The 99,057-nt window shown below is 57.6% G+C and carries 90 protein-coding genes and 26 pseudogenes (1 of these 116 only partly in view); 46 read left to right on the top strand and 70 right to left on the bottom strand.

From position 1 onward, the window contains the following. Positions 1-134 precede the first annotated feature (134 nt). Positions 135-806, bottom strand: coding sequence for a hypothetical protein (locus ACODNH_RS03550; RefSeq protein WP_434530280.1), 672 nt, complete (start codon positions 804-806; stop codon positions 135-137). A gap of 291 nt (positions 807-1,097) precedes the next feature. Between ACODNH_RS03550 and ACODNH_RS03545 the strand changes: the two genes are divergently transcribed. The 4 genes from ACODNH_RS03545 to ACODNH_RS03530 all read left to right on the top strand — a co-directional run bounded on the left by ACODNH_RS03545 (position 1,098) and on the right by ACODNH_RS03530 (position 3,254). Next, entirely contained in the window at positions 1,098-1,442 is a 345-nt protein-coding gene (locus ACODNH_RS03545) for a hypothetical protein (RefSeq protein WP_313696100.1), read from the top strand. Beyond that, entirely contained in the window at positions 1,435-1,575 is a 141-nt protein-coding gene (locus ACODNH_RS03540) for a hypothetical protein (protein ID WP_313696099.1), read from the top strand. The genes ACODNH_RS03545 and ACODNH_RS03540 overlap by 8 nt, the downstream gene beginning before the upstream one ends. A gap of 312 nt (positions 1,576-1,887) precedes the next feature. Beyond that, positions 1,888-2,562: a helix-turn-helix domain-containing protein gene (locus tag ACODNH_RS03535; RefSeq protein WP_310930790.1), complete on the top strand. Its 675-nt coding sequence runs from the start codon at positions 1,888-1,890 to the stop codon at positions 2,560-2,562. Beyond that, entirely contained in the window at positions 2,559-3,254 is a 696-nt protein-coding gene (locus ACODNH_RS03530; RefSeq protein ID WP_310930791.1) for a nucleotidyltransferase domain-containing protein, read from the top strand. The genes ACODNH_RS03535 and ACODNH_RS03530 overlap by 4 nt, the downstream gene beginning before the upstream one ends. An 85-nt stretch (positions 3,255-3,339) precedes the next feature. On the opposite strand, the gene ACODNH_RS03525 is transcribed toward ACODNH_RS03530, so the two are convergent. The 3 genes and pseudogenes from ACODNH_RS03525 to ACODNH_RS03515 all read right to left on the bottom strand — a co-directional run bounded on the left by ACODNH_RS03525 (position 3,340) and on the right by ACODNH_RS03515 (position 4,829). Then, entirely contained in the window at positions 3,340-3,612 is a 273-nt protein-coding gene (locus tag ACODNH_RS03525) for a hypothetical protein (RefSeq protein ID WP_220581122.1), read from the bottom strand. A gap of 157 nt (positions 3,613-3,769) precedes the next feature. Continuing rightward, positions 3,770-4,205: pseudogene (locus tag ACODNH_RS03520) on the bottom strand (TRAM domain-containing protein). Positions 4,206-4,262: 57 nt separating this feature from the next. After that, entirely contained in the window at positions 4,263-4,829 is a 567-nt protein-coding gene (locus tag ACODNH_RS03515; protein ID WP_313696098.1) for a hypothetical protein, read from the bottom strand. Positions 4,830-4,954: 125 nt separating this feature from the next. Here ACODNH_RS03515 and ACODNH_RS03510 point away from each other — a divergent pair, with 125 nt between their 5' ends. After that, a complete protein-coding gene (locus tag ACODNH_RS03510; protein ID WP_313696097.1) occupies positions 4,955-5,632 on the top strand; it encodes a site-specific integrase in 678 nt (225 codons plus the stop codon). A gap of 49 nt (positions 5,633-5,681) precedes the next feature. Here the strand turns inward: ACODNH_RS03510 and ACODNH_RS03505 are convergent, their stop codons facing one another. The 4 genes from ACODNH_RS03505 to ACODNH_RS03490 all read right to left on the bottom strand — a co-directional run bounded on the left by ACODNH_RS03505 (position 5,682) and on the right by ACODNH_RS03490 (position 9,302). Then, positions 5,682-6,329: a hypothetical protein gene (locus ACODNH_RS03505; RefSeq protein WP_434530279.1), complete on the bottom strand. Its 648-nt coding sequence runs from the start codon at positions 6,327-6,329 to the stop codon at positions 5,682-5,684. A gap of 732 nt (positions 6,330-7,061) precedes the next feature. Then, positions 7,062-7,475: an Eco57I restriction-modification methylase domain-containing protein gene (locus tag ACODNH_RS03500; protein WP_434530278.1), complete on the bottom strand. Its 414-nt coding sequence runs from the start codon at positions 7,473-7,475 to the stop codon at positions 7,062-7,064. Next, positions 7,366-7,818 (bottom strand): hypothetical protein, encoded by a 453-nt coding sequence (locus tag ACODNH_RS03495; protein ID WP_434530277.1) that lies wholly within the window; start codon positions 7,816-7,818, stop codon positions 7,366-7,368. The genes ACODNH_RS03500 and ACODNH_RS03495 overlap by 110 nt, the downstream gene beginning before the upstream one ends. Next, complete coding sequence (locus ACODNH_RS03490) at positions 7,701-9,302, bottom strand: hypothetical protein (protein WP_434530276.1); 1,602 nt, start codon at positions 9,300-9,302, stop codon at positions 7,701-7,703. The genes ACODNH_RS03495 and ACODNH_RS03490 overlap by 118 nt, the downstream gene beginning before the upstream one ends. A 163-nt stretch (positions 9,303-9,465) precedes the next feature. On the opposite strand from ACODNH_RS03490, the gene ACODNH_RS03485 reads away from it, so the two are divergent. The 4 genes from ACODNH_RS03485 (at position 9,466) to ACODNH_RS03470 (ending at position 11,773) form a co-directional block, all read left to right on the top strand. After that, positions 9,466-10,191, top strand: coding sequence for an Eco57I restriction-modification methylase domain-containing protein (locus tag ACODNH_RS03485; protein ID WP_434530275.1), 726 nt, complete (start codon positions 9,466-9,468; stop codon positions 10,189-10,191). Next, a complete protein-coding gene (locus tag ACODNH_RS03480) occupies positions 10,107-10,364 on the top strand; it encodes a hypothetical protein (protein ID WP_434530274.1) in 258 nt (85 codons plus the stop codon). Before ACODNH_RS03485 ends, ACODNH_RS03480 begins: the two co-directional genes overlap by 85 nt. A 591-nt stretch (positions 10,365-10,955) precedes the next feature. Continuing rightward, positions 10,956-11,405, top strand: coding sequence for a hypothetical protein (locus ACODNH_RS03475; protein ID WP_434530273.1), 450 nt, complete (start codon positions 10,956-10,958; stop codon positions 11,403-11,405). Positions 11,406-11,539: 134 nt separating this feature from the next. Then, positions 11,540-11,773: a hypothetical protein gene (locus ACODNH_RS03470; protein ID WP_434530272.1), complete on the top strand. Its 234-nt coding sequence runs from the start codon at positions 11,540-11,542 to the stop codon at positions 11,771-11,773. A gap of 118 nt (positions 11,774-11,891) precedes the next feature. Here the strand turns inward: ACODNH_RS03470 and ACODNH_RS03465 are convergent, their stop codons facing one another. From ACODNH_RS03465 to ACODNH_RS03445, 5 genes are all read right to left on the bottom strand, one after another. Beyond that, positions 11,892-13,016 carry a helicase-related protein gene (locus ACODNH_RS03465; RefSeq protein WP_434530271.1) on the bottom strand — a complete coding sequence of 375 codons (1,125 nt, stop codon included), beginning with the start codon at positions 13,014-13,016 and terminating at the stop codon, positions 11,892-11,894. Then, entirely contained in the window at positions 13,016-15,589 is a 2,574-nt protein-coding gene (locus ACODNH_RS03460; protein WP_434530270.1) for an SNF2-related protein, read from the bottom strand. Before ACODNH_RS03460 ends, ACODNH_RS03465 begins: the two co-directional genes overlap by 1 nt. Positions 15,590-15,668: 79 nt before the next feature. Next, complete coding sequence (locus tag ACODNH_RS03455; protein ID WP_234299888.1) at positions 15,669-15,890, bottom strand: hypothetical protein; 222 nt, start codon at positions 15,888-15,890, stop codon at positions 15,669-15,671. A gap of 7 nt (positions 15,891-15,897) precedes the next feature. Beyond that, positions 15,898-16,668 carry a RipA family octameric membrane protein gene (locus tag ACODNH_RS03450; protein WP_310931040.1) on the bottom strand — a complete coding sequence of 257 codons (771 nt, stop codon included), beginning with the start codon at positions 16,666-16,668 and terminating at the stop codon, positions 15,898-15,900. Continuing rightward, a complete protein-coding gene (locus ACODNH_RS03445) occupies positions 16,661-17,197 on the bottom strand; it encodes a TIR domain-containing protein (protein WP_434530269.1) in 537 nt (178 codons plus the stop codon). Before ACODNH_RS03445 ends, ACODNH_RS03450 begins: the two co-directional genes overlap by 8 nt. 228 nt (positions 17,198-17,425) lie before the next feature. Between ACODNH_RS03445 and ACODNH_RS03440 the strand changes: the two are divergent. Then, positions 17,426-18,425, top strand: a pseudogene (locus ACODNH_RS03440) (transposase). Here ACODNH_RS03440 and ACODNH_RS03435 read toward each other — a convergent pair. Beyond that, positions 18,415-18,678 carry a hypothetical protein gene (locus ACODNH_RS03435; RefSeq protein ID WP_434530268.1) on the bottom strand — a complete coding sequence of 88 codons (264 nt, stop codon included), beginning with the start codon at positions 18,676-18,678 and terminating at the stop codon, positions 18,415-18,417. The pseudogene ACODNH_RS03440 and the gene ACODNH_RS03435 sit on opposite strands and share 11 nt — an antisense overlap. Before the next feature lie 127 nt (positions 18,679-18,805). Here ACODNH_RS03435 and ACODNH_RS03430 point away from each other — a divergent pair, with 127 nt between their 5' ends. Continuing rightward, the gene (locus ACODNH_RS03430) at positions 18,806-19,243 is read left to right on the top strand and encodes a TIR domain-containing protein (protein ID WP_099254180.1); all 438 of its coding nucleotides are present in this window, start codon (positions 18,806-18,808) and stop codon (positions 19,241-19,243) included. A gap of 21 nt (positions 19,244-19,264) precedes the next feature. On the opposite strand, the gene ACODNH_RS03425 is transcribed toward ACODNH_RS03430, so the two are convergent. Next, positions 19,265-19,816: a GNAT family N-acetyltransferase gene (locus ACODNH_RS03425; RefSeq protein ID WP_434530267.1), complete on the bottom strand. Its 552-nt coding sequence runs from the start codon at positions 19,814-19,816 to the stop codon at positions 19,265-19,267. Next, positions 19,791-20,321 carry a hypothetical protein gene (locus ACODNH_RS03420; RefSeq protein WP_434530266.1) on the bottom strand — a complete coding sequence of 177 codons (531 nt, stop codon included), beginning with the start codon at positions 20,319-20,321 and terminating at the stop codon, positions 19,791-19,793. Before ACODNH_RS03420 ends, ACODNH_RS03425 begins: the two co-directional genes overlap by 26 nt. Positions 20,322-20,411: 90 nt before the next feature. Here ACODNH_RS03420 and ACODNH_RS03415 point away from each other — a divergent pair, with 90 nt between their 5' ends. The 4 genes from ACODNH_RS03415 (at position 20,412) to ACODNH_RS03400 (ending at position 22,179) form a co-directional block, all read left to right on the top strand. Beyond that, entirely contained in the window at positions 20,412-20,891 is a 480-nt protein-coding gene (locus ACODNH_RS03415; RefSeq protein WP_434530265.1) for a DUF262 domain-containing protein, read from the top strand. 70 nt (positions 20,892-20,961) lie between these two features. Continuing rightward, entirely contained in the window at positions 20,962-21,498 is a 537-nt protein-coding gene (locus ACODNH_RS03410) for a hypothetical protein (RefSeq protein ID WP_434530264.1), read from the top strand. Then, positions 21,482-21,997, top strand: coding sequence for a hypothetical protein (locus ACODNH_RS03405; protein ID WP_434530263.1), 516 nt, complete (start codon positions 21,482-21,484; stop codon positions 21,995-21,997). The genes ACODNH_RS03410 and ACODNH_RS03405 overlap by 17 nt, the downstream gene beginning before the upstream one ends. 17 nt (positions 21,998-22,014) lie before the next feature. Beyond that, entirely contained in the window at positions 22,015-22,179 is a 165-nt protein-coding gene (locus ACODNH_RS03400; RefSeq protein WP_434530262.1) for a hypothetical protein, read from the top strand. Positions 22,180-22,185: 6 nt separating this feature from the next. On the opposite strand, the gene ACODNH_RS03395 is transcribed toward ACODNH_RS03400, so the two are convergent. Beyond that, positions 22,186-23,157, bottom strand: a complete 972-nt coding sequence (locus ACODNH_RS03395; protein WP_310931038.1) for a hypothetical protein — start codon at positions 23,155-23,157, stop codon at positions 22,186-22,188. Positions 23,158-23,617: 460 nt separating this feature from the next. Between ACODNH_RS03395 and ACODNH_RS03390 the strand changes: the two genes are divergently transcribed. From ACODNH_RS03390 to ACODNH_RS03355, 8 genes are all read left to right on the top strand, one after another. Then, positions 23,618-24,646 carry a Cdc6/Cdc18 family protein gene (locus ACODNH_RS03390; RefSeq protein WP_310931037.1) on the top strand — a complete coding sequence of 343 codons (1,029 nt, stop codon included), beginning with the start codon at positions 23,618-23,620 and terminating at the stop codon, positions 24,644-24,646. 24 nt (positions 24,647-24,670) lie between these two features. Then, positions 24,671-25,795, top strand: a complete 1,125-nt coding sequence (locus ACODNH_RS03385; RefSeq protein WP_310931036.1) for an SMODS domain-containing nucleotidyltransferase — start codon at positions 24,671-24,673, stop codon at positions 25,793-25,795. A gap of 8 nt (positions 25,796-25,803) precedes the next feature. Continuing rightward, positions 25,804-28,140: a ThiF family adenylyltransferase gene (locus ACODNH_RS03380; protein WP_313696093.1), complete on the top strand. Its 2,337-nt coding sequence runs from the start codon at positions 25,804-25,806 to the stop codon at positions 28,138-28,140. Next, positions 28,137-28,544: a TIR domain-containing protein gene (locus ACODNH_RS03375; RefSeq protein WP_434530261.1), complete on the top strand. Its 408-nt coding sequence runs from the start codon at positions 28,137-28,139 to the stop codon at positions 28,542-28,544. Before ACODNH_RS03380 ends, ACODNH_RS03375 begins: the two co-directional genes overlap by 4 nt. Then, positions 28,429-29,385, top strand: a complete 957-nt coding sequence (locus ACODNH_RS03370) for an SAVED domain-containing protein (RefSeq protein WP_434530313.1) — start codon at positions 28,429-28,431, stop codon at positions 29,383-29,385. The genes ACODNH_RS03375 and ACODNH_RS03370 overlap by 116 nt, the downstream gene beginning before the upstream one ends. A gap of 152 nt (positions 29,386-29,537) precedes the next feature. Beyond that, a complete protein-coding gene (locus ACODNH_RS03365; protein ID WP_008528531.1) occupies positions 29,538-29,660 on the top strand; it encodes a hypothetical protein in 123 nt (40 codons plus the stop codon). A gap of 22 nt (positions 29,661-29,682) precedes the next feature. Next, on the top strand, positions 29,683-30,246 hold the full coding sequence (locus tag ACODNH_RS03360; protein WP_434530260.1) for a hypothetical protein: 564 nt from the start codon (positions 29,683-29,685) through the stop codon (positions 30,244-30,246). 74 nt (positions 30,247-30,320) lie between these two features. After that, the gene (locus ACODNH_RS03355; RefSeq protein WP_434530259.1) at positions 30,321-31,148 is read left to right on the top strand and encodes a hypothetical protein; all 828 of its coding nucleotides are present in this window, start codon (positions 30,321-30,323) and stop codon (positions 31,146-31,148) included. 182 nt (positions 31,149-31,330) lie between these two features. Here ACODNH_RS03355 and ACODNH_RS03350 read toward each other — a convergent pair whose 3' ends face one another. Together ACODNH_RS03350 and ACODNH_RS03345 are read right to left on the bottom strand one after the other, a co-directional pair. Then, complete coding sequence (locus tag ACODNH_RS03350) at positions 31,331-32,557, bottom strand: hypothetical protein (RefSeq protein WP_144800141.1); 1,227 nt, start codon at positions 32,555-32,557, stop codon at positions 31,331-31,333. Between the two features lie 70 nt (positions 32,558-32,627). Continuing rightward, entirely contained in the window at positions 32,628-33,176 is a 549-nt protein-coding gene (locus ACODNH_RS03345) for a hypothetical protein (RefSeq protein ID WP_144800142.1), read from the bottom strand. Positions 33,177-33,454: 278 nt separating this feature from the next. On the opposite strand from ACODNH_RS03345, the pseudogene ACODNH_RS03340 reads away from it, so the two are divergent. The 6 genes and pseudogenes from ACODNH_RS03340 to ACODNH_RS03315 all read left to right on the top strand — a co-directional run. Continuing rightward, positions 33,455-34,400, top strand: a pseudogene (locus ACODNH_RS03340) (hypothetical protein). A gap of 3 nt (positions 34,401-34,403) precedes the next feature. Further along, the gene (locus ACODNH_RS03335; RefSeq protein ID WP_144800144.1) at positions 34,404-34,724 is read left to right on the top strand and encodes a hypothetical protein; all 321 of its coding nucleotides are present in this window, start codon (positions 34,404-34,406) and stop codon (positions 34,722-34,724) included. 32 nt (positions 34,725-34,756) lie between these two features. Then, positions 34,757-35,134, top strand: a complete 378-nt coding sequence (locus ACODNH_RS03330) for a hypothetical protein (RefSeq protein ID WP_310931032.1) — start codon at positions 34,757-34,759, stop codon at positions 35,132-35,134. Positions 35,135-35,403: 269 nt separating this feature from the next. Continuing rightward, positions 35,404-37,571, top strand: a pseudogene (locus tag ACODNH_RS03325) (type B DNA-directed DNA polymerase). A gap of 327 nt (positions 37,572-37,898) precedes the next feature. Next, positions 37,899-38,129, top strand: a complete 231-nt coding sequence (locus tag ACODNH_RS03320; RefSeq protein ID WP_434530258.1) for a hypothetical protein — start codon at positions 37,899-37,901, stop codon at positions 38,127-38,129. Positions 38,130-38,181: 52 nt separating this feature from the next. Further along, positions 38,182-39,168: pseudogene (locus ACODNH_RS03315) on the top strand (orc1/cdc6 family replication initiation protein); the annotation flags it as partial. A gap of 610 nt (positions 39,169-39,778) precedes the next feature. Here the strand turns inward: ACODNH_RS03315 and ACODNH_RS03310 are convergent. Continuing rightward, on the bottom strand, positions 39,779-40,354 hold the full coding sequence (locus ACODNH_RS03310) for a hypothetical protein (protein ID WP_310931029.1): 576 nt from the start codon (positions 40,352-40,354) through the stop codon (positions 39,779-39,781). A gap of 121 nt (positions 40,355-40,475) precedes the next feature. Here ACODNH_RS03310 and ACODNH_RS03305 point away from each other — a divergent pair, with 121 nt between their 5' ends. Both ACODNH_RS03305 and ACODNH_RS03300 read left to right on the top strand, forming a co-directional pair. Continuing rightward, positions 40,476-40,886: a helix-turn-helix domain-containing protein gene (locus ACODNH_RS03305; RefSeq protein WP_310931028.1), complete on the top strand. Its 411-nt coding sequence runs from the start codon at positions 40,476-40,478 to the stop codon at positions 40,884-40,886. A gap of 244 nt (positions 40,887-41,130) precedes the next feature. Next, the gene (locus ACODNH_RS03300; RefSeq protein WP_425499669.1) at positions 41,131-41,292 is read left to right on the top strand and encodes a DUF7563 family protein; all 162 of its coding nucleotides are present in this window, start codon (positions 41,131-41,133) and stop codon (positions 41,290-41,292) included. 77 nt (positions 41,293-41,369) lie between these two features. Here the strand turns inward: ACODNH_RS03300 and ACODNH_RS03295 are convergent, their stop codons facing one another. The 4 genes and pseudogenes from ACODNH_RS03295 to ACODNH_RS03280 form a co-directional block, all read right to left on the bottom strand. Further along, on the bottom strand, positions 41,370-41,690 hold the full coding sequence (locus tag ACODNH_RS03295; protein ID WP_310931027.1) for a hypothetical protein: 321 nt from the start codon (positions 41,688-41,690) through the stop codon (positions 41,370-41,372). A 377-nt stretch (positions 41,691-42,067) separates the two neighbouring features. Then, entirely contained in the window at positions 42,068-43,162 is a 1,095-nt protein-coding gene (locus ACODNH_RS03290) for a hypothetical protein (protein ID WP_434530257.1), read from the bottom strand. A 195-nt stretch (positions 43,163-43,357) separates the two neighbouring features. Next, positions 43,358-44,125, bottom strand: a complete 768-nt coding sequence (locus ACODNH_RS03285) for a CBS domain-containing protein (protein ID WP_310931025.1) — start codon at positions 44,123-44,125, stop codon at positions 43,358-43,360. Positions 44,126-44,268: 143 nt separating this feature from the next. Continuing rightward, positions 44,269-45,088 (bottom strand): annotated as a pseudogene (locus ACODNH_RS03280) (hypothetical protein). Positions 45,089-45,259: 171 nt separating this feature from the next. On the opposite strand from ACODNH_RS03280, the gene ACODNH_RS03275 reads away from it, so the two are divergent. After that, on the top strand, positions 45,260-45,637 hold the full coding sequence (locus ACODNH_RS03275; RefSeq protein WP_434530256.1) for a hypothetical protein: 378 nt from the start codon (positions 45,260-45,262) through the stop codon (positions 45,635-45,637). 10 nt (positions 45,638-45,647) lie between these two features. On the opposite strand, the gene ACODNH_RS03270 is transcribed toward ACODNH_RS03275, so the two are convergent. Further along, a complete protein-coding gene (locus ACODNH_RS03270; protein WP_434530255.1) occupies positions 45,648-46,574 on the bottom strand; it encodes an ArdC-like ssDNA-binding domain-containing protein in 927 nt (308 codons plus the stop codon). Between the two features lie 168 nt (positions 46,575-46,742). On the opposite strand from ACODNH_RS03270, the gene ACODNH_RS03265 reads away from it, so the two are divergent. Next, on the top strand, positions 46,743-47,042 hold the full coding sequence (locus ACODNH_RS03265; protein WP_121538228.1) for a DUF3892 domain-containing protein: 300 nt from the start codon (positions 46,743-46,745) through the stop codon (positions 47,040-47,042). On the opposite strand, the pseudogene ACODNH_RS03260 reads toward ACODNH_RS03265, so the two are convergent. From ACODNH_RS03260 to ACODNH_RS03250, 3 genes and pseudogenes are all read right to left on the bottom strand, one after another. Then, positions 47,039-47,402, bottom strand: a pseudogene (locus ACODNH_RS03260) (hypothetical protein). The gene ACODNH_RS03265 and the pseudogene ACODNH_RS03260 overlap by 4 nt on opposite strands. A gap of 71 nt (positions 47,403-47,473) precedes the next feature. Then, positions 47,474-48,478 (bottom strand): annotated as a pseudogene (locus tag ACODNH_RS03255) (DUF6610 family protein). A gap of 124 nt (positions 48,479-48,602) precedes the next feature. Beyond that, the gene (locus ACODNH_RS03250) at positions 48,603-48,818 is read right to left on the bottom strand and encodes a hypothetical protein (RefSeq protein WP_230892508.1); all 216 of its coding nucleotides are present in this window, start codon (positions 48,816-48,818) and stop codon (positions 48,603-48,605) included. A gap of 135 nt (positions 48,819-48,953) precedes the next feature. Here ACODNH_RS03250 and ACODNH_RS03245 point away from each other — a divergent pair, with 135 nt between their 5' ends. Continuing rightward, a complete protein-coding gene (locus tag ACODNH_RS03245) occupies positions 48,954-49,160 on the top strand; it encodes a heavy-metal-associated domain-containing protein (RefSeq protein WP_230892507.1) in 207 nt (68 codons plus the stop codon). Here the strand turns inward: ACODNH_RS03245 and ACODNH_RS03240 are convergent. Then, a pseudogene (locus ACODNH_RS03240) lies at positions 49,157-51,437 on the bottom strand (heavy metal translocating P-type ATPase). The gene ACODNH_RS03245 and the pseudogene ACODNH_RS03240 overlap by 4 nt on opposite strands. Positions 51,438-51,569: 132 nt before the next feature. Between ACODNH_RS03240 and ACODNH_RS03235 the strand changes: the two are divergent. Continuing rightward, positions 51,570-52,171: pseudogene (locus tag ACODNH_RS03235) on the top strand (ArsR/SmtB family transcription factor). Here the strand turns inward: ACODNH_RS03235 and ACODNH_RS03230 are convergent. Beyond that, positions 52,118-52,925, bottom strand: a pseudogene (locus tag ACODNH_RS03230) (hypothetical protein). The pseudogenes ACODNH_RS03235 and ACODNH_RS03230 sit on opposite strands and share 54 nt — an antisense overlap. 12 nt (positions 52,926-52,937) lie before the next feature. Beyond that, entirely contained in the window at positions 52,938-54,350 is a 1,413-nt protein-coding gene (locus ACODNH_RS03225; protein ID WP_434530254.1) for an RNA-guided endonuclease InsQ/TnpB family protein, read from the bottom strand. A gap of 44 nt (positions 54,351-54,394) precedes the next feature. Between ACODNH_RS03225 and ACODNH_RS03220 the strand changes: the two genes are divergently transcribed. Both ACODNH_RS03220 and ACODNH_RS03215 read left to right on the top strand, forming a co-directional pair. Further along, complete coding sequence (locus ACODNH_RS03220; RefSeq protein ID WP_267638922.1) at positions 54,395-54,538, top strand: hypothetical protein; 144 nt, start codon at positions 54,395-54,397, stop codon at positions 54,536-54,538. A 98-nt stretch (positions 54,539-54,636) separates the two neighbouring features. Continuing rightward, positions 54,637-55,044 carry a CopG family ribbon-helix-helix protein gene (locus ACODNH_RS03215; RefSeq protein WP_230892502.1) on the top strand — a complete coding sequence of 136 codons (408 nt, stop codon included), beginning with the start codon at positions 54,637-54,639 and terminating at the stop codon, positions 55,042-55,044. Between the two features lie 3 nt (positions 55,045-55,047). On the opposite strand, the gene merA is transcribed toward ACODNH_RS03215, so the two are convergent. Continuing rightward, positions 55,048-56,502 carry a mercury(II) reductase gene (gene merA, locus ACODNH_RS03210; protein ID WP_434530253.1) on the bottom strand — a complete coding sequence of 485 codons (1,455 nt, stop codon included), beginning with the start codon at positions 56,500-56,502 and terminating at the stop codon, positions 55,048-55,050. 78 nt (positions 56,503-56,580) lie between these two features. Between merA and ACODNH_RS03205 the strand changes: the two genes are divergently transcribed. Continuing rightward, on the top strand, positions 56,581-56,925 hold the full coding sequence (locus tag ACODNH_RS03205) for a winged helix-turn-helix transcriptional regulator (protein WP_080505578.1): 345 nt from the start codon (positions 56,581-56,583) through the stop codon (positions 56,923-56,925). A 126-nt stretch (positions 56,926-57,051) separates the two neighbouring features. Next, positions 57,052-57,582, top strand: a pseudogene (locus ACODNH_RS03200) (redoxin domain-containing protein); the annotation flags it as partial. 42 nt (positions 57,583-57,624) lie between these two features. On the opposite strand, the gene ACODNH_RS03195 reads toward ACODNH_RS03200, so the two are convergent. The 4 genes and pseudogenes from ACODNH_RS03195 to ACODNH_RS03180 form a co-directional block, all read right to left on the bottom strand. After that, entirely contained in the window at positions 57,625-58,782 is a 1,158-nt protein-coding gene (locus tag ACODNH_RS03195; RefSeq protein ID WP_230892499.1) for a hypothetical protein, read from the bottom strand. A gap of 68 nt (positions 58,783-58,850) precedes the next feature. Then, positions 58,851-60,551, bottom strand: a complete 1,701-nt coding sequence (locus ACODNH_RS03190) for a DUF262 domain-containing protein (protein WP_230892498.1) — start codon at positions 60,549-60,551, stop codon at positions 58,851-58,853. A 342-nt stretch (positions 60,552-60,893) separates the two neighbouring features. Further along, on the bottom strand, positions 60,894-61,283 hold the full coding sequence (locus ACODNH_RS03185) for a hypothetical protein (RefSeq protein WP_434530252.1): 390 nt from the start codon (positions 61,281-61,283) through the stop codon (positions 60,894-60,896). Positions 61,284-61,586: 303 nt separating this feature from the next. Next, positions 61,587-61,918 (bottom strand): annotated as a pseudogene (locus tag ACODNH_RS03180) (DUF6166 domain-containing protein); the annotation flags it as partial. A 317-nt stretch (positions 61,919-62,235) separates the two neighbouring features. Between ACODNH_RS03180 and ACODNH_RS03175 the strand changes: the two are divergent. Both ACODNH_RS03175 and ACODNH_RS03170 read left to right on the top strand, forming a co-directional pair. Beyond that, complete coding sequence (locus tag ACODNH_RS03175) at positions 62,236-62,685, top strand: hypothetical protein (RefSeq protein WP_434530251.1); 450 nt, start codon at positions 62,236-62,238, stop codon at positions 62,683-62,685. Then, positions 62,643-63,737 (top strand): hypothetical protein, encoded by a 1,095-nt coding sequence (locus ACODNH_RS03170; protein WP_434530250.1) that lies wholly within the window; start codon positions 62,643-62,645, stop codon positions 63,735-63,737. Before ACODNH_RS03175 ends, ACODNH_RS03170 begins: the two co-directional genes overlap by 43 nt. A gap of 96 nt (positions 63,738-63,833) precedes the next feature. On the opposite strand, the gene ACODNH_RS03165 is transcribed toward ACODNH_RS03170, so the two are convergent. From ACODNH_RS03165 to ACODNH_RS03155, 3 genes are read right to left on the bottom strand one after another with little or no spacing between them, the layout of a single operon-like run. After that, entirely contained in the window at positions 63,834-64,097 is a 264-nt protein-coding gene (locus ACODNH_RS03165) for a type II toxin-antitoxin system RelE family toxin (protein ID WP_058984726.1), read from the bottom strand. Next, positions 64,090-64,368, bottom strand: a complete 279-nt coding sequence (locus ACODNH_RS03160; protein WP_135806871.1) for a ribbon-helix-helix domain-containing protein — start codon at positions 64,366-64,368, stop codon at positions 64,090-64,092. The genes ACODNH_RS03165 and ACODNH_RS03160 overlap by 8 nt, the downstream gene beginning before the upstream one ends. Positions 64,369-64,387: 19 nt before the next feature. After that, positions 64,388-64,579 (bottom strand): hypothetical protein, encoded by a 192-nt coding sequence (locus tag ACODNH_RS03155; protein WP_434530249.1) that lies wholly within the window; start codon positions 64,577-64,579, stop codon positions 64,388-64,390. A 220-nt stretch (positions 64,580-64,799) separates the two neighbouring features. Here ACODNH_RS03155 and ACODNH_RS03150 point away from each other — a divergent pair, with 220 nt between their 5' ends. The 4 genes and pseudogenes from ACODNH_RS03150 (at position 64,800) to ACODNH_RS03135 (ending at position 68,218) form a co-directional block, all read left to right on the top strand. Then, on the top strand, positions 64,800-65,477 hold the full coding sequence (locus tag ACODNH_RS03150; protein ID WP_230892496.1) for a helix-turn-helix domain-containing protein: 678 nt from the start codon (positions 64,800-64,802) through the stop codon (positions 65,475-65,477). A 52-nt stretch (positions 65,478-65,529) separates the two neighbouring features. Continuing rightward, positions 65,530-66,381 (top strand): aldo/keto reductase, encoded by an 852-nt coding sequence (locus ACODNH_RS03145; RefSeq protein WP_135806873.1) that lies wholly within the window; start codon positions 65,530-65,532, stop codon positions 66,379-66,381. 137 nt (positions 66,382-66,518) lie between these two features. Continuing rightward, positions 66,519-67,531 (top strand): annotated as a pseudogene (locus tag ACODNH_RS03140) (aldo/keto reductase). A 33-nt stretch (positions 67,532-67,564) separates the two neighbouring features. Next, complete coding sequence (locus ACODNH_RS03135) at positions 67,565-68,218, top strand: flavodoxin (protein WP_434530248.1); 654 nt, start codon at positions 67,565-67,567, stop codon at positions 68,216-68,218. A 79-nt stretch (positions 68,219-68,297) separates the two neighbouring features. Here ACODNH_RS03135 and ACODNH_RS03130 read toward each other — a convergent pair. From ACODNH_RS03130 to ACODNH_RS03065, 14 genes and pseudogenes are all read right to left on the bottom strand, one after another. Next, positions 68,298-69,168, bottom strand: a pseudogene (locus ACODNH_RS03130) (hypothetical protein). Beyond that, a pseudogene (locus ACODNH_RS03125) lies at positions 69,165-70,116 on the bottom strand (helix-turn-helix domain-containing protein). The pseudogenes ACODNH_RS03130 and ACODNH_RS03125 overlap by 4 nt, the downstream one beginning before the upstream one ends. A gap of 147 nt (positions 70,117-70,263) precedes the next feature. Continuing rightward, positions 70,264-70,660, bottom strand: a pseudogene (locus tag ACODNH_RS03120) (DUF7567 family protein). Positions 70,661-70,738: 78 nt separating this feature from the next. Then, positions 70,739-71,104, bottom strand: a complete 366-nt coding sequence (locus ACODNH_RS03115) for a DUF7568 family protein (protein WP_135806878.1) — start codon at positions 71,102-71,104, stop codon at positions 70,739-70,741. A 3-nt stretch (positions 71,105-71,107) separates the two neighbouring features. Next, positions 71,108-71,599, bottom strand: a complete 492-nt coding sequence (locus ACODNH_RS03110; RefSeq protein ID WP_135806952.1) for a hypothetical protein — start codon at positions 71,597-71,599, stop codon at positions 71,108-71,110. A gap of 108 nt (positions 71,600-71,707) precedes the next feature. Then, on the bottom strand, positions 71,708-72,124 hold the full coding sequence (locus ACODNH_RS03105) for a hypothetical protein (RefSeq protein ID WP_135806879.1): 417 nt from the start codon (positions 72,122-72,124) through the stop codon (positions 71,708-71,710). A gap of 203 nt (positions 72,125-72,327) precedes the next feature. Next, on the bottom strand, positions 72,328-74,706 hold the full coding sequence (locus ACODNH_RS03100; protein WP_135806880.1) for a heavy metal translocating P-type ATPase: 2,379 nt from the start codon (positions 74,704-74,706) through the stop codon (positions 72,328-72,330). Positions 74,707-74,766: 60 nt separating this feature from the next. Beyond that, a pseudogene (locus ACODNH_RS03095) lies at positions 74,767-75,515 on the bottom strand (helix-turn-helix domain-containing protein). A gap of 61 nt (positions 75,516-75,576) precedes the next feature. Next, the gene (locus tag ACODNH_RS03090; protein ID WP_049983734.1) at positions 75,577-75,861 is read right to left on the bottom strand and encodes a hypothetical protein; all 285 of its coding nucleotides are present in this window, start codon (positions 75,859-75,861) and stop codon (positions 75,577-75,579) included. A 37-nt stretch (positions 75,862-75,898) separates the two neighbouring features. Then, complete coding sequence (locus ACODNH_RS03085; protein WP_135806882.1) at positions 75,899-76,561, bottom strand: DUF6735 family protein; 663 nt, start codon at positions 76,559-76,561, stop codon at positions 75,899-75,901. Between the two features lie 68 nt (positions 76,562-76,629). Beyond that, positions 76,630-77,011: pseudogene (locus ACODNH_RS03080) on the bottom strand (hypothetical protein). A gap of 104 nt (positions 77,012-77,115) precedes the next feature. Next, positions 77,116-77,303, bottom strand: a pseudogene (locus ACODNH_RS03075) (hypothetical protein). 144 nt (positions 77,304-77,447) lie between these two features. Then, positions 77,448-78,332 (bottom strand): hypothetical protein, encoded by an 885-nt coding sequence (locus ACODNH_RS03070; RefSeq protein WP_434530247.1) that lies wholly within the window; start codon positions 78,330-78,332, stop codon positions 77,448-77,450. 100 nt (positions 78,333-78,432) lie between these two features. Continuing rightward, positions 78,433-79,360, bottom strand: a pseudogene (locus ACODNH_RS03065) (transcription initiation factor IIB). Between the two features lie 128 nt (positions 79,361-79,488). On the opposite strand from ACODNH_RS03065, the gene ACODNH_RS03060 reads away from it, so the two are divergent. Next, positions 79,489-80,868 carry a DUF5677 domain-containing protein gene (locus tag ACODNH_RS03060; RefSeq protein ID WP_434530246.1) on the top strand — a complete coding sequence of 460 codons (1,380 nt, stop codon included), beginning with the start codon at positions 79,489-79,491 and terminating at the stop codon, positions 80,866-80,868. 116 nt (positions 80,869-80,984) lie between these two features. On the opposite strand, the gene ACODNH_RS03055 is transcribed toward ACODNH_RS03060, so the two are convergent. The 17 genes and pseudogenes from ACODNH_RS03055 to ACODNH_RS02975 all read right to left on the bottom strand — a co-directional run. After that, entirely contained in the window at positions 80,985-81,851 is an 867-nt protein-coding gene (locus tag ACODNH_RS03055) for a DNA-binding protein (protein WP_267638808.1), read from the bottom strand. A 666-nt stretch (positions 81,852-82,517) separates the two neighbouring features. Next, a pseudogene (locus tag ACODNH_RS03050) lies at positions 82,518-82,844 on the bottom strand (hypothetical protein); the annotation flags it as partial. A 9-nt stretch (positions 82,845-82,853) separates the two neighbouring features. Further along, positions 82,854-83,210 (bottom strand): hypothetical protein, encoded by a 357-nt coding sequence (locus ACODNH_RS03045; protein WP_434530245.1) that lies wholly within the window; start codon positions 83,208-83,210, stop codon positions 82,854-82,856. A 214-nt stretch (positions 83,211-83,424) separates the two neighbouring features. Beyond that, a complete protein-coding gene (locus tag ACODNH_RS03040) occupies positions 83,425-83,661 on the bottom strand; it encodes a hypothetical protein (protein ID WP_434530244.1) in 237 nt (78 codons plus the stop codon). A 113-nt stretch (positions 83,662-83,774) separates the two neighbouring features. After that, positions 83,775-84,107: a ribbon-helix-helix domain-containing protein gene (locus tag ACODNH_RS03035; RefSeq protein ID WP_434530243.1), complete on the bottom strand. Its 333-nt coding sequence runs from the start codon at positions 84,105-84,107 to the stop codon at positions 83,775-83,777. Positions 84,108-84,191: 84 nt separating this feature from the next. Next, positions 84,192-84,528 (bottom strand): annotated as a pseudogene (locus ACODNH_RS03030) (DUF7558 family protein). After that, positions 84,528-84,819 (bottom strand): annotated as a pseudogene (locus ACODNH_RS03025) (hypothetical protein). The pseudogenes ACODNH_RS03030 and ACODNH_RS03025 overlap by 1 nt, the downstream one beginning before the upstream one ends. Positions 84,820-85,086: 267 nt before the next feature. After that, positions 85,087-85,542 (bottom strand): hypothetical protein, encoded by a 456-nt coding sequence (locus ACODNH_RS03020; RefSeq protein ID WP_434530242.1) that lies wholly within the window; start codon positions 85,540-85,542, stop codon positions 85,087-85,089. 128 nt (positions 85,543-85,670) lie between these two features. Next, on the bottom strand, positions 85,671-86,105 hold the full coding sequence (locus ACODNH_RS03015) for a hypothetical protein (protein WP_434530241.1): 435 nt from the start codon (positions 86,103-86,105) through the stop codon (positions 85,671-85,673). Between the two features lie 8 nt (positions 86,106-86,113). Next, a complete protein-coding gene (locus ACODNH_RS03010) occupies positions 86,114-86,647 on the bottom strand; it encodes a DUF7342 family protein (protein WP_434530240.1) in 534 nt (177 codons plus the stop codon). A gap of 208 nt (positions 86,648-86,855) precedes the next feature. Then, positions 86,856-88,128 (bottom strand): annotated as a pseudogene (locus tag ACODNH_RS03005) (phage NrS-1 polymerase family protein). Between the two features lie 351 nt (positions 88,129-88,479). After that, positions 88,480-92,828, bottom strand: a pseudogene (locus ACODNH_RS03000) (primase-like DNA-binding domain-containing protein). Continuing rightward, a complete protein-coding gene (locus tag ACODNH_RS02995; RefSeq protein ID WP_434530239.1) occupies positions 92,794-95,001 on the bottom strand; it encodes a VirB4 family type IV secretion system protein in 2,208 nt (735 codons plus the stop codon). The pseudogene ACODNH_RS03000 and the gene ACODNH_RS02995 overlap by 35 nt, the downstream one beginning before the upstream one ends. Beyond that, positions 94,994-96,115: a hypothetical protein gene (locus tag ACODNH_RS02990; protein ID WP_434530238.1), complete on the bottom strand. Its 1,122-nt coding sequence runs from the start codon at positions 96,113-96,115 to the stop codon at positions 94,994-94,996. Before ACODNH_RS02990 ends, ACODNH_RS02995 begins: the two co-directional genes overlap by 8 nt. A 2-nt stretch (positions 96,116-96,117) precedes the next feature. After that, positions 96,118-97,233, bottom strand: a complete 1,116-nt coding sequence (locus tag ACODNH_RS02985; RefSeq protein WP_434530237.1) for a hypothetical protein — start codon at positions 97,231-97,233, stop codon at positions 96,118-96,120. Between the two features lie 2 nt (positions 97,234-97,235). Further along, positions 97,236-98,072 (bottom strand): hypothetical protein, encoded by an 837-nt coding sequence (locus ACODNH_RS02980; protein WP_119712817.1) that lies wholly within the window; start codon positions 98,070-98,072, stop codon positions 97,236-97,238. A gap of 2 nt (positions 98,073-98,074) precedes the next feature. Further along, on the bottom strand, positions 98,075-99,057 hold the 3' portion of the coding sequence (locus ACODNH_RS02975; protein WP_119712816.1) for a hypothetical protein. Its footprint extends 754 nt past the window's final position; 983 of the gene's 1,737 nt are visible here — the last part of the coding sequence; its start codon lies beyond the right edge, outside the window; the stop codon is at positions 98,075-98,077.

The raw sequence follows: 99,057 nt of genomic DNA, 5'->3' as shown, positions 1-99,057 counted from the left end.
ACAGTGCAACGAATACGAAATTATGGCTAGGACGGCAGTACGGCCTGGCTGCTAGGTCTTGTTTCTTATCGTGTCTGGAATTTAAATGGAAGTATCAAATGATGGGCAGAGTAGGGATCATACCCCCGACAGAATCACGCATCATCTCCCAATTCAATCCTCACAGCTGCGTTGTCTCGGATAGTGGGGTTCTTCGAGAGGACAGAGGCCACAGCCAGCAGATACTCAGCCTCAATGTCCTCAGACGTCCCGTACGCACAATATAGCGGATGTTCCGGAATCTGCTCATTCGTAGGGGTCGCAGTTCTGTCGGGGAGCCACTCTGCTTGGTCTAACGGAAGACGAGTACACTGGTCAAGTCGAATGTAGTCTCCACGGATCGCATAACAGGCGTCCACATCCTCCCGATTGTCGGTATTCAGTCCTACCTCTTCGAGGGAATCAAAGGAGTCAGTGACGCTATTGATGGCTTGTCGTGACTGAACACCAAGAAATGGCTCAGATTGGGGAACATAGAGATGGGTTGGATCGTAGACCTCTGACAGCGGCTTTACGAGATTATTATGCGTAATCTCCGGAATCGACACTGTCGGGACATTATCGGCCTCATAAAGCCGATCGATCAAGAACCAGCGTTCTGCCTGATGGAAGCCGGAAACCACGGATGGAAGATTAACTTTGGATATCTCGGGGAGATCATCTCCATTTACCCAATCATACGGAATAGGGATCCGATTTGCACGAATCTCGAATGAGTCCTGATGACGATTCTGAACTGTCTCACCCTGTATTTCGCGTCCTATCACCGCGTTTTCCTCGTATTCGCTGCGGAGTTCTCGAACGAGATCCAGAGCTGAGTTCTTCGTCCATAGCGCCTACATTCGTCCTGTCTCACTTGAAGATACAAGACGCATATCGGACAAAACACAGAACGTTATCCACCGATCAATCTCTTAGCGAGAGATGCCTTCCAATGACCACTAATCTCGAAAATGAGTACACGGAGGGTGCCAATACATCCGGCAAGCTAACGCTGAGAACGGCGAAGCGTAAGTGTTGGAGAACTACTACGAGAAGCTCTATCCGCTGAGTTGGTGATGACGATGCCCGATAAGGACGAGCTGGCGCTCTACGATGCCGTCAGTAATCTGGAGCAGGCGGGCCTGACCAGCAAAGTCGGTGACGATGACGGGACCGCCGTGTACACCGTTGAAGAGTTCGAACTGGCTTTGACGGTCCGCGAGACGGAAGTCTCGATCACGCCCGAACTCATCGAGGGAATCGCCCAGAAGAACGAGTCCCCCGCGATCGAGCGGGTCCTCGCAGACTACGGCATCATCACGTTCGCATTCGCATACGATCTCGTGATGGCACACAGTAAGGGACGTCACGATCCGGCAGATCGCGAGCCTCACAGACCTGTCGCCTGGACCCGTGTATGATTTCGTCGAAGCGCTCTATTCGATTCTCGATCTCGGTGACGACGAGTTGGCCCCGATGACGTACACTCCGGATGATTTCGACGAGGACGAAGGCAATCAACTCGAAGAAACCGCCGACGAGCAAACCGAATGACGAGGTATTCTCCACCCCCGTAATAGCGATCAACGCGTTCGTCACTTCTTCCACGCCAGCGATGACGATCCTGAGACCTGTTCAACAACATCCGGAGAGGGATCAGGTACGCACGCCTGCTGTACGGCCCTCGCCGTCGCCGCTCTCGGCCAACAAGTCCCCACATTGGAACTGAATCACGATCCGCATTACTAGGACTGTGACGGCTTCAAGACACAGCGAGCTGACGCGTTTATCGAAGTCAGTCGGAGTCACTCTAACCGCACCTCAAGTAAGACTTTTAACTGTTACCGGATTATTGGTAACCACCAGATGTACGAGGTTCTCGACGACACGGCGGCGCAGATTATCCTCGCCATCGAGAGTGGTGACTCCATCCGTCGTGTCGCCCAACACCTCCACACGCCGTACGAGACGGTGCGACAGGCCGTCAATCGGCTCGAAGACGCAGGCTACGTTTCCTATGACGACGGGCTTGCTGTCGTCGACGAGCACATCCGTGACGCAGCCCGCGAACTCGTCGCTGCCAGCGCCGGCGTCAGTCCACCCTCCATCGAGGAAGCCTATGTTATCCCTCAGTTCGGCGACTGGCCGTCCGCGTTTACGCGGATCGACGCCGTCTACGTGTGGACCCAAGGCGGCTACCAAGTAGGGCGGAATCCGGATGACTATCCACTGTTCCTCGCTGTTCGTGAGCAGGACGTCGACGCCTGGGAGGCGTTTTTCGAGTCGTTCGACCTCCCCACTGCTTTCGAGCGACAGCCCGGAGACGAGTTGGACGGTCCGCTGCAGATCGTCCTCGAGCCACGCACGTCACTCGATATCGAGTACGTCGAAGGGTACCCGGTGATCCCGAGAGCAGAGACAATCGAGTATATGCGCGAGAACTACGCCCAGTTCCAGTCGGCGCTCGCGATGCTCGACCGGATGTACGAGGACCTCGACCTCGGCGTCACGTATCGAGAGACTGAACGGGCACAGCCATGAGCTTCAACAACCGAAGTGACGCACTCATCGAGCTGCTCGAGGAGCTCACCCAACAGGGTCACGAGTACGTTCTTGTTGGCGGCTACGCTGTCTCAGCGTTCAATGCTCGCTTCTCCACGGACCTCGATATCGTCGTCGCGCCGGACTTCAAGGCTGACTTCGTCGAGTTCCTCGAACAGCAGGGATTCGAGGAAACGGACAGTCACGCCAAGAAATGGTTCTACGACACCGAAGTAATCGAGTACGAAAAGCGGCTCACGCCGCAACAGCCGATCGGCTTCGATCTCCTGGTAAACGGACTCGGGTGTCGCCAGACGGAGGCACAGTGGTCGTTCGACTACCTGTACGACCACAGCCACCAACAGGAGGTGAGCGGGGGCACAGTGACGACGACGGCCAGAGTCATCGATGGGGCCGTCCTCGTGGCGGCAAAGCTCCACAGTGGCCGAGAAACGGACCTCCGAGACGTCCTGGCAGTGGCTGAAGAGATCGACCTCAACGCTGTCACGCCCCATCTGCGGCGAGGGGACGACAATGCCCTACGGGAGCAACTTGAGCGTGGACTGGATATCTTGGAGAGCGACGAACTCAAGCACGGATTTCGGAGTGACTTCGGGGCCTCAGCTGTCTCAGAAGAAACGGTCACCGGTCTCCAAGAGTATCTGTCTGCACAGATTGACCACCTGAGCTGAATCGGTCGGGACTCCCTTGACCAGAAGTGAAGATAAGGCCCTTCAGCGGTGCTTGCAGTCAGTCAAAAAATTGGAGGGGTGGTTGTCAGTCGACCGTCGCTAACACACGGACATCCGTAGCTGAGTGTCGTTCCCGTTCAGTACGAGCACCGTGCTCGCGGAGGAACTCATCAATGCGGTCGGCAAGAGCCTCCGCATCCTCCCTATCGACGTGGACGATTAGCGTCGGACGCTCCTCGTCGCTGTTCTCAATCACGAGCGAGACATCCTTGAATTCGTCCGGCTGTCTATACGCCTCGAACTCATCGGCGACCTGGTTGGCCAGGTCGTCGAGTACCTCAATCGGCTCCTTTGTCATAGATTGTATTTCGGCTTTGGAGGGTTGTGCCATCGCGAGCGCGTGAAGAGAACGTGACGTGACTTTCAGAACCACCTCCATCAGACAAACGCGAACGGAGCCTTCTCACACCGATGGTTTACCGAGAAGAAGACCGATCCACAGAAGGGACAACAGGTTAGAGTGCTCGCGGATCGCTATCGACAATGCTCGCAAACGCGACGTTCTCCTGAACTTGTTCGATTTCGACTGTTGGCTCGTCGCCGGGCTGAGCGCCGGGAACGATCACGACGTACCCCCGTTCGACTTTTGCGATACCATCGCCCTGATCACCGACGGTTTCGATTGTCACGTCGCGCACTTCTCCCTCATCAACAGGAGGACCAGATGAATCATGGCTCGTGCTCCCCTGAGAGGCGGGATGCCGTCGGGCTCTGTGGAGATGTTGATTCAGCTTCGGAGGATGAATCAAGAAGAGCGATGCGGTACGTTTCATCAACAGTCAGCGCCCCATGCTTGATCTCACTCGGTGGAATCTCGATGACGAATGTGCCATCCTCCTTCTTAATTTTCGCAGTGAACAGCGAACACAGGGAGTCTGAGATTTCTACCATAGCTGGGTTTGATACTGGATACAATTAATCGGTCTCTTTGAGAAGGAGCGAACTGGATCAGCTGTCCTCAGCTGGTTCTTCCCAAGGAATGTCTCGCTTGTGGACTACAGCGAGTTTCGAGTCGTCATCATCTTCTATTGCACTAAGACCACGCTGGACGAGAGTGTGAACCTGTCCAGCAGACTCCGGGAACGAAAATTGGTCATCTTCCGCGTCAGCACGGAGTTCCAGATAATGGAGGTACAACCTAAAGGTCGTATCTGCTCCGATAGGCCACCAAATCGTCCCTATCTGCTCATCTACCTGATTGTCCCAATGCTCTATGAGTTCACGGATATCGTCGACGAGCTCCTCTCCAGAGGTGCGAAGGCGGAGGGAGTATTCCCGATCCCGTTCCATATCTTCGATTATATCCTGAAGAAAAGGCTCAGCCTCCAGGGCGGTCGGTGAGGTCTGATCCGCTTCTAGAAGATGTTCTAACGCCCGAATTTCTTCAGGCCGAGCGGCTACAGCGTATGCGACATTGTACTTGTCCTCGGGGAAGATTTCGTGCTGACTCGGTTGCTGTGCCTGAGGGACAGTATCCCCAGTGGATGAGCTGAATAAGGTCTCAAAGAGTCCCATACGCTTCGTCCGGAGGGCACCCATAAGTATTTCCTGTCATATCAGACGGCAATTCTGGCGGCAGTGAACCGATTCACCTTGCCACTCGAAGAAGAAGCGGATTATCTTTGTATCGACAGACAGCGATGGATATGGTAGCAACACGAGAGAGGGCCCTTAGCGAACGCGAGTTCGAACTACTGTTAGAAGGTGCTGGGCGTATAGATGATACACAACAGAGACTCGAAACACGAGCGGCCATTCTCCTTGGAGGCCGTCTTGGACTTAGACCAGGAGAAACAACGCACTTGTCGAAATCGTGGGTTGATCGAGAGCGGCAGATGATCCAGATTCCCACACAGCAAAACTGTACGAAGGGGAGAGATGGCGGTATCTGTGGATACTGTCGACAGGCGGTGAAACAACGGCTGGAACACAATCCCAATACAGATTTCCAGAGCTTTGCTGAGCGTTATTGGCTCCCGAAAACGGAAGCCGCTTCCCGAACTGTTCCGTACCACTTTTCGTATCGAGTCCGAGTCGCGGTTGAATTACTACTTGACGAACATGGCGGCTGGCCGTATTCGTTCTCGACCTTACAGCGGCGACTGGAAACTGCCTTGGAACGGTCCCCAGAATTGTCTAACGACGCAACCTCATTACATGGATTACGTGCAACAGCAGCGTCTTATCACGCCGGAAGAGGCTTAGATCTTCCCGCTCTCCGAGCAATGTTCGGGTGGGAGGACATCACCACGGCACGTCAATATCTGAATGTCGACGGAGCGATGACCCGACGAGCGCTGGACAGCATTCATCAGTAAGCCTGAATGGACTAACATTCATGAACCGGCGTAGTGCTAGCTGAAGAAGTTACTCCATTGGCCCTACGTCTCCAAGATGAGTGTATTTCTCAGCGACCTTCTCGAAGTACGCTTCCGTCATAATTCGAGGATTCGACACCCGATGAAAGTCATCAAGAACGAACTGCATTTCCTCCCTATCGAGTCCGTAGGCGTGGAAAGAAGCTGCATCAACTTCGGCCTGAAGTCGCCGACGCTCTGATTCCTCTTTAGCGGGATCAATTCCGCCGAGCCGTTCCCGCATCTCCTCGAACTCCTTACCGTAGCAGTTGAGTCGGGCCGCCCGGTCAGAAATATAGTGGAACCAGTTGTCGCCCTCTGTGAGACGCGGGACCTGTGATTCTTCCAGTTTGAACCGGACAATGTGTGAATCGACCTTCGTCCGCATTAGGTAATCGAACGGAATGCTGTTCAGTAAACCGGTGATGACGAACAGTTCCTTGTCATCGTAGGCACGTTCATAGATTGAACGCAGGGGATACTCTGAGAGATCGTCCTGCTCCGGATTGACTTCATATGGCGAAAATGTCTGGAGTGTGTGAACACAAACGAGCCCTTTGGGTAACACAGTCGAAATCATTGTCCGTTCGTCGGTAGGTCGGGCGATATCTCGGTAGATAATCCGGTATTCCGTGAAGTCTGGAAGGAGGTCATCCATACAGAGGTCCTGTCCACGGTGTTCCTGAAGAAGATCGTTGACGAATCCCTTCTGTGATTTGCTGGTCTTCGGTCCACCAAACGCTTCGTATATGTCCTTTTTCGGCGTTCCACCGTTGTACGCCCGTTCCCGAACACGGTATTTAGCGCTCAGATCAGGCTGATCTTCATCGACACTCCATCAGTGAAGGGGAATCAAGACTCGAATCGAACGTATTGTCGTGCTGGAACTGGTGAATGTTTGCTCCACCGTACACAGGGTAGTCACCTTCATTTTCCTCTTCGACGAAGCGGTCAGACGCCGTGATCGATCCAGTTCACGGTGCGGAGTGACGTTCCATTTATTGTCGATTTTTCTGCAACGGAGGGTGTGAGACAATACTCTCCAAGATACCCACTTCCTCAGGATGGGTAATATTGGGGAATATCCGCGCTTTCAACGAATATTGGGTTAGTACTTCGTGGATCTCAACCGCTTTTTCGTCGAAATGACGGAGGACAGAAACATCATGTTGATCGAATATTCCCTTGATTTGCTCCGACTCCCCCTGGTTCTTGAACGTGAGAACAGCGAACTGATACTGTCGATGAAGATCACCGAATATTCCATGACTCTCGAAGCCAACCAACGACTGTATTTCCGCATCATTCAAAAGTTTCATCCGGAGATCTTTCGAGAAAGAGCCACTGAAGATCACTCCGGGTAGAACTTGCGCTACATACCCCTCGTCGCTCACGAGTTCGAACAATCTCTCAAGAAGAGTGCCGCAAGATCGTTTTCATTTGGATCCTTCCGTCCATCAATAACAGGTTTCTGGAGGATGTATTCAGAACCATCAGTGAAGTACCGCATTTGCTTCTCTATCTGCTCTTGATACTCCTCCCATCCCTCGGCAATCTCCTCGTCTTCCAGCAGCTGTTTCTGCATCTCGTCCTTATTCGAAGGCATCCGGGACCGGAACTGCTCATCAAACTTGACGAAGTAATCATCGCGACTCGCTCGAAGCTGGTCCCAAGGAGGATTCCCGATAATAAGATCAAAACCTCCCTGGTCGTAGACTAGCGCGAATTCGAGAATCCAATGAAAGGGGTGGAATTCTTCGAACTTGATCCAGAGTGATTTCAGCGCCGGCATTATGGAACTCATCTAGCACCTTGTTGTCCAGATTCTGACTGTAGCTGGTGATGAGCGACTCTGCCTGACGACGGGCGTTGGTTGCTTCTTTTGAGGAATTTGCCCGTTTGTGTTTCCGCTGAGCGTGGATTACGTCCTCACAATACTCGCTAACCGGCGTTTCTTCACCGATTCCATAGTTTGTGAGTGAGGTATCACCCTGTTCATTGACGGTTTCGATGAGATCTGTAAATCCAATTAGACTGTTCCCCTGCCGTATGTTGAAATCAATATTCGGGAGCGGTTCGACCTCCCCTGGCTCGTCTTCGATATCCGCAACCATCGAGAGCCACAAACGGAGTTTACAGATCTCCACAGCGCCCTCGTCGATATCCACCCCGTAGAGATTATCCAGAGAATCGAGCGTTTGGCGTATAGCGACTCCCCACCATGCCCACCCTCGATACGTTCTAATTCCTCACGACTACGACTCTCCAGCTCCCAGCCTTGCCCTTCAGCTTCGAGCCGCTGGAAATACTGGATGCATTGCATGTATAGGTCCATCAGCACCTCCTGTGCGGCGAGCAGGAAGGCGCCACTTCCTACGGCGGGATCGAGAATGTGTGCTTCCTTCAGAATGTCGTGGTATAGACTCTCCACATGGCTGGTCTGGACGTTTCCCGTTGGAACTTGCTGAGTTATAGTTCCACCATCGGCAACAGCTCCTGCGCTACTATCTGCCTCGGGCACGGGGAATCCGAACACATTGTCGATCTCGTCGTAGTCTGCGTCCACAGCCTCGTTGAGTTGATCGAGCAGATGTGGATGGATCGTCCGTCGGGCCATGAACCCCGTGATTTCTTCCGGTGTGTAGTACGCCCCCATCTCCTTCTGATTGACCGTTTGCTCGAAGATGTGGCCCAATATCGCTGGGGAGAGGTTCTTGGGATCGACGATATCGAGTCGTTCGTCTACGTTCCAGTTCCAGTCGGAGAGGAAGTCGAGGATATCGTCGAAGAGCTCGTTCGTTTTCTCGGCAGGGCCACCTAACTTCGCGTCCTGGAACTCCTCTTCGACAGGATTCCTTGCGAACAAGCCACCGTTCAAGTACGGAAGACTACCGAAATCAGGGTTCTGCTTGTCTTCTGCGAGGTATTCGAAGAAGAGCGGTTCGTAGAACTCTTCGTAGTGGTCACCGCCCTCGTCAACGACTTCATTCGGCTGTTCGTGAAGGTAGTTCGGGTTCCGATCAAGGAGGCGCTTTTCTTGGATGAAGTATAGGAATATCATCCGGTCAAGAATGACCTGCACATATCGTTGCTTCGCGTCACCACGGTCGTCGGGAATGCCCGTGACCTCTTGAATGAGATCCGTCCGGAGTTCCTCGAACTGTTCATAAAACTCTTTGACGACCTGTTGCGTGTCGTAGAGCGTATCGTATATCGCAGCAGAGGAACCGTACTCGATCGAGTTCAGCTTCTGGAGAATAGTGTTCTTCTCTCCGCTGTCCCGCGTGAACTGCTCCTTCGAGAACGAAATCTTTTGATGCTTAATTCGACCGTGCTGCTGCCCCTCCCAGCTTCGGACTCGCGTAATGAAGGTGAAGGTCTCGAAATCGTTGGTGGCAACGAGGTTGGTATGCCGTGAGCGATTTTCCGGTTTGAAGTCCGTGGCAGTCTCACCGGGGCCAGCATTGACGATGACGATGAATTCGTCATCATCAAGCTGGACTACGGTTGCATTCGCTATCGCCCCAAGTTTCGGGCGTGGTTTGAGCCCGCGTTTTTCAAAGGAGTTCGCTATATCCTGTAAAGAGTCCCAGCCCGCGATATCGGATGCGGTGATCTGCTGGAGAGTCATACCACCTGAAAGTTGCTTTACTCGATATGAAAATGATGGATACGAGGGTGACTTTCGACTGAACTGGTCAATCCTCCCGTTGCGTAGTATGCAAGAAGCAGCTCGCATTTCACGAGCATTCGTAAATCAAGTCGAAAACAGCCAATAGCGAGACGCTCAGTTGATGCAATGCATTGAGTATTTCCAGCGGCTCGAAGCTGAAGGGCAAGGCTGGGAGCTAGAATCCAGAACGCGAGAAGAGATTGAGGAAATCGAGTCTGGAAAAGGCTCCTCATCACTGTACGCAAAGCGAACGGCCATACTCAACAATTTGTACGGAGTCGATATCGACGAAGGTGCTGTTGAGATCTGCAAGCTCAGGCTCTGGTTGTCGATGGTCGCTGATATCGAGGATGAACCGAGCGAGGTGGAGCCGCTCCCCAACATCGATTTCAACGTACGACAGGGCAACAGCCTAATTGGTCAACTCGATACGGACATCGAAAGTAACGAAGACGGAGACAGCGATCTCGATTCTTGGGAAGTGAAAACTCGTTTTGAGGACGTGAAAGAGGCCATCAAGAAGCACAAGAAAGCGGAGACCAGTATTGAAGCTCAAGAATGGCGGAAGGAGGCAGAAGACAGAATAGAGGAACACCGGGACGAATCTGATGAAATCCTTCAGCGAGAATTTCAAGACGCTGGCTTTGACGACATAACGATCGAGGAAATTCGGAGTGGTCCCCCTTCCACTGGCCGTTGGAGTTCGCCGATGTCTTCGAGAGAGGTGGATTCGACGTGTTCATCGGGAACCCGCCGTGGGACATGCTCTACGCGAATCGCGACGACTTCTTCATCCGCTACGATGAGCAGTTCCGTACCTATCCGTCGGAGGAAAAAGATGGTGTGATGGAAGAACTCCTCTCAAGCCCTGAAGTTGCGTGGGAATGGGAGGACTACAAGGAATCGATGGAAACTCAGGCAGACTTCTTCACGCAGGGAGATGTCTATAAGCTCCAATCTCCGGTGGTGGGGGGTCGAAACGATGCCGACAAAGAACGAACTTTCGGCTCTATTTCTTGAGCGGGTATTCAGACTCTCCAGAGACGGCGTGAAGGTGAGTCTGCTCCTCCCGGGACTATCTTCGGGGGAGTGATGGGGAAAGACCTCCGAACGCATCTACTGGATCACACAGACATAGAGAACCTCATCGGATTCGAAAATAAGGGAATCTTTGAGCAGATACATCGGCAGTACCGATTTGCAATTCTGACATTTGAGTATGGTGGAAGGACCAGTCGACTCCGAGGTATTTTCAATCAACGGAGTATGGACGTGGTCTATAATATCGAGGACGTGGCCGCAGAAATCCCACGACAAGTGCTTCTCGATTATTCTCCCGAGGGTAGAATTTTCCCTCGATCACATCACAAGTCGAAGCCGATGTCCTCAGCAAGGTAGTCACTCAACCACCTACTAGATGAGAATATCGGAGGTGCTTGGTCTGTGGATATGTTGACGAAAGAATTCGTCGAGTCCACCGATAAAGACCGATTGCAAGATTCCCCTGATAATGCTGATTATCCAGTATATGGGGGTGCGAACATCCACCAATTCGAACACGATAATACCCACACAGAGAGTTTGGACAACCCCCGGTATTGGAGTCGGGGGATGTACGATCCACCGAATAGTGCCCAGTACCGTGTTCGAGAGAAAAAATTCAACCGGGGGAACCTCAAACGAGCAATCTACGACGCCTTTGGAGGTTCAGAGACGAGCAAGTCTCAAGTTCAATACGTAGATGAACTACTCGAAGAACACCGTAGTCACGGACTTGAGGAAGAAGATGTCCTGCTCGATTGCACTGAATACCGAATCGGCATTCGAGACGTTTCTCGATCCCGGGACGAGCGGACGATAATTGCTACGGTACTTCCGAAGGACGTCATCTGTCTCCACACCATTAACACGTTCAAGCCGTTCGCTATTGAGCCTAAAGAGGAACACCTCACAGAGTCCCCACTTCGGTCACCCTACGTCCGGCGATTTACGGATCAAGAACTCTTCGTGGCAACGGGACTCCTGAACAGCATTGCGTTCGATTTTCCTGATGCGAACTAAAGTCGAGACGCACATCGTCAAGCGCGAGCTATTGGAATCCCAGGCTACCACGGCTCACCGACGGAGATGACTGGTTCCATTATATCGCTGAACGAGCTGCCCGATTGAACTGTTACGGGAAAGAATTCAAAGAAATGCGTAAGCGACTCGGCGGAATCGAGGCAGCGGTAGAAGATCAAGAACGCAGAGAATTACAGGCTGAAATCGATGCGGCCGCATTCCACGCGTATGGCCTGGAACGTCGTGACGTGAAGTTTGTCCTCGACGACTTCCATCGCGTTGAGAATCCGAAGCTGATGGACGAGATGTACTTCGATCTGGTCTTGGAGAAATATGATTTACTGGATCAGAAGGGGCCCCTACCGTAGCTCCCGAATCACTGTCCGACAACTCCCCAGCATACGAGCTTCGCTCGTACATCACTCTCTCCCATCAGTTTCGTCTGGTATTCAGTAGAGGCTTCGACGTTCTCTTCCAGAGAACTCCTCAAGCTGACTGAGGAACTCCCCGGTCGGCCACTCTGGGAAGGAGTAGTACTGCTAATTCTCGCGAAAGATCTCCCGGTAGAATTCGGTCTTCATCCGTGTTCGCGAGCTTTACCTCCTGCAGCCGCTCTTCGATGTCGGTAGCCCATTCTCCCATTGTTTCGAACTCTTCGACAGGAGCTGGCTCACCGCCGTGGTTCGGCTGAACGTAGTGACTGATGAAATCGAGGATCGTCTCCTGTTCCTTCGAGAAGGCCTCTCCCTGTTTGAAAGCACCCTCAACTTGGCCTTCTCGAATCACCTCCAGACGCTCGTCAAGTACTGCTTGAATCTCACCGCGATTCGATAATACCGTCTCTGGATTTCCGGTAATCGGTTCGCCGTCAACTGAAGGGTCAATGTTGAGCGTGCTCACGGGCCGCTCTTTGACCTCGTCGGCGAAGGGCTTGTAGTAGAAAGCACGACGGACGCGACCAAGCGGGGACTCGTGGTCATCATCGTCGAACCAGAGGTGGGCAAGGGCGAATACGCCCGGACGAGGACCTGCATCGTGGTCAGTTACATTCGTGTAGAGGAATTCCCGTTCTTCCGGCGGGTCACCGAAGAAGTCCTCAGCGTACTCGAAGTCTTCCGCAGTCAGGTCGTAATCCTCGTTCAGTTCTCGCTTCAGAAGGTACCGCTCGAACGCAGCGTGTTCATTACTCCCCGCATTGCGGAGGAGCGGATTCTTGCTCGTGTCGTCGAGTTCATTCACGTCGTCAATTTCACGAGACTTCTGGAGAGAGTCCTCGATCTCGTCCACCTGTAATTCCCCGATAGTCTTCTCCGTATCTACACCTGTCTTTTCAAGAACCTGATCTTCGTTCGGATCAAGGATGTTGTTCTCCTTTCCGACAATGAGCGCGATATCGTTGATCTTTGCCTGTAGGCGTTTCAGGAGCTTGATCGCCGCCTCGATGTCGCCGTCCGGGTAGAAGTTGTGGACGTGTTTCTCGGCGGTACTCCCGATCCGGTCGACTCGCCCGACACGCTGGACAATCCGCATCGGGTTCCACGGCAGGTCGTAATTGACCACCACATGAACGTCCTGAAGATTAACCCCTTCACTCAGCGTGTCAGTGGCCACTACGTACTGTAGCTCTGAGTCCCCGACTCGGCGAGCGTTTGCTGGTAGCCTGACGCTTCGGGTGCAAAGCGTTGAATGATGTCCTGCTTATTCTCGTCACCGCCCTTGACGACGGCACTGTTCGCCTCTGTGAGTGGTGAATCCTCGTTGTCACAGAGGGTTCGATAGACATAGTCTGCAGTTGCCCGATACTGCGTGAAGATGAGCACCTTCTGATCGTGATTCGTGAGGACATCTGCAAGTCGGTCGATCTTCGGGTCGCGGAACTCGCGGAGTGAAAAGACGGCCTCGTAAAAGTCGCGTGTGGCAGGGTCGACTTCGCTCAAGTCACTATTCGGGTAGAGAATCGGATTCATCTCTTCTTCAGGAATATCTGGGAGGACACCAGCGTCGTGGTCAGCGAGCCATTGCCGCGTGGAAACCGCATAATCACTCACATCACCCGCATCCCGGGCGACATCACCGATGAACTGCGAGAGGAAATACGATAGAAGAGTGAGGTCCTCCCTAATGTACGTCTTCACCTCGCCGATGGTGGCGTCTGCCAGTTCATCTCCCTCGGTATCAGCTCCTTCTTCCGATTGAATAGCGGTGGTATCGAAACCAAATTCTTCGAGTGTTTGTTCGAGATCTTCAGCAGCGTCGGCTCCTTCGACAAAGTCACCGAGTTCAGAGTCATCTCCCTCCCGAACAGTTCGGAGCATATCGATATCTTCGTCCTCAGGGAGTTCACCAAGAAGGCCGAGAAGCTGGCGTTCGCTCTGATGCAGCGTCTCGATCGACTGGACGAACGCGTACGTTGAGGACTCGAGCCGTTTGAGGAGGTTCAGCTTGTAGAGGGCTTTCAGCGTGCTCCCTGCTTTCGGATTTTTGACTGTGATGTGGGGAAGGTGGAGGGCGTCCATCACGTCGGGAAGCATCCGATATATTGGCTGGTAGGCCGCCGGCAGGGAGTACTGTTGCTTGTTGAGTTTCGGCGGCTTGAAGCTCATCTCGAAGTCTTCGCTGTCCTGAATCTGATCTTTGACGTGCTTGCGCGTCCGGAGAACCATCACTTCGTTCAGGATATTCGAAATCTCAGAGGAGTGTCGCTGGAGCTGCTCGGTGATTTCTTGCTGTTCGTCGTCGCCGACCTCCTCTTTCCCGGATGCGATGCGTTTTCGCGTCTCCGAGAGTTCGATATATTCGTCGAACGCATCAAAGTCGAGTGACGCCTTGTTCCGAAGTTCCTCCGGGCTGGTGAACAAGCTGATGAGGTTCTTTAGGTCGGTAGCGCTGTTATTAATCGGGGTCGCGGTCAGCATAATCATCGTCTTTCCGCGGAGTTGCCTGAGATTCGCGTGTCGTCGCGTCCCCTTGTAGTCATCATCGTGGTCCGGATTCGGTCGCCATTTCCCGTAGTTCCGGAACCGGTGAGCCTCGTCGATAAGCAGGACGTCGAACTCGTCTTTGAGGTCCTGCACCTCGTCGTAGGAGAGATTCTGGAACTTGCTGATACTCATCACGTCAAGGTGCGTGCCGTCTACCTCTAACCCGAAGTACGGATTGCCGTCTTCGTCAGTGTCGTTCTGGAGTAGGTCTTCCCACTGATCAGTCAGGTTTGCCGGGACAATGAGGAGACAGTGGTCGCCACGTTGGCGGTAGTCGTGGAGGAGTTCACCGCCAATAAATGATTTCCCCAGGCCGACCGAGTCGGAGACGATGCACCCGTTGAACTGTGAAAGCTTTTCCTTTGCACTCTCGTACCCGAGCTTCTGGAAGTAGTACAGTGGGCTGTCACGGATGTTGACGTTCCCACTCAGTTCGTCGTAGGCGAGCAGCTTGTAGAGCTCGAACGGTTCGAGATACGTGCCCAGCTCCTCAGATGACGTCTCCTGGTCGGACTCGTCCTCCTGCTGTTCCTTCCAGTCCTGGTACTCCTCGCTGTTCTCGATGATTCGGATGATCTCTTCACTGAACTCCTCGGCGTTGGCCCACTGGTTGTCGTACCACTCCTCGAACGCTTCGGCCTTGTGTCGATCCTGACTCGTGAGGTTCAGCTCGATGTTGTTCTGGTGGCCGCTCTTGGTGAAGTTCGAGGAGCCGACAACTGTAGCGCATGGGCGGGTGTCTTCATCCTCGTCTTGTCCCCAATCTTCGTCATCTTCGAGTGGCGCTCGAAATGAGGCACCCTTTGCGTGGAAGTAACCGTTTTCAGGATTTCGCACACGGACGCTCACCTCGCCTTCGGCGATAAAGTCTCGTAGCCGGTCTAGTCGGCCAATTTGAGCGTTATTCAGCTCCGAGATGCTTTCTCTCACCTCTCTTTTGAGCTCCTCTTTGAGATTCTGTCCCTCACCGATTTCGTCAGCAGTTCCCCTATTCGTCTGACGGCCCATCAAAATCCGAAGCGGAGCGTGGCCGAGCTCATCGGGGTCAGCCAGGTTTTCAAGGTCTTCCCGGTAGAGGTCAAATCCTGAGAGATAAAAGTAGCCAGTTGCGATACGGCCTTCCTCGATCTGAGGAATAATCCGCTTGTAAGCGTCTTCTAGTGTTCTGTTAGCGTTATCGACAAGCGGAGGAAGTGAGAGCATCGTAATGCAGAGATGTATTCAGTACGCGAACTTAGTGTTTAGTGACCTCCCTACAGAAATAGCACCAGACAATAGCCAATCAAACTGGCCGAAGATCCCGCCAGCGGACGTCAACGGTGTCACCATTAGCGATTTTAACCCGAAAAAGATAGCCCTCTCGTTGATCATCAGTCACAGCCCCCGCATCGTCTGAGATGATCTCAACGACTGTTCCTCGACGTCCATGGAGGCGCTCGTGATCTGGATCTGTCTCGTCCGGGATATCGATTCGGACCGAATCACCGGTTTCGAAGCGTCTCATAGTATTCTCAGCGGGTTTGAATCCTAAAGAGGATAGCTAAGCCGAGCAAGAGGACGCCACCAACACCAAAACCAACCACCGATGGGTCCGGCAGTGATGGGATGAACCTCTTCACTTGGGGAGTAAAAATGAATCCTCCGGCATACCCTCCGACAGATATGTATCCAGCAGCCAATAGGCGGACGAACCACTGTTCCACAATCGTATGTGAGCGGTGGTCAGCATCTTCAGCTGGACGGGGATCAACGATTTCCGGGTCAGGCTTCTCTCGCTTCAAATATCGCCATTCATCGAGATACATACGAACAGGCAGGACCGACTCGATCTCATTCAGGATGGCGTATCGAGCTTTGTTCAGCCGGCGGTATGATTGAAGACTCTGATACCAGAAGTAGCAAATCAGACTGCCGAATCCTGATGCGAAGAGAACGATCGCAGCGTTAGTGGTTGTGAGATTGCCGCGGGCGAGAGCAAAGAGACCGGCCAGTATCGAGGTTAAAATCAGACCGAAAAAGCGGTTCATCTGGACTCGCTGATTGGCTGTCTCGATCGCAACCTCCCCGTAATGTATGTACTGCTCCATCAGTCGATTCTTCTCGTCCTCACTTAGATTAGCCAGCGGTCCAGTTGTAACATCTTCCTCCTCAGATGGCTCAGCAGGGTCCCCTCCAGTGACCTCTTCAGAGTGTTCAGGTTCTGTTTCGGGCGTGTCTCCATCGTCAGTATCGGCGCCATCCTCTGAGAGATCAACCGCCGCTTCGTCGGTTGAATCAGGCATATTCAGCGAGTGCGTCGACAAGCGAGGCCTTTCGCCATCCTACCTGAGTATCTGCGACTTCTTGGATTTTCTCGGGGACCTTCGATTGTCCCTCTGGAATGATTGCGATCACCGGCTTGTCCAGTTCATCGGCGAGTTCCAGCTCCTCCGGGATCCAAGTGCTGTGAGCACCGTACATTCCACTACTTACGACGACAACCGACGCCGTTTTCATCTGGTTCCGGAGTTCAGAACGAAGGGCAGACTCGGTATCCACGGGCAGGGGGTCAGTTGAAGGGACACTATGATTCTGCCACTTGAGCGACGGAACCTCATCAAGGAAATCAACGATACGCTCGTAGTGTTCGTCGTACTCCCACGAGTGGGAGACAAAAACGTTGTACTGCTTGTCCTCAAGTCGAGTTGCAGCGCGTGCTAAGCGAGGGAGTGATTGCCCAGTATTTCCGCCTGAGGAGGAAGAGGACTCTTGAGTCGACGAGCCTGCAGAGGCAAAGGCTTCCAGCCCTTTGTAGGCAGCATATAGGAGCAAAGCACCGCCAGCGATTTTTTGTCCAGACGAGAGACCCTGCTGGTTCTGAGTGTCGGTAGAACTGCGGCTCAGGGAATTGTCGGTCGGGACAAGGCCCGACTGTTGGTCATTCGGCTCGAAGAGCGATGGTTGAGAGGAACTGAGCTCAGGGAGACTGTTATCCCCAGATTGCGTTACTGGAGCCTGTCATAGAAAGCGTCACGTGCGAAGCAGCAGGGTTTGGAAACTGTGTCCACCAGCTCCAAAGCCCTGCAAAACGTAGCTTCGGTCAACGAGTTCTTGAATGCAGCGGCTACCGAGACGGTACCGCTGTTCGAGCATCTTGAGTTCGAGTTTCTGCTGGATTACGACGTGTTCGCCCCCTCGAAGCGGGGGCGAACGCCAGTTCACAAACCACCAGACCTCTTTCGCGGCTTTCTACACTGCTACTACGAGGATGTCTACGGCACTCGTCCAGTCACACGAGAACTCCAACACAGCCTTGTCTGGTACTACTGCGGTCTCGACAAACCGCCATCCAGAGACACCATTGACCGGTTTCTCACTGATCTCGAACACGTCGTTGACGATGTCTTCAACAGACTCGTCGAGCAGGCCGCCGCCCGCGGCCTGCTCGACTCCACCGTACTCCATCGATTCGACTCACGTCGAAGCGATCCAACACAACGACGCCGCATCGTGGAACTACGATCGAACAGCCGAAGAGTACTACTACGGCTTCGGCTGTACAATCGCCTCAACCGGCGCGAGGATCCCAATTGCGGCGGAATTCGCACAGGCTAAACAAGCAGATCAAGAGACGGCGATGCGCGTCACGCGTGACGCGCTCGCCGTCGATACACCGGTCTGGATGCTCGGAGACAGCGCCTACGACATCCTCGATTGGCACGACCACCTGCTGGCCGCAGGGGTCGTGCCAATCGCTCCATACAATCCGCGAAACACTGACGACCCGAAGGACATCGAGTACAGGGTCGAAGACCGAATCGAGGAACACAGCGAGGACGTTCAGCTGAAACAATCTATCTTGGACGAGACGTATAACAGCCGGACAGGAGTCGAACGAACTAACGACGCAGTCAAGGATTGCGGCCTCGGGCACGTCCGCGCCCGAGGCCGCGTCCACGCACGAACAGAAGTATTCGTTGCGCTGTGTCTCCGGCTCGTCGTTGCAATCACCAGCTTTGAGCGGGGCGATAACCCTGGCCGCGAGAAGCTCAAGCTATGAGATGGATTCTATGACAGGCTCTTACTGTATAAACGGGGCCGAGTTCTCGAACGGTGAACTCCTTTCCGAGATCGTTCCCTTTGTAGGTCGGCAGTAGGCGGTCTCCATCATCGCGATAGAATCCGGTAGGTAGATCGTTAACAGCTGACTTCAGAACGAATCGAACAGCTGATTCGGGGTTTGGACTGCCACGAATATCATCAAACGCAGCCTCCCAGGTGGTTTTCAATGGGGAGGAGGTGTCTTGGCTCATAACCGTATGAACAATCCGTTTTTAAATAGTATAAGTTCTTCCCCCTGGAATATCGGCAGATTTGGATTCCGCATCAGAGAGGACCATAGTACTAAACGGGTAAGCCGTCAACAATTCGCATATAGTTATGAGCTTCAACAGCAGATCTTCAAGCAACCGTCGGAGCGAATACCGACTGTTCATCTCGCACTCTTGGGAGTACAGCGACGAGTACAATCGGATGGTAGAACTACTTCGCGACTACCCGAATTTCAGTTTCCGGAACTACTCAGTACCGAAGGTGGATGAGATCGATGCTGACACCGAAGAGGAGCTGGAACAGGCGCTCCGGGAAGACCAGATCAAGCCAGCTACGGTCGTAATAATACTCGGGGGAATGTACGTAGCACACAGCAAATGGATCAAGAAAGAAACTATTTTAGCTGAAATCGAGAGCAAGCCTATTCTGGGTGTTACACCGCGCGGAAACGAGCAGATGCCCAATTTCGTTGAAGACCACGCAGATCAGATCGTGGGTTGGCAAGGAAAGAGTGTGGTAGAGGGAATTCGAGACCTGGCTGATTGAGTTGATGAGAGCGTGGATGAACTATTGAGGGAGAGTCTGGCTACCGTCGAGACTATTTCCGACTCCGCGAATCGGGTATAGTTCGATCGCTTCGTACTCACCGTCACCGTCAATATGACCCAGTTTTGAAAACAGAGATCGGCTCTTGTCGTTCGGTTCGTCGATGTAGTAGACACCATCCTCGCAGTACTCCTGGCACCAAGTCTGAATCAATTCCTCAGCAATCCCCCGGCGCCGGTAATGATCCCGGACATACAGCTGTCGAAGAACCTGTATTCCATCCAGCTCTTCCCAAGTGACGTATCCAGCCGCGTCGTCATCTCGAATATAGAGCAATCCCTGGTGGTTCTCAGGGATATATCGGGCAAAAGAAGAACTCGTGTCACCACCATAGCTAGTCATCGCGCCGATGACTCGTTCTGTTTTGTCTATTGGTCGACCATCAGAATATACGAGAAATGAATCTTCGGCACCGATCTCCACGATGTCATCCGGAGTCGAATTCGTGAAGAGCCACTCAGCACTGAACACCTCATCAAGATCGATTCTACGACCCTGATACTCGAGTACCATATAAGCTCATACAGTTATGGCAGCGAAATTCTGCTGATTCCTCGATTTCGGACATTCCCGGAACACGCTCAATTGACGGGTCGTCAATCCCTGAGCAATTGCAGTCCTGTCTAAGTTCCTCAAATTTGTCCCCCTTCCCAGATTGACTATACGGAACAAATCCCATCTTCCAATGCTCCTCTAACTTCTCACCGAGTTCCTGAGCGAGTTTTTGAACAACTCTCGCGTCTGTTCCCACAAATGCAACGACAGCATCAAGGAGGTCGTCTACGTGAATAATCGGGTCCTCGGACAACTCATATTCTGTGAGCAATTGCCAGCCATTAGGTGCCCGGTAGATCATCCGAAGATCATCTTCACAGAGAAGGGAAACAGCGACGACCTCAATCCCGTCATCAGCTTCGATATAGAGAGGAATCGTTTGATCAATTTCTTCACGTTGAACAAGAGTTTCGAGCCAAGCATAGTCCCCGAGACCCGCAGGAAGTGGGATATTCAAGCTCATTTCCGTATCAGAAATTGCTCTGTTTCGTTATAAATGATAGGCGACCACCACTATGTAGATATATAAAACCAGCATACCACAAGACGGAATATGGAAACCAAGCGGATCGCTGAGGTCGTGGAAAACATAAATTATTCTTATCTCTTACCCGCGATTCAGCGGGAGTTCGTCTGGGAAACGAGTGACATCGTGGATCTGTTTGATTCCCTGTTACGGGACTATCCGATCGGTGCGCTCCTTCAGTGGAACCTCTCGGCTGAGGAAGCACAGGCTCAGCCCAAATATCGCTTCGTCACCCACTACGTCGACGAACCAAATTTTCCCCAGTCACTCACAACACCGACCCATCGAAACCCCCCGCACAATTCTGAAGACCCACTCCCGTCACCGGTGAAACTAGTCCTCGACGGCCAGCAGCGACTGACCGCGCTCAATATCGGTCTGACCGGATCATTCTACGAGCGGAAACACAACCACCCTCGGAACAAGGCCAGTTCGTGGGTTCAGGAAGCGACTCTATCTCAACCTCCTCTCGGACCCGCAGACAGCGGACTCGGAACTCGGCAATAAATACGACTTCTCCTTCCGCTCTGAGCAGTCCGCAACCGCGAATGCATACTGGTATCCAGTCAACCGAATCATGTCCATCTCTGACAACGACGATTTCTATGCAGAACGCCAGGAAATTGAGGGAGAGATCCAGGAGCTGGTCGAGAACCACCCCGAGATAGAGAATTCAGATAGTCTGATTCTCAACGCTCAGCGTAATTTCGAGGACCTCTATCGAGCGGTCCACAAGGACGAGAAGCTCCACTTCTTTACCGAAGACGAGAACGACATCACCCGTGTTCGCGACGTCTTCGTACGGATCAATCAGGGAGGGGTGACACCGAATCGTGCCGAAATCCTCCTGTCGTTGATGACTAGTAGCTGGCAACAGGAGCCGCCGGAAATCAACGCACGGGACGAGGTGCACTCGATGGTCGACGAACTGAACGGGATCATCGACGGTGGGAACGCTCCTTTTGCTACGAAGCACGTCCAGAAGGTACTGCTCGCAATCAACGGCAACGAGATCCAGTATCGGTTCGACAACTACAGCACTCGACTTGCTGCGGAATCTGAAGGAGATCTGGCTCACCGATACGTTCTCGAACACGATGGAACAACTCGCTGAGCTTCTGAATAGTTACTATCCGACGGTGACCTACATCCTCAGTCCCGCCCTCTACACACCTATCGCCTACTACCTCTACCAGAACGAGAATCCCTCGCTCGATTCGACCTCAATCAAAGGTCGCGGGCGACGTCGTGACATTCTCTACTATATCTGTGCAGCCCGACTCAACGGATTCACCAGCCAATCATCGAACCAGATCGCAGAACTCGTCCGGGATGTTATCCGAGAGGAAGAGAGCTCGGAGTTCCCACTTGAGCGGATCAGTGATGAAGTGGCATCCAGTTACGGAACCTCCCTCCGTTTCACCGAAGAAAAGTTGACCACGCTTTTCGAGGAGCTCCAGTACGGGAAGCGCGACATCGAGTTCCTTCTGCAGCTATCACACTACCCCGATGAGCCGGCACGGGGCAAAGACTACGATATCGACCACATCATCCCAAATCGGTTCTCCCCGAAGAAGCAGATGCTGACCGGGTGGGGAACCTCCAGTTACTGATTGACAAGACGAACAAGATGAAATCGGACGATGACTTCGAGGACTGGATGAACTCCAGAACGGACGACTACAAGCAGACTCATCATATCCCGGAGGGCGCAAAGGAGATGACGTTCGAAGAGTTCGTGGACGCCCGCGAACGGCTCATTATGGAGCACATCCTCGAACACCAGCCGTTGTAGTAGAAGTCAGGCCTCCAGTTCGAAGGACCTCTCAAGAAGTGTGGTTAGGTCGTCCAGAGCCTGAGTCGCAGTATCGTCGATCTGAACACTAACTCGGTCAGTCTCCTTGGGATGTTTCTTTCCTAACGAGAGGACCACGTCGTCATCGGGAGAGAGGGAAGCCGAAAGCCAAGAGGTAACACGAGGAGAGCCAGCGAACCAAGCAGTCGTCAAATCATGCCAAGGGCGTTCCCGATCTTCCTCACTCGGGCGATCTGGTCCAAACGCTAGCCGTTCCAAGTTATCAGTGAATGATCGGAGTTCCTGGGTATCCGAATCTTCAAGTTGAACGGTGACACGGTGGGTATCGCCATCCCAGCCCCAGTCCTTCTTTCCGAGCTGAAGAGTAAGCTGACCCGTTGGTGAGCGAGAAACAGTCGCCCAAGCGCGTCCCTTCCGGCGGAGATCTTGTTGAGCGACAGTCACCCATTCATCCGACTTATCGAACGAAGCCCAATACTCTCCTGGTATAGGGATTTCCAACGCAACAGTGGGCGATTTCTCTTGCCAGAGCCACCTGATGACTTCCGGGTACCCCTCCATATCAGACCGCGACGGAAGCGCATAGGGCCAGACGGACAGTATTCCGGAGAGATCAACATCGTACTCTGAGAAATCGCCCTCATCGAGCCACGCAACGCTATAGTCACGCTGTAGATAATGGTCAGTAACTGCCTCGATATCTTTGCCCTGATTCCGATACTGAGCCTCTATCGCGATACCCCTTCCATAGGGCTCTCGGGGAGTGTCGAATGTGAGCAGGACATCCGCAATTCGGCCGTCGATACCGGATTCAAGCTCAACTGTCGCATCAGGGAAATCGTGTTCCAATCGAGCATACGCAATCGACTTCATTTTCATATGTTCGTCCGATTCACCAGGGCACTCGCCGACATCTACAAGATCAGCAAAGGTTGCCTGACCTGTAGTTTGGCCCATCTCAGAACGACCCTCCTGTTCGTGGTGCCGAAAATGACGAGAAATGAAAGCAGAACCTCGTTCGTGAGACCGTACAACGGCCATCGGTTGGTCGCACGCAGGACAAGTAACAGTCGTGCCGTCGGCTACTTGTGGTGGGATTACCCGTGTTCCGTTTTGAACTCCAAGATATGGCATTGAAGCTCGATGGCCGGATTAGATTTGCTTGTCACTCTATCGATAATGACCATTACTCCGGCATCCTGTCGTTGGAGGGCCAAAGAGAAATCACCCACTTAGTGCCAAATCAGTAGTGGGAGCTGAGTTTCCGGAAGTTTCCGGAAGGCTCGACTTTCCACGAACACAAATCGAGATACAGCGTAGGTTTTTGGGTGCTCAAGATGGTACTATCATGGGAGTTTCCGGAAGCAACCCGGTCAGGCTTTTGTAACCTGACCCGAAATCAGTCTGTCAGAGACAGATGATTCGCGATGCTCGCGTCCTCCGGGCCGGGTTCGTTCCTCGGGAAGTTGAGCATCGCGACGCCGAAGTCAACCATCTCTCCAGCGTCCTCGAGCCCATCACGAACGGAGAGCCCGCCGACACGGCCATCGTCACCGGACCCAGCGGCGCCGGCAAGACCTGCATCTCGAAGTTCGTTACCGAACGACTCCGGGAAGAGGTCCTCGACGTCGAGGCGACCTACGTCAACTGCTGGCGGAACTACACCCGATTCCGCACGCTCTATCAGATCCTCGACGACCTCGGCGCGACCATCGACATCCACCGTCAGTCGACGCCCCACGACGAACTCGTCGATCGCCTCCAGCAGCACGACGGCTCTCGAACCGTCATCATCCTCGACGAGGTCGACCAACTGGAGGATCCCAGCGTCATCTACGACCTCCACAGCCTCCCGCAGTTTGCGATCATCTGCATCGCGAACAAGGAAGAGGAGCTGTTCAGCCGCGTCGACGGCCGCCTCGTGAGCCGCCTGCGCTCCAGCGAACACGTCCGGATGGACAAGTACCACGACGAGCAGCTGTACGATATCCTGAGTGCGCGGGCGAAGTGGGGGCTCGACGAGGACGTCATCACCGACGACCAGCTATATCGAATCGCCGACGCGGCCACCGGCGACGCCCGCCTCGCAATCGGCATCCTCCGAACGGCCGCCGGCAAGGCTGATCGCGAGAACCACGAGCGCATCACCGACGATATTCTCCTGGACGCCGCCGAGGATGCTCGGGCCCAGATCAAGCAGAAGAGCCTCGACTCACTCACGCCGCACCAGCGCGTCGTCTACGACATCGTTCGTGAGCACGGCCCGCTCGGCCCGGGCGAGATTCACGAGCGCTATACGGACGAAGTCGACGACCCACGGACGAAACGGACCATCCGGTCCTATCTCTCGAAGATGGCTCAGTACAACCTCCTCGAGGCCGAGGGCACGAGCCGGGATCGAGAATACGCGATCATTGAGTCACCACCTGCTGCAACAACCACTTAAAACATTCCAGAACATCGATACACTATGACCACACTCCCCACACTGTTCGAGACCTTCTTGTCAGACATCCGCCCGCAGGACGAGCACAATGATGCCTACAAGGAGGGCCACGAAACCCTCCGCGATCACTTGCAGAGTGACGAGGACATCGACGAGTTCTACGTTGCAGACTTTCTACAGGGGAGCTACCGTCGGTGGACGGCACTCAGACCGCAGGAAGACGAGAAATCCGACGTTGACGTCGTCTTTGTCTCTGATCTCAGCAGTGATCTCGATACCGATGTTGCGCTAAGAAAATGCGAGCCGTTCCTGGATGAACACTATGTGGGGCAGTGGGAACCGAACGCGCACTCCTACAAGATCGAGGAAGAGAAGGTGGAGATCGATCTCGTCTTGACAGCGGCACCGAGCGAGGCAACACGTGAAGCCGTCAAATCACTGGGTTCACTAGACGTTGGCACAGCCCTGAGTCCAGACGACCTTTCGACCGTGGCGGAGGCCCTCAATATGTCGGCAGATGGCGACGACGAGTGGAAGGACCAACCGCTCAAGATCCCACATCGAGATGAGAACAAGTGGGAGAATACCCATCCCCTCGCGACTATCGCCTTCACCATTAATAAAAACGATATCACGGATGGCCACTACGTGAACGTCGTCAAAGCCATCAAATGGTGGCGGCGAACGAAGACACCCGACGTCGAAGGACCGACAAGCTATCCCCTCGAGCACATCGTTGGTCAGTGCTGTCCTCATGATATCGACAGCGTCGCTGAAGGCGTGACAAGGACGCTGGAAGAACTCACACGGCAGTTCAAGACCGAAGCAATGGCCGAGGAAACCCCCGTCTTGCCTGCTCACGGGCTCCCGGAAACCCCCGAGAATGACGTCCTCAAACAAATCGACGGGGACGATTTCGCGGCGTTCTACGATAAGGCCGAAGATGCCGCAGCGCTCGCGCGGACAGCACTGGATGAGGAGGACAAAGAAACATCGAGGGATTACTGGTACCAGCTCTTCGGTGAGAAATTCCCTCCCTTCGGAAGCGACGACGATTCCGACGATGGAGGGGAGAAAGCCATGTCAGTAGGGTCGTCCTCACAGGTAGAGGATCCATCTGACCACCAGTTCGCCGAGTCGGACAGCTGACGTAACAAATGCCTCCCCACGAAATTACAGAAGCCGTTGCAGCCATTGCCGAACGGGACGGAGTCACCGTCCTCAAAGAGCCATATCGACACGATAGCAACGGACGGTGGATCGTCAAGATCAGGCTTTCTCCAGACGACTTAGAACCCCATCCGGACGTGCCACGCGAGACGGACTGGTATCTCCATCTACGGGATACGTACCCCGCAGGTTCAATTGGGATCTACCCTGCAGATCAAGAAGAGAACACCATTTCCGCCACATTCCCCCACCAGAAGCTGAACGTGGCTGGGAGCAACGATACTCCATGGCGAAGAGGCGATATCTGTGTTGCTCGGTATGGGCACACCCTCAGTCAAACGGGAGCCACCGGCGAACCCAGCACAAGCCGTGATCGGCTCTGTTGGCATATGGACCGAGCACTGCGGTGGTTAAGTAATGCTGCGAAAGGGGAACTCCGGGAACCAGACGAACCGTTTGAAATCCCGGCCTTCGATACGAACTCGGCTTCGGCCACGACCATCGCATTCAATGAGACGCAGGAGTCGTTCTCAGAATGGAGGGAGACGTATGGACAGTGGGGGACGGTCAATCTCCGCTCGTTGCCAACTGCTGAAGAGACATACGCGACTGGTACGTTCAAAGATAGCGACGATGAAGTCGTCTATCAGCCACAATGGGGTGGATACATCGATGCGAATCCTGAGGACTCTGTTTCCGGAGCGTGGGCACTGTTAGAAGAGGTGCCGATTGAACCCCCGTGGGAGGCCCCGGGAACGTGGCAAGATTTGGAAGGGTTTTTCGATGGCACCGAGACCGACCCGTACGAACTACGGGCAAATATCAAGCCCGTTTTGGACGATGAACCGGTCAAGATTCTTCTAATCGGGTTCCCCATCCCAGCTACGGTCGACGGCGACCCCGAGATCATTTATTGGCAACCAATCGAGATCCAGGAGTTCAAGGACCCGAATGACCTTTCCGGCGGATTTCGAGATACTGGAAAGGGGCCAGAGATAGCCGAACGACGGGAAGCTGGAGAGGAACAGATTCGGTGGCTGGACTCGGACAACTGGTCGCATGAGCAGCTCACCAGACGCGGGCATATGACAGAGTGGTTTCTGGATCGCAACATCGTACTCATTGGAGCGGGAGCGCTCGGCAGTATGGTTGCCGAGAACCTCGTTCGAGCCGGCTGTCAGCAGCTTACCATCGTCGACAACGACACGTATGAGATCGGCAACGTGGCTCGCCACACACTAACAATCGATGAGGTAGGACGAAACAAGGCGACAGCAATCGCGGACCGGCTCGAATCCATTGCACCGTACGCCCAAGTCTTTGATGTGGATAGCGCCTTTCCACCGAGCGGTGAGTTGCCGGAGTCAATTAGAGAAGCGGAGGTAGTAATTGACTGTACCGCGTCACGGGGAGTTCGTCGCGCTCTGGATGCGATTAGATGGAATCACCCGGTCGTGTTTTGCTCCGCTGCGATGGGTCGGCGAGCGAGCCGGTTGTTCTGCTTCACAGCTTACTCACATACCTTTCCGTACAGCGATTACAACGAAGCGTTCGATCCATGGCGGTTGCAAGAACAGATCGAATGGGACGAAGACGAGGATGCCATCCCCGAGCGAGTCGGCTGCTGGCACCCAGCATCAGTTATCCGAACGGACCGGGTGATGACGTGGGCAGGGACAGTGACACGACTTCTCGATCAGGCGACGGCATTGAGCCTGCGCGAGAATCACTTCACCGTACTCGAGACCGGTAGTGGCGACGAGCTGCCGACCATTTCACAGGCCACACCTCCCTTCCAGGACGGAACTATATGGCGAGCACCGGAATCACCAATCACCGTACAGATTCCGGCCACGTGTCTTGAAGCGATGTATGAGCGCTGTCGGGAAGAACACCCCTGTGAAACGGGCGGTATTCTCGCTGGAACCGACCGTCTCGATGGGCCAGCACTGGTGGTGAATGCCCGCGACCCACCGCGGGACTCCATTCAAGAACCAACTCGATTCCTCCGCGGAACCGACAAAGTCGAGGAGTGGCTCAAAGACGCCAGGGAGAGCATTGGCATCGACTATCTCGGTGAATGGCACTACCATCCCGGCGCTTCACCCGATCTCAGTCGGGTCGATCGGACTGCGATGAATGACATCGCCAACGACGACGGCTACGACTGTCCACATCCGCTCCTCTTCATCGTTGGACAGGACGAAGAAGGTCAATTCACGATCAACGCCTATCTATTCCATGATAGTAAGGAATACGAGCAGTTAGAACGGATTGACAACCCAGATGCAGCTACAACTCTCAACGTCGGTGACGATATATGACTGATCCAACTGGCCGTGTATTTCTCAGCTATAAGCACGAACAGACGGACATCGCCAACTTCCTGCAAACGGAACTCGAGCGACACGGGGTGCCGATTTGGCGGGATATCTTCGATTTGAAGCCAGAGCCACTCAGAGATGAGATTATCGACCAGTTGGAGAACCCGGAAACGGCCAGTGGTATTGCGCTCGTCAGTGAGGGCGTAGCCGACTCCGACATCATTCTCAACGACGAGTTGCCGGGATTCAACAAGCGCTGGGACGAGGATGACGAGTTTTTCGTGGTCGTTGTGCCATGTCCCGATATCAGCGTTGGAGAAGCCAAATCGATACTCAACGAGGCACCGATCCTCCACGACTTTTCCGCCTGGAAAATGCTCCCCCGTAGAGGAGACCACGTCTGACAAAGCTACAGAGATCGTCCAGGCCGTCTTATCAGAGCGCATCGAGCGGATAGATGGGTATTTGCCGGACGGTGAGCCCCTCGAATGTTCACTTGATACCTACGAATCGCCCGCTCACGACAACGATCCAGCGATTGCTATTGACTGGTCGAGATCGTTCGAACATGGTCCACCATCCCAAGAAGTATGGAACCAGCGTCTACTCCCGGCGTTAACTACGGTAACGGACAGTCTCATTCAAAACGCATCGGGCCGCACCCTCCGATTCCGTGGCCGAACGCATCTTCCCGCTGCGTTCGCGGCCGGTTACTGTCTTCCAACCACACGTCGTATCCAAGCAACGTGGATGCAACCCACCGGTCCTGCCGGGATGACAGAATGGAGACTCGATATCGACGAAGAGGAAAGCGGGTTAGAAGGAGATCTCCAGCGACAACCGAATCACGGAGCGGAGCTGGCGGTGCTCGTCAACATCGCTGCCGATGTGCAACCGGAGATCGACCAAATGCATAACGACCTTCCGGATTTCAACGGTATTCTCAGATTGACACCGGAAGATGGGCCTGGTGTGGAATTGTCCCCGGCACAGGCAGCCCATGCTGCAGGTGTTTTCCGTACCAAGGTACGAGACGCAATCAAAGAACTATCAAAAACATCGACTATTCATCTCTTCATAGCTGGCCCGATGGGGCTCGCCTTTCTCTTCGGGCGAAACTCAAACACTCTTAGACCGATCCAGACCTACCTCTACAGCAAAGACGAGGGTCGGTACTATCCTGCTGGTCGATTACAGAATCAGTCACTTTCAGACGGCTCAGACACCGCCTCAGAAGAGCAATAGCAAATCAGTGCCCATTGCCAGAAGGGCATCGACTCGATCATTTCGCACCAGCGCGTCGTCTACGAGGTGATTAGAGAACTGGTAGGTCTCGTTTTGTTGACCGAGGAATGCACCCCCGTGATTTATTACTGCAGGAGCGATTATGTCCTACTATGAGCGCAAAGGGCCAGCTCCGTCGGTTCGAGAACAGGGCGCAGTTGCTGCGCCATATCTCTGAGGAGACCGGCACGGACATCGACACGCTTTGGGACGAGTACGAAGCCCAAGTCGAATAGAGCCCTTTGCAGTTTTTGACGCGTGGGCGACGATACTAATCTCGATTTATCGTTCGAAATAGACGCAGAGACAGTCTCTCTGAGCCCTATCGGGGAATATCAGGTTCTCGATCTGGAAGGGCCGGTCGTCATCGTTGGAGATGCGTCGTACCGCGTTGTTCCGGTCGGTGAAGACTCAGAGGCGTCAGAAGATGTTCGGGAACTTCGTGTCGACGAGATACGTGCTGCACTCAGCGAGCTCGCTGACAACGACGACTTTCAGTCAATCGTAGACAATTGCCCGACGAATACGCCGCTCGTCTACGACGACATCGATTATTTGACTCGCCATCTCCCCACAAGTTCGCTCCAGAAGTGCCAGAAGCTGAGTGAGAGCACCCCTTTCGAGAAGGAATTACTCCTCCAAGTTGCCTACGTAGAACGCCAAAACTCTCTCGTCGGGCACGCAGACAACGTCCTCGAGTATTATCTCGAACAGCGTGCTGAAATCGCTGAAAACTCCGGTCCACCGACGAGATCGACAGCGACGTTGAGCGGTCATTCTTTTCGTATCTCCTCCTCGCCTCGGCACTCATCGAAGAGCTGACGACAGAAACGGTCCTCAACGAACTCTTTCGCGAGGAAGCTCGTCTCGACAGCATCACCGAGCACGTTCGGAGTATGGGGCACGCGAAGCGATTAGAGAAACTCTGTGATATCCAAATACTGACCGGAGGTGACCACGGATCGCTTGTCGAGGTCAAAGAACGCAGAAACAACCTCGTCCACGACGCGCAGAAACGTGCAGGCCTTGACGAACTCGAATCGCGTCGTGAAGTCGCACAGATCCTCGAACAGACTGATCGATGTGCGTCCGTCCTACTGACGATCTCGGGAAAGAACATCGAGTCAGTCATCGCGAAGCGAGGGTGTGAGCCCTATATCGAACACGCTCAATCTGAAGCAGTAGCCGACACAATCACAACCTGGGAACAGGAGAATCCAGAGCGCCTATCGAGACTTCACGACTGTGAAAGAGCAACCCTCGAAGAAATTCGCTGGGATACCGAAGAGAGTGACCCTAGGAACAACATCACGGAGGGATTCACATTTGATGGATTTGATGACGAAGAGCGGTATGAGATACTGATGGAGTTCGTCGGTGATGCCTCAAAGGCGTTCCTCGACCGGATTGATGCTGATGCAAACGAGAGCAATCTCGATCGCTTCGATTTCGCGTTGATGGTGCTGCTCTGTGCTGGTCACAGGTACGAGGAGATTGCCCGGTGGCTGGATACCGACGAAAAGTACGTCCAGCGGAAGGAGAACGTGATAGCCTGGAGAGCTTCGCAGTTCGAGAAGGATTTGGTAGATGAGATCCCCGCCCAGAGGGCCCAACATGGCCATCGGACACGGAATCAGATGAACAGGATGGGTGCTAGCCCGATAACAGACGGGTCATCCTCGCATAGTACGTATGCTCTCTCAGCGGAAGGCACACTCGGATAAGACCGAGCGTAAGCATCTCGAAGACCGCCTCACGGCAGAAGGTACCATCCGGGATCGAGAGTACTCGCTCGTCGATTCGGTAGCTACGTCGCCGATGCAGCGACCGTGACGCCGCCACCAATCAGGCACTGAACTCGCCGAGGCCCGATTGCTCGTGCTCCAGTGGCTCAGCCGTACTATGCCTATTCCCGGACATCGAATGCTTTCACCGCGACACGGACCGGATACCCACTCTCCGACTCCAGTCGATATACGCCGTGATCTGCAATCTCCGGCACCTCAGAAACGTACCGGTCGTGCGCCATCGTCGCCTCCCGTATCCGGTCTTCAACCGTCCCGAAGTCCTGGCGCCGTGAGAAGATCAAGAGTGCAGCGTGTGAATCCCGGACAGTCAGGTTGTTTAGGAGCTGGTCAACCGCGTCCGTATACACAGATGGTCCATCCCAGAATTTGCACTCCGCGATGAACAGGTTCTCGTTATCATACCGGAGCAGGATATCCGTCTTCCCACCGCGGTTGAACGTTTCTCCGGTCGCGAACCCGGAGTAATGCGAATTAATCCCCATCAGGAAAATATCCCGTAGCGACTCCTCATCCAGACCCCGGACCGGCGTGGCGGATCGTTCCAGATCACGTCCTAAGTCGTCAAGCAGATCCAAGACCTCGATAAAGGTCCGGTCCTGGAGCACCTCGTCATCACTGTCCGCAGCCGGTGACGGTAGCTCAATCTCTCGCTTTTTCTCCGGCACTACATATCCAGGTTCCGCGGTGTCACCGGTGTCGACACCCAGTTCGGCCATCACCGCATGGTTTGTATCAACGATCTCCCGCCGTTCCTCAATCGAGCGGCGGGCGGTTCGCCGCAGCTGCTCCTCCATCTCCGCGATATCATCCTCAAGCTGTTCCACGAACCACGCCACCTTATCCACCCATTCGTCAACCTCTGACTGAATTTCGGCTTGGACCTGTTCCGCATCCTTATTCCCGATTGTGTAGTCAACGTGGTAGACGACCTCGTTCCGGTTCAATTCATTGTAGCGCGGTTTGTTCAGCTTTGAGGAGCTAGGATTGATCTGCAGGAGGTCGCTGTCGCCGTCGAACGGCAGCTTCACACGGATCCGCTGGTACGTTTTAGTAGGCCGACCGCGCTGATTGAGGCCGGGCAGGCCTTGGCCACGCGGGACCTCTTTCTCGACCTCGCCGACCTGTTCCAAATCGTAGTCGTTGAGCTGGATCGGGGACGGTATGTATCTTGACGTGAATATCAGGGTCAGGAGGTCGGTGCTGTCCTGCAGCTCGTCGTTGGACAGTCCCTTGATTTCGTCCTTCAGCGCTGTCTCTTGCTCCCGCCTGTACTCGTGGATTGATTGGTCGGAGAAGAGATGGTCAACTGATTGTCGCCGTCTCATTACCACGTAGTTGGGCCGTGATCTGTCATAAAATACCGGATCAACTGAGTAGACCGGTTGTATCACAGGATCACGAACTACGGGCTTCCCGTTCGACCTCGCGCTCTACCGCATCCGACTCCTCATACAAGAACCGTGATGGCCGCCCCTGCGTGAACCCGCAGCCGGGACACTTCCAGATCGGCTTGTCATCCCGGAATCGCCGCGATTTCGTGTCTGTCATCAGATCGGTACCGCACTCCGGACAGACCGGTGAGTCAGCATACGCGTAGGCGTCACCAAGACTGCGCTGGCGGCCGTGCAGCACTCGCCATTTCACGCCGAACTTATCGACCTCCCACTCGGAGACATCGCGCCGAGGCTTCCCTCGAGCCGTGGCGACGAATGCGGCGGACCGGCCACTACTACCACTGTTACCGAACGTGTTCCGGGCCCAGGACAGGAGCCACCAGAGCAGAGCGAACGCAATTATGGCGATCAGCACGACCCGGAGATACGGGTTGTTCAGGAAAGTGAGAGGGTCGATATCAGTAATGGTCTTTGGGAGAAGTGGCTGGAGTAGGGAGGCGATGAGGATTGCGGCCGCCGCGGTTACGATTTCGTCGACCGAAATTTCCATTTGATAACTGATTACATACCAGTATGGTTAGATGTGTCGAATTACCGGAACATGTTGATCTCATCCATCAATATTCGAGATGCGCGCTGTGTATTCAGTACAGCCAAAGGTCGATCACTACTTGAGGGTTGAAAGACCGTTCTGGAAACATTCCCAGAAACAGACGAAACATAGTAGAAATCCGGTGACGGAGCCGGTTCTAAATTTGTCCCAAACCTTCCCGGAAACGCGGAAGCGACACGCCGCAGCTTATCGGGAATATGGCCATCTAGTCGAGTATGCCCAAGCACTCTACATCGATATCAAACCAATTAGCGGTGGATCAACCGACCCGGGACGCTAACCGCAATCGAACCCTTGCCGATCAAGCCGACCCAACCACGGAGAAGATGCTGTTGCCGTCACTTGAGGACGGCATCACGCTGCTCGACGTCGAGGGAGGCCGCGGCGTCCCAATCTTGCAATCGCTCGTGCTCGACCATCTCCTTTTCGCACGACGGGCCCGCCTTCTGGGTCGACGCGAACGGCCACGCGACGACGACCACGCTCGCCCAAATCGCCCCCAGCCAGCGGTTGCTCAACCGGATCCACGTCGCGCGCGGGTTCACCGCCTACCAGCACTACGGCACCGTCTGCGATCTCCCGACGGCGGTGAACCAATCTATCCGGAGATCTACCGCAGACACCGGGACGAGCAGTCGACAGTCGACGGCTCGCAACGAGGACGCGTCCTCGCACACCCCGTCGCTCATCGTCGCCCCGGCAGTCGATGCGCAGTACCGCACTGACGACACGCTCGGAGACGCCCACGCCGGGACACTCCAAGCGCGAACGCTCGCTCGACTGGCGACCTACGCGGATGGGTACGAGGTGCCGGTGCTCGTTACTCGCAGCAAAGCGGACGAGTTCGCGGCGCCGGTCGCGACAGCCGCTGATCGCCGTCTCGAGTGCGAGCAGACCCGGATGGGGCCACGGTTCACGGGTGAGGAGTTCGAGACGCTCGTCTATCCCGTCGACGATGGGGCATACTACCAGACGACGTTTACCTACTGGCGTCAGGTACTCGGCGCACGTGCCGAACAGGTCGGGCTGGAACCGGCCTCGCCCTCCACCCCGACCACGACCTCCGACGGCGTCGGAACGGGGATGACGGCCAACGGAACGACCGCATCACTCACTGCGAACCCACTACTCGATGCCTGGACGAGTGCTGGAGGGCGATAGTCAATGGGGCGCACCAATCCGACGTATCGGGATGCGCTGCGAACTATCGAGGAGCGATGGACGGATTTCCGTCGGGCGCTCCGTCGTCGCGACCAACCGCGCTTCGACCAGCTGTTCGAGTACGCTCGCGAGCACGCCGACGCGAGTGGCCTGTTGAACCACCAAAACCCGCTGTTGCCGGCGCTGATCAGCATCGATCTCGAACAGGAAGCCCGACTCGATGAACACGAAGACCGCCTCGCTGAACTCGAAAACGCACTCAACGAGGCGGACGATCGGCAACAACACTCCGAGGCAGGTACAACGGAGGACGGATTGTACTGATGGTTTTTAGTACGGGGTACTAGACCGTTCGTATGGCAACGGATCGTTTTCAGAGAATCAACGACTTGGAATCAGGTGATCGAATTCGAATCCACCTTACCGGAGACGGTCCGGTTGAGGCTGGCGGTGTGACGTTTCAGAATCCGTGGGAGACCTCCGTCGGAAGCGTACACGAAGAGAGAAAGGACCCCCGGAAGGGAGATGAGGTCCGACATATCGAATTTCATCGGACAGTGCGTCTCGATGCACCTGACGAGATCGTGCCGCCTGATCGCATCGTGTTGAAAACTGCACATCGGATGGAGCAGGAGAACACACTTCGGCTGACATTCAAACAGCTGATCGAAGATAGTCCCGGTCACTATACTCTCCATGCCCTGGGACTCGAGGATCTCGAGGTTCTCGAATGAATTTGTATCGAATACAGCGCCTCAGTACCGTAATTAGTAGACTTAACCAACATCCCGTAGCAAGCGTGGGTTTTGTTGGTTAAGATGGACGGAGAAGGGGATCAGCGCCCCGGAAGTGTTTGTGGAAAATGGATGGAAAGCCCCAAATTCGCGTTCCACGCCCTTCGCAGCCGTGTCACACAGATTCCCTGAACTCCGGAAGCAACACACTGCCGATTATCGGGTGAGCGTACGTTGGCGTGCCTATGCTGGAGGACGATAGATAGAAAATGCCATTCACATTCGATTTCCTTGATGATGGCCGTGTCCTCGAATGGGAGACGACGGCTGACGGCGCCGTCGCGACCGAACGCGAAGACTACTCGCCGCGCTTCTACGTCGCATCCCGCGCACCAGATGACGAGATCGACCTCACGAGACTCCGCAGCGTGTACGAACGGCACCCGGACGTCGTCGCGACCGATATCGTCGCCCGGCGGCCAGGCTTCCGTCGCGACGACGAGGACGTCCTCGCCGTCGACGTTGTCCACATCGATCGGATCACCTCGCTGGCTCGACAGGCACGCCAGCTGTCCGAGTACCCTGTGGGGGATCTCGCCTGCTTCAATGTCGATCTCTCGCGGGAGTTTCGGTACTGTCTCGAGAACGATGTAGATCCGACGCCAACGAGCGATCTCTCGACGCTGCGACTCGACGTCCCACTCGACAGAGACAACAGGCGATGCGTATACCGAACTTGCCGTCGGCGGCGAGACGGTCACGGGCCCGCCAGCAGATATCCTGACGACAGTCCAAGCTGCGCTTGACGACCACGATCCGGACGTCCTCGTCTGCTCGACGAGCGAGATCGTCCCGACCCTGTACGAGATGGCTGCCAGCAATGGCGCCGACAATTTCTCGTTCGAGCCGGACCCCAGAGGGCGATTTCCAGCAGCTCGCGAGCCGCTCGACCTACGCGAGCTACGGCCGCGTCGGGCACTCGCCGGCGCGCTACAACGTGCCCGGAAGAGCAATCATCGACCGATCGAACACGTTCTTCTTTGGCGAGACCAACATCGACGGCGTCCTCGACCTGGTCTCGCGGTCGCGCAAGCCGATACAGGAGGCAGCCTGGGCGTCGATCGGCAACATCCTCACAGCCATCCAGATCTGTGAAGCCCACGAACGCGGCGTCCTCGTCCCGTGGCACTCCTGGCGCCACGAGAAATTCAAATCAACAGGGGTGCTCCACGATGCCGATCGTGGTGGGTTCATCTTCGCACCTGAGGTCGGACTCCACGAGGATGTCCACGAACTCGATTTCTCCTCGTTGTATCCGAACATCATCTGCACGCACAACGTCTCGCCGGACGTGATTCGCTGCGAGTGCCATCGCGACCGCGAGGACGTCCCCGGACTCGGGTACTCGATCTGTGACGACCGGGGCTACCTCGTCGACGTCCTCCAGCCGATCATCGATGCGCGCGACGAGATCAAAGCCGCCATCCGTCGCGAACAAGAGCGTGACGAGCCTGATGAGGAGCGCCTCGACGAACTCGAAGGGCGGTCGGGGGCGCTGAAGTGGATCCTCGTCGCCTGCTTTGGGTACCAAGGCTTTAACAACGCCAAATACGGGCGCATCGAGTGCCACGAGGCAATCAATGCGTTCGCGCGCGAGATTTTGTTGACGGCGAAGCAACGCCTCGAAGCCGGCGGCTGGCGTGTCGTCCACGGCATCGTCGACTCCATCTGGGTGACCCCAAACCCCGACGTCGACGACGAGGACCGCGAGTCCCTCGAGGCCCTCGCGACCGAGATCACCGAAGCAGTCGACATCCGCCTCGAGTATGAATCGCACTATGACTGGGTGGCGTTCGTCCCACAACGCGAGAGCGACGCCGGCGCACTAACGAAGTATTTCGGAAAGGTCGTCGATGAGGACGAGTTCAAGATCAGAGGCATCGAAGCCCGCCAGCGGTCGACGCCACCATTTATTGAGGACGTCCAGCGAGAATGCCTCGATCGCCTCGATACGACGCAGTCACCAGAGGCAGTCCTCAGCTGTCTCGACCGTGCAGTCTCGAAACTCCATGCCGGTGAGGTAGCGGTGGAGCGACTCGTCGAACGGAATCGTGTCTCCAAACCACTCGACGGCTATACCCAGAACACACAGAACGTCGCAGCGCTGAAACGGGCTCGCGACCAGGACCTCGCTGTCCATCCCGGGCAAGATATTGAGTACGTCGTGGTTGATGACGAGAAATCCTCACGGGAACGCGTCGTACTCGCCCACGAAGAGGTCGAAACATACGATCCATCGTATTACGAGACACAACTCGTCCGCGCTGTCGAAAGCGTCCTCTCGCCCTTGGGTTGGGATCAGACGGATATTCGACGGAGTCTCGCCGAGACACGAGAGGTAGAGTTGACCGATTTTACAATGACCTGGAATGGATGACCTTGTTCTGAGATGCCGATAGCGGCTCTTTACCACCATATTTCGGTTTTATCGATAGATGGACCCATGAGATACATGGGTCAATGGACGGAGATCGTCTTCGGTGAGAAAAAACCACAAGTGGGCGACAACGTCGACACCCCCCGGAGTGTGAATGGTGGAGTGATATGTATTCATATTGTGAATCTCTTTCTCTAAGCCGAATCCATTCACACTGAGGGGGGAGTACCCTGGATCAGTTACACCCCCCTCAGTGTGAATGGGATTTGAAATCAATCACACCGTGGGTGGACAACCTATATGTGAATGGGATGAATTGGTCCGGCTATGCCAAACAACGAATCCACGCAAACGACCGTCGACGAGATCTTGAATGTCGACGAGGACAACGAAGAAGACGAATCGAATATTTTTGAAAAACCGTGGCTGCTCGAAATCGATAACGTACCAGACGCCAACCGGATCGTCGGCCGTGACGACCACATCACGTTCTTGGCGAAGAATCTCCGGAAAATGCGGACGAACAGCGTTCCGGACAACGTTCTAAGAGTGGGGTGAAACCGGGACAGGGAAGACACTAGTTGCAAGGCACGTCTGTGAGCGCCTCGAAGCAGCAACGGACGGGACGGATTCGCCCATCGTTACAGCCTACATTAACCCGGACCCGATTTCTACGTATACCTCCACCTTCCGAAAGATTGCAGAACAGGTGAACGCCAAAGCGGAAAACCCGCTTGAAGTTCCCTATCAGGGCCTTTCAGCAGAACACTACCGGGATCAGAAGTTGTGGCCCGTCGTTCAGCGGGAATTCTCGGGTGGGCTCGTCGTCATTATCGACGAAATCGACAAGCACGGCGAGGTCAACGAAGTACTCTACACGCTTTCACGGACACAATCGAAAGACGACGTGGATTTCCCAGTCCTCACGATCGGGATTTCAAACGACATCGAATTCAAAGGCGAAATCGAGTCCCGGGTGCAATCCACACTCCAACCGGAACACCGAACGTTCACGCCGTACGAAGAAGATCAGCTTATCGCGATCCTCGAGAATCGCCGCGACGCGTTTTACGACGGAGTCCTCGATGACGAAGTGATACCAACAACAGCCGAACTCGCAGCTGAAGAACACGGAGACGCTCGACGCGCAGTTCGATTGTTCCGCAATGCGGGTGAAATTGCCGACGAGGAAGGAGACGACATCGTGACCGCTGAGCACGTCCACGAGGCCGACGAACTCGTCGAGGTCGAACTCTTTATGGAAATGGTGAAAGGGACGCCGTTGTCCGGGAAGTTACTCCTCTTTGCACTCACACGACTTGATCGGAACAACCCGGAGAAGGAGTGGTTCCGTACGTCCGAGATCCACGAGGTGTACCAAACAGTCGCAAGAGATGTTGAAGTGGAGCCGAAGGGGTACAATCGCGCACTTGAACTCCTGAACAAACACGTGACGACTGGCGTTCTCGAATCCAAGAAGAAGGAAGGCGGCGATCAAGGAAAGTTCAGATCGTACTCACTCCAGGGTGACGTCGAGAGCACTCGAACTGGGCTGATCAATTCGACACCGGAGCTCCAGACGTTGATGGGATGGTGACACCCCCACCCCTCGGTGTGAATGGTATGGCATAGGGGATGGCAGCTGTTTAGATGACGCTGGTGTCGTTGGAGAGCCGTTAGCAGTCTCGTGAGGTTGAAACAACCCGTAGAGCGGGTAATACGGTAAAATTGGCTGTTTGCAGTGGTTGGCTAGTGTGTCGCACCGCAGTAATAGATAATTTTAATACACACGAGTCTAAACAGTCCTTCGAGTAGTATCCTGTTTAAAGGCAAGGCACTTGTGCCGAAGCCGACGCGCCAGCGCGGAGGCGGAGGGGCGTCCGCGCTGGTCGGGTTCCGCTATTAGGAGCAGCTTAATCGTGGTGCCCCACGTGGTGGGACCATTCACACTGAGGGGTGTGGGGGTGGGATATCCGCCAAACCGTTTCGCTGGCACCGCTTTGCCTCGTCTTCCAATGACGAAATGGAACGCCGTGTTGAGGAGGGTGGCTGCCCATTCACACCGAGGGGTGTCGGACTGACGGGTCCCATTCACACTCCGGGGGCACCCCTTTCGTCCACGACATTCTGCAGCCATCGCCAATCGGGTACTGGGCTATCGAATACCAGCCGACTTCGCCAGCGAACGTCAGGTCACAGGTGTCCGCTCAGAGGGTGGCAACACACTCGACGAGCTCGTCTTCAGTAGTCCACCGGCATAACCGACCGCCATCGTCCAACATCTCAAAAATCGCCGTCTGCATACCACTATACGGATTCTCACTCGTCACTCCGGTCTCAACGTCCTCCAGGTCGAGTGGTTCGTATTCGCGCTTGAATACGTGCGTTTTCGCGAAATATTCCTCCAGGGCCGTGAAATACCCCTGTTCGACCAGAAATCCTCCCTGGGCGTGTTCGGCGACACCGACGATCGTATCCGTATAATCAGCGAGCAGACGGAACTTGAGATAGGTATTCGTCCACTCACTTCTGATGTCGACCATCAAAAATGCATACGCGCCGGCCCGCCGATTGAGGCGATCTTTCACGAGTTGGAGACGGCGAATCTCGGGTTGACCATAGCTGCCGAGGACAAAGTACGAATGCTCAGCCGAGAAGATCGGCGTGAGCTCCGCAACACTCTGTTTCAGCGCTTCGTACTCCGCCGGCGTGAGTGAGGTCTCGTGAAGATACTCCTCGGCCTTCGCAGCGAGTTCATCAACAGTGACTGGATCCTCACTCATCTACCCGTGCATACTCGGATAGCGTGCTTTAATGTGGCGACCTCATCATAGACCGATTCGCTCCTACTCGATTCGTATTAGGGCGAAACGCTTTTGCACGCACCACCCGAACAACGAAGTAATGAGTACCTCCGATCAGCCGCCAAGCGATCTCGATTCCGTACGGGAGCGACTCAACGTCGTCACCCAGGAGACGCGGTTCGCGCTCCTCCAGGACATCCTCGGGCATCCGTCGGAACTACCGACGCTGAAGGAACTCGACTACGTCAACCCGAGCAAGAGCCAGACGACGATTCGCCAGCACCTCCAGCAGCTCGTCGACGCCGGCGTCGTCGAGGAGGTGCTCTTGCCCGAGGACCGCCGGCAGAACGACCTCCCGTACAAGTTCTACGGGATCAGTGAGAGCGGCCGGCAGTTCCTCGAGGACCACAAGCTCCTCCGCGCACAAGACACGCTTCGAGAAATCTACGACCGGGTCGAGAAGACCGACGACATCAAACGGTACGAGACTGCCCCGCGACCCGAGCGCTGACACTCCTTCTTCACTTCGTCCCGTCGCCACGGCTGTGGTCTGTCCCGCTACTGCGAACGGAGTCGATCGCCGCCTTCTGAGGCTCATGGATACAGACGGAAGTCTCTCATTCCGTCATTTCGGACGCAGTCGGGTATTGTGCAGCAGGGCATCACTGGTGCTGTCCGTAGTTCACGAGTGCTTCGTTGCTCAGACGGCCCGTTCGGTCAGAAAGCCTATATCAGTATAGTATAGCGTCCGTAGTATGCCCGAATGCCAGAACTGCGGGTCCTTCGTTACTGCACAGTATGCTCGTGTGTTTACCCCGGATAATGTCGATACGCCACGGGTGTGTCCGTACTGTCCGGACAAACTCCGCGACGGTGCCGACGTCCGCTCTGCGCGGTCAAACCGGCGCTCTGCGTAACGTAGGGTGTGATTCCCTGATTTGATTTCGTCTTAGTGAGCGAACACATTGCTATCGGGCGGGTGGCCCCGATCGGTTCAGTCGCCCGGCTTGACTGGACCTTTGTATTTGGAGGTTACCGTTTCGCCCTCTCGCCACTGCCAGTAGTAGTAGCGGTTATCGTTGATTTCCTTGATCGTGATCGTTGCCTTGGTAAGGACGTCGTCCGGGAGATCGGGTGGGCGCTCTTCGTCCTCGTCGTCGTTGTCCGACTCGAGACGGTCCGTTCGCTCTTTGTACTCGGCCAACGCTTCCGCATAGCGTGATACGTGGCGGAGTTGGTCTGAGGAGTATTCGTTGAGGGTGTCGACGATGTCCGCCGGAAGGTCTGCCGGCGGCGTCGGTGGCTCGTAGGACATTGGGACCCTTCGTATTAACCAACACAACTCGCCAGAGCCATAGATTGTTGGTTAATCACCGGCCTCCCTCAATTCCGATGGTACGTTGTGAGATACTGTTCGATGAGGGTAGAAACCGCGTGGCTGAATCGATCAATCTCGTGAGCGAGAATCTTGAACTCGAGGATGGAAGAGTGAGGGTGGATCTGCCACGAAGACGGATATGAGTGAATGAAAAAGCTGTACTCGCCGTAGAAGTCATCGAGGCGGGAGGAAGCTCGTGGTGCCAGAGCGAATCCAAGTAACCGATGACGTGATTGTTGGATGGGAACGGCGGTACGAGGTAGTTGGCTTTGATGTCAAGTAGTTCGTCGGTGAGAGTATCGATGAACTCCTCGTCAAGCTTGGCCAAGCCGTCGCCCCTCTTTCAGTGATCGGACGACATTCTGTATCGTGCGGCGAACGCCAGGCTTGAGATGGGCAGGGTTGACAGGAGTCACGAACGATTCGACCGACTCGGTGGTCTCTACTTCGAGTCCTGCCAGCGCGATGTAGAGCGGGTAGGAGAGGTTCGTCTTGAGCACTTCGGTGATGGTACCCTTGGTGATGCCGTACTTGTCGTCGTAGCTGAGTCGTGACCGGGTACTGTGGTCGTAGAGACGGTCCCGGAGCTGACTGCGCTGTGTCTCAAAACTCGGAGTCTGTCGACCTCTAACCCAGTCATACCATTGCTGATTAGCGGACAAGAATGGACGTGGCGGGGTATGCGCCGGTACTGAGGAGTCATCGTAGATGGTAGCGTACTCTGCGTTGATGAACAGGAGATCGTCGAACACCGACCAGCTCAAATTCTCCAAGAGCTTCCGTAGTTCTCGGTAGCACGGCGGGATCGAACCGCGGTCTGCAAGCACATCGATATTGGTGATGATGCTTTCCATCTCCAGCAGGTAGAGATGCACTGCGGGGAAGGTATTGAACCGTTGCCACGTCGTCCGCCGCCAGTACGTTTGGAGTTCGTCACGCCATTCGTCGATCTTGGAGAGCAACGTCTCCGTCGTCTTTGTGATCGAGTCCTTCTCCGATTCAACTCGCGCTTTGACAGCCTCCTGCACCTGCTTTCTCGACGCAATTGAATCCGATTGCGATTTGCTGGCCACTTCCGAGACCGGGTATTTTGAGCCGTGGAGATAGTGGTATTTCTCCTCTAGCGTCGCTTCGTCTGTCTCTGCGAACGAGTCGAGAAAGGCATCGAACTTGGAGCTATCCAGTCCATGGATTTGGAGCCCATAGTACGGCTGGGGGCGTGATGAGGACCGGTCAACAATTCGGAGCTGGAGGAAGTCCAGCCCCATCTCATCAAGTGCCTCATTATATCGCTCTGTGACTTCGAGCGCCGTCTTGTACTGGTTCTCGGGATCATTCGGATAGGCTTCGGGCACTTCGTGCAGTACCTTCGAGAAGAACGCGTCGACGAGATGGTTCGGGAAGTCCACATCAGTGGTTCCGGACGTTGCCCTCGATCGTGAAATACTGGTTTTCGCTCGCATCGGGCGAAGGTCCGGACGTCTGCGTTAAATACGGCCAATCCATAACGAGAGCTACCTCTACAATTGCCCATTGTAGACTCGATATTTAATCTCTGTCAGTGATTGAGAGTACCGGTGAAGTTCGGTGGACTTGGTGGTGCCCTACACGGTACTTGCAATGCCAGTGAAGTACCCATGGGCCATATCCAGCTGGTCCCGATCAACCTCATCGGCTTCGGCCCGGAAATGGAGAAGCGCGTTCCGCGTCTCGCGAATATCTTCAAGCAGGCTTTCGACCATATCGCGTTCCTGTGAGAGGCGTGGTGGCAGGTGATCGAGGTTTCGCATTATGAACATCCGATAGTCATCGAACGAGAAGTCTTCGGGGCAATCAGGCGTCTCATAGCTCTCGTCATGCTCAGCGCGATCGGCGAACGTCTCGTCGATAGCCTGGTCTAGGTCATCAAAGGATGCACGGAACAGGTGGCGGAGACTTTCCTCGATCTCGCCAATCTGGAGGAACGGTTCGACCTGATGTTCGAGGAAATAGAGGATATCGTAGCGGGTCAGGATCCCGTCCAGGCCATCTTGGTCGCCAATCAGGACATAGTCATCCTCGGCAAGCGTATCGAACAACTCGAAAATATCGTGGTCTCGGTCCACGAACTCGGGATTCGTATTCAGGGCGATTTTGACGGAGGTCTCCTCGACCCGCGGATCGTCCATTGACTTCACGTATTTTGCGACCGATTTGTACGTGACTGTACCCTCAACACCATCATCGCTCACCACTGGGAGCTGGTCAAAATCGTGTTCCAGCATGAGCGTCAAGGCATTCTGAATCGAGTCATCCAGATCGACAGTTACGGGCTCATCTGGTGTCGCGGCCGTTCTGTGGCTGAGAACGTCGGCCGCCGTGAAGAATTCCATAGCTCGACTAATGTCGTACGTGTCCTTCTACATTGGGGACATCCTGGAGAACGAACCGAACAAGTGGATTGCAGCGACGGGAGTAGACGACGTTCCGAGGTAGACGATATGCTCCGAAAAAACGGTCCCTCGGCGAAAAGGCCTCAAATCGATGTCTTCGGGAGTCGCCCGTCGGGCCGTGGAACACTGCCGCGCTTGATCTCGAGATCGACTCTCCGCAGATGCTTGCATCCTCCATCGGGTGCTCGCTGCTGCCAGTCGGGACAGGAACACGACTCACTGACGACGTCGACTTCGTATCGGTTTCCCGACCCGGATCGCACCTCATACCGACCGCCTTTTTCGAGCAACGAAATCGACATTTCCTCGGTGACGGCTCGCCTCGTTCGGGGATCGAGATCGTCGCTTTGAGAAGAAGACTCTGCGACGACCATCCGATCACGCATATCTCCTGTCTGGCCCCCGTCAGGCGTAGCGGCGTCAGGGCTCTGCAGCCGGTCGAACCAGCCGGGCTTCGATCGGATGCCCCTCTCGCCACAGGTAGTGGACTTCGCGACGGTCTCGGTGGTCATAGGACCCGCAGGCGGCAGCGTCACCGGACCAGACGCGCCATGCGCCGAGTGCTCCCATCGCGTCGACGATGGTTCGAGGAACCGTCTCGTACTCGGCAGGATAGAAAATGCGGAACCGAGTGCACCCTTCTTGCGGCGGAATATGGTCCCACCACTCGACGGCGTCACTCCAGCTGTCGTACATCGCGTCGTCGCTCCCGTAGCCGACGGTCACGCCGTCGATCGGCGTCCAGTCTGCTGGGAGGTGTTCCGACTCGCCTTCGAGCACCCGGAGGACAGCGTATCGGAGGTACTCGTGGGCTTGGTTGTCTGTCGTTCGAGCGACCTGGTCATGCTGCTCGGCAACGTGCTCGGCTTCCTCGAGAACCGTCGTGAGATAGGGTTCAGTCATCATTCGACGGAGATCTGAATGCGCCTCCGGCCCTCGGCGGGCGCAGAAAAACTTCCAGAAACTGGAAGCCAATGTTGACATAGAGAATTGATCTGGCTCACTTAGCCGTCTGGCTTGGTGCCTTTTGAGAACGAAATTTAATGTGCCACTAGTTACTACATAACACACAAGATGATTCGGGGACTTATCGCGTTTGTGGCATCGCTGTTTACTGAGGCTGTGAAGTTCGCAAAATGGCCATTTAACCCGACCAACGGCAGGGGACAGTACGTCACACCTTCAAACCGCCATTTCCTGACGGGGAAGGCGAATTTCTTGGTGACGGTTGCGTACCGACTGGGTCAAGCAGGGGTGAATTTTGGAAAGGCGCTGGTATTTGATGTGTTGGCTCCACTAGTTGATGCGATAATTAGGATGGCGAGCGACCTCTACCATTCAAATCCAAATTATACTCGAATGGCACTTCGCGGGGGTTTCTCTGCAGTTCAAACGACTTTCGCGATAGGAGCTGCTGGTTTGATGCTACTCGTAGGACTGTTCCGCAAGTGAAGCGCGAGGGTTACTCTTCGAGGACGTCGATGAGTTCCTCTGCCGTCCGACTGATCCGTCCGAGCCGCTCGCGAATGACCTCGGGATCGTCCGACTCCCACGCAGCGAGGTAGAACGCCGATCCGCTCGTGTCGAGCCCGCAGTACCGCCCGATGACGTACGCGACGGCTTCGGCCTCGACTTCGCGTTTCGACCGTTCGGTGTCGTCGTCGACGTCGAAGTGGAGCAGGGCGTGGGCGTACTCGTGAATCAGCGTCCGCGCGAGGTCGGCCTCATTCTCCCGATCGCGCACCTCGACGAGCGGCTGGACGTCGACGAGACTCAGCTGCTCGCAGATGCCCTTCGCCTCGCCGTGGGTCCACTCCTCAGCTGGTACGATCCGCACCGTCACGCCGAGGTCGTCAGCGGTGGCAGTCAACTGTTCGACGAGGTCGCCGGCGTCCCCGGTCGCTTCCGTGTCGAGGTCGGGAAGCGGCTTGCCCTCGGTCTGGGAGACGTCGAACACCGGAGCAGGCTTGAACCCGACCAGGCCCTCGGACCACTCCTCGGGTGGCGTCTCGTCGTACTCACAGTCACTGTCCTCGTGGTAGCTCGGTGAATTCTCGCACTCCGGGCACTGCTTGGAGATGATAGGTGCCCAGATCCAGATGGCCGACTCACCCTCCGTGACGTGGCGGTCGAACTCCTCCTGCCACGTCCGGTAGCCCGCCACCCGGCTCGCCTCGGGACACTGCCGCTTGATGAGGAGCGTGTTTCGGTAGGAGTAGTCGTGGAAACGACTCTGGACATCGAGCCACTCTTGGAACTCTTCGCTGGCCTGTGCGTCGTCGACGCCGGCGACGAGGTCGTCGATCCACTGTTTGATCGTACTGTTCATCTCGTCGGATCGCGTGTCGGTCTGGTCGAAGGAGACCGACGAGTCACTAGTCGTAGCCATTGTGTTCTCCGAATCGAGTTCACGGCGACTGCAGCAGTTCAGAACGCGCCGCACCCCTCAGGGGCGCAAAAACAGAAATTCACCAACTAGCTCTCCAGCCGTCAGCAACGTGTTCAGTTTCACTCCACTTTCCAACATTTTACACTACACGTCTGAGTACGCTGTGGCATGAGCAAATGGGCAGATTACGTAATCACTGCAGTTAGATACAGTGGTGACTCTATCGAACAAGTTCAGGTATATGAGGACGATGGAGATCAACTAGTCAACCGAGATACCAAATCGCGAATGGCCGTCATCCTCAGCTTATCGGTTGGACAAGAGTACTGTACGGCGTACAAGAATGACAACGGGAAATGGACAAAGGGTGATGATGTCGGGACAGTAGAAGTTGACGGGACAACCTACCTTCGGACTGACGGGAACAACATCGCGAGCGACAATCTAGGCGAACTGCCAGAGTTCTAGGGAGTCTTGGCATCGCGTAGAGAGCGTTTTTCTTCGGCCAATCCGACCGTGATGAGGTACTCGAGGAACTCGTCGAACCGCTCGACGTCGCTAGGCGTGTCAGTCGCAAGATGACGCGCCCACTCGATGGCCCACTGGAAGGCGGGATCCGTACCGCCCTTGCCGTGAATGTACCACCACCGGGCCGCTTTTAGTACGACCAGCGGATTCGTAGGTGGCTGCTCACCGGCGAGCCCACGGGTGATGGATTCGATTTCGTCGGGGACGTCGGCGGAATCGACCTCCGCTGATTGCGTGTTGTCGATATCGACCGGGATCTCGTCGATCGAGACGTTGCTCAGGACGCTGTTGTTGACTCACTGGAAGTCACCTCTGAGGACTCTCGAAGGAGCCCTCGCCCTCTCTGGGGGCACGAAAAACAGGTCGCGAAGTCACGCCGGCGGGAGGTAGATGCTCTGCTCGCCAGCGATCTCCTCCAGGTTGTTTCGGTGACGGTGGCTGAAGTAGCACTCGTAGCTGCAGCATCCACAGATTGCGCCGGTATCGTATTCGGCGACGTACGGGCCGCGGCGAGTTCGCCAGACGTTCGTCCCGCACTCGGTACAGGCGGCGTCCTCGAGATCGGCAGGACTCGGTCCCTTGTACTCGACGTCGAGCCCCTCGTCTCGCGGTGTTGTTTCGGGCCAGATTCCGTGGGTCCTCCAAAACTCACGGACGCGAGCGAGGCTGTGGCGCACCGTCTTTCGGACGGTGACGTGGTCGGCGTCGCGACCGCTGTCGTCCCAGCCGTCGGCCGTCCAGAACTCACCGAACTGTGCGCCGCGATGTAGGCCGTTCCAGTCGATGCCGACGATGTCGGCCGGTGGCTCGTCGGTGAGTGTTCGGCCTGGTCAGCTGTCGAATTGCGTCGAGCTGCTTGGGTGGACTCCCGCCGAGGATGTGGACGCGCCGCCCTCTCCAATCGGCTGGGTCAGAGAACTCATGGGCCAAGCGGTCGGCGTATCCCCGTGAATACCCGAGCACGAGGTTCTCGGGTATCGCGTCGATCACCGCCCGCGACTTCGGAACGACGATGAGCTCGGCCTCTGGATAGCCTCGCTCGGATCTCACGAGCCGCAGCGACGTGGGCGTCGACGTCGTCGAGTTCGTCGACGTCCCCGATGACCCCCGACCTCTGGTTCGTGCTCGAAGAAGCGGTCGACGAACCGCTCCAGGTCGGGATTCCGGAAGTCGTTGTCGAGCATCCCAACGGGAATCTCGAGATTCAGGTACTGATCCGTCTGATACCCACAGTCTTCCCGAAACCCAGGGAGAAATCCGAGGGCGAGAGCATCGCCGGCAAAGGGATCTCGGTGGAGGAACGCCACGAAGTCTGTTTGTCTGGCGGCGGCGATTTCGCGGGCGGTGCTGGCGCTGGAGCTCAGCTCGAGAGACATGATTAGGCTCGCGAGGCCGCTGCTGGCTGCCCCGCACCCTTTCAGGGGCCCGAAAAACCGAGGCACAGCGGATTAACCAACAATAGGGGGAACTCACGCAGAGTGTGTTGGTTAAGAATAGGGCTTACTTTTCGTCCTCACGCAGCTCTTCAGCCTTCCACTTGAGCTGGCGCAGAATCTGCGTCCGGTTCTGATGGGCGTTCTCGTAGGCAACACACTCCTGAAGAGTCTCCATATCGGGAATCGTCGCGATACCGGCCTTGATCAGGTGCGTGTTCGATGCTTCAAGCCGCTTCTCTGGCGGGAATTCGTCGCTCTCTTCGTCGTTAGTGGTTCCCATCTCGAAGAGCCTCCACCCCTTTGGGGCCGACACAAACAACTCTCCGGACGATGACGCCCCATCTCTGAATAGAGATAAAACCGATACAACAGTTACCGTAATGCAGTCATCCCCCGCGAGTGTTTACAGCCCCGTATGGAGCGAAAGACGATCTCCGTCACCGGGATGTCGTGCAACGGGTGCGAACAGAACGTGGAGACCGCCCTGCGAAACCTCGACGGTGTGAGTCGGGTCGAGGCCAATCACGACGCTGACACGGTTGAGGTGGTCCTCGAGGATGGAGTCTCAAACGATGACGTGAACGCGGCAATCGAACAGGCTGGCTACGACGTCGTGGCTTAGTCGGCCGTCACTCGGCTGTCTCCACGTTCGCTGTCGGTCCGTTCTTCTAGGGCGAACTTGGTGTTGACACCCTCGCCGGAGAGGAGCTGACCAGCGAAGCTGTTGGCGAGGACGGCCGAGACGGACAACACCATCGCAAGCATCGCGAACACTGGGTGAACGAGCCCTGTGGTCGCGGCGGCGACGCCGATGCCGTTGAACGCGAAGGCCGTCGCGAGGTTCTGACGGGTCTTCCGGTAGCTCTCTTCCCGATCTCGTAGGCGTCCATCACGCCACCAAGCCGGTCGCCCATCAGGACGATATCCGCTGACTCGATGGCGATGTCGGTCCCTGCGCCGATGGCGATGCCGATGTCCGCCTGCGTGAGTGCGGGAGCGTCGTTGATGCCGTCGCCGACCATCGCGACGCGGTAACCCTCGTCCTGCAGGCGACCGATCTCTTCGCGTTTCTCGTCGGGCAGCACGTCTGCCATAACGCGGTCGATGCCGACCTCCTCGGCGACCGCGTTCGCGGTGCGCTCGTTGTCCCCGGTGATCATCACGGGCGTAATGCCGACCTCTGTCATCCGCTTGACGGTCGCAGCGGCGTCGCTCTTGACCTCGTCACCGATACCGATCAGGCCGATGAGGTCACCGCCACGAACAACTCCAGCAACGGTGAGGCCGCGGCCTTGGAGTCGCTCAATATCGGCGTCTCCCTTCGACAGGTCGATCCCCTCGTCGCTGAGCCATCCCGGTTTCCCGACCAGCACGTCGTCGCTGGCCACGGTTACCCGGGCGCCCTTGCCGGTCACGGAATCGAAGGCGTCGGGGATCTCCGTACTCGAAGCCTTGCTCGTCGGCGGCCTCGAGGATCGCATCGGCAAGTGGATGTTCGGAGAACGCCTCCGCGCTGGCCGCAGTCGTGAGTACATCCACCTCGTCGGCACCGAAGGCGACGACCTCACTGACGGCGGGTTCGCCGACGGTGATCGTGCCAGTCTTGTCCAGCACGATGTGGTCGACGTCGGGGAAAATCTGGAAGGCGTCACCGGAGCGCATCAGGATGCCTCGGTCAGCGGCCTTCCCGCCGCCCCGAATTAGCGCGAGCGGTGTCGCCATCCCGAGGGCACATGGATAGCCGAGCACGAGGACCGCCAGCGCTGCGAACGCCCCGCGCTGGACGTTGGGGGCTGCACCCCACGCAAGCGGTGCGACCACCCAGAAGAGGAACGAGAGCGCGGCAATCGTCAAGACGCCTGGGACGAAGTACTTGAGGACGCGGTCGGCGAGCTGAATGATGCCGGGCTTCATAGCGCGTGCTTCCTCGATTTCGCGGGCCACCTGGTTCAGGAACGCGTCCTCGCCCGTTGCAGTTACCTTGATGAGCAGCGTCCCGGTCTCGTTGACGCTGCCGCCGATCACTCCGTCGCCCTTCGCCTTCTCCTCGGGGATGGACTCACCGGTGGCAACCGACTCGTCGACTGTGGATTCTACCCTCGACGACCTCACCGTCGACGGGGATGTTCTCGCCGGGCTTGACCCGGACGTAGAGTCGCCGACGTCGAGGTCGTCGAGGGGACTTCCTCGACGTCACCGTCATCACTGACGCGGCGTGCTGTGTCGGGCTGGAGGTCGAGCAGGTTCTGCACGGCCTGTGAGGCTCGTGTGCGGACGATGAGGCTGGTGTACTCCGAGAAGGATGTGATAAGTGGTAATGAACACGGAGACGGCGAAGAAGTGGACGGTCGGGAAGCCAGAGAACACGAACAGACCGAGCAGCCCACCAAGTAACCCTGCGAATGCGCCCGCTTCCAGGAGAACGTGCTGGTTGAAGATCCCCCGGCGAAGGCTCTGGAACGCCTTCTGTTTGATGTAGCGCCCAGGCCCGAACATCGTCCCGAGCGCCAGCCCGAGCGTCACCAGATCCATTATGAGATATGTCGACTCGAAGCGGCCCATCACTAGGATCATCCAGCCCATCAGCACAGCAACGACGATGGATGCGCCGCCGGCGAGCAGGAGGCGGCGCTTGCCGTCAGCGAGCTCGGCCTGCTGTTGCTCGTATCGCTTCGCTTTGTCCGGGTCGCGGATGGTATAGCCGAGATCCCGAAGCGTGTCCTTCACCTCGACCTCGCTCAGGCGGTCATCGTCGTACTGGACGAGGACCTCCTCGTGGGCGAGACTCTACGTCGACGTCCTCGACGCCGTCGGTCCGGCTGTAGGCCTTCTTGATACTCTCGGCACAGAAGGAGCAGGACATTCCCCCGACGTTGAATTGTTCGTGTGTCGTTCCCATCGTGGTCGCGAGTTAACCAGCGAAGTGGATAATCATTACGACGTAGTATTATAGCGGTATCGAACAACTAAGACTGCTATCGAATGTGTAGCGTTACTCTTACTATCGTCGTTCCCCTACGTCCTCACAAGAATGGCGCTCCTCGAATCCGACGTGCCGATCCGTGAAGTCGTGGACGACGGCCCCGGAGAAAGCGAAAGCGTTGGAGAACGACGTCCGGGCGAAGATCCTCGATATGCTCGCTGCCGAAGAAATGACGATCGAAGAGATTCACGACGAACTGCATCGTCGCGGTGAGGAGAAGGCCGAGACGACGGTGCGCCACCACGTGAACGTCCTGAAGGACGCAGGGATGGTTGAAATCGCCCCGTCTTGAGGAAGCTGGCGGCGGAACGCGGAAGTTCTACAAGTCGAACACGCGGATTTTCTTGTACGACCTTCCAGAGGACGCCGAGCAGACGCTCGCTGGGGCGCAGGAAACCGCGACAGCCGAATTAGCAGGGCTCGTTGAGACGCTCTATGGGGAGCACGGCGACGACATCGAAGCGGTGGCACGAGAAATGAAGCCCTGCGAGTACTGTGCAACACAGCATTACGAGGAGTTCGTCCTCCGGGAACTGCTAAATCGCGCGCTTATAGACCTCACTGAGAATGGGACGGTGGAGAGCGTTCGGCGTGATTCAGAAGACGCCGGCGATGAAGCCGAGTCCCATGACGACGAGGACGATCGCTGAGAACAGCGGCAGGTACGGTGTGTACTTCTCCACCGTTTCTTCGTACTCCTGATAGCCGGCGATGAGGAGCATCGTTAACCCGACGATGCCGACGATGACCGTCAGCGCATATGCGGTCATCAGTTCCAGACAGTACGTCGAACCGGCACAGAGGCCGATAATCTCGAACTCCTCCTCGTGAGCGAACCCGAGGACGAATGCGAACCAGGCGATTCCGAGTAGCCCGTGGTCGGTGTCAGTAGCCGGATCGGTCCTGTGCTCGGGAGTCCCCTCCGATTTCTCCAAGCCGAGTTTTCACCCGTAGAAGAAGCCCATCCGAGGCGTGTTCGTGCGTGGGTGACGTGCCGTGACTGTGGTGGGTCGACTGCTCCTCAGTATGCCCATCGTGGTCGTCCTCGTGCTGGTGAGAATGGCCGTGTGTGTACTCTCGAATCCCGAGTCCGATGAGTAAGATGCCTGCGACGATGCTGACCGGACCGCCGATGGAAACGCCGCCAAGAATCGAGATCGGCTCGTTCACCTGCGTCAACTGAAAGTAGGATTTCGCGTAAAAGAACACGCCGACCATCGCCAGACTGCTAATGAGGTGGCCGATGCCGATTAGCAAGCTGCTGGCGAGTCCGTAGAGCCACTTGTTGGATTGATCGAGCGCATAGCTCGCAGCGACCGGCCATCCGTGTCCGGGCTCGATGCCGTGTACAAATCCGAGAGCAATCGCGCCGACCAATACTGGTAACGCCTCGCCGTGGAGCATTCATCTATCTCTCTATCCCTGCGCTGTATAGCGGTTGTTAAGACCGAAATGGGAATTCCGTAATAATCGAGGGTTGACATCCTCCCGCGGCTGAAGCCGTGGAATTCCTCCGGTGGGGATGGTGGCTATCCACTCATGGAGGGCAAGTTTCCCGTTGCCGGTACTCCGGTTTGTGCGCTCCTCGTTGGGACGTACCCTCTCGGGAGAGGATGATGCCTCCGACCAGTTGTGGTCGTCCCACTTGAGGCGCACGGGCCGTGCCATCGGCCCGACGTCCGATTCGCCAGCCTGTCGTTCGAGGAACGTCCGCGAAGCGTCGAGGTCGGCGTGTCCCCTGTAGCCGCACGAACACCGAAACACGTCGCCGTCTCGGTTTGTATCGTCGCGTTCACCACACATCGGACACTCCGCCGTCGTGTACGCTTCCGATCGCACTTCGACTGTGATGCCGTACTCCTCGGCGGTCGTCGCAAGCCGGTCGATGAACGAGCGATACGCCCAGAACTGGTGGGTCTTCTCGTTCACCTCGGCGCTCCAGTGTGTCGAGAGGACATCGGTGAGGTCGCCCACGTACACCGTCGCCACGCCTTCGTCGTACAACCGTTCCATCAAATCTCGCACGAGGGCTTCCTGTGCGTGGTCACGCCGTCGCGTTCGCTTGCGGTACAAACGTCGAATCCGGCGACTACTATACCGTCCCTCGCGGAGTTTCGACTGCAAGCGGGCGATGTGCTCGGTGGTTTCGCGGAAGCGGGCGAACAGGTCGCGGCCGTCGTAGCAGTACTGCTGGCCGGTGGTGGTAGTACAGGCGACGAGATTGTTCGCGCCCACGTCCAGCGCGGCTGCTTCTGAAGCCAGTGGTGAATCCTGTCGAGAATCGGGCACAGTAACAGGCTGAAAGGCCCTGAACGTGTCGGTCACCTCGTCGTACTGTATCTCCAAGCGGCCCTGTTCGCCGTCCCATTTCGGAGCGCCGCACACTTCGAGGCGAAGGCGGTCGTGATAGCCAAGTCCGTACTCGTCTTTGAGGGCTTGGCCGACCGGGATTTCCAGCCGTGAGCGCTCGCTGATTTCCAGCGTATATTGGTCGTTTCGGATGTACGTCCGCAATTCCCTGCCATCGTCTTCGTTACCCCAGTAGCCCGGTGGGGCGGTGTCCTCGCCGTTTTCGCGGGCGGCGAAGAACGACTGCCAAGCCGATGTGTTCTTTCGAATCACCTGCTGTGCGGTGGCAGAGCCGAGAACGCCGACGTACTGTTTGCGGTAGTCGGCGGTGTCCCACACGCTGTCGCCGTCGAAGAAACGCTGGCGGCGTTCGTAGTTCAACTCGTTCCACAGGCTGGCCGAGGCATCCAACAACTCGCGGAGCAGGTGCTCGTCCTCCTCGGAGAGTGGGCGGATCGCGAACGTGTTGGTTCGCCTCACGACAGTATCTATTTACGTCTCAACGTCTTAAAGTCTATTGGTCGATGCGTCCCAACATAGACATCACCCACACGTTGCACGGTCGAATCAAAGACTACGCCGAGGACAAGGAGATGGAGCTATCCGAAGCGTACTCCGAACTGCTTGAGCGAGGACTTGAAAGCGTGGCACATCCAGATGAATCGTAGCGCGTAGACTGACGGGCCGTGCTGTCGCTCAGACCCACCCCCGAAGAGATGGGCTTCCGCTCGTCCCGTTCAAGACAGTAGGGGATCAATTGGGGAGTATGCGCACGAGCTTGAACGTGTCTGAGGACATTCTCGAGGAGTTCGACGAGACGTGGCAGGCTGAGGGGTTGGATTCCCGCTCGCGGGCGATTCGTGAAGCGATGCAGGAATACATCGAGGGGCACTCACAACTCGAAGCGGTTTCGGGTGAGGTCGTCGCTGTACTGGCGTTCGATTACCAGCACCACGAGGTGATTCACGATCTCCATACTGCCCAGCACCAGTTTCAGGACGTCATCGAGACGATGAGCCACACCCACCAGGGCGAGTGGTGTTTAGAGACCGTCTTCTGTCATGGCGATGCGGCGCGGGTGCGGGAACTCGTGTATCGGCTCCGTGATTTCGATGGGGTCGGTCGCGTGAAGACGATGCTCCTCCGCAGTACTGCGCCGGCCGACCCGGAGTGAGATTCATTCGATACAGCAGCTCATTGTCGACGTGTCCCGTCGGAACGCCTGACAGGTGTGTTTGAACGCCTCGCTGAACGTCGGGAACGGGTGGACGGTGTCGATGATGTCGTCGACGGTGAGGCCGAACGTCACCGCCAGCGTGGCTTCCATGATCATGTCGGCGGCACGAGGTCCGACCATGTGGACGCCGACGATCTCGTCGGTCTCGTGGCGTTTGACGACCTGGACGAGGCCATCCGTGTTCTTGACCGCCTTCGCCCGCGGGACATCCGCCATCTGGATGGTCTGGCACGAACAGGTGCCGTGCTCGTCCATATACTCGCGTTCTGTCGTCCCGACGGCTGCGACTTCCGGGCTGGTGAACACGACTGCGGGGACTGTATCGTAGTCGATGCTGACGCCCTCGTTGCCGAAGACGTTCTTGACGGCGTGATTGCCCTCCTTGGCGGCGACCGTCTCCAGTTCGGGCTCGCCGATCACGTCGCCCGCTGCGTAGACGTCGGGATTCGTCGTCTGGAAATGCTCGTCGACGCGAATCGCGCCATCGGATTCGGTCTCGACGCTGACTGCTTCCAAGCCGATGTCCTCGCTGTTGGGCTGGACGCCTGTCGCGACGAACAACGCCTCGGCGGTGAACGCTCGTTTCTCGCCCTCAATGACAGTCTCCACAGCGACGCCCTGCTGACCAGAGTCAGCACTACTGTCGGTAGCCACACCCTGAACCTGCTGGAAGTCGTTACCGGTCATGATGTCGATCCCTTCCTCGCGGAAGGCTCGTTCCATCTCCCGGCCGAGCTGGCCTTCCATACCTGAGAGCACGTGACCGGAGCGCTGGAGAACCCTCACGTCGACGCCGACACGGTGGAGGATCTGGCCCCACTCCAGCGCGATGTACCCGCCGCCGACTATCAGAATACTCTCGGGAAGGTCGCGCTCCTCGAGGATTGTCTCGCTCGTGTAGTAGTCGATGTCGTCGAGGCCGTCGATGGGTGGCGCCCACGGTGAGCTTCCAGTCGCGACGAGCGCCTTCTTCCCAGTAATGTGCGCGCCCTCGTCGGCGCCGTCGACGACCTCAATGGTCGTGTCGTCCACCAGCTGGCCGTAGCCCTCGTAGATGTCGGTCTCGAAGTGCTCGGCGACGTCGACGTAGTTCTCCTGCCGGAACCGCTCGACGAGTTCGTTGGTGCCGTCGAGGGCGTCGGCCCAGTCGACAGTCGGCTCTTCGGGATATGTGACGGCGTCGAAGGGGTTCTCCGACGCTGCAGCGCCACTCTCGGCGACGGCGAGTAGATGCTTACTCGGGACACAGCCGACGTTCACGCATGTCCCGCCGATGGGCAAGCCGGTATTCACCATCGCCGTCGAGAGGTCCCGTCGGCTCGCTTCAGTGATCGCGGCGAAGGCTGCGGCGCCCCCACCGAGAATCACGAGATCATAGTCGGAGGTGTGAGTCATCTATACTGATACTTTATGACGGGAAGTTCTTATACTCCAGAGTCCGAAGCTATGGAGTAGGTTGGAGGCTACGAAGCTATGGCAGATACTACTTCACCGGCGCCAACGTGCGATGTTGAGGGGACGTGCTACTGTCCGCTCACAGGAGTTATCGACACGTTGAGCCGAAAATACGCGATGCAACTCGTCAGCATCATCGGCGCACACGACTCACTGCGGTTCGCGGAGATCGAAGACCACCTTCCGACAGCGAGCACCTCGACAATCTCGAAACGTCTCGACGAGTTCGAGGAGGCAGGACTCGTCTCACGGACGCAGTACAACGAAATTCCGCCACGCGTCGAATACGCGCTAACTGACGAGGGGGATGAGATTCGTTCGAGATTAGAACCCCTTCTTGAGTGGGCGACGGCGAACTCCTGACATACGGACTCCAGTGAATTACATCCCACATCTGAGGCTCCTCCATTCAGGTGGGGGTGTTAGCCCCAAGACTATCGTTTCTTCGTGTGCTACTGTGACGCATGATGAACGAGGGGAGCGTCTGCACCGTCATTTACTCTTCCAGGTCTCCGTGACGGAGAACAAACCGAGTACAGCCTGGATGAGACAACTGCGGATGATCGGGCTGCGTTGCTGGTATTTTACCCGTTTGATTTCAGTCCTGTTTGTACAAACGAACTGTGTGCGATTCGCGATGCAGAGTGGTTTCAGCTGACGCCGGCGCTCGATGTCTGGGCAATTTCTGGTGACAGCGTCTACGCCCACCGAGCATTCGCCGAGGAATACGGCCTCAATTTCCCGTTACTTAGTGATAGTTCCGGGCGGGTTGCCGAGTCGTATGATGTCTGTTATGACGAATGGGAGAACCACGAGCGCGTCCCGCAGCGTGCCGTGTTCCTTATCGATTCCGAGCAAACGATTCGATACGCCTGGGCGACAGAAGATGCACTCGAGAAGCCGGATTTCTTCCCGGTCAAAGACGCTCTTGAGACGCTGGAAGCGGAACGCGATGAACCCGGTCCTGAGGATGTCGAATTAGCAGTCGAATATAACGAGGAACCGGAACCGCTCACGTAAGCTGCTATTTGAGGATCGTTTCAGTGAACGCCGCTCCGACAATCAGCTCATCGCATCTTGGAACCGCTCACGGAGCGCATCCTCACGCTCCTCGAACTGCTCAACGTTGGCCTGCAGGTCCTCGTTCACACGCTCGATGCTCGCGAGCGCCCGCTCGCCGGCCAGCGACGCCTGCGATCCCTCATCTCCGTCCGCCTCCAGCTGCTCCTCGTAGGCTCGTTCGACGCGCTCGATCGTGCCTTCCGGATTGAACAGGATGTCGTTGGCTGTGCGGACGTACTGATCGAGGGATGCGCCTTCCTTCCCTTGGAAGAAGTGGGTGAGCGCGTACGTCGCGCCGGAATGCAGCGTCCACATATCGATCTCGAAGGGGGACGCCGCATTTGCTTCTGCATCGCCGGCGGCACGCTCGGCCAGGTAGTCCGGGAAACCAAGCAGGCTGTAGAACTCCGTGACGGTGAACGGGAGCTCCGAGAAGTCGAGGTCGATGTCCTGTGCGTCCCGGATGAACTCGAAAAGGTCGTCGGCGATGAGTTCGACCTGTGCGAGGAGTTCCTCCCACCACGTCTGGAAGTTCCGTACGTCGCCGACGTGCTTGATCACCTCCTTGTCGGTGAGCGAGCGCATCGTGTTCGAACAGTAACCGTCCTGCGCGAAGCCTTCCACGTAGACGGCGTGCTCGCCGAAGAAGTCGTACCCCGACGTGACTCCCATCGTAATCGGGTCTGACCGGCCGGGGAGACGCACCTCAAGGCCGTCGAACATAATGTCCATGTGGACCTCGCCGCCACCCCGGTAGCGTCGGATTTCGCCGAACATCACGTCGCCCAATGGCGTCCCGTCGATGGTCTCCTCGCGAAGGACCTCCTCCAGCGGGCTGTAGACGTCGACGGGGTTGATGATCGAGTACGAGTCAGTCGGGATGTGAAATAGCGACTCCGCCTCGGTGCCCCCATTCGTTTCTGCTTGTAACCGCGAGGGCTCGACAATTGCGTTGAACCGCTCTGTTTCGACCCACTCGTCGGTGTACGGATTGCGATACGCGACTGCTGTGTCGACTGCCTGGGGAAGCTCTCGAATCGCCGCACTGAAGCTGATCGGTTCGGGACCCCCGTGTTGCTCGGCGTACCAGTCGGGTAGTTCGGTGTCGGTTCGCCCATCGAGGCCTGCGAAGACCGTAGCTGTCTCTGGGTCTTTCATGGATTCCATTCCACAGGCGCAATGCGTTCCGAACCGCGCCTGCACCCATCGCAGGCGCAAAACAAACGCTACGTATCGTCGATATCTGGAGTTGTCCAGATTGATGCGACGCGCTCGGCGAGGTCTTGATTACGTTCCCTGAGATTGACCTCAGTCCAGCGTTCCAAATCCTCGAAATAGCCGTTCAGTTCGACGTGGCTTTGCATAAGCAGTTCTCGCTTCTCCGCGAACGGCCGATTCGAGAGCTCGGGGTTGTACCCGCTGAGAGTCAAGTTACCCAGTGCGTGTAACCACTGGTCATGAATACGCTCCCACTCTTCGCCGAGCATATCCTTCCATTCGTCACCCCACTCGTTGTCATCGATGGTCTGAGGCATCACATGCTCTATCGTTAATTCATCGTACTGTACTGGCTCTTGGTGGCCGAACTGCTCTTCGAGCGTCCAGAGAATCAGCCACGTTTTCTTCTTATCCCGGTTGTACATATCGAACCGATTGATATTATCGAAGAGTTCTGCGTCATCAGGCCACCCTTGACTCTTCAGATAGGCGAACAGCGATTCTTTCTCGTTGCCATCCTCGATTGAGCGGGCCGCAATTGGGAACGTCCGATAGTACCCCCGGGTACTACGACCGCAGATGAATCGACGGAGCACGAAGCTCTCTAGCCCGTGAAAGATGTCGAGGAGCTCATCGAGGCTGAGCTCATCGGAGTTCCACCGGTCAAGCAAATTCAGAATCAATTGGTGGGCAGTCCCGATTTCCAGATACTGGATGCGTTCTAGCGCATCCGTCAGCTCCTCACGGGGGGCTGTTCCAGGCCGATGGATCCAGAGGTACAGATCGGCATAGTACGATAATTTGTCAACCAATTCGTGGGGAGTCAGGTCTGCGGTTCGTTGCTTGAACTGATGGTAGATCTCATTCTTCTGGACGTATTCACCGTTTCGCATCATGTAATCCCGATAGAACTCAGTGAGATCCACCCCGCCATGACGGTCTGTTTCTTCGAATTTTTGCTCGAATGGCATCCAGTGATCATCGTTGAACTGGTCCTGTTCGGTCAGAGATAGCTGCATAAAGACGTGATTCCGGATAAGATCCGATTCCTCAAGCTGGAGTCCACGCTCGTTCAACGTCTCAAAAATCGCATAGGGATTCTCATCTTCTGACGTCGTAATCATCACCAGTGGAAGCTGCTGGATGATGATTTGTTTGAGCCGATCTAAGGTTTGTAGTTCGTCGTCGCCGTTGAGGTCGTCAATCCGTTCATAGAGGAACTCGTAGCTGCTATAGATTGAAGTATCCGCCAAATCCCCATCCACCGATTCCTGCTCAACGATTGCGAAGAGGGCGTCTCGATCCTCAGCGCGGGAGACGACCTTGAATTTCTCAACCCCGTCTTTGAACTCGTCAATAAGATACTTCTTGTTGATCTCCTCAGCGAAGTTCGTGTACTGTTCGCCCCCGATTTCGGCTGCGTAGTCACGAATGGCGCTCAAAAACAGCGTGAGTGAAATGAGGCGCTGCTGTCCGTCAATCACGAGATATTCGGGAACTGTCCCGGGTCGGTGGTTGCCGGGCATAACGACGAAGGTTCCAATGAAGTGTTCTTCCGAGATTGAGTCGGCTTCTAAGAGATTCTGGATATCAGACCAGAGGGCTTCTAATTCCTCTTGTCCCCATGAATAGTTCCGTTGAAAAACCGGTATGACGAACTGCTTCTCGCCCGCAAACACGTTTTGGAGAAATTGATCTTCAGCGTCCATTCGTGAATCTATAACAACCACCTAATGCGAATCTCATAAACATAAGGGAAGTCTCCGGATAGAATCGTCCTACACCGCGTGATTCAGTCCTTTGTAGAGGTCTACGGCTCGGAAGCTGAATATATGGGTTCTTGATCTGTCGTTTCGGTCACCTGAAGCAGCAACGCCCACCGATTCGCGATTGCATTGTCTGGTGCCCTGGGCGCCTTTTCTCGAGCGCAATAATAACACCTCATTAACCAACATCACCTCTGTAACCCGGGAATTGTTGGTTAATCGAATACTTCGCTGATAGGCGTGACGAATTTCACAAAAGACAGTTGGATGGCCTTCTGCCCGCGACTATTCTCGTTCTTCGAGGGCGATCCGCCTTGCTTCAGCGACAAGTCCGTGGGCATCGGACATTGCTTCCGCATCAAGAGCGACGGCGGCTCCAATCCCGTCTTCGAGAACGAAATTCATCTCGATAACGTTCTCAAAGCACTGCACAAGGCAGGTGAGCTGTCCGTGATCTTCTGAAAAGGTATTCTCGTATATTGGCGCCGTCAACGATTCCATTCGGGACTCGTCAATTGCTGATTCGAGTTCGTCTGTCGTATATAGCTCAGCGACGTCATCCCTGAGATGGACGATCTCGTACGTGTCTCCCTCGTATTTCACGATACTCCGGAGATTCCCGTCAGTTCGTTGCTCGAAGAAGTTCTCGAGCCGGGTGGCCATCCTTGTCGCCATATTACCAACTCGTGTCTCTTTCAACATAGGTTTAAGCCAAAGAAATCACAATATTGTATCAAATCTGGTCAGATTTTGCTCTTCAGTTTCTCTGTATACGGGCAATCTGCTCGGGAGTGGGGGTATACTGGAAGCCGGCACTCTGAATTTGGTCTAGAGACTGTGTAGAGTCGCGAGCCAGTGTCGTCGGTGCGCTCCTGTCGGTCGTTGTACCGCTCAGTTCGCGCCCGATTTTCTCGAGCGCCTCGACACCACGTTCGAGGAGCTGGTGGGTGGCTCGCGCCAGTCGAAGCGTCTCCACCAGTGCTCCCCCTTCGGAGGTTCGATGAGGTCGTTGCTCTCTCCAGCGAGTTCCCAGATTACCCGTTCTACGTCAGCATCCTCGGCAACCGTCCGATGTGCGAGCAGGGCAGGATATGCACGGTCGCCCTGACTGCAGAGCACGACCAGCCACTCGTCGCTTCCATCCCCGAGTACGATGTAGTGGTCGCGATCAGCGCGCTGGAAGACCCGCCGGTCCGGACGGGAGACGGTTCGCCAGTTCTCGGGGAGCGTCGGCGACGGCCGTCCGCCGTCGGGGAGGTCGACGACATCGTCGGGAGGGTCGCCATCGCGGCGTCGAGCTCCTCGCCGGTTCGGGGCCGCCTCGCGTGGGTCTCGACGAGGAATGTCGAACTTCTGCATCCACTTCGAGACCGTCTGTTGTGTACAGCCTAGTTCATCCGCGATCTTGACCGTGCTCAGCTCCTGTTTCCAGTAGAGTTCGTGGAGGAGCGATTCGTCTCGCCAGGGGTGATGTGCATCTGTCATAGCTGTGTTCGAAAGTGTCCGTTAAGGGACTCCCGCCCCCTTCAAGGGGGAAATAAACCTCTCTGCCGCAGTAATGGCGGCTGTTCAAGCGGCTCTTTGACTCTCCAGAAAGCGTTTATCAGCCGCTTGAAAACAGGGAACTATGCGCCGCCGCACTGTCCTCGCAAGTCTCACTGCCGGCATCGGATCACTTGCCGGGTGTAGTACAACGCTCGGCGGGACAACGGAGACACCGACTACGACACCAACCGAACAGCCAACTGAATCACCGACACCGACCTCCAATGATCCCAGTGAAAACGAGGAATGGGAGCTCGGGGCCGCGAGCATCATCGACCTGACGACAGCCAACCGTACCTATGCACTTGCGCCTCTCCGCTATCGCTCCGACGATGGCGCAAGCATCAGGATGCGGTTCTCGTCGACGGCGACATCGGAGGGACCTGCGACGGTCGAAGCAACGCTCACCAACGAGAACCCCTTCGAGAACACATTTCGGTTGGACTGGACGCCCCCTTCGGGCGACTCTTTAGCGATATCCCCCATCCGATGGGAGAACGGAGTGGCGACTTTACGTATCGTGTCGGGTTGATATTTGCTCCGACGGCGAACCACGATCTCGTCGAGGATCCGCCTGACATCCAGCGTGCCGACGATGGCTACTGGCGACTTGCCTCTGATACAACCCCGGAACTCCCCGAGCGAGTTCGCCTTTCGCCGGGTGAAACTATCCATGGAGAGTACGCTCTGGTCGGTCGCGCCGAAGGGGTGGGACGTGGACGGCCACCAGGCGTCTACGAGTTCTCCCGAGCGGGCGAGCGGCCGCTTCGAGTGGCTGTTTGGCCGACCGACTCGCCCGGCCCAGCCACCGACTCGCAGTTCGCAGGCATGTCGGTTCCTGCGCTTCCGGGTGACAGCGATACGGCATGGTTCCACAACGCTGACGCGAGTTCACCGACGTTCGTCCGCCCAAGCACCGAGCAGACGAGTTTACCAGCCCGTATCGAGTTCACGTTCATTAATCGGGCTCGGGAGGCGGTGGGGTGTGGCCACTGGAACGTCTACAAACTTCAGGGTGGAGAATGGTTCCACCTCGGTCCGTACGTTCAGGATGCTGTCTGCCATCGCCTCTCACCCGGACATGCAGAAACCTGGGCTCTGCGGGCTGCGACTTCCGAGATGGCTCCGTGTGAGGCGCAGAGCTATCCGTTCCTCGGCGGCGGACGTTACGCCGCCGTCGCGGGCTACGGCCACGCGACAGCCCAAAGTGGAGCCCTCGTCGAGATTGACGCGCCACCAGTGACTGTCGTCCCGACCGATGATGTCACGACCCAGCGTGACAGCGGAACAGTGACGGCGACCTCGGATCGCTGGCGAACGGCTCCCGACTCTGAGGGACGTTCACGCGTGTCCCTTGTGCTCGAACCGGTAGGCAATGCTAACCGACGGCTTATCGCCGAACAGGTGATGCGCCGCCGCTATCGCGGGTATCGGAATACCCTCGCGTTTGTTGCCTCGGACGTGGAGCGTGTCGTCCTTCGCACAGACGACCGAACGGCTGACTGGACCGCTGGTTACGACGATGGGACAGCCCAGTTCCGATACGAAGAGCAAGCGTACCGCATTACGAAGCGTACACCCTGACTATTGTATCCGTTTCAGGGTTCGTATACCGGCTAGAATCAGCTCGATTTCGGGGTCAGAATCGGCGACACATTCTCGCGCCGGTTCAAATGCAAGTTATGGTGGGAGGTGACGGTCGTAGATATTCCGGCGATGCCCAACCGCCTCAACGATCAGGACATCCTCATCCCGGTCCCAGGTGATGATCGCACGATAGTCGCCAGCACGAAGCTTGTAGTATGGATACCCGGTGAGCTTTTCGAGACGATGAGAGGTCCAGTCCTTTGCTTCGTCGAGTTTCTTCACCAACCGCTCTTGGGCTTCCGATTCGAGCCCCTCCAGCAAATCGAGTGCTTTTGGCGTCCACTCGACCTCAGTCATCGATGCCCAGCCGGTCCTTCACGTCGTCCTGCGACACCGTCTCGCCCTGCTCCCGCTGTTTGCGGCTCTCGGCCAGATGATCCAGGGCTTCCTCGGACAGCTGCGTTGGCGGATTGACGGCGTCCCGAAGCGCGTCGCGGATGAACTCGGATTTGTTCGCGTAGCCACGCTCCTCCCAGACGTCGTCGACCTGTGCCAGCAGCGACTGTGGCACGCGGACGTTGATCTTCTCCATCTCACCGTCGCCGCCGGCATCGCTGTCAGTGCTCATATGCTGTGATACGCCTGTATCACGTAAGTAGCTTCGGTTGGATACGCGAACTGTGGTTAACGAGGTCGAGACTGCGTGCGAGGGAGAGCCGCCGATGCTCCGAGAAGTTCAGGACGACGGCTTGGCCGTCGACGCGGAAGCCGACGTATTCGACTGCGTCTCGGTGAGCCTGACCTGGCGATGCGACTGGAACCGATTCCGAACTGGCCATAGGTACATTCCCGTTCATTCGTTGCTCGCGGGCGGTTCGGTGACCCCCGCACCCCTCTCGGGGGCAATAAACACCACCAGCCCAGAATTGTCCTTGAGTTACAACGGATCCGCTGATTTGCTCTACGAGGGTGGAGCTGCTCAGACCATTTCCTGTTGGAGTAATTCCTGTAAACACGGGAGTCCCGAACGTTAACTACCGGGGAAGCATAGGTCTATGTATGACAATTACGACTGAGTTTTCCCTCAGTTCACCGTCTCTCCCGCTGGTCAGTATCACTGAGAGACTCCCACCGGACCAAATTGAGTGCGTCCATGGGCTCTGTTTCGAACAGGACGCCCGGATGTTCATCGTCAAAATCGATTCCGATGTCAACGTTTCAGAAGCCGACTTGGAATCGCTGGACGAAGTCCAAGAGGCGACAACGATCGGCTACGCGGGCGAGCAAACCGTCCACAACCTTACGATAGACCTCGCCGACGCGATCTCGGAAGTATTCAGTGGTGGCAGTTCCGTAGCGGCCAAACTCGAGCCGACCGTCGTCACACCGGACGGATGGTACGAAAGGAAAGTGTACAAGGACCGTGATGCGTTCATGGAGTCCCGGATCCGCTGTGAGAACTACGGGATCTCGCTCGACCTCATCTCGATGACCTCCACTTCCGCTGCATCGGACGATGCTATCCCGTTTGGGTTGACTGAACGGCAATACGAGGCGCTGACACTCGCACTCTCTCGTGGCTACTACGAGAGCCCACGACAGACCTCGACTGAGGAGCTCGCTACGGAACTCGGCATCTCACAACCCTCGCTCTCGAGACTCCTCAGGCGGGGTGAGCGTCAGCTACTCTCTTCGGCACTCCAAACACAGGAGCACTTAAACACGGTTTCCAATTAGCACCGTCGCTATCTGGCCGTAGTCCCTCTGATTTTGTAGACAGAGACCTACTATGAAGACAGTTGAACTCAACAACGGTGTGGAGATGCCGATTCTCGGATTCGGCACGTATCAAATCGAGGACCTCGACGAGTGCGAACGAAGTGTCTCGGAAGCACTCGATACGGGGTATCGACTCATTGATACCGCGGCGGCGTATGGGAACGAGAAGGCGGTTGGGCGGGCAATCGAGAAGAGCGACGTGCCGCGAGACGAGGTGTTCGTTACGTCAAAACTCTGGGTGCAGGACACCGGCTACGAGGCTACGTTGGACGCGTTCGAGCGATCGTTGGACCGACTGGGCCTCGACTACCTCGACCTGTTTCTGATTCATCAGCCCTACGGCGACGTCCACTGTTCGTGGCAGGCTATGGAAGACCTCTACGAGGACGGCAAAATCAGGGCCATTGGGGTCAGCAACTTCCACCCCGACCGGGTGATGGACCTCATGGTCCACAACGACGTCGTCCCGGCAGTGAATCAGATCGAGACGCATCCCTTCTACCAGCGAACCGAGGATGCAGCATTCCTCGAGGAACAGGACATCCAACACGAGTCGTGGGGGCCGTTCGCCGAAGGCCAGAACAACATCTTCGAGCACGACGTGTTGACCACGATCGGAGGCCGCCACGGCAAATCCGCTGCACAGGTAGTGCTTCGATGGCTCATCCAGCGCGAAATCGTCGCCATTCCGAAATCGGTTCACGCCGACCGGATCGCCGAGAACTTCGAGGTCTTCGACTTTGAACTCACCGACGAGGAGATGGAGACGGTCGCCGAACTAAACGAGGGTGAAAGCCAGTTCTTCGACCACCGAGACCCGGGAATGGTGAAGTGGCTGGGGGAAGCTGAGCGCGAGACCTAAATCTCGATTACAGAGCGCTCCCTTCGGCCAGCACTCAATGTGACTGCGGTACGCATCGCTTACGGATACTTAAACGCGGTATCTCGTTAGCATCACGCCCAAGCGATTCACGTCCTTTGTTCAAACCGAGCACGACGATGGAATACACGACTCTTGCTTCGACCGGAATGGAGGTCAGCCGCATCTGTCTCGGCGGGATGAGTTTCGGCGTGAGCGACTTCCACGACTGGACGCTCGACGAGGAGGGCTCGCGCGAAATTATCGAACGCGCGATTGACCTCGGTATCAACTTCTTCGACACGGCCAACGCGTACTCAAATGGAGAGTCCGAGGAGATCATTGGGAATGTTCTCGGAGAGTACGACCGCGACGAACACGTCGTCGCCACGAAATGCTACTTCCCCACGAACCTCTTCTCCGATGCAGACGAACCGCACCCGAACGCGTCGGGACTCTCCCGGAAGACTGTCGAGCAAGAACTGGAGAATTCGCTAGACCGACTGGGGATGGATACCATCGACCTCTACCAGATCCACCGGTGGGACTACGAGACACCCATCGAGCAAACGCTGCGTACCCTTGATGACGCAGTTCGACGCGGGAAGGTTCGATACATCGGCGCGTCGTCGATGTGGACTCACCAGTTCGCCGAGGCACTGTACACCAGCGAGCACCTAGATCTTGAACAGTTCATGACGATGCAGGACCACTACAACCTCGTCTACCGCGAAGGCGAGCGGGAGATGTTCCCCTTCTGCGAGAAGAAGACATCGGCGTCATCCCGTGGAGTCCGCTCGCACAAGGATACCTCACCCGCCCCCACGAAGAGATGACGGCGACGACCCGCGGCGAAGAGCTCACCGAGACGCACGAGGAATACCGGATGGGCGGCGGACCGGCCGTCAACGAGCGCGTCGAGGAACTCGCTGCGGAGAAGGGGGTGACGATGGCACAGCTCTCGCTGGCGTGGTTACTCTACCAGGACGTCGTTGATGCACCGATCGTCGGCACCACGAGCGTCGAACATCTCGAACAAGCCGTCGACGCACTCGATATCGACCTGACGGATTCAGAGCTAGAGTACTTGGAAGAACCGTACGAGCCCCTGCCGATTGCCGGCACTCCTGTCCCTGGGTCGGAAGCCAACTAGAGCTCGATGATCTGTGGCTTCAGTCACTCCATAATGAGAGAGAATACCCTACGTACTTCGGACGATTCGGAGATCGATAGAACGAGTCGGCGTAAACTCCTAGGGGCAGCTGCAGTGGCAGGAGGTGGCTTCCTTGCGGGATGTATACACCAGAGCGGGTCCGAGACGGAAGAGCAGAATACCCCCTCCCAAACTGCGGATGAGGACAGCGTACTGATCGTGTTTTTCTCTCGTACGGAAAACACCCAAGCTGTCGCTGAAATCATTCAGCAAGAAGTGGGTGGAGAGCTGTTCGAAGTGTTGCCGGCAGACCCGTACCCCGTCGATTACGACACGCTCGTCTCACAGGTAGACCAAGAAAACGAAGAGGGCTACACCCCGCCTCTCCAATGTAACGTGGAGAATATCGAGGCGTATGACACCGTATTTTTCGGTGCCCCGACGTGGGATATGCAGTTGCCACCGCCGATGAAGACCTTTCTGAGTGAACACGATTTGGGCGGGAAGACTGTGGTCCCGTTCAATACGAATGGTGGGTATGGCGTCGGGAGTAGCTTTCAAACGATAGAAGACCGCTGTCCAGATGCCGATGTACGGGAGGGCTTCTCCACGAGGGGTGGGTTGGAGAGAATGGTGTGTACCTGGCAATCAAAGACGATCGGCGGGAGGAAGTCAGGGCGGAAGTGACTGAGTGGTTACAGAGGATTCAGATGTAACCTCAGCCTTGCCGGTGCCGCGGCCGCACCCCTCTCATGGAATTGTTGCGTCACCGAAGTCGAACCGTTTCACCATCATACTCGAGAATATCCTTCGTGACCAGTCGCTCAATCGCGTCATTGACGGCGTCCTCTTGATCGCCAGAAAGCGCCCGCACATTCGAAAGGGCCCGCTCTTGAATTGCTTCGACGCCGTTGATGCCCTCGTCAACAGCTTTCAATATGGTGTACTCGATCTCGAATGCTGTCGCGAACGTTTCGATGCGGTCGATGAACGCATCCGGGAGCCCGGACAATGAGTTCACCGCTATTTCGATTGCGAATAGCGGGTGGGAGCGGTCACGGATCTGTCGTGCTTCAGTGGAGCCAGTATTGAACGGTCGCTGATCGTCAATCTCCGTCAGAATCACCTCATAGTCTAACCCACGCTGGGCATACGTTCGCATATCTTCGATGTCGCGGCGTCGGCCACTCCCCAGATCTCCGCCGGAGACCGCTTTTAGCAGAAACATATCCTCATCGGAGAGAATGTGTGCTGTTGCGTGACGGCCGGTCCAGAACTCTTCAGCCCGGTCGTGCATTCGGTCGGTGATCCACACTTTCCCGACGACCTGCCGTTCGAAGAGGTCAATCTGGAGTCCACGCTCTGCGTGATGCAGTTCGACGGTTTTCCCGACGCCCTCAAACGACTCTGTTGGCTCGCCGACCACTGAGAATCCCTTGGATGTGAGCGTCTGATAGACGTGTTCGAACTCAGAGACCACACCAAGCGCGAGGTCGATATCCTCCGTCTGGTCTTTCAACCCGTGAACTGTCATCGCCGATCCCCCAAGGAGATACACAGTTACGGACTGTGACAGCCAGCTGTCGAAACTCTTCGAGAAACGCCCTGATTGCCTCGCTACCACTAAATACAGTCATGCGACTCCGTACTGCTCTTTGAGTGCCCTGAATTCTGCTTCACTCGGGAGGACGACAGGAAGGTCCTCAGCGATGTCGAAACTCTCCTTGGAGTGACCGATACATCGCAGTCACCGTAGACTCTAGACCATACCACTGCGAAGTCCTTGTCAGCGTCTCTTGGCCGATGTCCGATGTCTCGATCAAGAGCATTGCATAACTGACACGGCGGGACCCGCTATCGAGGACGAGCGTGTGGCACACTACGTCGGCAGGTGTGAGTTCCATGTCTGGAGCATACCAGAACGCGGGTTCGCCAGCGAGGAAAAATTGCAGGCCGTACTCGGCAAACCGAGCAAGCCCGGTCAGTTGCCAGTCGGTGGCGCCCTCGAGTGCCTCCGTATCCTCGGCTGTCTGCACGCGGACGAGTGCTCGCTTCGGATCACACCATTCGACGGTCGCACTCGGTGCAAGTCTTCGGACGCGCGACCGGTGCTCGTGCCGGACGACTGCACGAGCGAACGTCAGCAGCGGCGAGAGGTCCTCACTCAACGCGTACTCCGGGCCGGAGGGGGATAGCATCGAGCGATGTTTGAGCGGTGACAGCGCCTTGTGGGCGCCTTGCCGAGTAATCTTGAGTCGCTCAGCAATCTCAGACACACGTCGGGGCTCGTCGAGATACCAGCATACCCGGAGTGTAGCCGGCGAGAGAAGGTCGGGCCATTCGACGTGTCCAAGTTCGGATCGAAGGGCCCGGTACGCTTCGACGACTGGGTGGTCTGTGAGGGAGACCTCCCGCTGGTTGTTTGCCCCACGGTGTTCGGCGAGCAACCCCGATTCGAGTAGCTTGTCGAGTACGTCGTAGAGATGAGTCTGCGAATATTCGGTTTCCATCGCGAGATCAGCTGCTGTGGCTTCCCGGCCGGTGCTCAACGCGTCGATGACGGCGAGTCCAGCCTTAGTGAGCATCTGTGTCTACTGTAAGAACCATACCTATAAATACGTTTGCTGATTTAGGTTGACGACAATCGATTCAACAACGATTCGTCAATGCGATCTGCGAGCGCAGTCTCCAATGATCTGTTGAGTTACTATCTGAATGGGGAGCGAACATCGCTAAGCCAGATGTGACACCTCATCTGGTTCCTCCACATCGTCGAATTCGCCACGTTTCGACCGGCTCCCAGTCCTCATTTGGCTTCGGACTCCACCAGTCGACCTCATAGTCGTCTGGGGCACCGAGGACCTTCACCCGTGCCGACCCATCGGGTAGGTCGCGACGGAGCTTCTCGTCGACGTGGAGGTTCCACGTCGAGTGGGTGTCGAAGCAGGCGAGGACGGCCTCCTCGTAGCCGCGTGTCTCTCGGGATTCTTGGAGTTCGACCTGCGTGTTGCAGTTCTTGCAGAACACACCCTCGAACAGAATGTGACTGAATACCTCGTGCCCGCAGACGGGACACCAGAGGAACTCGAACAGTGCTTCGCTGTGACGGTCGATGACTTCCAGACTCATCTGTGAACCTGGCCCGATTGAGACGGGCCACCCCTCTCGGCCCAAAAATAAACGCCCTCGCAGATGCACCCTTATCAATCAGCGCTCGGCGCCGTACACGATTCTCGAGGATGCTTCGTACCCACAGCTCCGACACTCAAACCAGCGCTGAACTTTCGCGCCGTCAGCCGTTTTCCCACCGATTGCCACGTCGCTACTCGGACACTCGGGACAGCTCAGCTCGGGCGCTGGCCGGTCACGGAGCTCGTCACGGAACGATTTCGCGTCTTTCGTCTCGTACCCCCGCGACCACACCGGGTAGCCGTCGACGAGGATTGCGCCACGCCACTTGTAGCGGTACGAGTCCGGGGCTCGGTGTAGGACAGCCCGAGCGCCGGTCTCCGTATTCCGGTATGCGAGTGTGGGCGTGCGGCTCTCGCGCTTCCAATTTGTGATCCGGGACATCTGTTAGAAGTGGACGTCGGCGGGCACGATCCAGAGCTCCTCGCTCACCTCCAGCACTCGATCCAGGTGGTCACGGTGACGGATCCCGTTCGCGTATTCGTTGTACAGGAAGATCGTCGGACCATCGTACGCACCGACCTTGTGGAAGGCGTGCCGGGCGAGGTCCTCGTCGCGCATGATCTCCTCGTCGGAGAGCTCGTCGATGGCCTCCTTCACCCGGCTGAGATTCCGCTCGAACTCCTCTTTCGTCGCCTCCCAGCCACGCTCAAGCAGGTCTTGGCCGTCATCGGAGTCGATGGGGGCTGCAGTCGGCAACTCACCCCATCGCGCCTTCCCCGCAACGGACGTATCCTCCTCATCGAACGTGATGTAGTAATCGAAGACGGCGCCGGCGTGTGGGTCCGCGCCGACCAGGCGGTCGAACACCGTCTTTCCGGTGGCCAGTGCGTCGTCGTGGGTCGATTCTTCTACCAGAGCGTAAATTACCATGTGCATCTCGAACACCTCGAAACGCCGACGCACCGGGAGTGATTGCTCGCTCGCTCCTGCTGCGCCGGCACCCATCGCCGGCGCTCGAAAAACTCTCCTCGTGACGGAGGATTCTCAGGCCTCGTCCGCTCGTCCGACAGTGATGGTCAGGTCGCCCGACGCGTAGTCAGCCTCGAAGTCGACCACGAACGCGTCCGCCTCGTAGGCGGCGTGGTAGGCGCGGTGGCGTTGGAGTGAGCCTGTCGCCTTGAAGTGGAAGAACGCGGCCGCCGTGTAGGGCTTGCTCTGTGTTTCGACCTGCGACTCGACGGATGCGGGGCGCGCGATCTGGGGCGTCTCCGTGTCGATACTCGCAGCGAACTCCTTCGCTTCCTCGACGGTTGCTTGCGAATGTGCCGGTGTCTCGCCGGTGAGCACGTTCACCGGGGTTTCCGTCTCGTCGGTGAACAGGACGTCTTCGAAGGTATGTGTCCCGAGGACCGCCTCGGGATCCAACTCGCGGTCGTGAAACGGGTCGTCATCTGAGGTCATCGAATCACGAGCCTATGGCGGGGCTCACCCATTCCCGCCCCTGAAAAACAGCAGCTGCCACGAAGCAAATCATCTCTGTAGCTTCCGCTCCTCGAAGATGGAGGAGACGACTACCGGCGTCTGATCGTCATCATATGTGACTACTGGAGCTGACTTCCGAAAAATACCGATCGTGAACAGTGTTTTCTGTTCTTCGACGCGATTCAGGCGTCGAAGAACCGGTCGGGCGTCATCCGCGATAGGCGCATCGCGTTCCCGGTGACGCCGAGGCTCATCCCCATGTCGCCGACGATGACCGCGACCGCGACGCTCACCAGTCCCAGCGGGACGCCGAGTGCAAGCAGGGCTTTCACGCCGAGGCTCGACCAGATATTCTGGCGGATCACGCCGTTCGCCGTGTGCGACAGCCCGTAGAGATACGGCAGCTTGCCGATGTCGTCGCCCATCAGCGCGATGTCGGCGGTCTCGATTGCGGTGTCCGTTCCGGCCGCGCCCATCGCGATGCCGACCTCAGCGGTCGCCAGCGCGGGCGCGTCGTTGATGCCGTCGCCGACCATCGCCACGTCGCCGTACTCCGCCTGTAACGCCTCCACGGCATCGACCTTCTCGTCGGGCAATAGTTCTGCACGATACTCGTCGACGCCGACCTGTTCGGCGATCGCACGGGCCGTCCCCTCGTTGTCGCCGGTCAGCATCACGACATGCGCGACGCCGAGTTCGTGTAGCCGTGCGACCGCCCGTTCGGCGGCCGGCCGTACCTCGTCGGCGATGGCGATAATGCCGATCAATTCGGTATCCGTGCCGACGAGGACGACCGTCTTCCCCTCATTCTCGAACCGCGAGATCGCGCCGTCCTCGAGGTCGGCACAGTCCTCGCGTTCGCACTGTTCGTGGGCCACTTCGGCGACTGCGCCGCCGTCGGCACGGAGGTGGGCGTGCGACAGGTCGAAGCCCAACTCCTCGAAGAGGGCGGGCTTGCCTGCATAGTACGTCTCGCCGTCGATGTCTGCGCTGATCCCCTTTCCGGTGATGCTCTCGAATTTCTCGATACTCGGCACGTCATCGCCGGCATCCTTTTCGGCGCGTTCGAGTATCGCCTCGGCGATTGGGTGTTCGCTTCGCTGCTCGAGTGCAGCCGCGTGCTGGAGTACCGTCTCGTCGTTCGTACCGCCAAGCGCTACGACGTCCGTGACCGCGAGTTCGCCCTTGGTGAGGGTACCAGTCTTGTCGAGGGCGATGGCGTCCACCTCGCCCATCGCTTCGAGGTGGTTGCCGCCTTTGATGAGGACACCGTTCTTCGCGGCACTGGTGATCCCCGACACCACGGAGACTGGCGTCGAGATGACAAACGCACACGGGCAGGCGATCACCAGCAGAGTAAGCCCCCGAATGAACCACGCCTGCCAGTTACCAGTGAAGGTATGTGAAAAGCCGGCGAGACCGAGGGTTGCGCCCCCGTTGATGAGCAGCGGCGGGAGCGCGGCGGTCAGAATCGCAAAGGCGACGACTACCGGCGTGTAGTAGCCAGCGAACCGGTCGACGAACTGCTCCTTCTCGGTCTTTTGCTCCTGTGCGCCCTGCACCATTTCGATGATCTGTGAGAGCGTCGATTCCGAGGCGGGGGCGGTCGCCTCAAATTCGAGGTAGCCCTCTTCGTTGATGCTGCCGGCATATACCTCGTCGCCGACGGTCTTGTCGACGGGGACGCTCTCGCCCGTGATCGGTGACTCGTCGACCGCACTTCCGCCGTCGACGACGGTGCCGTCGAGCGGAATCTTGTCGCCGGGGCGGACGATGACGGTCTCGCCGACGTCGACCTCGTCGGCGGGGACGGCGACCTCCTCCCCGTCGCGGCGGACTGTCGCCTCGTCGGGCGACAGCTCCATCAGCTCGCGCAGGGAGTTCCGTGCCCTGTCCATCGCGTAGTTCTCGAGGATTTCGGCAGTGCTGAACAAAACAGCCAGCGTCGCCGCCTCGACAAAGTAGCCGATGCCGGTCGCGGCGATGATCGCCGTCCCCATCAGCAGGTCGATATCGAGACTCAGGTTCTTCGCCGAGTAGTACCCGCCGCGAACAACCGGGACACCGCTGGCGACGGTTGCCACGAGGAAGAGTACGTCCGCAATGTGAAGCGGGTAGTTGAGGACACTTGCGATGGCGATGTTCTGTCCTGCGAGGAGGAACTCGAAGAGGAGCCCGACGGTGAGGAACGCCGCTCCAATCCACGTCTTCTTCGCTCGCGGGCTCGTCCACACCTCTGACGGGGGAGCAATCTCCATCCCGCCCTCCGATGTCTCTTCGGTGTTGTGTCCACCGTTGACGACCTCGTAGCCTGCGTTCTCGATTGCCTGAATAACCTCCGCCTCGGTCGTGCGGTCGGAATCGTAGGTGACGCTGGCTGTCCCGGTTGTCGGTTGGAGCGTGGCGTCGACGACACCGTCGACGCGCTGGAGGCTCTTGTCGACCTTTTGGGCACACGAGGGACAGTCCATTTCGGGGACGGTGAGGCGGGCGGTCAGCTCCCGTCGCTGTCCGCCGCCGCTCGCTGGCCCCGTTGTATCCGCATCCGGGTTCTCTGTCATCACCTTACGGTAGGAGCGGGAGTTCGATATGTCTTTGTTGGAATATTCCAAACCCGTGCGTTAGCGCGATGCCAGCCGTTCTTCCGTGACCCGCTCGCCGGCAACATGTTGCTTCGCCAAATGTCTTCCGCCCGACGGAGTCGGTAGGTGAGTGTTGACCGCGGCACGTCGAGATGCTCGGCGAGCTCGCCGACGTCGACCTCGCGGGGCGACTCGTAGTAGCCGTGTTCGACCGCGGCCTGAAGCGCGGCCTCCTGGGCTGGCGGGAGGCCGCTCGGTGTCCCGTCGCGTCCCCCAGCTGCTGTCGTCGTGTCCGCTGTGCGAAGCATCTCCATCTGGGCGCACTCCCCGACGGCGACCTCAAGCGCGTCGAAGAACGCCGCCACGTCGCCATCGCCGGAGTGGATGAGTCGCCACGTGTAGTGGCGACCCTCGTGACGAGTCTCGAACAGCACGCCGTCGCCGAGGTGGTCGCGAGCGATGTGGGGGACTGAGGCGCAGGTAGGGGTGCGCTCCCAATCTGAGTAGAGGATGAGCGCGTCGTCCGTGCGGTCGAGGACGCGGGTGGTCTGTGTGGCGTTGCAGTCCTCGGTGGCGAGACAGTCAGCGTAGTAGTCGCCGTTGAGAAAGGCGTCCTCGATGGCGTTGAGCGCCTCAGGCGTACCGGTGGCATGGTCGACCCGCCAGAGACGCTCGGCAGTGGCGTGCAGCGAGAGCGAGCGAACGCGAGCGTCGGGGTGGTCGGCGAGAGCGTCCGCCACCCTGTTGCAGCCGGGCTCGTATTCGAGAGCGAAGACGAGTTCGCGCATACCCCGTCTAAGGTCTGCTACGACATAACCCATGGCCTGCAGCGTTGTCGACCAGTAGACCTCAGATTACGTCGTCAGGGTCGTGAACTTCCTGCATTCGCTGTGCTTCGGCCGCGTATTGCTCTTGGAGGTCGGGGTCATCGACCATGCCAAGATTGCCGGGTTCAGCATCGACTGCTGCTGTCGTGTCTCGGACGTCGGTGAAGGACGTGAGTGCGCGTTCCTTCCGATAGTACTGTTCTCCATCGGGCGTCGCGTAGGTGAGGATGATCAGGTTCTGTTCGTCATCGGAGTACGTTCGTTCGACAAGCCAGACACGAAGACCGTCTTCAGATTGATTTGACATACTTGTGTGTTCCCCGGTATCCACTAAGGGATTGGTGTTACGGCTTGCCGAGACTCGCTGTCTCGAAGGGTGATTCTTCGGTCGGAATGAGCAGCTCCTGTCGGTCTCCGACTCGCTCAGCGAGCTTCCGTTTCAGGTACTGTCTCGCCGTCGACGGCGTGAAGACGCCCTTGTCGAGCATATCGCCGACGACGTCTTTGAGGGCCGCGAACTGTCCCTGCAGGTGGCCGTCGCCGACCGGCTCGCCGTCGTACCAACGCACCGTCGCAAGCGCGCCGTTCCCGACTGTTTCTCCCTGTTCGACCGTCTCCGAGTCGTACTGGAGGCCGAACCACAGCGTCCGATAGGCGGCCACCTCGAACGTCGTCGACACCACGAAGAACGCCTCGTGGTGGAGGTAGTCGAGGTGGTCAGCGACGATCTCCTCAAGGGTGAGCCCGGTGGCGCGGGGCTTCAGCTCGACGACCGTCGACGGTCGATCCTCGTCAGCGAGGTAGCCGTCGATCGCATCTGCCTCAAGGCCATCGGCCAGTTCAGCCAGCAGCTGTTTCGCCCACTTGGAGTCGGTGTCGTCGCCACCGAACGGCGACTCAGCCGAAATTCGGTGCTTGAGCTTGAGATTCGCTGCACCCCAATGAGAGTAGTGGAGCGTGTACTGTCCGTCAGTTCGTTCGTACGCAACGAGTGCGCGGTGGCCCATTGAACAATCACCTCGCAGGACGACCCACGACTGGATCGCCCCGCACCCCTCCCGGGGGACGAACAACGCTACTCGTCGATCAGGTCGGGGGAACTCGAGGTCCGCGTACAGCACCTCACCGTCGCGGACGACGTACCGTTTCGCCAGCACGGGAAATCGGCACTTGGTAAATCCGGCTGTCTGGATGTCGAATTCTTCGTCCGGTTCGAGATACTCCGCGAGCGACCGGAGGAACTCGTGGGTGACGATGCCACCGTCGTAATCAGGAAGACCGTTCTCACGAGCCTCGTACACTTCGAAGCTGTCGTAGCCCCAGATGATCAGTTCGCCGTCGTCATCCACCTCCCAGTTGAGCGTCCCGAAGCAGTGGTTCTCACAGAGTTCGCGGACTTCCTGTGGATCCGATACGAGCGCGCCGGTCGATGTCGTTGCGGCTTGGAGTGTTGCCATGGGTTGTTCTCGGGAGCGGTCTCGCGCCCGCACCCCTTCAGGGGGCGAACAACCACTCACGCTGTGACGGCCACAGGACGCTGCGTTGCCGACGCGTCGTGCTGTCAGGATTCTTCGTTGGCGTCACCGTCCGCCGTCGTATCCGGTCGGGTGAGGAGCTCTACCTGCTCTGAAGCGTCGTTGCTGTGCTGATCCGCTCTCGATCGACGGACTCCAATTGCTCGCCGTCGATACTGGTGAGATTGTTGAGCGCGCGGTGCAGCCGGTAGCCGGGTGTGTCGCGTGGGTCCATATGTGCGCCTCCGCCAATTCTCGGCGCCGAAAAACACCGGCGGGTAGTCAGCAGGTGTGGTATCGTCGGGTGGTCGCGAGCTGGCTTCTGTTAACCAACAACTTCGAGCCGACACCAGAATTGTTGGTTAATTTGACGTCATCTTTACTGACCGGCTTCGGGTTCGGGTCCATAGCGGGGCGTGCCGCACCGCTGACAGCCCCACATTGGCTGCCCGGTCCACTCGTCATCGGGGATAGCCTCGAATTCGCGGAATCGATGCTTAGTCTCCCGATCACACTCTCGACACTCGAGGTGGGTTCTGTTTGGACGCTCGCGTCGTGGCTGTTCGGTATCGGTCTTGTCAACGGATTCCTGGAGCGCAATCGCTGGCACCAGCCAGAGGTCGTCTGCGTCCTCACGTAGGCTTGCAAGACGATCTTCGGAGCGAACCCCACCCCCGGTTTCCTCGTAGAGAAACGTCGCGTGCTCACCGTCGTGACGGGGCTGCGTCGTCTCTGTCCACGGTGTCCGGTTGCGAGCGGACGCGAGCAGCTGATTACCACATTCAGACGTGACCCGTGTCGCCGAGGGGAGCGAGGGCCACTGATCAACAAGCTGTGGGGCCGGTTCCTTGTCGAGATCGTAGATTAGCTTGCAGTCATCGACTACTGGGTCATCATCTGCCTTCGCGAGGAGGGTCGCCGCAGCAGATCCCTTCCCGACGGCGGCGTAGAACGTTGACGCCTCGACGAGCAGCTGGATGACGTGGAGGAGAGTCCGTTCGGCATTCGCTGTGTCCTGGCCGTCGGCTCCTTCGAGATGGTTCGTGAGACAGAATCGGCACTTCGACTGGCCAGCGGGGATCGACGCTCCACAGGAAGCGCACTCGGTCTCATCTGCTGTCGGGCCATCTGGATAGTCCGTGTCGACGCCACCAGAGCGTTGCCGCCGGGGCTCGCCACTACTACTGGCGAGTTGATCGTCGGGAACGTGGGTCGCTTCACCGAGCGGTCGGAGGGCTTCGTAGTCGGCGTACTGGTCGGTCATAGAGTATTCTGGCCGTATCATGCTTCGTCTTCGGGTTTAAACAATAGCTCTCACATCAATCATCCTACAGGTACACAATCGAAAATCAGCAGTGTGGGCCTTAGACAGCCAGTTCGTCCAGCGCGTCGCGGTGGGTCCGCACGGTGACCACCGAGACGTTCGCAACGTCAGCGACGTCCGATTGGGTGAGCCACCGTCCGTCTTCGCGTCCGGCCTTGTACAGACAGGCTGCGGCGAATCCGGATGGCCGAACCCCCGTGGTTGTTCCGGTCGATTCGGATGCTTCCGCCAACTGCCGAGCCCGCTGCCGGATCTGATCGGAGACGTCGAGCTCCGATGCCAACCGTGGAATGAACGCACTGGGCGTCACGGGTTGGGCCGGCAGGCCAAGTTCCGTGTTCAGCGTCGTGTATGCGTTCGTCACCCGCGATTGCTCGACGCGCGCCGACTCGGTGATGTCGTCGAGCGTTCGCGGCCGCCCGTTACACCGACACGCGCCGTAGACACTCGCGGCGGCCATCGCCTCGATCGACCGGCCCTGCAGGAGGTCCTCGTTCTGAGCGCTGCGGAAGAGCTGGCAGGCCTGGTCACGGATCGTCTCGGATAGTTCGAGCGCACTACTGATCCGGCGGACTTCACTAAGCCCGTGTGCGAGGTTGCGTTCAGCTTTCGACTGAAACCGCCCACGGGTCTGTTCACGCCGCATCCGAGCGAGCCGCCGTCGCTTCTGTCCTGAGAGTTCGTTCCCGTTCGCATCGGTCCCGCGGCCCGATCTCCGTCGACAACCCTCGATCGTGTCGTGCCGCGGTCAACGGAGCGCCCGTGCGCTCCCGTTCGTCTTCGTCGAACCCTCGCCACTCTGGCCCGTGGTCGATCCGCTGCTCGTCGATGACGAGCCCACACTCCTCGCAGATGGTTTCGACTGCGTTGGTAGTGACCCGCCCGTCGCACTCGGGACACAGGTTAGCGCTCGACTCCGTCTGGACGTCCTCATCGAAGTCAGTTTCGTAGATGTCTCTGATTGCCATGGTTCTCACCGTGTTCAGGGAACTTGCCAGTACGGCGAGCCCCTCACCCATTGAGGGGTAAATAAACGCCAATTGCTCCCAAAGCTCCATCATCCACTCTACTGAAACACGAGAAAGAGTAACTCAGTATGCCCAACGACACTGACCCACTCTCTCAGGCAATCCACGACCAGCTTCTGGAACTTCTCCAAGAAGGAGAACTCGATGAGGAACCCACCGAAGACGAGATCGCGGAAGCTACCAGCGAGGTCATTGAGGCTGTTGGGGATAGCATGTACGAGCAGGTCCGCGAGGATGACGAGGGATTGCGACGGCTCTATGAAACCAAGGCAGAATTTCAGCGCGGGATCGAAGATCGCTGGGGGGAACCTTTGGAACTGCTTGAACGGTTCATTATCTGGTCGCAGGAAACGGGTGATGCAATCAACTCGGAATATCGGCTCCAGGCAGCTCAGGAACAGGACTTCGTCTTTGACGCTCTGACGCGACTTCACGCACGGGCAGTACAGGTCGCGATGGAGATCCACCACCTGCTCAAAGGCGGATTTGCTGATGGAGCCTTTGCCCGATGGAGATCCCTTCACGAACTCTCAATTACCACTTCCTTCATCAAGCAAGCAGGCTCCGACACAGCCGAGCGTTTTCTGCACTACCGGTATCTCTGGGAATACTACTTCGCTCAGACGTATCAAGAACACGTAGACGACCTTGATGAGGAACAGATCGCGGATGAGACGATGGCCTCACTCGAAGAGGGGAAAGTGGAGCTGGTAGAGCGGTTTGGATCCGATTTCGACGATAACGGGTACGGAACCGGGTGGGCGGCAGACGCATACGAGGGTGGTGGCGGGCCGTCGATTAGGGGCCTCCAGGAAGCTGGCGATCTGGACCACTACCAGCCATATTACCGGTTAGCCAGCGAATCGGTCCATGGAGGGTCGAAGGGGACGCTTGACCGACTCGGTATCATCGATATACCCGACGTTGAACAGCCCGACCTCCTACTGGCTGGCCCGTCGAACGCAGGGTTGGACCGTCCAGGCCAGTTAACGGTGGTCTCCTTGGCACAAATCACGTTTGCGTTCATCGAGTGGCAGTCGTCTGCGACCCATGTGGCGGAAATGAAGGGAATGGAACAACTCGTGAGCGACATCCAAGATGCGTTCGCAGCGGCTGCCGAAGAACTAGAGGAGGACGAACGAGACCGACTGGAGGAGTGGGCCGATCAAGATATCGTCGATATTGCTCTAAACTACGTCGGCGCGCCAGTGCTGTTCACCGATGAGTTCGTACGTGAGCAGACCGAGTTCGAGTCACAATCGGCGTTTGAGAACGCACTTCCGATCTACCTTGACGAGATGATGGATGTAGACGATCTTCCAGAGGCCGTGGACACAACGATTCGAACCAATTCCGATTACAGCTCCCTCGAAGAGCTGGTTGATGCTGCTTTCGAAGAATGGGTTTACCGAGAGGTCGACCTCTCTGAGTTCGATGTCGATTCGTGATTGAGGTCGTGGCTGCGCGCGCAGCGACCGCAGGGAGCGAGCACGGAGCGGAGGGTGGGGCGGTGGGGCTTGGGTCTGGTCTGGCACACAGCAAAAAAGAAGGCTGCGTCAGCTGGCTACTCTTCCCACCAGCGGCCGCGCTCCGGGAAGTGGATATCCGACCACCCGGTCAGCGCGATTGAGCACCGGCCTTCGTACCAGTTCTTGGCTGCTGCCCGGAACCGAACTGTCTGACCTTCTCGCACCACCGTCTGCCCGGATTTCTCCCAGCAGGTGAACTTGATTTTCCCGCTCTCATCTGCTATCAGCCCGACTTGCTGGATGCTTGAGGAGGAAGGCTCCCAGAGGGTCTCGATTGTTCCTTCAACCGTCACCTCCCCGACCGGGACGTCCGGCACATCCGCGATGGGAACGATTGCACCGGGGACCGCCTTTAGCTCCTCGAGCGTCTCCAGTACTGCCTTCGTCATGTCTTGGCCGCGCTGCACCTTTTCGGCCAACTGCTTCGCGACGACTGACCTCGACCAGCCGCCATCGACTTCCTCCTTAATCCGCATCGCTTGCTTGTTCACCGCCCCGAGGTCTTCCTGCGTTAGCTTCTCTCGGGGATCCGTGCGCTCCACCGGTTCGGGCTCGTCACGGCCACACTGCTCGACGACGACCTCCCGCGTCCGCTTCGCGCGTCCCTCCTGCTGACTGAGTTCCGCCTGGGCACTGATGTGCTCCAGCTCGGCCTCCCGTGCCTCGATGCGCTCTTCCTGTTCGAGGGTCTTCCCGAACAGGTGATCCGGACCTTCCTCGACCCGCGCGTCCGGATGGTTGGAATCGACCTTTGCCTGAACTTCCATGTCGACCGTCGCCCGGAACTCCGGGGTCTCGTCGACGACCTCAAATCCGTCCTCGTCGACCTCGGCTTCATCGTGTTTCTCGAAAGCCTGTTCATCGACCGAAACCTCATTACCGAAGACGTTCTTACTCGACATTGGAGTTAGTACAGCTCCGAAGGCGCTCACGCGCCCGACACCGCGATGCTCCAACATCGCGGATTTCCTCGACGACAACGACCGACAGAACCATCTGCGCGCTCTCGCTCGCGCCTTCGCGAGCGCCCTGTGGGCGCGAGCGAGAGCGCGCCCGAGGCGGACGATCATCCAGCACCGCGCGCCGACCCGCCCGGAGCGAGCGGCCAGCGGGATATGCCCGCTCGTGTCCGGCCCGATGGGCGGGTTCGTGTCCAGGGCGACTGTCGTCGAGAACGCGCGCCGCGGTGTGGCGCGCGACAGCGCAGGCGGCATAAAGCGCTGGAACGCGAAAGCCCGCAAGGGGCGCAACCGACGGGGATACCCGCTGGCGCCGAGGGCACATCCATTTTAGCCCGGAACGGGCGCGGGCGGTGCGGAGAGCGCCCGCACGCCCGGAATGGTCGGTCGCGAGCGACGCGGAGGGCGGAACGCGGCGAGCGGGGCGGGCCGTAGAGAACCACTGGTCAACCGGGACCGACGGTTAGTGACACAGCCGACATCCTGGCGGACTCAGAAAGGGCGAGGCCGTTTCGGTCGTCCCCCGACCCCGCTAGCACCACAGGAACGAGGAGCGCAGCGTGGGGCGCGGGATGCCGAGGGGCCGAGGGCTTTCACGGGACGCGTCCAGTCCTCTCCCTGCGCGTTCAACTCCCGAAGGGTCCAGACAGCCGTCGTGCCGATCCGAACACCATCGAAATTGCGTATATCGAGGTTGACCGTGGCTGTCCGAAACGGATAGTGCTCAACGAGCACACGATGGATGACAGTTCTGACCGCCTCTGCACCATATCGATCAACGACAGCAGCCATCGCCTCGTCGAAGTGTGCGTTGTGGTGGTTCTCACGCGGTTTCCGTGCTCGATCGAGGACGAGTGTGATCACGTCGTCGACCGATGCATGGGCTGGATTCTCCGTCCGTTCCCGAACGTCGTAGAGCGCGTCGGTCTCGGTCATGGGTAGTACCTATCCACTGTCGACGTTGTCAGTTGCGTCGGCCCCATCAGTCGTGAGACGACGTTGACGGCGAACCTCAGCGAGGGCGTCTTCGAGCGTCCTGAGGTCGTCAATCGCCGTCGCCTCGCTCATAATGTCGTCGAGAAGCGCGGCTCGCTCGACAGCGTGGGTGTCTCCCTCGGTTGTCTCGATCGAGTCGATGGACACCGACCGCTCCTCACTCCATCCACACGCCCAGCAATTTCGGGCGACGACGATCTGCTCGTCTTCGTCAGCAGCAAGCAGTGCATCCGCCACTGATGCTGAGAGTGGATGGTCTGGCCCCACTTCCATCGTGACAGGGCCGCCACACGCAGGGCACTCCATATCGATACCGAATACCGCCGTCGCTTTCAATATATGGCGTCCGAGTCAAACAATCACATGGTCGTCGAGGAGGCGCTGCCGTAGCGAGATTGGGCGCCGTCAGGAAACGTGTTCGATGGTGATTTCAGGGAGTGAGTGCGCTGCTGGCTCCAGCTCGGCGAAGGATTCGTCGTTTGTGAGAATCGTCGGGTTGCGCGGTCACGGTGCTCAAACGCTATACGAGGATTGGAACGTCCTTCGGCTGGATCTCACAGACGCGAGCGAGCGTCTGCACGGTCGGAGCTGATCGCTGCTCTCGCAGGAGTGCGTCGCTCACATCACGACTCGACGGCGCCTCGATGAGCCCTGTCATTCGCGTCAGTCGCGTCAGAAACCTCGTTTTGACGGTATCACGGTCCGCCGCAGAGAGACTCTGTGTCCGGTCGAATGCGGCCAGCGCTTCTTGGACCATGTACGCGTTATAGCAGACGTTGTCTCACCGCGGTCGATTTCAGCAAGCAATTCAGCGGCCTGCTCGTTGGTTCGCAGTGTCCCGAAGACCGCACAGATTCGTATCGAGGATCTTCAGCGCGTCAGACCCGTACACCTGCTCGGACGTCTCTTTCCGTGCCTCTTCGACGGCCTGTTCGAGGTCGTCCGCATCGACTTTCTCCCGAGTGCCGCGAGCTCTGCGTCGATATCGCTATCGGACTGGCGGCTCTGTTCGGCCTGCGCCAGCAGTTGCTCTAGCCGAAGCGCGGTGATCGCCGTGTCGTCATTGAGGTCTCGGAGATGGGACCGACATGCTTCCTTGATGAACTCGCTCTTATTCGTGTAGATCCCCGTTTCATCGAGGAATCGCTCGATTTCGGTGTCGAGTTCGACCGGGAACTTGACGCTGACACTCGCGTATTTCATGGTAGTACCATCGTGCTACAAATATTTAAATGACGGGCTCAGCCCTTGTTCCGGGGGGTGACGTACGGACATCGCTTGTCCTCTTTATTTGCTGACTTCTTGGACAAGATGCTCCTCGAGGTCGAGCGTCCAGTACGTTGCAAGTCCGCCGGGACTACATCGCTCGCAAAATTGCAACGGGCCTTCGAGATGACCGACCTCCACGCGGAATCGCGTGAGTGCTGCGAGCGCGTCGACGACGAGCCCAGCAGCCGTCGCAGGCGTGGTGATCGCGCTTCTCGGGAGCCGGTCGCTCTTGGACGGCACAGTCGACACCGATCGGGTGTGTTACCCGTTCGTCCTGGCCCCAGGTGTGCGCCTTGCCAGTCTCGGTGCCAGGCGGGGCGTCGCAGAAGGCACAGCCAACGAGCGTTTGCTGCATCACTTGTCCTCTTCGCCGGCGTCGCTGGCGGTCTGCCACCCGCGATGGAACGCGGCGAGCTGGGTGATTGACTCGAAGGGCTTGCTACTGGGCTCGTGAACGAGGACGCGCTGGTCTGGGACCGGTGTCACCACATCGTCCTCGATGAGTTCATCAACGAGACGGCGGGCACTCCGCTCGTCGATGTCCGCCGTCGAGACCCGGGCCGCATCCCGGTCCTGGGCAACGAGTTCGGTTTCGAGTCTGTTCGTAGTCATCTGTCGTGTCGTCGAGGATATCAGGTCCAGTCATGGAAGCTCACGCTCTGGACGCGCTTCGAGCGCGCCTCGCCCCTTTGCGGGCGCGAACGACGATCACGGGCAGTCAGCTCGCCCGGTCGTTTGCGCCCTGCTCTTCTTGGGCACGTACGCCGAACCCGTACCTCTCCTGCTGCTGATGGGCTGGCTCTCCACCGTCGATGGCAACCTGCGTATTCCGGTGGATTCCAAGAGTCGATAGTGGGGAAGCTCTCTTCGTTCAGGCTGTTCGAGTGCGATCACGACCCCGGTCAGCGGATACTTACGAGTCCGAGTGCCCGCCACGTCGTTCGCGCTGCGAGACGCCGCCAGCACCGCTGCCCAGCTGGCGGAGTTGATCACGGAGGGCTGCCCGCCGTTCTGTTTCGAGGACCGCGACTTCGTCGTAGTAATCGCGGCGCTCTGCGGGAGGCGTCCGGAGTGTCGTCTGGCACTCACTGCAGGTGTATTCGAACTCTGCACGGACGTGCTGGCGGCGGAATTCTTGCTCGCCGCCCTCGTCGTAGCCTGTGACCTCGTACACAAGGAGTTTCGAGACGAATCGACGGTTCCCACACTCCGGACATTGGTTCATTCTGAGCGTTGGCGTTCCATCCTCGCTGCTTGCATCGTCTGGCCAGGATGTCTGTGGCTTTGTGTCCTCGGTCTCTCGGGGTGGGCTCGTGTGGTTTTCTGACGGCGATGCACTCGCTGTCTCGGAGTTATTGAACGTAGACATGAATTCACCTGTGACCGCACTCAGCTGACACCAGGCTGGACGCCACGGCGACTCTCGTGGTGGTGCCCATCGCGCTGAGCGCCGTCACCCTTGGTCGGCGCCATAAACGCCACTGCGGAGGCAGTCGCTTATTCGTTCCACAGTGCTGCGATCCGGTCTTCGATCTCGTCGAGGACGAGTCGCAGGACAGCACGATGATCGGTCGGCCAGGAGTCATCGTCACCGGGCGTCGGGGCGGTGGGCGGGGGATGGAAGTGGTCGCGCGTATTGTGGGGGTTCGGATGCCGATCCCATCGGCATTCCCAGGTGTGCTCCGAATGGACCTCTCTATAGTGGATTGTGAAGTCGTCGTTCGTGTACCAGCGGACGGTCAGGATTGCGTCGTCGATGGACGCTGGGTAGTATGACGATGCAAAGACGACCTGAAGCTCGAGATGGCCGCTTGCATCCGTGATGGCCGCGTGGGAGACCTGTCCGGTGGCTTGGAGCCGTGTCTGAAGGAACTCGAGGATGGGACGATCGATGGGGGCAGGGCTCCCGCCATCGCCTGTCGGTGGCGCCACCGAGCGGGCTACCCGGACGCCTGGTCGCGCTCGCCATCCGTGCGTTGCTGGCGTGCGCGTTCGTAGCGGTCTCGCTCCTCGCGGGCGGTCGCCCAGTCACCGAGGTCGCCGTACACGTCGTCGATGGTCCGCTCGTCGCTGCCCTCCGCGGCGGCGACGGCGTCGACGGCGGCCGGCGACGCGGCATCGTATGCCTCCTCATACTCGGTGATGCGCGTCGTCAGCTCACGAACGCGATCCTGCAGGTCCTCGACGGAATGGTCAGCTGCAAGCTGGTTGATGCGTCGCCACTCGAAGTACGCGTCGTTGCGCTCGTAGGTGGCCGGATGGCCGTCGTGCCGGGTGACGATGCCGAGGTCGTCGAACCAGCCCAGATACTTCCGGGCGGTCTTGGGGTCACAGTCGGCGCTGTCGGCGATCGCGCTTGCCGTCGTCGGCTCGCGGGTCTGCAGGATGGTGCCGTAGATGCGCTGTTCGACGTCGTCGCTGCTGAACGGCTCCTCGAAGGGGGGCGGCCCATCGGCGGCGTCTGTCTCGGACATACGTGGGCTTGTAGAGCGAAGGATATAGTTCTTACTTCAGGGAATAGTTTCCTGAACTGCTGTATCCTACGGTAGCCCCGTTTTGCGGCGAGATTGCGCGCAGTTAACCAACAAATAGCGCGATAAAGCGAGTCTGTTGGTTAAACTTCTTGGCTCGCGGAACCTGAACGCTCGAGAGAGGTTTTCGGATGGCGGTGAAGCGGCGTCACTACTCGGACCGACCACTGAAGATTCGACTCAACAAAGAGGCTGACTCTGGGTCATCATCGGTCTCGTCCCCCGTACTCGGAGTCTTCCTTGTGGGATTGCGCAGTCTCCTGGTCACGGGCCCCGAGTTCGTCGGTGAGTCGCTCGATTTCTGCTTCGAGGGTCTCGATCCGCTCAGTCTTCTGTTCGCAGTGTCGCCTCGAGTTCGTCGACGCGCTCGCTCAACAAGCGGTTTTTCTCCGCCAGATACGCACGACTCCGGTCTGCCTTGTCAGGCGTCCCGCCAGTTGCGACCCCGTCAGGTGGACCGTGGGGATCTGCGGCGTCGTCGCCGGCGTCCGGGTCGTAGAACTCCGACGTGGTCGCAATCGCTCGCTCGATGGTCTTCTCGCCGTACGTCGACCCGTCAGCGTAGTGAACCTCGTCCCACTTCTCGCGGTGGAGTCCCGACTGGCGGAACAGTTGATCCATCTGCCTCCGGTCACCACCGGTCCAGAACGCCAGCAAACAGCACAGTGCCATGTCGGCTTCCGACTGGCTGTCATAGCTGACCGTGTTTCCGTTCCAGAGGCGCTCGAATTTCTCGCCGTTCGATGCGTTTCGTGCTTTCTCGAGGAGGTCCTCGTCTTCGAGGTCGACGTCAACGACGGCGTCGACCGCATCAGTCGTCGGTGACCGGTCGTCAGTGCCATCACGCTGCTCGGACTCGGGTGCTGTGTCACACTCGGCCTCCTGGACGTACTCACGATGAATCGCTGTGAGCGCGTCCTGCCGGCGTGCAACGCGAGTGGGTGTCCGGTCGACGTGGTCGCCAGTGACGGTGAAAAAGCGTGCTGTGTCGTACAGTTCGATGCTTCCCGCGCCGGTTCCGCCCGTCTGGGAGTGTGCCGGTAATCAGGACGTGATAGCCGGTGCCGGATGGAGATATCTCCGTATAGGAGTCGAGTCGCTCAATGATGTCCAGCGCTGCGTCGTCGACGTCGTCTGTCTCGGGATCGCGGCAGTCGTCCAGATCGACGCCGACGATGGGATCGTCGTCAGTAAACACGAACCCGATGCCATCGGCGTGCTCTGTCTCGGTGTAGTCGAGTGCTGTCTCGAAACTCGCCCAGGTCTCTGACTCGGTTGATGACGCGAAACCCACCAGCTCCTGGTGTCACCGGAATCTTCGTCGGTTTGCCGTCTCGTTCCTCTTCTCGCCAGCACACCCATTGGTCGCGTTCGAGCAACGTCTCCGGGATCTGCTCCGGTTCGTCGATACTAATCTCACTCATCCTCACACAGTACCTCGCATGGCTCTCACTGGCTCTGAGCCAGCACAGACTTCACGCTGCTCTACGTCTCGATCCAATCCCTTGGTCCCGACGGGATCCCCCGTTCTATGGCTCGTCGGTTGTTGGGTGGAACACCCGCTATATCTGGTTGAAAATCCCTGGACGTGAGTGTGTTCCACCCATTTCGGTCGGTTCGTTGGTGTTCCACCCATTGAGAATTTGGGTGGAACATACCGCTGTCGGGTGATTCTCGACTTGTGAGTCTGGTGAGTTGAAATCATGATTCTGATTGGGTGGAACAGGCCCCGAGATGTCGCGATGATATCGGGAATTGGACCGTGTACGTCCATTTCATGACTCTGATCTCTCTTCAGAGCGAATGCGGACACCAGTGTAATGCCAGACGGGTTCCCCGTCGATTCGCTTCTTCGTGGAGTCCACCTCGATGTGGGTGTTGAGCTTCCGTGTGAACCAGCTCTTATTCAGCGGATCATCGATGCCGTGTGCCTCTGCCCAGTCGTTGTAGAGGCCGAATACGTCATCTTTCGGCACGGCCCCATCCACGTCTTCGATAAGATATTCGTCGACGAACGATTCGAAAGAAGGTGGCGATTGGTCTTCCTGGTCTTCCTCGACAGTCTCATCTGCTTGTTCGATCTGACTAGGTAGTTCGTCAGCGGCCGCTGATTCGGGCGATGCCGGACGGAGCGGCCCGTCGGTGATTGCCGAGAGTGGACGCTTCTCATCGTTTTCATATACGACCGATTCCGCCTCATCGTGAAGGATAACGATGCCATACGTCGAACGTGTGTAGTCTGGTACGGGGAGTTCGGCTTCGGGGACGAATGGCTTCTTGATACGCACCCAGTCGCCCTCGAACGCCGATTTCGTCTCGTAAATGTGTTGCTCACCGTGCTCATATACGACGTACTCCTCGGCAGCGTGGTCGTAGCTGTAGATGGCTGGCACACGGTCTTTCGAGAGTTTCCCAAGCGACGGGAGGCAGATGTGTTCCGTTCCGCTGGCATCACGAAGGACGATCTCGTCGCCATCACGCTGCCAGATATTCTGGGTCCCATTCTCGTCGCCGTTCGCCGGTCGCACGGCCGTCACCCCGCCTTCTTCGGTCGCTCCGCCGTTGAACGTGAGATTCGAGTCGGTCGTGTAGAACCGCGTCTCACTGTTCTGGAGGGTGCGAACGGGTGGTGTGAGAATGCCGTCGACACGCTCGGCCCACTCAGTTTCGTCGTGTCCAGGTCGAACGACAAACAGCGGGATATCCCCCGCTGCTTGGGCTTTCCGGAGATTCGTGAGTACCTTTGCGGGATTCTCGGGTGTCGTCGTTTCGACTTCGATGGCGAATTGGTCGTCAACGTCGGGGTGGCTCGCCCTCGCGTCAGGTTTCTCGCTGCCATCCTGTGCGAGGATCGAGACGGTGAAGCCGAGTGCGGTAAGCTCTTCTTCGATCTGGCGGAGTGCTGCGTCGTGAGCACTTCCACCTGCGGCCTGCACGCTACCAGTATCGGGTGTCGCGACCTCTTCTCCGGCGTCAGTGAGCCGGATGCGGAGCTCGTCAGCGTCGATATCGACGGTCGTATCGAGGTATCGTGATCGTTCTCGGATGTCCGCGAGTGCATCATACGATGGCGGCTCGGCTTCGACGTCGTCAAAGAGTCGTCTGAGTTCGTCGTCAACTGCTTCGACAGCCACCCAGCCGTTCTCTTCACGGCAGCCCTCTCGAAGCTGGAGACTCCGAACCACCTTCGCAATCGCGACGTCCAAGTCGTCGCTCGCGATATCGAGCACCTCGTGTACGTCGGTAGGTGGTCTCGTTGTTGAGGCGTCTGTTGCGGCCGGCACGCCGTGTTCGTCACTGATGTCCTCGTGCATCGAGGAGAGGGTCTCAGTGAACTGCGCCTCTTCACGCTCAGTGAGCGGGGATTCGCTCTCGGGGTGGCCCGGTGGAATCGGGAGTGGTTCGAGACTGAACGGATACGGCCCCGTTTCACCGAACGTCGGGCTCGGCAGGCTGGCGATCCACTCCCCTCGTGGCAACGAACGAATCCGATTGGCGAAATCCGCGGGGTCCATCTCTTCGTGGGCCATCGCTCGCGCCAGTTCCCGGTCGACGTTGATTTTCCCGATGAGTGAACTGCCGATGTTGTTCAGAGCATTCAGGTAGATCTTCCGCCCACCTTCAGCCTCCATCTGTTCGGGGAACTGCATCGACAGGCCAACAGAGAGCCGGAATCCCCGGCCTTTCTCGAGGAGATCATTCATGATGTCGGAGACTACGACCGACGCTGCCTCGTCGACGAGCAAGTTCACGACGTAGTCGTCCGAGTGCTGGGAGAGGGCCTGTTTGCGGTCCTTGAGAGCTGCATCGAGATTGGTCAGGATCACACCGGTCATGATCCGGGCAGCGTCGTCGCGGAGGTCGCCGAGGTCGAAGAGAATGACCGTATCCTCGTCGAGGACATCTCGAAAGTCGAACTGGTTCTCGGTATTGTTGAAGATCTGCCGCAGGTGCGTATCCTGTGAAATGTACGCAAGGCGGTTTCCGACACCACCCATCACGTTCGCGAAGGTGTTCGAATCTAACTGGAGCTGCCGTCGAATCGTCCGCGCGACTTCCTCGTCGCTCGACCGTGGAGCGTCGCCGATGTTCTCGTTCGGTGGCCCGGCTTCCCAGAGCTGGTCGACGACGTGTTCGAGCTGTCGGTGGGCAAAGTAGTCCGTCGATGCTCGGTACAGCCCGTTCTCACGGCCGTATTCTTCGTCGAACAGAGCCTTGATGAGTGTCTTGATGAGAGTCGGGGCCACAGTCGCCCGCTCGTAGCGGTCGGTTCCCATCACGAGCTTCAAAATCTCTTCGTAGTGGTCGGCCTTCCGTTGGACGGCGTCTTCGCGGCGCCGTCCGCTCTCCATCGACGGTTCGAGATCGAAAAACGAGAACCCGGGGAGGACGTCCGGGATCGGGAAGTGGACGACGTTCTCTTCGAGGTCGGTCATTCCGAACCGACGCGCGTGAGCCCGCATGTAATTCTGGGCCATATCGTCGTTTTTCGGGATGATGAGGATCGTCGGCCCCTCGGTGTTGTCGTACAGCGACAGCATATCGTTGATGAGGGCTTTCGACTTCCCAGAGCCGGTTGTTCCGAACCGGCCGTAATGAGTGGGCAGCAGTCCGGGTGGAATGTGTGTCGGCTCGTCTTCGGCCTCGCCGGTGTCGTCGAGGGCATACCCGATTGCCATCCCGTCTCGGAACTCACTCATGAGGTCTTGGTGCGGACGGGGCAACGGATTCCGACTCTGCTGTTCCGCACGCGTCCCCCGTGTCCCCTCGACAGTAAGCTGTTCCGAGGAGGGGACGAGTACGAAGTGCGCAAGTTCTCGGCCGCTCAGGACGAACTCCGGTCGGGTCTTTCCACGGCCAGTCGTGATCTCACGATCCAGAGCCGCTGCAGCGCCGCTCGGGCGTTTCGTTCTTTCGTGGCTGCCCGGAAGCCGCTGTTGCGTACCCGTTCGGCCGCAACCTGGTAGTACGGTCCATCAAGCGGGTCGAATACCGGGACCAGTGATTGCATTCGCTCATCGAGATCATCGTGACCGTCACTACCGGATGGAATCCCGACTGCTCGAATGTTCGCGGTGAACGACCGCTTCGGATTTTTCGCCTCGATTGCCGCGACACGTTTTGCAACGGCGTCGCTCAGCTGGTTTCTGTCCCGGCTCTCCGACTGATCGTCGAGTTCGAAAAGGGAGCCAATAATTTCCTGAGCGAGTGTGTCTCGTCCGTCGATGACGTCCTCCTTGCGAAGGTCGGCATCGGACTGCCAGCTCTCGCGTCGTTGGAAAGACGACCTGGAACGTGACCCGGTGCTGTCGCCTCCATCAGATGGTCGACGAGTGACGCGAGCGCACCTCCTGGCTGATCGACGGCTGGGAGTTCTGCTTCGTCGTCGGCAGTAACTGGCAAGAGTGAGGTCATCCAGTCTTGCTTCCGAGTCGCCGACCCTTGCCACCGTACGCCGAGTGGGGAGACGGATTCGGTCGCTGGCCGTGCGAGTATCGTCCCCTCCGATGTTACCGTTGGTTTGGCAAGCGTGGTGAGTGGCTCATCCTCAGGAATCGCATCTGGTGGGGCGAGTTCGAGGGCAGTATCACCAATCTCGATGAAGTGGTCGGCAGACTGGTCACCGACTGTTCCTCCATCCGCGACTGATTCGGCGTCTGCTGGCCCCGCTTGTTTGTTGTCGTCAGTGCCACGTTCGTATTGCTCGTCAGGGCCGAACTCATACCCGAGCCCGCCCGAGTTATACTGCTCGACGCAATGTCTCTTGGTCGAATTCGACAGGCTGCACGAGTCGGGATGCGACGTCGACCTCGGTACGCTCGATGTCGAACGTCTCGGGATAGACCGACTGGAGCCGCTTCTCAAGGGTATCCAGATGGTCGTCGGCACCGTAGTAGAATTCGACGGGGTCATCTGCCCCCTCGCTCAGCGCGAGAAATTCGAATTGTATCGGTGTGTCGCTATGTAGCGGATTGAGTTTGTCAACTAGCCCTGTCGAGTCCGTTGAGGTCAGTTTGTGGAGGCTCTCCAGTGCCTGCGGCAGACGCTCCGGATTGAGGCGTTCGGAGGTTGGCGTCACGCGAAGATACTCACGCATCGTCGTCACCTCCCGTTTCACCGCCATCAGTCTCTGTTGGCGTCCGCTCAGGTGTGTGTTGTCCGTTGTCGGTCGCTCGGCTTTCAATATCGTCTTGGAACGCCTGCACCTCCGCGTCCACAGCATTCTCACCAGTCCCGGGGAGTGAGTCTCGCCGTTGCTCGGTTGGCTCGAAGTCGATGACCTGCTTCTCCTTGGGCATCGCTTTGACCTGGATCCCACGCCACTCGCCGTCGACGCCCACTAGGGCCTCGGAGAAGCCGGCGTCCTCGTTACCAGGAACGGCGTCCTGGACGAACCGCATCTGTGCGTAGTTCAGCCCGAACTCGTCGGCCCACTCCTTGTCCATCCCGTCGAGACGGTGGAACTGCTTGACGGCACACTGGTCCAGAATCGCCTCGGATTCGGCGTGCTCGAAGAACTCGTCGACGGTCTGCGTGACCAGCCGGATCGAGAGGTCGTGGTGCCGGTGGTGGCGGAACACCGTCTCAAGGAACGCCAGGCTCGCGGCGTCCTGCATAATGTAGCGTGCCTCGTCGATGTAGAACACGACCTCCTTCTCCGAGACTTTCGCCCGCTCGTACACCAGCGAGATGAGTAGCTGCATGGTCAGCGCCGTGCTGCTGTCCACGCTCCCCTCTTGCTGGGCCAGATCGAGGTAGATGACCTTCTCGTCCCGGATGTCGAAGTCGGATTCCTGGCCGAGGTTGGCGTGGCGACCGTCGTCCTCGAAGGGGCGGAGCTGGTCGAGGAGCCACGTCGCATCCTCCTTGATCTTCCCGGCCTCCTCGTCGGACCGGACGACGAACTCCTCGGGGTCGTCGACCATATCCTCGAACACGTCCATCATCTCGCGGATAGTCGGACTCGGATTGCTGTGCGTGGAGATGTCGTCGGTGATGCCCTTGCGCTGGTAGGCACGTTTGAGGGCGAGTTCGAGCGTGGTTCGCCGGTCTCCCAGCGAGATGCCGCGGAGCGCGAAGAAGTTGGTGAGGAATCTCATCGCGTCGTCGAGCTTCTCGTTGAACGGGCTCGCGTCCTCGCCCATCGCCCGCTGGACGTGTTCGGGTGTCTCCCGAATCTCCAAGGGGTTCAGCCCGAGTGTCCCGCCGACTGTGATCCGCTTGGCGTCGAGCGCCTCTGAGACACCAGCCCAGTTGTTCAGCGGTTCGAGGATGATGCCGATCCGGTCCTTGCTCTGCTCGATCGACCGGATGAAGTTCTGCTTGGAGCTGAATGACTTCCCCGACCCCGTGTCGCCGACGGTGAACATCGCGTAGCCGTTGTCCCGGGCGAACGGGTCGATGACCACAGGACTCTGGTTGTCCTTGTGAATCCCGAACTCGACGCCGCCCTCCTCGAGGATCGTCGCGTTGTGCGGCGAGGACAGTAACGCGCCGACGGCGCCGCCGAGCGCAATCGACGTCCGGCCGAACTCGTTGTCACCGATGGGCGCGGCGGATTGGAGGGCGAGATCCTGCCGGCAGATGGCGGTCTTCGGCGTGAGGTTCGCCGGGTCGTCCCGGAGCGCACTCTTGACCGTCTGGACGGCATCTCTGAGTTCGTCTTTTTCGTCGGCCCGCACCGTGATGAACATCCCCTGGTCGAAGACGTTCGCGCCGTTCTCGACAGCCTTGTACGTCGCTGCGGCCTCGTTGGCGCGTTCCTGCAGGTAGGCACTCCGGATACTCTGTTCGAGGTCAGCATCGACCTGGAGGTCGTCCGCGATGTCTTGCAGTTCGTTCCGAGCCCGCTCCTGATTTTTCGGCGTGATGTGGGCCGTCAGGTCGAACTGGACGTCGGTCATCTCGAAGAGGTCACTCAGATATCCGTCGTTGGGATAGTCGGCATAGTTAGCGATGTACAGTGTCGTCGTCCACTGCTCGCCGACCCGTGCGGCTCGGGTTTCCCACTCGACAGCTCCGGGCGCGGTGACGGTCTTGTGCGACTCGGAGATGTCGTCGAGGAGCTTGCGTTCGGCCTCGCCTTCTTCGAGTGTCTCCTCGTCGAGGACATCGGTGAAGTCCACGTCTGGTTGATCATCCGCAGTGAAGTGGTCCCAGAGGTACTTACTGCCGACGCCGAGGCCGAGACCCACCACAAGGGCTAGTACTGCACTCTCTGCTGGTGTCAGGTTCTGGAGCCACCCGGCGACGGGGCCAAGCGCGCCACCACCGGTCTGGAGGATCACGTTACGCATCGTGTGGGTCCTCCCGGCGCGAGTGGCCGATGATCGATTGGTCGCGAACGACACGTTCTGCCTCGTCGTAGTCGTGTTCGCGGCCGTTCCAGAAGTCCATATTCAGAACGAACAGCTCGACCGTGCTGAGCCGGCGTGCGGACCACCCCGACGCCTGCTGTATGAGTTCGGAGCGAACGTCGTTGACGCGACTGTCGAGTTTCTCGAACATCTGGGCACGGCGCTCGACGTCGGTGAGGTCCTCACGGCGGGTGACGAACGGGTTGAACAGGAACCCGATGACCGGGAACTGGGTCAGCTTCTCTGCGGGGGTGCCCTCGTCACGGAAGCGGTCGTACACTTCTATCGGGCTGACCTCAACGCCGATGTGGTACCGGACCTGCTGGATGCCCCGGTCACGCATCTCCTTCGGCCGTGTCTCCCGGTACTCTTCGAGGAGTTCCCGGAAAATCGGGTTCTCCGTAACGTCTTCGTCAGTGAGGCGCTCCTCAATGGTCTCGGTGATCTGCTCGACCGGAAATGAACGGGTTGTGGCGTGGAGTTTGAGCTTCGAGTCCAGCTCTTTGTTGGCGAACTCTTCTCCGGCGTCTTGCAGCTGTGCCCAGTCGTCGGACATCGCGAAGTCCATGTTGGCCGGATCGATCTCGATGAATGCCTCCATCGAGCCGTCTTCACGCTGGATAGCACCAGCGCCCGGCCACGCTCGCTTGATGTTGGTGAGATCCTGCGTTCGCTCGTCCGGCTTGAACGGCGTGTAGTTCGCGAGTCCGCCCTCGTTGCGCTCTGACTCGTTGGTACCCGTGTCGGCGTCGGCGGGCGCACTGAACGTGACCTGAGGCCGTTTGAGGTACCGATAGACGTCTTTGGTCCACGTCCAGGCGTTCAGGTGGGTTGGTGAGACGTAGATGACGGCAACGCCAAAGCCAAGCCCGCCAGCAACGAACGGGAGAGCCAGTGATTCGATCCCGGTGAGGCCAGCGATAAACAGCCCAATAATGGGGAAGGCGATGAGCATGCCAACGTCTCCTTCATCGATATTGAGATACGGGATGCGACTCTCCTCGCCGAACTGATCCATGATGCGCCGTGCTGCCGCGTCTTGATCTGCTGACATTGTTAGTGGATTCCTCGATCAAACTCCATCCCATGGTCGTCACTCGCCGATTCCGCTGTCGCTCCACCAGGGTCATTCTCTGTTCGACGGTACGATGGCGTCCCGCCATCGTCTCCTCCATGACCACCGCGGGCAGCCGCTTTTTGCGCGACGGCGTGGCCAGCGGCGGCTTTCGGCCCCCACCGAGCGGCGGTCGTCGCGACGCCGGCGCCACCGACGTAGGCTCCAGCGGCGACACCGCCAACGAGTGCTGCGCCTTTCGTTGCACCGCCGACGACTTTGGCCGTCAACGGGGTCGCGTATTTGAACGTCTTCCACGTGATGTAGAGGGCGACCAGCGGGAGGGACGCAGCAACGAGATATTCGAGAAACGCTGTTCCTGGTGTGAGAGTCCCACCGCCGTAGATCAAGTCGTACCCCTTGAGGACCATCGCTGCCGGGAGCGGCAGGACAGCCAACGGGACAAACCGTTTGCAGAACCCCATCGCGATATCGGATACGACCGGAATGTTTCCGTAGGCCAGTGCAAATGCAATCGGCATTCCGTACAAGTAGACATACAGCAGAATCATCCGAATGTAGAACAGCGCCTCCAGCGCCCACATCGAGATTCCACCAATCACGGCGAACAATAGTCCCAGCCCTGGGTTTGTGATAGATACCTCCAAGAATCCAATCATCGCCTCCGTAACCGAGGAAAGCTCCGGCATCAGGGCGATAGTGAATCCGTCAACGAGGTAGAGTGCAAGAGTTCCAACCCAATACCACGTAATGATTAGAAAAGCACCGACCCAGGCCGTCTTCTTCGTTTTTCGGGCTTCGTAGGTACTTCCAATATTGAAGATCCGAACCGTGTGACGGCCCTGAACGCTCATCACGAGGAGCAAGAGGGCAACCAGCATGATTTCGCCGCCGATGAGAGCATCGTGAATCGCTGGCCAGGGTGCATTGGTTGGTTCACCGAAGACAAAAGCTCCGTTCGTCTCTGGAGTAGGTGTCCCGAACATTCCCTCAGTCAGAGTTTCATACCCTGATCTGAGACCGTCCATGAACAGCCCAATGAACCACTCAACGACGCCCTTGATACCCTCAAGGACGACATCAATGAGATCGACCATCGTTATACCTCAGTGATCGTGACCTCACAATCAGTCATATCGTCGGAACCAGTGTATTGAACGTTGTAGGTGCTTGAGACCTGATTTCCACCGACCCGTGTCTCAACGATAACAGTAAACTGGCCACTATTCCCTTCTGGGGAGCATCCCATCCCGTCCTCAGTTTCTGTACCGAACGGAAACGAACTACTGAACAGGTCGGCCGTCTCACCAGGGGAGACTACTACCCGGTCGGTTTCGTGCATTCCACTGCCTCTGGGGTTCTCAATTGGATTGGGAACGTCCCCGGAGAAGATTAGTTCAGTTATCGCTTCCGGACCGCTTCCTGTGTTCTCTACCGTGACGAATGCCTCGCCATTCTTGATCCGGTCTGTCTCGGATTCACCATAGACTTCGTCCCACGGCTTATCTGGATTATTCCGATAGAGTCCAACATCCTGTATCTGAATCTCGGGGCGGAGTTCAGTCGTGATCTCAACTACTGTCTCCTCGCCTTTCAACGCGAGTACGCGGTACTCACCGGGCGCATACGCGGTGCCAATCTCGAATGAGACCTGCTGAGCACCTGCGGCTACGTCACGCTTTCCGAATAGCTCGCCGTTCGGCTGGATGAGGTTGACTTGGTCGATGTCGGTCTCTTCGGAGAGTTCGACGACGAGTGTTGTCCCCTCGACAGCGACACGTGTGAGTGGGCCGTTGCCATCTGGAGAGGTCGTTCCGTCACCAGGCGTCCCAGAACCGCCATTGTCGTTCAGACAGCCAGCGACGCTTACGAGGGCAGCACCTGCGACTGTTCGGAGGGCGGTTCGCCGACTGATGTGTGGGTGGTTTCTAGTCATGACTATGGGTTCCGTTGGAAGATGTCTTCTGGACCGAGCATTCGGAGGATCCGCTTGCCTGCGTAGAACATCACAATAAACGGGATGAGCTGCCAGCCGACCTCGAAAATGAACGCGAACCAACCGTCGATGGTGCCGAGCGGATGCCACCGAGCAGTTGCCGTCGCACTCACATACGCGGGGTCGTGCCCGAGCCACGAACCCGGATGGTACCGAGCCGTGTAGATGCCCGGCTCGTCGATCGTCACGATCGCCACCCCGGAGGCGTTGGTCTCGACACGTTGCTCCGCGATGGTGATGTAGCCGTTGCGAGTGCTCCCGCCAATTGGATATCGTCGGTCGGGATCGCTGAGCACGATTGGTGCGCCGGTCTCGTTGTCTCGGAGTTCGATGCGGAGTGTGGCCTGACTTTCGTTCTGCTGGAGAACCTCAACAGTCAGATTACTGCGCCGGAGTTGCCGCTCAGAGCCAGCGTCAGGTGCCACAATTGAGGCGTTCACACCCCGCACGATCCCCGCTACCTGGAGCGCGTCGCGGTCGACGCTCTCGGCGCGAACCGCAACACCGTACGTCGTCGTGTACGACTGGTTGACGATGTCGATGTTGATGTTCTCACCGAGAGTGCCGTCCGGAGACGGTCGGTCAGTGCCCCAGGTGTCGATGATCTCTGGGCCATCGCGAACTGGTTCGGCACGCGGGCCGATTCGCGACGGATACGCGTGAACATAGACCGGAATCGCGTCAGACTCGACGGTGGCGCTGTCGGTCCGGTTCGACCTGACGAGTGTATCCCAGTTGGTGTTCCGTGCGGTGTAGAACCGCCAGACGCCACGCACTCGTGCGCTTCCATTTTCCGTGAGCGTGTACCCCTGCCACGGTCTGGACTGGAAGATAGCCAGACCGGCGTCACCATTGGGGTACTCGGCGTAGTAGGGGTACGCCGAGAGGTCGTAGATCTCGACGGCGATCGAATCCGAGACGTTGA

Source organism: Haloarcula sp. NS06 (assembly GCF_051122755.1).
Classification (GTDB): domain Archaea; phylum Halobacteriota; class Halobacteria; order Halobacteriales; family Haloarculaceae; genus Haloarcula.
This window is presented reverse-complemented; position numbering and strand designations above follow the sequence as displayed.

What these genes read in the sequence shown, in the direction of transcription:
- ACODNH_RS03545 (WP_313696100.1), top strand. Translation starts at nt 1,098, where the DNA reads ATGACGATGCCCGATAAGGACGAGCTGGCGCTCTACGATGCCGTCAGT.
- ACODNH_RS03535 (WP_310930790.1), top strand. Translation starts at nt 1,888, where the DNA reads ATGTACGAGGTTCTCGACGACACGGCGGCGCAGATTATCCTCGCCATC.
- ACODNH_RS03530 (WP_310930791.1), top strand. Translation starts at nt 2,559, where the DNA reads ATGAGCTTCAACAACCGAAGTGACGCACTCATCGAGCTGCTCGAGGAG.
- ACODNH_RS03525 (WP_220581122.1), bottom strand. Translation starts at nt 3,612, where the DNA reads ATGACAAAGGAGCCGATTGAGGTACTCGACGACCTGGCCAACCAGGTC.
- ACODNH_RS03515 (WP_313696098.1), bottom strand. Translation starts at nt 4,829, where the DNA reads ATGGGACTCTTTGAGACCTTATTCAGCTCATCCACTGGGGATACTGTC.
- ACODNH_RS03510 (WP_313696097.1), top strand. Translation starts at nt 4,955, where the DNA reads ATGGATATGGTAGCAACACGAGAGAGGGCCCTTAGCGAACGCGAGTTC.
- ACODNH_RS03505 (WP_434530279.1), bottom strand. Translation starts at nt 6,329, where the DNA reads ATGGATGACCTCCTTCCAGACTTCACGGAATACCGGATTATCTACCGA.
- ACODNH_RS03500 (WP_434530278.1), bottom strand. Translation starts at nt 7,475, where the DNA reads ATGAGTTCCATAATGCCGGCGCTGAAATCACTCTGGATCAAGTTCGAA.
- ACODNH_RS03490 (WP_434530276.1), bottom strand. Translation starts at nt 9,302, where the DNA reads ATGACTCTCCAGCAGATCACCGCATCCGATATCGCGGGCTGGGACTCT.
- ACODNH_RS03485 (WP_434530275.1), top strand. Translation starts at nt 9,466, where the DNA reads ATGCAATGCATTGAGTATTTCCAGCGGCTCGAAGCTGAAGGGCAAGGC.
- ACODNH_RS03480 (WP_434530274.1), top strand. Translation starts at nt 10,107, where the DNA reads ATGCTCTACGCGAATCGCGACGACTTCTTCATCCGCTACGATGAGCAG.
- ACODNH_RS03475 (WP_434530273.1), top strand. Translation starts at nt 10,956, where the DNA reads ATGTACGATCCACCGAATAGTGCCCAGTACCGTGTTCGAGAGAAAAAA.
- ACODNH_RS03470 (WP_434530272.1), top strand. Translation starts at nt 11,540, where the DNA reads ATGCGTAAGCGACTCGGCGGAATCGAGGCAGCGGTAGAAGATCAAGAA.
- ACODNH_RS03460 (WP_434530270.1), bottom strand. Translation starts at nt 15,589, where the DNA reads ATGCTCTCACTTCCTCCGCTTGTCGATAACGCTAACAGAACACTAGAA.
- ACODNH_RS03455 (WP_234299888.1), bottom strand. Translation starts at nt 15,890, where the DNA reads ATGAGACGCTTCGAAACCGGTGATTCGGTCCGAATCGATATCCCGGAC.
- ACODNH_RS03450 (WP_310931040.1), bottom strand. Translation starts at nt 16,668, where the DNA reads ATGCCTGATTCAACCGACGAAGCGGCGGTTGATCTCTCAGAGGATGGC.
- ACODNH_RS03435 (WP_434530268.1), bottom strand. Translation starts at nt 18,678, where the DNA reads ATGAGCCAAGACACCTCCTCCCCATTGAAAACCACCTGGGAGGCTGCG.
- ACODNH_RS03430 (WP_099254180.1), top strand. Translation starts at nt 18,806, where the DNA reads ATGAGCTTCAACAGCAGATCTTCAAGCAACCGTCGGAGCGAATACCGA.
- ACODNH_RS03425 (WP_434530267.1), bottom strand. Translation starts at nt 19,816, where the DNA reads ATGGTACTCGAGTATCAGGGTCGTAGAATCGATCTTGATGAGGTGTTC.
- ACODNH_RS03420 (WP_434530266.1), bottom strand. Translation starts at nt 20,321, where the DNA reads ATGAGCTTGAATATCCCACTTCCTGCGGGTCTCGGGGACTATGCTTGG.
- ACODNH_RS03415 (WP_434530265.1), top strand. Translation starts at nt 20,412, where the DNA reads ATGGAAACCAAGCGGATCGCTGAGGTCGTGGAAAACATAAATTATTCT.
- ACODNH_RS03410 (WP_434530264.1), top strand. Translation starts at nt 20,962, where the DNA reads ATGTCCATCTCTGACAACGACGATTTCTATGCAGAACGCCAGGAAATT.
- ACODNH_RS03405 (WP_434530263.1), top strand. Translation starts at nt 21,482, where the DNA reads ATGGAACAACTCGCTGAGCTTCTGAATAGTTACTATCCGACGGTGACC.
- ACODNH_RS03400 (WP_434530262.1), top strand. Translation starts at nt 22,015, where the DNA reads ATGAAATCGGACGATGACTTCGAGGACTGGATGAACTCCAGAACGGAC.
- ACODNH_RS03395 (WP_310931038.1), bottom strand. Translation starts at nt 23,157, where the DNA reads ATGGGCCAAACTACAGGTCAGGCAACCTTTGCTGATCTTGTAGATGTC.
- ACODNH_RS03390 (WP_310931037.1), top strand. Translation starts at nt 23,618, where the DNA reads ATGATTCGCGATGCTCGCGTCCTCCGGGCCGGGTTCGTTCCTCGGGAA.
- ACODNH_RS03385 (WP_310931036.1), top strand. Translation starts at nt 24,671, where the DNA reads ATGACCACACTCCCCACACTGTTCGAGACCTTCTTGTCAGACATCCGC.
- ACODNH_RS03380 (WP_313696093.1), top strand. Translation starts at nt 25,804, where the DNA reads ATGCCTCCCCACGAAATTACAGAAGCCGTTGCAGCCATTGCCGAACGG.
- ACODNH_RS03375 (WP_434530261.1), top strand. Translation starts at nt 28,137, where the DNA reads ATGACTGATCCAACTGGCCGTGTATTTCTCAGCTATAAGCACGAACAG.
- ACODNH_RS03365 (WP_008528531.1), top strand. Translation starts at nt 29,538, where the DNA reads ATGAGCGCAAAGGGCCAGCTCCGTCGGTTCGAGAACAGGGCGCAGTTG.
- ACODNH_RS03355 (WP_434530259.1), top strand. Translation starts at nt 30,321, where the DNA reads ATGGGGCACGCGAAGCGATTAGAGAAACTCTGTGATATCCAAATACTG.
- ACODNH_RS03350 (WP_144800141.1), bottom strand. Translation starts at nt 32,557, where the DNA reads ATGAGACGGCGACAATCAGTTGACCATCTCTTCTCCGACCAATCAATC.
- ACODNH_RS03345 (WP_144800142.1), bottom strand. Translation starts at nt 33,176, where the DNA reads ATGGAAATTTCGGTCGACGAAATCGTAACCGCGGCGGCCGCAATCCTC.
- ACODNH_RS03335 (WP_144800144.1), top strand. Translation starts at nt 34,404, where the DNA reads ATGGGGCGCACCAATCCGACGTATCGGGATGCGCTGCGAACTATCGAG.
- ACODNH_RS03330 (WP_310931032.1), top strand. Translation starts at nt 34,757, where the DNA reads ATGGCAACGGATCGTTTTCAGAGAATCAACGACTTGGAATCAGGTGAT.
- ACODNH_RS03320 (WP_434530258.1), top strand. Translation starts at nt 37,899, where the DNA reads ATGCCAAACAACGAATCCACGCAAACGACCGTCGACGAGATCTTGAAT.
- ACODNH_RS03310 (WP_310931029.1), bottom strand. Translation starts at nt 40,354, where the DNA reads ATGAGTGAGGATCCAGTCACTGTTGATGAACTCGCTGCGAAGGCCGAG.
- ACODNH_RS03305 (WP_310931028.1), top strand. Translation starts at nt 40,476, where the DNA reads ATGAGTACCTCCGATCAGCCGCCAAGCGATCTCGATTCCGTACGGGAG.
- ACODNH_RS03300 (WP_425499669.1), top strand. Translation starts at nt 41,131, where the DNA reads ATGCCCGAATGCCAGAACTGCGGGTCCTTCGTTACTGCACAGTATGCT.
- ACODNH_RS03295 (WP_310931027.1), bottom strand. Translation starts at nt 41,690, where the DNA reads ATGTCCTACGAGCCACCGACGCCGCCGGCAGACCTTCCGGCGGACATC.
- ACODNH_RS03285 (WP_310931025.1), bottom strand. Translation starts at nt 44,125, where the DNA reads ATGGAATTCTTCACGGCGGCCGACGTTCTCAGCCACAGAACGGCCGCG.
- ACODNH_RS03275 (WP_434530256.1), top strand. Translation starts at nt 45,260, where the DNA reads ATGATTCGGGGACTTATCGCGTTTGTGGCATCGCTGTTTACTGAGGCT.
- ACODNH_RS03270 (WP_434530255.1), bottom strand. Translation starts at nt 46,574, where the DNA reads ATGGCTACGACTAGTGACTCGTCGGTCTCCTTCGACCAGACCGACACG.
- ACODNH_RS03265 (WP_121538228.1), top strand. Translation starts at nt 46,743, where the DNA reads ATGAGCAAATGGGCAGATTACGTAATCACTGCAGTTAGATACAGTGGT.
- ACODNH_RS03250 (WP_230892508.1), bottom strand. Translation starts at nt 48,818, where the DNA reads ATGGGAACCACTAACGACGAAGAGAGCGACGAATTCCCGCCAGAGAAG.
- ACODNH_RS03245 (WP_230892507.1), top strand. Translation starts at nt 48,954, where the DNA reads ATGGAGCGAAAGACGATCTCCGTCACCGGGATGTCGTGCAACGGGTGC.
- ACODNH_RS03220 (WP_267638922.1), top strand. Translation starts at nt 54,395, where the DNA reads ATGCGTCCCAACATAGACATCACCCACACGTTGCACGGTCGAATCAAA.
- ACODNH_RS03215 (WP_230892502.1), top strand. Translation starts at nt 54,637, where the DNA reads ATGCGCACGAGCTTGAACGTGTCTGAGGACATTCTCGAGGAGTTCGAC.
- merA (WP_434530253.1), bottom strand. Translation starts at nt 56,502, where the DNA reads ATGACTCACACCTCCGACTATGATCTCGTGATTCTCGGTGGGGGCGCC.
- ACODNH_RS03205 (WP_080505578.1), top strand. Translation starts at nt 56,581, where the DNA reads ATGGCAGATACTACTTCACCGGCGCCAACGTGCGATGTTGAGGGGACG.
- ACODNH_RS03195 (WP_230892499.1), bottom strand. Translation starts at nt 58,782, where the DNA reads ATGAAAGACCCAGAGACAGCTACGGTCTTCGCAGGCCTCGATGGGCGA.
- ACODNH_RS03190 (WP_230892498.1), bottom strand. Translation starts at nt 60,551, where the DNA reads ATGGACGCTGAAGATCAATTTCTCCAAAACGTGTTTGCGGGCGAGAAG.
- ACODNH_RS03185 (WP_434530252.1), bottom strand. Translation starts at nt 61,283, where the DNA reads ATGGCGACAAGGATGGCCACCCGGCTCGAGAACTTCTTCGAGCAACGA.
- ACODNH_RS03175 (WP_434530251.1), top strand. Translation starts at nt 62,236, where the DNA reads ATGCGCCGCCGCACTGTCCTCGCAAGTCTCACTGCCGGCATCGGATCA.
- ACODNH_RS03170 (WP_434530250.1), top strand. Translation starts at nt 62,643, where the DNA reads ATGGGAGAACGGAGTGGCGACTTTACGTATCGTGTCGGGTTGATATTT.
- ACODNH_RS03165 (WP_058984726.1), bottom strand. Translation starts at nt 64,097, where the DNA reads ATGACTGAGGTCGAGTGGACGCCAAAAGCACTCGATTTGCTGGAGGGG.
- ACODNH_RS03160 (WP_135806871.1), bottom strand. Translation starts at nt 64,368, where the DNA reads ATGAGCACTGACAGCGATGCCGGCGGCGACGGTGAGATGGAGAAGATC.
- ACODNH_RS03155 (WP_434530249.1), bottom strand. Translation starts at nt 64,579, where the DNA reads ATGGCCAGTTCGGAATCGGTTCCAGTCGCATCGCCAGGTCAGGCTCAC.
- ACODNH_RS03150 (WP_230892496.1), top strand. Translation starts at nt 64,800, where the DNA reads ATGACAATTACGACTGAGTTTTCCCTCAGTTCACCGTCTCTCCCGCTG.
- ACODNH_RS03145 (WP_135806873.1), top strand. Translation starts at nt 65,530, where the DNA reads ATGAAGACAGTTGAACTCAACAACGGTGTGGAGATGCCGATTCTCGGA.
- ACODNH_RS03135 (WP_434530248.1), top strand. Translation starts at nt 67,565, where the DNA reads ATGAGAGAGAATACCCTACGTACTTCGGACGATTCGGAGATCGATAGA.
- ACODNH_RS03115 (WP_135806878.1), bottom strand. Translation starts at nt 71,104, where the DNA reads ATGTCCCGGATCACAAATTGGAAGCGCGAGAGCCGCACGCCCACACTC.
- ACODNH_RS03110 (WP_135806952.1), bottom strand. Translation starts at nt 71,599, where the DNA reads ATGCACATGGTAATTTACGCTCTGGTAGAAGAATCGACCCACGACGAC.
- ACODNH_RS03105 (WP_135806879.1), bottom strand. Translation starts at nt 72,124, where the DNA reads ATGACCTCAGATGACGACCCGTTTCACGACCGCGAGTTGGATCCCGAG.
- ACODNH_RS03100 (WP_135806880.1), bottom strand. Translation starts at nt 74,706, where the DNA reads ATGACAGAGAACCCGGATGCGGATACAACGGGGCCAGCGAGCGGCGGC.
- ACODNH_RS03090 (WP_049983734.1), bottom strand. Translation starts at nt 75,861, where the DNA reads ATGTCAAATCAATCTGAAGACGGTCTTCGTGTCTGGCTTGTCGAACGA.
- ACODNH_RS03085 (WP_135806882.1), bottom strand. Translation starts at nt 76,561, where the DNA reads ATGGGCCACCGCGCACTCGTTGCGTACGAACGAACTGACGGACAGTAC.
- ACODNH_RS03070 (WP_434530247.1), bottom strand. Translation starts at nt 78,332, where the DNA reads ATGACCGACCAGTACGCCGACTACGAAGCCCTCCGACCGCTCGGTGAA.
- ACODNH_RS03060 (WP_434530246.1), top strand. Translation starts at nt 79,489, where the DNA reads ATGCCCAACGACACTGACCCACTCTCTCAGGCAATCCACGACCAGCTT.
- ACODNH_RS03055 (WP_267638808.1), bottom strand. Translation starts at nt 81,851, where the DNA reads ATGTCGAGTAAGAACGTCTTCGGTAATGAGGTTTCGGTCGATGAACAG.
- ACODNH_RS03045 (WP_434530245.1), bottom strand. Translation starts at nt 83,210, where the DNA reads ATGGAGTGCCCTGCGTGTGGCGGCCCTGTCACGATGGAAGTGGGGCCA.
- ACODNH_RS03040 (WP_434530244.1), bottom strand. Translation starts at nt 83,661, where the DNA reads ATGGTCCAAGAAGCGCTGGCCGCATTCGACCGGACACAGAGTCTCTCT.
- ACODNH_RS03035 (WP_434530243.1), bottom strand. Translation starts at nt 84,107, where the DNA reads ATGAAATACGCGAGTGTCAGCGTCAAGTTCCCGGTCGAACTCGACACC.
- ACODNH_RS03020 (WP_434530242.1), bottom strand. Translation starts at nt 85,542, where the DNA reads ATGTCTACGTTCAATAACTCCGAGACAGCGAGTGCATCGCCGTCAGAA.
- ACODNH_RS03010 (WP_434530240.1), bottom strand. Translation starts at nt 86,647, where the DNA reads ATGTCCGAGACAGACGCCGCCGATGGGCCGCCCCCCTTCGAGGAGCCG.
- ACODNH_RS02995 (WP_434530239.1), bottom strand. Translation starts at nt 95,001, where the DNA reads ATGCGTAACGTGATCCTCCAGACCGGTGGTGGCGCGCTTGGCCCCGTC.
- ACODNH_RS02990 (WP_434530238.1), bottom strand. Translation starts at nt 96,115, where the DNA reads ATGTCAGCAGATCAAGACGCGGCAGCACGGCGCATCATGGATCAGTTC.
- ACODNH_RS02985 (WP_434530237.1), bottom strand. Translation starts at nt 97,233, where the DNA reads ATGGTCGATCTCATTGATGTCGTCCTTGAGGGTATCAAGGGCGTCGTT.
- ACODNH_RS02980 (WP_119712817.1), bottom strand. Translation starts at nt 98,072, where the DNA reads ATGACTAGAAACCACCCACACATCAGTCGGCGAACCGCCCTCCGAACA.